Genomic DNA, 113,112 nt, shown 5'->3' with positions numbered 1-113,112 from the left:
CAGCAATGCGATCAGCCAGTGCAGGGTCTGGCTGACACTCCCCCAGGCGGCGGGGGTGTTCTTGGCGGTCATGAAGGGTCCTTGGTGGCCGTCTGGCTGTCGGAGTGGGGTTGGGGCGCGGGAGTTCCCGGAGAATCGCTGCGGTCGAGCGTGGCTTCAGCCTCGATCCGCACCTGCACCGCATCGCCGATCACGCCCGGCCAGGCGGTGATGCCGAAGGCTCGGCGGCTCAGTGTCGTGGTGGCGGAGAACCCTGCAGTACGCCGGAACGGCGGCAGCGGATAGCGTTTGACCTGGTTCAAGGTCACCTCGAGCGTGACTTCCTGGCTGACGCCGCGCAGGGTCAGTGTCCCGGTCACGTGGGCACGTTTCGCGTCGATCGGTTCAACATGGTGGGAAACGAAGCGGGCGGTGGGAAAGCGTTCGCCGTCGAGCAGGCTGCGCGCCAGCGTGGCCTGGTTCCACTTGGCATCGCCAAGGTCCAGTCGTGCTACCGGAATCTCGACGTCCAGTGTCGCATCGCGCCAGTTGTCGCTATCGAACTGCAGCTGGCCCTGGCTTCCGGAGATCGTACCCAGCGCCTGCGAGTAGCCGGCATGGTCGATGGCGAACAGCACCCGGGTGTGTACCGGATCGATGCGGTAGGCATCGTTGCCTGCCCAGGCGGGGGCGACGGCAAGCAGCATCGGCAGCAGGGCCAGGCAGTGGCGCATCGGCGGTGGACTCCGGGAAAAAGACTGTTCGATCATACCCATAGCCCCTGCGCAACGCTGTGTCCACGGCTGCAACAGTTCGTGGTGCCGATGTGGCCGGAAACAGGCTGTTGCAGCGATGGCTGCAGCCCTGTGTGACAATCGGCACAGGACAGGGGGTTCAGGATGACGAGCGGCTGGCGCCGGTGGTGCCAAGGCATTGCAGGAGCAGGTCTGGTGCTGTTGGCGCTTTCCGCTGCAGCTGCGACCTTGGACATGGCCGGCGAAACGCCGCGCCTGCGCCGTTTCGGCGCGGCCGAGGGATTGCCCTCGCGCATGGTGGTCGCGCTGGCAGAAGACCGACAGGGCCGTGTGTGGGCTGCCACCGACGGCGGCCTGGCCCGCTATGACGGTGGTGAACTGCGGGTGTGGCAGCACGACCCGGCACAACCGGATTCGCTGCCCGGCAACGAGATCGAAACCCTGCTGGTCGACCCGCTCGACCGGGTATGGGTCGGCATCAACGGCAAGGGGCTGGCCCGCCTGGATGCCGATCGCGAGCGCTTCAAGACCTTCGATTCCGTCACCGAGGGCTGCCAGGGACAGTTCTGGACGCTGGCCTATGCCGAGGATGCGCTATGGATCGGCAGCAGCAGCCATGGGGTCTGCCGCTTCGGCGAAGACGGCTCGCTGCGCCATTTCCAGCATGATCCGGCGCAGCCCGGCGGACTGCCGAGCGACACCGTTTTCAGCAGCCTGGTCGATGCGCAGGGACGGCTGTGGGTGGGAACCGAAACCGGCGTGGCGCGCTGGAACGGCCATGCCTTCGAAGCCGTGGCGCCGCGCGAACTGGCGGCAGTCAGCGTGCTGCGGCTGAGCCGCGACGCCGATGGCGCAATCTGGGTCGGCACACAGAACGACGGCCTGTACCGTATCGATGCGCAGGATCGGGTAACGCGACCTGCCTGGGCCGACAGCGCCGGTCTGCGTTCGGCACTGGTGCTGCCCGACAGCCGCGGAGGCTACTGGGCGGGAACCTCCGATGGCCTGCTGCGCGGTGACGGCCAGGTGCTGCGCAAGCTGGAAGGCGACCGTGGCAGTGGCTTCCTGACGGGCCATAGTGGCGTGCTCGACCTGCTGCAGGATCATGAAGGAGGGCTGTGGGTCGCGTTGTTGACCCAGGGCCTGGCCTACCTTCCGCCAGACTGGCGGCGTTTTTCGACCTGGTACCAGCTTGATGGCAAACCGCTCGACAGCCAGTACCTGTTGAGCGCCGCCAGTGACGGTCGCAGCTACTACGTTGGCTCTGCTCATGGTGTCTACCAGATCGATGCGCAGGGGACGTTGAGGCTGCTGGCCAGCGACCGCGAGCTCGGCGGTGGCGCGGTGTGGTCGGTGCTGCCACGTCCCGATGGGCGGCTGTGGCTGGGCCGCGCGGGACGCATCAGCGTCTATGACCCGGCCACCCGTGCGCTGCGCGACTGGCGCATCGGCGGCGGCTCCGACCTGCGGCAGCGGATCGATCTGATGCGGCAGGCGCCTGATGGCACGGTCTGGGTGTCGGTGATGAATCTGGGCCTGCAGCAGCGCAGTGCCGAGGGCCGCCTGTTGCGCACTTTCGATGGCGCGACGCTGCGTGGCAACACCGATGCGCCGGTCGAACAGATCCGCTTCGATGCCACGGGGCGGGCCTGGGTGATGGGGGAAATGGGCATCCTGCGCGAGCAGGGTGACCGCTTCGAAGCGGTACCCGGCGTTTCCAGGGGCCCGATCTACGATCTGGTGTGGATCGATCCCCGGCAGATGTGGATCGCACGCCAGGGCGCATTTGAACGCTACCAGTGGGATGGCCTCAGCCTGCGCCTGATCCAGCGCGTCGATGCTGGCGCCGGCGTGCCGCCGGTCAGCATGGGTGGGCTGGCCCTGGCCGCGAACGGGCAGTTGTGGGCGACGACACCGCGTGGCCTGCTGCGCTGGGATCCGAAACAGCGTCGCCTGCAGATATTCAATGAGCGCGATGGCCTGCTCGATGCCGAGTTCACCGGACGCCCGCCGGCGATCGATGCGGATGGCCGGGTGCTGGCCGTTACCCAGACCGGCATGGTGGGCTTCGATCCGAATGCCGCCGACGTCGAACTTCCGCCGTCGCAGCTGGTGATCGCGCAGGTGCGCGTGCGTCGTGATGATGCGCGCGGCTGGCAGCCCTTGCCGACCTCCGGCCTGCTGTTGCTGGGGCCCGATGACCGTGACCTGCAGATCGATGCGCGGCTGTTGTCCTATGCCAACCCGCAGGGCAACCGCTACCGGTTCCGCGTGCAGGGCTACGACCAGAACTGGGTGGAACAGGGCGGGGATGGCCAGCGTACGTTGTCGCGGCTGCCGCCCGGGGCCTATTCGATCGAGGTGCAGGCCGCATCGGCCAGTGGCCCGTGGACACCCTCGCAGCAGCTGCACATCAAGGTGTTGCCGCCCTGGTGGCGCAGCGGCATGGCGATCTTCGGCTACGTGATGCTGGGCTCGCTGTTGCTGTTGGCGCTGCTGTGGTCGATCCGCAGGCGGCTGCGGCGGCGCCAGCAGTGGCAGTTGACGGTGCACAAGCAGCAGATCGCCGAGCAGGCATCGCAGGCCAAGAGCCGCTTCCTGGCGACCCTGGGCCACGAAGTGCGCACGCCGATGACCGGCGTACTAGGCATGAGCGAACTGCTGCTGGCCACCGAACTGGACCCGGTGCAGCGCAGCTATGCAGGCTCGATCCAGCAGGCCGGCAGCCATCTGCTGCGGCTGGTCAATGATGCGCTGGACCTGGCACGGATCGAGGCCGGCCGGCTTGAACTGGACATCCGGCCGTTCGACCTGGGCGGACTGCTGGACCAGGTGCAGGCGTTGATGCAGCCGATGGCACAACAGCGCAGGCTGGATTTCCAGCGCGGGGATGCACTGCCTGGCCCGTTCTGCGTCAGTGGTGATGAGATGCGCGTCCGCCAGATCCTGCTGAACCTGCTGGGCAACGCGATCAAGTTCACCGAGCGCGGCCATGTCGGTCTGGCGGCGCGTCTGGACGAGGACGGTGGCGCGGTGACCTTTGAAGTCAGCGACAGCGGGCCGGGCATCAATGCCGAACAGCAGCAGCGCCTGTTCCACCGCTTCGAACAGGCCGATGGCCCGCGCACCGCCTCGCGCTATGGCGGCAGCGGGCTGGGCCTGGCGATCTGCCAGGAGCTGGCGGTGGCGATGGGCGGCCGCATCGATGTCGACAGCCAGCCGGGGCGCGGCGCACGTTTCGCAGTGCGGTTGCCGCTGCCATGGAGCCGGCAGCAGGCCTCCAGCCCTGGCGAGGCAGCGTCGCCGACCCTGCCTGCACTGCGCATCCTGCTGGTCGAGGATGATGCAACCGTTGCCGAGGTCATCGCTGGCCTGCTGCGCGGCCGCGGCCATGAGGTGGTGCACGTGCTGCATGGCCTGGGCGCACTGTCGGAGATATCCACCGAGGGATTCGATGTCGGCCTGCTCGACCTCGACCTGCCGGCACTCGATGGCACCGCCATCGCCCGCCAGCTGCGCGCGATGGGCTACGAGCTGCCGTTGGTGGCCGTTACCGCGCGCTCGGATGCCTATGCCGAGACCCAGGTGCTTGCGGCCGGATTCGATGGTTTCCTGCGCAAGCCGGTGACCGGCGATCTGCTGGTGGCGGCGATTGCCCAGGCGCGCAGCAAACGCCAGATCATCAGCTGAGTACGGCATCTTGCGGCGTGAATCCCGCAACTTTCGGTTTACCATGCCGACGCCCACGGCGTGGGCATCATCAACAGCAGCGTGAGGAGGCCATCGGTGGTGTATCTGCGGGCAGTGACGCTGCTGATGCTGCTGCTGTGCTGCCTGGCGCCCGCTGCCGCGCAGCCGGTGCCACCTTCGCCGCGGCAGGTCACGGTGTTCGATGGGTTGCCGTCCAACACCGTCAACCGCATGGCCGAAGACCGCTACGGCTACCTGTGGATTGCCACCAACGATGGCCTGGCCCGCTACGACGGGCGCAACTACCGCATCTGGCGTTCCGAAGACGGCCTGCGCGACAACCGCATCTGGAGCGTGCTGGTCGATGCCCGCAACGAGTTGTGGATCGGCACTGAAAATGCCGGCCTGGTGCGGATGTCGGCCGATCGCCGGCAGCTGCGCTTCTACGACCGCAGCAGCCAGCCGCTGATGGGCAGCAACACGGTCTGGAGCCTGGCTGCAACGCCGGATGGCGCGATCTGGTTCGGCACCCACGAAGGCGGCCTGTACCGGCTGGACAGCAATGATCGCCTGCAGCGGTTCCTGCCCGAAGCGAACAACCCGCGCAGTGTCCCGGCCGCGTCGGTGCCGTACCTGGCCACGCTTGCCGATGGCAGCCTGTGGGTCGGCACCAAGCATGGCGTGGCGCGCTGGACCGGCACCGATTTCGAACGCATCGGCGGCGACCTGGTGCCCAGCCTGCTGATCAATGGACTGACCGCAGAACCGGACGGCAGCCTCTGGATCAGCACGCTGGCCGGGGCCACGGTGCGCCGCCCGGATGGCCGTTTCGAATCCGTTCCCTGGACATTGCCGGCCGGCGACCAGGTGCTGGGCATGATGCTGCGCGACGAGCAGGGTGGGCACTGGCTGGATACGCGCAGCGGCCTGGGCCGGGGCATCGATGGACGGTACCAGACAGTGCCGCTTTACAGCGCCATCGCTCGTGGCCTGGTGCGGCCGAACTGGACCGGCGCCTATGAGGATCGCGAAGGCGGCATCTGGCTGGCCAGCACCAATGCCGGCCTGTGGCATCTGCTGCCGCGCTGGTGGCAGTTCTCGGTGTTCTCGCGGCTGGAGGATGATCCGTCCTCGCTGCGCAATTCCTATGTGCTGGGTACCAGCCCCTCCAGCAATGGCGGCGTGTGGACCGTCGGCAGCCATGGCGCGCTGGACCGTTTCAATCCGCGCACGGGCGTGATCGAGCAGCACCGCACTTTCGTCAATGGCATGCACTGGCTGACGTCGGTGCGCGAAGACCGGCAGGGACGGGTGTGGGTGGGTTCGACCGACGCCTTGATGCGCTACGACCCGCGCCGGGGCGAGCTGCGGCGCTGGGGCCGGGATGCCGGTGCCGACGCGACCATGGAAGGCAACATCGAGGCGATGATGACCTGTGATGGTGACAGCCTGTGGTTGATGCTGGCAGCGGGCCTGCAGCAGCGTGACCTGGATGGGCATGTGCGCCGGCAGCTGGACAACGGTCAGGATGGTCTGCAGGCCGGCCAGCTCAATCTTGACGTGGAATGCGGCCCGCAGGACCGGATCTGGCTGGCCAGCAGCCGTGGCCTGCTGCAGTGGCAACCGGATGCGCAGCGCTTCCAGCCGGTGCCGGGTGCGCCGGCCACGGCAGTGTATGCCCTGCACGTCGGCAAGGATGGGCAGATCTGGTTGTCCGAGGATGGCCGCCTGTCGCGGTATCTCTGGAGCCAGGGCAGGTTGGAACGGCAGGCGGTGGTGGGCACGGAGCAGGGCTATCCGGCGATTTCCGCCACTGGGCTGGTCGTTGACGCACAGGGCGTGGCGTGGGCCACCAGTGCCCGCGGCCTGGTGCGGGTCAGTGCCGATGGCGAGAGCGTACGCCTGTATGGGGTGCACGATGGGCTTCCCAGCCAGGAGTTCCGCGAACACACCCTGATTGCCTCCGCCGCTGGGCGCATGGTGGCGGGTACCCCCGCCGGTGTGGTGGTGTTCGATCCCGAGCAGGTGCGGCCTTCCACCCGGCGTGCGCCGCTGGTGATCGAGCGGGTGGAGGTGCGCCGCAACGAACAGTTGCTGGACCTGACCCATGACACGCCGCTGCAGATCGCCGATGGCGACCGCGACCTGCGTATCGTCGCGCGCCTGCTGTCCTTCGCCGATTCGGCCTCCAACACCTACCGCTACCGGTTGGCCGGCTATGACCCTGATTGGGTCGAGGTGGGCCCGGCAGGCGAGCGCCTGTTCTCGCGCCTGCCACCCGGGGCCTACCGGCTGGAAGTGCAGGCGCGCTCGGCCGACCACGTGTGGTCGCGGGTGCAGACCCTGGAATTCCACGTGCAGCCGCCATGGTGGCGCAGCTTGTCCGGGCTGCTGGTGCTGGCCTCGATTGCGTTGCTGCTGACCAGCTGGTTCGCCTGGTTGTACCGGCGCCGGCTGCAGCGCCAGCACGCCTACCAGCTCGCTCTGCACAAGCAGGACCTGGCCGAACACGCCTCGGCGGCCAAGACCCGGTTCCTCGCCAATCTCGGCCATGAAATCCGCACGCCGATGACCGGCGTGCTGGGCATGAGTGAGCTGTTGCTGGCCTCGCCGCTGGATCCGCAGCAGCGCGGCTATACCCAGTCGATCCGGCACGCCGGTGAGCACCTGCTGCATCTGGTCAACGATGCGCTGGATCTGGCGCGGATCGAATCGGGGCGCCTGGAACTGCAATCCAATGCGTTCGGTCTCAATCGTCTGCTGCAGGATCTGGCCGCGCTGATGGGACCGCTGGCTGCGCAGAAGGGCCTGCGGTTCATCCTCGACAACCAGTTGCCGGCAGGGCTGCAAGCGACCGGCGATGCGATGCGGGTGCGACAGATCCTGCTCAACCTGCTCTCCAACGCGGTCAAGTTCACCAGCCGCGGCAGCATCACCCTGCACGCGCGCTGCGAGGAAGGGCCGCGTGGGCTGTATTTCGAGGTGCGCGACACCGGCCCGGGCATCAGCCAGGAGCAGCAGCAACGGTTGTTCCGGCGTTTCGAACAGGCTGATGGCGCGCGCACGGCCGCGCAGTACGGTGGCAGCGGTCTGGGCCTGGCGATCTGCCGCGAGCTGGCACTGGCCATGCAGGGCCGGATCCGCGTGGAAAGCCAGCTGGGCAGCGGTACCTGCTTCGGTGTCAGCCTGCCACTGCCGCTGCAACAGGGTGCGGCCAGCGACGGAGGTGCCGACAGTGATGCCGCTGCTGCCGCGGTCAACATGCCACCGCTGCGGGTGTTGCTGGTGGAGGACGATGCGACCGTGGCCGATGTGATGTGTGGCCTGCTCGCGACCCGTGGCCATGAGGTGGTCCACGCCGCCCACGCGCTGGCCGCACTGCGTGAGATCAGCGCAGGTGATTTCGATGTCGGCCTGCTTGATCTGGATCTTCCGGGCCTGAGCGGTTTCGAACTCGCCCAGCACCTGCGCAACCAGGGCTACACGCTGCCGCTGCTGGCAGTGACCGCACGTACCGACCCCGATCTGCAGCAGCAGGTGGAAGCGGCCGGCATCGGTGGTTTCCTGCGCAAGCCGGTGACCGGTGAGCTGCTGGTGGAAGCGATCGCCCGCGTGCTGGGGCGGTAGGGGTTCGGCAGGGCTGCGCCCTGCACCTGCAGAGGCAACAGCAACGGCCGAAGCAACAGCAACAGCTGGCTATCCGTGGGATGGCGGGGTGGGTCCGGTTGCGGGGGACGCTGCAAGTACGTCCATGTAAGCTCGGTCGCGCCATCCATGGCGCTCACGCCCCCGCAACCGGACCCACCCCGCCTTCGACAGATTTCCGCGATCTGTCGGAACGGCGTTCTGTGTTGCTGTTGGTGGGTGTCGACCTTGGTCGACACTGTAGATCCACGCCATGCGTGGATGCTGTTCGTTCAATTGTCGAAATATTCGATCTCGATGGACATGGATTCACGCATGGCGTGGATCCATCAGCCACCGGAAATCTGTCGAAGGTGGGGCGGTGTCGGATTGCGGGGTGTCCGCGGCATGGATGCCGCGGCCAAGCCTACAGGGACGTACTTGCGGCGTCCCCGCAATCCGACACCGCCCCGCCATCCCACGGATAGCCCGCTGTTGCCGTTGCTGTTGCTTGCGCAGTGGCCTCTGCAGGTGCAGGGCGCAGCCCTGCCGAACCCACTACTCCGCTACGTGCTCGACCTCGCGCGGTTCGGGCTTGGTGTCGGGCAGCTGCCAGAAGATCAGCGTCGAGGTCAGGGTGATCGCACCCACGCACAGGAACGTGGCATGCAGCGCAGCCGTCGCGCCGTGGCCTTCCAGCTGCGTGCCGAACGCGGCCAGCAGGCTGCCTGCAGCTGCCGCACCGAAGCCGGCGGCGAGCATCATCACCATCGACAGCAGGCTGTTGCCGGAACTGGCGAACTCGCGATCCAGGTCGCGCAGGGTGACAGTGTTCATCACGGTGAACTGCAGCGAATTGACCGCACCGAAGAACGCGAGCTGCAGCAGGCGCACGCTCAGGTGCTGGCCCGGTGTCATCAGGATGAAGCTGGCCATCGCCAGGCCGACCAGCACGGTGTTGGTCATCAGTACCCGGCGATAGCCGTAGCGTTCGACCAGCTTCACCGCCAGCTTCTTCGACACCATGCCCGCGGCCGCCACCGGCACCATCATCAGGCCGGCGTTCATCGGCCCCAGGCCAAGGCCGACCTGCAGAAGCAGCGGAATCAGCATCGGCATGGCACTGCTGCCGATGCGCGAGAACAGGTTGCCGAGAATGCCGATGCGATAGCTGGGCACGCGGAACAGCGCCAGCGAAAACAGCGGTGCGGTTGAATTTGCTGCGTGCAGCCAGTAGCCGACCAGCGCAGCCAGGCCGGCCACGGTCATCAGCATCACCAGCGCGTGCGGTGTGCCGAGTCCGGAAATGCCATCCAGCGCCAGCGACAGCACCACCATCGCAAAGGCCAGCATTGCGTAGCCGCGCAGGTCGAAACGGGTTCGATGGCTGGCGTAGTGGTCGGGCATGATCTTCATCGCCGCGATGAAGCCGATGACGCCGATCGGCAGGTTGATCAGGAACACCCAGTGCCACGATGCGATCTCGACCAGCCAGCCGCCCAGGGTCGGGCCGATCAGCGGACCGACCAGCGCGGGGATGGCGATGAAGCTCATCGCACGCAGGAAGTCCTCGCGCGGCACCGAGCGCATCACCGCCAGGCGCCCGACCGGCAGCAGCATCGCGCCACCGATGCCCTGCAGTACGCGTGCAGCCACCAGCTGGTGCAGCTGCTGCGCCATCGCGCAGGCCAGCGAGCCGAGGGTGAACAGGATGATCGCCACCAGGAAGGTGCGACGGGTGCCGTAGCGGTCGGCGATCCAGCCGGAGGCGGGAATGAAGGTGGCCACGGCCAGCGCGTAGCTGAACACCACCGACTGCATCTGCAGGGGGCTTTCGCCGAGGCTGGCCGCCATCGCCGGCAGCGCCGTGTTGACGATGGTCGAGTCCAGCATCTGCATGAAGATCGCCAGCGAGACCAGCCACAGCAGGGGACGCTGGCGGGTGTAGGTCGATGGCGCTGTGGACATGGGGTGTGGCCGGTGCAACGTGGGGGCGCCATGATCGCGCACTGCGGGTCACGGCGCGATCAACATCGCGCCGCGACTGCATGCGGGATGCTCAGCGTTGGCTGTGCGCGTGCACCGCGTCGACCAGCACCTGTACATGGGCCGGGTCCATGTCCGGCGACATGCCGTGGCCGAGGTTGAACACATGGCCCTCGCGCGAACCGCCATTGCCGGCGGCATAGGTGTCGAGTACGCGTGCGGCCGCGGCGGCGATCGCATCGGGCGAGGCATACAACGTGGTCGGGTCCAGATTGCCCTGCAGGGCTACGCGCCCGCCAGTGCGGCGCAGTGCTTCATCCAGGTCCAGCGTCCAGTCCAGGCCGAGCGCATCGGCGCCGGTCTGCGACAGCGCTTCCAGGTGCAGGCCGGTGCCCTTGCCGAACAGGATCAGCGGCGTGCGCTCGCTGCCTTCGCCGCGCTCCAGGCCTTCGGCGATGCGCTGCAGATAGCGCAGCGAGAACTCGCGGTACATTGCTGGCGACAGAACGCCACCCCAGGTGTCGAACACCTGCAGGGCCTGCGCACCGGCGGCGCGCTGCGCGCCGAGATAGGCGATCACCGCGTCGGTGGTTACTTCCAGCAGACGGTGCAGGGCCTGCGGATGATTCAGCGCCATCGCCTTGATGCGCGCGAAATCCTTGCTGCCGCCGCCTTCGACCATGTAACAGGCCAGTGTCCACGGGCTGCCGGAAAAACCGATCAGCGGCACCTGGCCGTCCAGCTCGCGGCGGATCAGGCGCACCGCGTCCATCACGTAGCCCAGGTCCTGTTCCATGTCCGGTACCGCCAGCCTGGCGATGGCCGCTTCATCGCGCACGGGGTGACGGAACTTCGGGCCTTCGCCTTCGACGAAGTACAGCTCCAGGCCCATTGCATCGGGAATGGTGAGGATGTCCGAGAACAGGATGGCCGCGTCCAGCGGGAAGCGGCGCAGCGGCTGCAGGGTGACTTCGCAGGCGATCTCCGGGTTCTTGGCCATGGCCAGGAAGCTGCCTGCCTTGGCCCGGGTGGCGCGATATTCCGGCAGATAGCGGCCGGCCTGGCGCATCAGCCAGACGGGGGTGCAGTCCACCGGTTCGCGGCGCAGGGCGCGCAGCAGGCGATCGTTGCGGAGAGGGCTGGTCACAGTGGGCATTCCTTGGGCGAAAAGGGCAGCGGCGCAGTCAGTCGCCGTGCGAAAGAATCTGGAAGCCCCGATGCAGTTCTGCATCGCGGGCCTTCTCGTAGGCGTGGCGGGCTTCGTCGGCCTTGAGGTACAGCTCGCGCCGCAGCTGCGAGCGGGCGCCGACGCGGCCGGATTCGCGCAGCAGCTCCCAGCCGCCGAACAGGTCCGGGACCAGGGTCAGGCGCAGGAAGCGCGGTGCCTGGGCACCGTCGGCGGGTTGTTGCAGGTGGACGTGCATGGCGTCGATTGTAGCGGGGGTGGTGTGACCCCTGCCGCAACGCGGTAGTGCTGGCCGCTGGCCGGCAACCTCATGAAACCTCCCCGGTAGCGCCGGGCCATGCCCGGCGAACGCGGAAGCGGTCAGCCTTCGCCCAGTACCTTCAGTACCGCCGCTTCATCCACATCCGGCACCACTTCGGCACGGCCCATGCCGCGCCACAGCACCAGGCGCAGGCGGCCGGCCACGTTCTTCTTGTCCAGGCGCATGCGGCCGAGCAGGGCCTGAGGGTCCAGTCCGGCGGGGATTGCCACCGGCAGGCCCAACTGCTCCAGCAGGGCTTGCAGGCGCGCACGGTCGGCGTCGTCGGCCAGGCCCAGGTGGGTGGAGAGGCGGGCCGCCAGCACCATGCCCACCGCCACGGCTTCACCGTGGTTCAGCGCATCGCGCCCCGGTGCGGAGTAGCCCTGTTCGGTTTCGATGGCGTGGCCGAAGGTGTGGCCGAGGTTGAGCAGGGCGCGTTCGCCCTTCTCGAAGGGATCGCGCTCGACGATCGCCGCCTTGTGCCGGCAACTGCGGGCGATGGCCTCGGCGATCGCGGCATCTTCGCCGGCCGCCAGTGCGTCGGCATGCTGCTGCAGCCATTCGAAGAACACCGCATCACCCAGTGCACCGTACTTCACTACTTCGGCCAGGCCGGCGCGCAGTTCACGCGGCGGCAGGGTGGCCAGCACGCGGGTATCGGCGATCACCGCACGCGGCGGATGGAACGCGCCGACCAGATTCTTGCCGGCCGGGATATCCACGGCGGTCTTGCCGCCCACCGAGGAGTCGACCATCGCCAGCAGCGTGGTCGGCAGCTGCACGCAGTCGACGCCGCGCATCCAGCAGGCCGCGGCAAAGCCGGCAAGGTCGCCGACCACACCGCCGCCGAGGGCGAACACGCAGGCATCGCGGGTTGCGCCGAGCGCAGCCAGCGCCTCGATGACCGAGCCGAACTCGGCCAGGGTCTTGGAGGCTTCGCCGGCAGCGAGCACGTGCTCACCCACGATCAGGTCCGGGCGTGCGGCCAGCAGGGTCTGCCTGACGGCATCCAGATAGCGCGGCGCAACCTCGCTGTCGCTGACCAGCAGCACATGGCGGCCGCGTACATGGTTGGCCAGCGCGGAACCTTCGGCCTGGGCGCCGGCGCCAATGGTGATGGAGTAGGGGCGGTCGCCGCCAACGGCGACCTGCAGCAGGGTAGGGGAAGTCATGCAGTGGGGTCCTGTCGCTGCCAGTGCGTGGCCAGCTTGAGCACAAGCTGGGCGGTCGCATCGGCTGCGGTAAACGGGTCGGTATCGAGGGTGACATCGGCCAGGTCGCGATACAGCGGGTCGCGATGCGCGGCCAGATCCTGCAGTACCTGTTCGCGGTCCGGCCGCTGCAGCAGGGGGCGCGCCTTGTCGCGTGACAGGCGCTCCAGCTGGGCGGCGACGCTGACCCGCAGGTAGACGACAAAGCCACGCCGGGCGATCAGGGCGCGATTGTCCGGATCGAGCACGGCACCGCCGCCGGTGGACACCAGCTGGCCACGGCCGGCCAGCACCTGCGCCAGCGCCTCACGCTCATGGGCGCGGAAGCCGGCTTCGCCGGAATGTTCAAAGATCGTGGGGATGCTGGCCCCGGTCGCATCGACGATGGCCTGGTCGACGTCGACGAAGTCCAGCGTGAAGCGCTCGGCGAGGCGGCGGCCGATGCAGGTTTTACCGGCGCCCATCGGGCCGATCAGGATCAGGTTCGGAGCGGGATTCATGCCCTCTGATGCTAACACCTCCGTGCCTTGGCCTTTACGTTCTTCACGTCAGGGTGGAGGTTCCTGCGGGGTTTCCCGCGCCTGACGGAGTACCTGCCATGTCGGTTGCCAAGGTCATCGAAATCAATGCGTCCTCGCCCAAGAGCGTGGAGGACGCAGTGCGCAGCGGATTGAAGAAGGTGTCCGGGACGGTCAAGGGCATCCAGGGCGCCTGGATCAACGAGACCAAGGTGGTCACCGACGGCAACGGTGAGATCACCGAATGGCGGGTGAACCTGCGGATCACCTTCCTCGTCGAGTGAGCCTGCTCAGCGCAGCGCCTGCACTTGGCGCTGCGCATCCAGCACCAGCATCCGGTCGGCAATGGCCGGCAGCGCACGCAATGCCTGCCGGCTGACCCGCTCGTAGTACTGCACGAAGCGCTCCAGCTGCGGCCGGCTCATGCCGTGCCGGCCGGGCTGGGCCGCCTGCAGGTTCTGCTCCTGCTGCCAGCGCCAACGCGGCACCACCGAGAAATCCGGGGGCTGCAGGAACCACAGACGGTCGCAGCGCTGCCACAGCGCCGGATAGTCGCGGGCCAGCGCCTGGTTGCACCAGCGCCGCCAGCGGCCATCGGCATCGGCCTCGCGCTCGAGTGCGTTGAGGGGAGGGTCCAGTTCGGAAGCGTCCTGCGCCGGAGTGCCGAGGAACCAGCCCTCGAACACCAGCAGGTCCAGCGGCTTTTCGAGCTGCGGCCACTGCGCTTCGGGCAGGCGCTCGTCGGCCAGTTTGTCGAATCGGGGCAGGGCCAGCGGCTGTCGTGCGGCCACTGCATCCAGTACCGCATGCGCCAGCGGCAGGTCGTGGGTGCCCGGCGGGCCACGGGTGATCAACAAGGGATGTACCTGACGCGCCAGGCGCTGGCGCTGCGCGCGGGTCAGGTAGACATCGTCGATGGAGAGCGTTGCGGCGTTCAGGCCACGGGCATGGGCACGGGCGACCACCTGCGCGGCCAGCGTCGATTTGCCGCTCCCCTGCAGGCCGCTGATCGCCAATACTGGAACGGCTGTGCTGCTGCCCAGCGCGTCATCCAGCGCCTGCTCGACCACTGTTTCGGGGAATCCTTTCACCTGGGGCATGTACGCAGCAGCGACCATGCCGCCACAATAGCCCAAACCGTGTGAGAAGAACGCTGTCATGAGCGACCTGTACGCCGAAGCCCTGTCGACCTTTGCCGCCCTGTTTGAAGAAGCGAAACAGAGCCGTGAGGTGGAGCCCAATGCGATGACCGTGGCCACTGCCGATACGCAGGGCCGGCCGTCGGCGCGAACTGTGTTGCTGAAGGCGTTCGACGAGCGCGGCTTCGTGTTCTACACCCATCTGGACAGCCACAAGGGCGCCGAACTGCAGGCCAATCCGCAGGCGGCGCTGCTGTTCCTGTGGCGCAGCCTGCGCGAGGCTGGCATCCAGGTGCGCATCGAGGGGAGCGTGGAGCAGGTGGCCGATGCCGAAGCCGATGCCTATTTTGCCAGCCGTCCGCGCATGAGCCAGATCGGCGCGTGGGCGTCGCTGCAGTCGAAGACGTTGAACACGCGCGAGGAGTTCGACGCACGCGTGGCGGAGGTCGAGGCACGTTTCGACGGCAAGGACGTGCCGCGTCCGGACGGCTGGAGTGGTCTGCGGGTGGTGCCTGACCGTATCGAATTCTGGTACGGCGCGCAGTTCCGCCTGCACGAGCGCTGGTGCTACGAAGCGGGTGCCGAAGGGCGCTGGAGCAAGCGTCTGCTGTACCCGTAAGGCGTAGTGGTGCTCGTGCTGCTGTAGAGCCGAGCCCACGCTCGGCTGCTCCTTCGAGAGCATCAGCCGAGCATGGGCTCGGCTCTACAAAAATCTGCGTTTGTCGCTAATGGACTGGTCCGCTTCATGCGCGAGCGGGTCGGCGCCGGGCACACTCGCTGCAATACCCTCGACCTGCGAAGTTGCCATGCCGTCCTGGCGTTGCCTGTTTGCCGTGCCTGCACCGCGCCGTGGCGTGGAAGCACTCCTGTTGCTGCTCGCGCGCATCGTGGCAGGTGTGATGTTCTGCGTATCCGGCTGGAACAAGGTGTTCACCGACGCCGGGCGCGAGCGCATGGTGCATACGCTGGTCGACGCGGGTATCCCGTTTCCTGTGTTCAGTGCACCGGTGCTCGGCGGCATTGAATGGATCGCAGGTGGACTGCTTGTACTGGGCCTGCTGAGTCGGCCTTCGGCCCTGCTGCTGGCGGCTATCTGCGCGGTGGCGGCGTTGACCGATGGCATCGCGCGCATTCCGGCCGGGTTGGGCGTGCTGGATTGGTTGAGCTGGTTCTTCTATCTCAGCGAAGTGCCGTTGGGCGTATTGCTGCTATGGATTGCCGCAGTAGGCAGTGGTCGGTTTGCCATCGAAGCGCGCTGGGCACGGTGAGTGCTCCTCGTTCGCGCCCAGCCGGCGCGTCGCCTGTAGCATTTGGTGTGTTCCGGTAGATCCACGCCATGCGTGGATGAGGTGCTTGACGGAAGAGCGGTGCGAACCAGGGTTCGCACCCGCCAAGCATCGGTTGGTACCCACCAGGCAATAGGTGGTTACAATCCCTCCGCGCGCAGCCACCGCCACAGCGTGGTGCGCGATACGCCCAGCGCCTGTGCCATGCCTTCGCGGTCATTGCGGTGTTCCTGCAGCAGCGCCTCCAGCTGCGCACGCGGCGGTCGCTTGCCGTTGCTTTCCACTGGCAGTGCCGCGACGCCTTCGTTAACCAGCTCAGGCGCCAGCTGCAGCAGTCGCGCGGCATCGATCAACCCTTCACCCGGCTGCCAGTGGATGCGCAGCCGATCCACCAGGTTGCGCAGTTCACGCACATTGCCCGGCCAATCGGCTGCGCCGAGCAGGGCCTGCGCTTCTGCATCCAGCGGTGCATCGATGCCGCGCAGTTCGCGGAAGAAGTGCGTAGTGAGCAGCGGGATATCGCCGCGACGCACGCGCAGAGTCGGCAGCGCGATGCGCAGCGCCGCCAGCCGGTAATACAGATCGCGACGGAAGCTGCCAGCCGCCGCGCGCTGTTCCAGTGATTGCAGGGTGGCGGCAACGACGCGCAGGTCGACCGGCGTCGGTTCGGTTGCGCCGACGCGCAGCACCTCGCGTTCTTCCAGCACGCGCAGCAGGCGGGTCTGCAGCGGCAGCGGCAGTTCACCGATCTCATCCAGGAACAACGTACCGCCATCGGCGGCCTCGACCAGGCCGACGCGACCACCGCGCCGCGCACCAGTGAAGGCGCCATCGCTGTAGCCGAACAGCTCGGCCTCCAGCAGCGATTCGCTGATCGCGCCGCAGTTCAGTGCGACGAATCGACCCCGCCGGCCGCTGGCCGCATGCAGCTGCCGCGCTACCAGTTCCTTGCCGGTGCCGGTCTCGCCGGTAACCAGTACGGTGCTGTCGTGCGGGGCGTACAGCGCGATCTGCGCACGCACGTCGGCCATCGCGTTGCTGTCGCCGAGCAGCGCATGCGCATCGGCGCGCGGTGCGGCCCGTCGGCGTGCGGCCGGTCGCGCGTCCGCCGAGCGTGCCAGGGTCTGGGTCAGTTCCAGCGCGTGCTCGAAGGCCTGCCGCACCGAATCGGCCGAGTACAGCAGCACGCCCGGCAGGCCGGCCTGTTCCGCATGGTCGATGGCCATGCCGGTGCCGACGATCACTTCGATGCCGTTGGCGCGCAGGTCGGCGATGCAGTCGCGGGCGTCTTCGCGGGTGACGAAACGGCGATGCTCGATGTCCAGGCCGAAGCTCTGCTGGAAGCTGCTGAATACCGGCACATCGCTGGCGTGGGTGACAAGTCCGATCCGCGGGGCGATGCGGCGCGCCCGCGCCAGCGCTTCCATCAGATCGAAACCGTTGGCCTGGATCGGCACCAGCGGCAGGTCCAGGCGGCCGCGCAACCAGGCCGCGTTGGAGCCGCCGGCGATCACCACGTCGCAGTGCTCGCGGCGCAGGCGCTGGCCGATCACTTCCACTGCTTCCTCGAAGCCGAGGTTGATCTGCTCGATGCGTGCGCGGCGGTCGAATTCGGGAATGACATCGCCAAGCAGACCAGTCAGGCGCGAGACGCTGACGGTCCAGATCACTGGACGGCCGGGGTCGGCATCGGCGTGGCGCAGGGGCGAGCGGGGCAGGTACATGATGCGGGGATCGGGAGCGGCGATGTTGCATGATACATCTGTTTCAATGTTTCATATGTTTCACTGCGCTTGGCCGGTCATCCCCGTGAAATCAATCGCTTGCAGGTTGGCATGGTGCTTGCGCTTACCTCCCTGTCCTTCAACCTGGATCGCCGCATGACCGCTTCCACCTCCTTCTCCGCTGGTGCCCGCTTCCGCGAGGCGCTGGCTGCCGAATCGCCGCTGCAGGTGATCGGCGCGATCAACGCCAACCATGCGCTGCTGGCCAAGCGCGCCGGTTTCCGTGCCATCTACCTGTCCGGCGGCGGCGTTGCTGCCGGCTCGCTGGGCCTGCCGGACCTGGGCATCAACACCCTCGAAGACGTGCTGGTGGACGTGCGCCGCATCACCGATGTCTGCGACCTGCCGCTGATGGTCGACATCGACACCGGCTTCGGCCCCAGCGCGTTCAACATCGCGCGCACCGTGAAGTCGCTGATCAAGGCCGGCGCGGCCGCCTGCCATATCGAAGACCAGGTCGGCGCCAAGCGCTGCGGTCATCGCCCGGGCAAGGAGATCGTCTCGCAGGGTGAAATGGTCGACCGCGTGAAGGCGGCTGCCGATGCCAAGACCGATCCGGACTTCTTCCTGATCGCACGCACCGACGCCATCCAGGTGGACGGCGTGGACAAGGCTATCGAGCGCGCCATCGCCTGCGTCGAAGCCGGTGCCGACGGCATCTTCGCTGAAGCCGCCTACGACCTGGAGACCTACCGCCGCTTCGTTGATGCGGTGAAGGTGCCGGTGCTGGCCAACATCACTGAATTCGGCGCGACCCCGCTGTTCAGCCGCGACGAGCTGGCCTCGGCCGGCGTGGCCATCCAGCTGTTCCCGCTGTCGGCGTTCCGCGCCGCCAACAAGGCTGCCGAGAACGTCTACCAGACGGTCCGCCGCGAAGGCCACCAGCGCAACCTGATCGACAGCATGCAGACCCGCGAGGAGCTGTATGACCGTATCGGCTACCACGCCTTCGAGCAGCAGCTCGATGCGCTGTTCGCCGCCAAGAAATAAGCAGTACCCTGCACCATCAAGTTTCGGAGGGAAACATGAACGATACGACCGCAACCCCGACCTTCAAGCCGAAGAAGTCCGTCGCCCTGTCCGGCACCGCCGCCGGCAACACCGCGCTGTGCAGCGTCGGCCGCAGTGGCAACGACCTGCATTACCGCGGCTACGACATCCTGGACCTGGCCAACACCAGCGAGTTCGAGGAAATCGCCTACCTGCTGGTGCACGGCAAGCTGCCGACCCGCGCCGAGCTGGTTTCGTACAAGGCCAAGCTGAAGTCGCTGCGTGGCATTCCGGCTGCGGTGAAGGCTGCGCTGGAAGAACTGCCGCCGTCGGCGCACCCGATGGACGTGATGCGCACCGGCGTGTCCGTGCTCGGCTGCGTGTCGCCGGAGAAGGACGACCACAACCATCCGGGCGCACGTGACATCGCTGACAAGCTGATGGCCTGCCTGGGCTCGATGCTGCTGTACTGGTACCACTGGAGCCACAACGGTCGCGCGATCGACGTGGAGACCGACGATGACTCCATCGGTGGTCATTTCCTGCACCTGCTGCACGGCGAGAAGCCGCAGGATTCGTGGGTGAAGGCGATGCACACCTCGCTGATCCTGTACGCCGAGCACGAGTTCAACGCCTCGACCTTCGCCTGCCGCGTCATTGCCGGCACCGGCAGCGACATGTACAGCGCGATCTGCGGTGGCATCGGCGCACTGCGCGGTCCCAAGCACGGCGGCGCCAACGAAGTGGCCTTTGAAGTGCAGAAGCGCTATGACAATCCGGACGAAGCCGAGGAAGACATCAAGGCCCGCGTCGAGCGCAAGGAAGTGGTGATCGGTTTCGGCCACCCGGTCTACACCGTGTCCGATCCGCGCAACAAGGTGATCAAGGACGTCGCCCGCGAACTGTCCGAAGAGCAGTCGAGCCTGAAGATGTATGACATCGCCGAACGCCTGGAAACGGTGATGTGGGACATCAAGAAGATGTTCCCGAACCTCGACTGGTTCAGTGCCGTCAGCTACCACATGATGGGCGTGCCGACCGCGATGTTCACCCCGTTGTTCGTGATCGCCCGCACCGCCGGCTGGAGCGCGCACATCGTCGAGCAGCGCATCGACGGCAAGATCATCCGCCCGAGCGCCAACTACATCGGCCCGGAAGATCGCGACTTCGTGGCCATCGACAAGCGCTCCTGATCGTCGCCACTGTTCCACTGCTGCATGCATCCGGCCGGCCCCGTGCCGGCCGGATGTTTTCGCCGCCGCATCGCCGGCACCCGGCCCGCCTCAAGTATTCCGCCAGCCCATGAATATCGACTATCGCAAGAACCTCCCCGGCGCCTCGCTGGACTACTTCGACGCGCGCGCCGCGGTCGATGCCATCCAGCCCGGTGCCTATGCCACGCTGCCGTATACCTCGCGCGTGCTGGCCGAAAACCTGGTGCGTCGCTGCGACCCGGCCACGCTGACCGACTCGCTGAAGCAGTTGATCGAGCGCCGTCGCGACCTGGACTTCCCGTGGTTCCCGGCGCGCGTGGTGTGCCATGACATCCTCGGCCAGACCGCGCTGGTCGACCTCGCTGGCCTGCGTGATGCGATCGCCGACAAGGGCGGTGACCCGGCCAAGGTCAATCCGGTGGTGCCGGTGCAGTTGATCGTCGACCACTCCCTGGCGGTCGAGTGCGGTGGTTTCGATCCGCAGGCGTTCGAGAAGAACCGCGCCATCGAGGATCGCCGCAATGAAGACCGCTTCCACTTCATCGACTGGACCAAGCTGGCCTTCGAGAACGTGGACGTGATTCCGCCGGGCAACGGCATCATGCATCAGATCAATCTGGAGAAGATGTCGCCGGTGATCTACGTGCAGGATGGCGTGGCCTTCCCCGATACCTGCGTGGGCACCGACAGCCATACCCCGCATGTGGATGCGCTGGGCGTGATCGCCATCGGCGTGGGCGGCCTGGAAGCGGAGAACGTGATGCTGGGCCGCGCGTCGTGGATGCGCCTGCCGGACATCATCGGCGTCGAGCTGACCGGCAAGCCGCAGCCGGACATCACCGCCACCGACGTGGTGCTGGCCCTGACCGAGTTCCTGCGCAAGGAACGCGTGGTCGGCGCCTGGCTTGAATTCTTCGGTGAGGGTGCCGCCGCACTGACCATCGGTGACCGCGCCACCATCTCCAACATGTGCCCCGAGTACGGCGCCACCGCCGCGATGTTCTACATCGATGGGCAGACGCTTGATTACCTGCGCCTGACCGGTCGCGAGGAAAAGCAGGTCGCACTGGTCGAAAACTACGCGCGCAGCACCGGCCTGTGGGCCGATGACCTGGCCACCGCGGAGTACGAGCGCGTGCTGCGCTTCGATCTGTCGACGGTGGTGCGCAACATGGCTGGCCCGAGCAATCCACATCGCCGCCTGCCGGTATCGGAACTGGTCGAGCGTGGCATCGCCGATGCCGCCAAGCTTGAGGTCGGCAAGGCCGAACAGGCACAGGGTCTGATGCCCGACGGCGCGGTGATCATCGCCGCCATCACCAGCTGCACCAATACCTCCAACCCGCGCAACGTGATCGCTGCGGCGCTGCTGGCACGCAAGGCCAACGAGCGTGGCCTGCTGCGCAAGCCGTGGGTGAAGTCGTCGCTGGCGCCGGGTTCGAAGGCGGTGCAGCTGTATCTGGAAGAGGCCGGCCTGCTGCCGGACCTGGAGAAGCTGGGCTTCGGCATCGTCGCCTTCGCCTGCACCACCTGCAATGGCATGAGTGGCGCGCTGGATCCAAAGATCCAGCAGGAAATCATCGATCGCGACCTGTACGCCACCGCGGTGCTGTCGGGCAACCGCAACTTTGATGGCCGCATCCATCCGTACGCGAAGCAGGCCTTCCTCGCCTCGCCGCCGCTGGTGATCGCCTACGCCATCGCCGGCACCATCCGTTTCGACATCGAAAAGGATGTGCTGGGCGTGGACACCGACGGCAACGAGGTGCGCCTGAAGGACATCTGGCCGAGCGACGCCGAAATCGACGCGGTGGTGAAGGCTGCGGTGAAGCCGGAGCAGTTCCGCAGCGTCTACAACCCGATGTTCAACGTGCGCGTGGAGCACGCTGCAAAGGTCAGTCCGCTGTACGACTGGCGCGCGCAGAGCACCTACATCCGCCGCCCGCCGTACTGGGAGGGCGCATTGGCCGGTGAGCGCACGCTGGCTGGCATGCGTGCGCTGGCGGTGCTGCCGGACAACATCACCACCGACCACCTGTCGCCGTCCAACGCGATCCTGGCCTCGAGTGCTGCCGGTGAGTACCTGGCGAAGATGGGCCTGCCGGAAGAGGACTTCAATTCCTACGCCACCCACCGCGGCGACCACCTGACCGCGCAGCGTGCCACCTTCGCCAACCCGAAGCTGTTCAACGAGATGGTGCGCAACGACGATGGCAGCGTGAAGCAGGGCTCGCTGGCGCGCGTCGAGCCGGAAGGCAAGGTCATGCGCATGTGGGAGGCGATCGAGACCTACATGGAGCGCAAGCAGCCGCTGATCATCATCGCTGGTGCGGACTACGGCCAGGGCAGCTCGCGTGACTGGGCCGCCAAGGGCGTGCGTCTGGCTGGTGTGGAGGCCATCGTTGCTGAAGGCTTCGAACGCATCCACCGCACCAACCTGATCGGCATGGGCGTGCTGCCGCTGGAGTTCAAGCCGGGCACCACCCGCCTGACTCTGGGCATCGACGGCACCGAGACCTTCGATGTGATCGGCGAGCGGACGCCGCGCGCAGAGTTGCGCGTGGTCATCCACCGCCGCGATGGCCAGGACGTGATCGTGCCGGTGACCTGCCGCCTGGACAGCGACGAGGAAGTGGCGATCTACGAGGCCGGCGGCGTGCTGCAGCGCTTCGCCCAGGACTTCCTGGAAGGCGCCAAGGTGGCGTGAGACATCCGACGGCCCGGAAAAGGGCCGTCTTTCATTGCAAGGAACCGATCCATGGCATTTCTCCCGCAACTCCGCATCCCCGCCACCTACATGCGTGGCGGCACCAGCAAGGGCGTGTTTTTCCGCCTGCAGGACCTGCCCGAAGCCGCGCAGGTGCCGGGCGCCGCGCGCGATGCGCTGCTGATGCGCGTGATCGGTTCGCCCGACCCGTATGGCAAGCAGACCGACGGCATGGGCGGCGCGACGTCCAGCACCAGCAAGTGCGTGATCATTTCCACCGCTTCGGTGCCCGACCACGACGTGGATTACCTGTACGGCCAGGTGTCGATCGACACGGCATTCGTGGACTGGAGCGGCAACTGCGGCAATCTCAGCACCGCTGTCGGGCCGTTCGCCATCGCCAACGGCCTGATCGATCCGGCCCGGGTGCCGCGCGATGGCTTGTGCACCGTGCGCATCTGGCAGGCCAACATCGGCAAGACCATCATCGCCCATGTGCCGATGCGCGATGGTGAAGTGCAGGAGATCGGCGATTTCGAGCTGGATGGCGTGACCTTCCCGGCCGCAGAGATCCAGCTGGAATTCATCGACCCGTCCGACGATGGTGATGCTGGCGCGATGTTCCCCACGGGCAACCTGGTCGATACGCTGGACGTGCCGGGCGTGGGCAGTTTCGAGGTCACGATGATCACTGCCGGCATCCCGACCATTTTCCTCAACGCTGCCGACCTCGGTTACACCGGCACCGAACTGCAGCCGGCGATCAATGAAGACAAGGCGGCGCTGGAGCGCTTCGAGAAGATCCGTGCCTATGGCGCCTTGCGCATGGGCCTGATCCAGACGCTGGAAGATGCGGCCACCCGCCAGCACACGCCGAAGGTGGCTTTCGTCGCTCCGGCACAGGACTACGTGTCGTCCAGCGGCAAGGCGATTTCGTCTGCGGACATCGATCTGCATGCACGTGCGCTGTCGATGGGCAAGCTGCACCACGCGATGATGGGCACCGCTGCAGTGGCGATCGGTACCGCCGCGGCAATCCCCGGCACGCTGGTCAATCGTGCGGCCGGTGGCGGCGAGCGCGAGGCTGTTACCTTCGGGCATCCGTCGGGCACCTTGCGCGTGGGTGCGCAGGCGGCACGCGTTGACGGCCAGTGGACGGTGTCCAAGGCCATCATGAGCCGCAGTGCCCGCGTGCTGATGGAAGGCAAGGTGCGGGTGCCCGCCGAGTGATGGGCTGGTCGGCGGTGGCATCACATGCTTCGGTAGATGCCAACCTTGGTTGGCATGAAGAAGGCAGCGCCGGGTGAACGTCCGCGCCAACCAAGGTTGGCGACTACCGGGTCTGGCGTGGCCTGGCAAACCTACGAGGAGATCGACGATGTCCGAGAATCACACCCCATCCAACACGCGTGCAGCCTGGGATGCGCTGCTGATGGATATCGTCGACTACGTGCGTGACACCCGCATCGATTCGCCGCTGGCGTTCCAGACCGCGCATCACTGCCTGCTCGACACGCTTGGCTGCGGGCTGGAGGCGCTGTCCTTCCCTGCCTGCAGCAAGCTGCTGGGACCGCTGGTGCCGGGCATCAGTGTGACAAACGGCGCACGCGTGCCTGGCACCAACTTCGTGCTCGATCCGGTGCAGGCGGCCTTCAACATCGGCGCGATGGTGCGCTGGCTGGATTTCAATGACACCTGGCTGGCCGCCGAATGGGGCCACCCCTCGGACAACCTCGGTGGCATCCTTGCCGTAGCCGACTGGCTCGGCCGCAATGCGGCCGCGTTGCGACGCCCGCCGCCGACCGTGCACGACGTGCTGCTGGCGATGATCAAGGCGCACGAGATCCAGGGCGTGTTGGCGCTGGAGAACTCCTTCAACCGCGTTGGCCTGGACCACGTGCTGCTGGTCAAGGTGGCCACCACCGCCGTCGTCGCGCAGATGCTCGGGTTGGACCGCGAGCGCATGCTCAATGCGGTGTCGTTGGCCTGGGTGGATGGGCAGGCGCTGCGCACCTACCGGCATGCGCCCAACACCGGCTCGCGCAAGAGCTGGGCAGCCGGTGATGCGACCAGCCGTGGCGTGCGCCTGGCGCTGATGGCCGCCACCGGAGAGATGGGCTACCCCAGCGTGCTCAGTGCACCGACCTGGGGCTTCGAGGCGGTATCGATGCATGGCCAGGCGCTGACCCTCGGCCGCGCCTTCGGCAGCTACGTGATGGAAAACGTGCTGTTCAAGATCAGCTTCCCGGCCGAGTTCCACGGGCAGACAGCGGTGGAGGCTGCGGTCCTGCTGCACCATCAGCTGCGCGCGCTGGGGCGGAAGGTCGAGGACATCGAGCACATCGCGATCCGTACCCAGCAAGCCTGCATCCGCATCATCGACAAGCAGGGCCCGTTGCATAACCCCGCCGACCGCGACCACTGCGTGCAGTACATGGTAGCCATCGCGCTGCTGCATGGGCGGCTGGTGGCCGAGGACTACGAGGACGACATGGCGGCCGATCCGCGCATCGACACGCTGCGGGCGAAGATGGCCTGCCATGAAGACCCGCAGCTCAGCGCCGATTACCTGGATCCCGACAAGCGCAGCATCGCCAACGGCCTGAGTGTGCGTTTCAGTGATGGCAGCGCGCTGCCGGAGGTGCTGGTGGAGTACCCGCTGGGCCACGCGCGCCGGCGCGAGGAGGGTATCCCGCTGCTGATGGACAAGTTCCGCCGGCATCTGGCGCACCGCTTCCCGACTGCCCAGCAGCAGCGCATCCTGGCCGCCTCGCTGGATCCGGTCGCGCTGGCGGCGATGCCGGTGACCGATTATGTGGACCTGTACCTGCCGGGGTAGGGCGGGGCCCGTTCCGATGCTCCACCGGGCACCCGCGCTGGACCTGCTCTGGTAGATGCCAACCTTGGTTGGCACAAGGCGGGCAGCGGGCGCGTGTCGGACAGCGCCAACCAAGGTTGGCGTCTACCTGGTTTCCGATACCGGGTGCCCGGCGTCAACGCCTTGACGCGGCGGCCCTATAATGGGCACCTCGATCAAGGAGTGACGACATGAGCGGTCCGGCACGGCGGATGCGGTGGGGATGGACGGCAGCTTTGCTGGCAGGAGGCCTGTTGCTGGGCCTGGCCGGTTGCCGCAACGACAGCGGGCAGCTGCCCAAGGCCAGCGGCGAGGCCATCGCCACCAAGGCCGAGCAGGTGAAGGAGTTCACCCTGCTGCGTGCCTACCCGGACCAGAAGAGTGAAGGCCTGTCGCTGGCGCTGGAGTTCTCGCGCCCGCTGGTCGGCACCCAGGACTTCGACAAGCTGGTGCGCTTTGAAGAGAAGGTCGGCAACGATGACAGCAGCTGGACCCTGTCCGATGACGGCCTGACCCTGCGCTACCCGTTCGTCGAAGCCGGCAAGGAATTCAGTCTGGTCGTCTCGCCGGACCTGCTGGCCGCCGATGGCAGCCGCCTGGGCAAGGAACTGAAGCAGAAGGTGTTCAGCGGCGAGCTGAAGCCGGTGGCCGGTTTTGCGTCGCAGGGCAGCGTGCTGCCGGCCAAGGACAGCCGTGGCCTGCCGGTGGTGTCGGTGAACGTGCCGGAAGTCGATGTCGAGTTCCTGCGCGTGCGCGAAAAGGACCTGCCGACCTTCTTCAGCCAGTACCAGCGCGGCGGTCGCCGTGGCAGCTGGGAACTGAGCAGCGACTACGAGCGCAGCCCGATCAACAAGCTGGCCGAGCCGGTCTACGTCAACCGTTTCATTCTGGGTGGCAAGCAGAACGAGCGGGTGCTGACCTACCTGCCGACCCAGGACATCAAGGAGCTGCAGGAGCCGGGCCTGTATTTCGCCCTGCTCAAGCGCACCGGTGATTACGAGGGCGAGTTCGATACCGCCTTCTTCTCGGTCAGCGACATCGGCCTGCACACCCGCGCGTACAAGGACAAGCTGTTCGTACACACCGCCGCGCTCAAGGACGGTGCATCGCTGAAGGGTATCGACCTTCGCGTGCTCGATGCCAAGGGCGAGGTGGTGCTGAAGGGCAGCACCGACAGCAACGGCAATGCGCTGCTGAACTACACCCTGGACGCCACCCACGTGCTGGTGGCCAGCAGCGGCAAGGACACCAGCTTCCTGCCCTTCAACCAGCCCGCGTTGGACCTGAGCGAGTTCGCCGTGGCCGGCCGTGACAACGCCTGGTTCGATGTCTACGCCTGGTCGGGCCGCGACCTGTACCGCCCGGGTGAGACGGTGCGCCTGTCGGCGCTGCTGCGTGACAACGATGGCAAGCCGGTGAAGAGTCAGCCGGTGTTCCTGCGCCTGAAGCAGCCCGACGGCAAGACCTTCCGCGAAACCCGCGTGCAACCGGGCGAACAGGGCTACATCAATTTCGAGCAGACCATTCCCGCCGAGGCGCCGACCGGGCGCTGGCAGGTCGAGTTCCGCACCGACCCGGCCAGCAAGGAAGCGATCCAGGGCATGACCCTGCGCATCGAGGAGTTCCTGCCCGAGCGCATGAAGCTGGACCTGGACAGCACCCAGAAAACGCTGAAGCCGGGCGAAGATCTGCGTCTGCAGGCCAACGGTGCCTATCTGTATGGTGCCCCAGCCGATGGCAACCGCTTCACCGCGCGCATGGCGGTGGCCGCCGAACAGAAGCCGGTGGAGGGGCTGCCGGGTTACTTCTTCGGCGACCCGACCCTGCAGCTGCCGCGCGAAGCCAAGGATGTGATCGATACCACGCTGCCGGCCAATGGCCAGCTGCGCGAAGATGTGTCGTTGCCGGAAGAAGCGACCAAGGCGAAGGCGCCGATCGCGGTGGTGCTGTCCGGCAGCCTGTATGAAACCGGTGGCCGCACGGTCACCCGCACCCTGAAGCGGGTGGTGTGGCCGGCCGCCGCACTGGTCGGCGTGCGCCCGTTGTTCAACCCGGACGACGGCGCTGATTCCAACGGCAACGCGCGCTTTGAACTGATGCGTGTGGATGCGGACGGCAAGCCGCAGCCGGCCAAGGGCCTGAAGATCACCCTGGTGCGCGAGCTGCGCGACTACCACTGGACCTTCAACGACAACCGCTGGGATTACGATTTCACCCGCCGTTTCGAGAACAAGGAAACCCGTACCGTCGATGCGGGCGGCAGCGCGGTCGCCTTCGACTTCCCGGTGGAGTGGGGTGAGTACCGGGTGGACGTGTTCGATCCGTCCACCGGCCTGACCAGCCGCTATCCGTTCCGCGCCGGCTGGAGCTGGGGCGATGACAACCGTGGCCTCGATGCCCGCCCGGACAAGGTCAAGCTGGGCCTGGACAAGACCGGCTACAAGGCCGGCGATACCCTGGAAGTGACGGTGACCCCGCCGCACGCCGGCAAGGGCGTGCTGATGGTCGAGACCGACCGCATGCTGTACGTGCAGGACATCGACGCCAAGCCCGGTGCCACCTACAAGATCCCGGTCACTGCCGATTGGGAGCGCCACGACGTCTACATCACCGCCCTGGTGTTCCGCGGTGGCAGTGCGCCGAGCAAGATCACCCCGGCTCGAGCGGTGGGTGTGGTGCACGTGCCGATGGACCGCAAGGGCCGCACGGTGGCCGTCGGCCTGGCCGCACCCAAGCAGATGCGACCGGAGCAGGACCTGCCGGTGACGGTCAGCGCACCGCAGCTGGCCGGCAAGACCGCGCACGTCACTGTTTCGGCCGTGGACGTGGGCATTCTCAACATCACCCGCTTCCCGGTGCCCGATGCCGGCGCGCACTTCTTCGCCCAGCGTCGCCTCGGCATCGATGCCTATGACATCTACAGCCGGGTGATCGAGAGCTTCGACGGCAGCAGTGGCAAGCTGAAGTTCGGTGGCGACATGGCACTGCAGGCGTTGCCGCAGGCCAAGCGGCCGACCGCGCGCGTGCAGACCGTGGACCTGTTCTCCGGCCCGGTGCAGCTCGATGCCAAGGGCATTGCCCGCATCCGCCTGAAGGTGCCGGATTTCAATGGCACCCTGCGCGTGTCAGCGCTGGTCTACAGCGATGACCAGTACGGCAAGCGCGATGTGGAAACCATCGTGCGCGCGCCGATCCTGGCCGAGGCCAGCATGCCGCGCGTGCTCGCCCCGGGTGACCGCAGTACGGTGACCCTGGACGTGCAGAACTTCACCGGCAAGCCGGGTCAGTTCAACGTGCGCGTGGACAGCGAAGGCCCGCTCAGCCTGAGCGAAGGCACGCGCAGCGTGCAGCTCAATGCCGATGCCAAGACCACGTTGAGCTTCCCATTGTCGGCGCGCGAGGGCCACAGCGTGGCCAAGGTGCGCGTGCGCGTGGATGGCAACGGCTTCAAGGCCGACCGCCGCTACGATCTGCCGGTACGCGCGGCGTGGCCGCAGGTGCTGCGCTCGCAGGTGCGCACGCTCGATCCGCTGGCGGCGGTAAGCCTGGATGGCAGCCTGATGGACGGGCTGATGTCCGAATCGGTCAATGCCCGCCTGCTGGTCAGCCCGCTGCCACCGATCCCGTTCGCCAGCGCGCTGCAGGGCGCGCTGAACTACCCGTACGGCTGCGCCGAACAGACCACCAGCAAGGGCTACGCCGCGCTGATCCTGGACCAGGCGACGTCGTCCATGCTCGGCGCCGATGGCCTGGACGCGAAGACCCGTCGCGAGCGAATGGAAGGTGCGTTCGGTCGCCTGGCGTCGATGCAGGTGGCCAACGGCAACTTCTCGATGTGGGGTGACGACGGCTACGTGAACCCGTGGCTGACGCCGTACATCGCCGAGTTCCTGCTCGATGCCAAGGACGGTGGTTTTGCGGTGCCGGACAACGTGCTGCAGAAGGCGCTGAACCGCCTGAGCGAAGACCTGCTGTCCGGTGGCAACCAGTTCTACGGCCAGGAAAAGCGCGAAAGCCTGAAGTTCGCCAACCAGGCGTACTCGGGTTACGTGCTGGCCCGCGTCAACCGCGCACCGCTGGGTACTCTGCGTACGCTGTACGACAACGAACGCAGCAAGGCCGTGGGTGGCCTGTCGCTGGTGCACCTGGGCGTGGCGCTGTCGCTGCAGGGCGATGCCAAGCGTGGCCAGGCTGCTCTTGCGGCCGGCTTCGCCAAGTCCAGCAGCGAACGCCCGTCGTACTTCGGCGACTACGGCAGTGCCGTGCGCGACGACGCGCTGATGATCGCGCTGACCCACGAAAACAAGCTGGCCAAGCCGGCATGGGATGCACGCGCGGTCGATCTTGGCCGCGGCCTGGATGCGCGCCGCAACAGTGGCTGGATGTGGCTGAGCACGCAGGAACAGGTGGCCGTCGCCCGCCTCGGCAAGGCGTTGGCTGCCAACCAGAAGGCACTGGTGGCCGGCGAACTGGTGATCGGTGGCAGCACCGAGGCCATCGGCGAGCGCAAGCTGTTTGGCCGCAACTTCGATGCAGGGCAGCTGGCCGCAGGCGTGCGCTTCACGCCGCAGGGGCAGCCGCCGATGTTCGCCAGCATCGATGTGGCCGGCATTCCGCGCAGCGCACCGGCGCCGGACAACAGTGTGATCGGCGTGGAGCGCAGCTACTTCGGCACCGATGGCAAGCCGTGGTCGCCGCGTCCGCTGAAGGAGGGTGAAGCGCTGATCGTACGCGTCACCATCACCGCCGACAGCGAGATGCCCGATGCGCTGCTGACCGACCTGCTGCCGGCAGGCCTGGAGATCGAGAACCTCAACCTGGGCGATGCCAAGCAGTGGGCCGACGTGGTGGTGGATGGCATCACCATCAGCGACCGCAGCGAAGCGGCCGATACCAAGCACGAAGAGTTCCGCGATGACCGCTACGTGGCGGCGCTGAAGCTCTCGCGCGGCAGCAAGGCCAATGTGTTCTACCTGGTGCGTGCGGTCACTCCGGGTACCTACACCGTACCGCCGTCGCTGGTGGAGGACATGTACCGGCCGCAGCTGCGAGGCGTCGGCCGCAGCAACCCGACCACGTTGACGGTGGTACAGCCGTGATCGTGCGGACGGGCCGCGACGGCGCGGCCCGTCCCACAGGATGCCTTGGATGAAGGTGGGATCTCTGAAGACGCGGCTGCCGCGCCTGCGGCAGCGGCTGCAACCGCTGTGGCCGTGGCTGCGCTGGGGCACCGCGGCATTGCTGGCGCTGTTGCTGGTGCTGGATTTCGTCTTTCCGCCACCGTTGCCGAAGCAGCGCGACACCAGCACGCTGGTGGTTGCCGCTGACGGCAGCCCGTTGCGTGCGTTCGCCGACGCCGAGGGCGTGTGGCGCTATCCGGCGTCGGTCGACAGCGTTTCGCCGCTGTACCTGCAGGCGCTGCTGACCTACGAGGATCGCTGGTTCTGGCGGCACCCGGGCATCAATCCGCTGGCGATTCTGCGTGCCAGCGGGCAGTTGCTGCGCGGTGGCCGCATCGTCTCCGGTGGCTCGACCCTGACCATGCAGGTCGCGCGCATTCTGGATCCGCATACACGCACCCCCTGGGGCAAGCTGAAGCAGATGCTGCGTGCGGTGCAGCTGGAAGTACACCTGTCCAAGCGCGAGATCCTTGCGTTGTATCTGGAGCGCGCGCCCTACGGTGGCACTATCGAGGGTGTGGAAGCGGCCAGCTGGGCCTATCTGGGCAAACCGGCCGCGCAGCTTTCGCATGCCGAGGCCGCGCTGCTGGCGGTGCTGCCACAGGCGCCCAGTCGCTTGCGCCCGGACCGCCATCCTGAAGCGGCCCAGAAGGCACGCGACAAGGTGCTGGCGCGCATGGCCGAGCTCGACGCGTGGACGCCGGACGAAGTGGAAGATGCGCGCATCGAGAACGTGGTTGCACGCTCGCTGCGCCCGCCGCTGCATGCCGCACTGCTGGCCCAGCGGCTGCACTCCGCGCATCCGGGGCAAGCGCGGATCCAGAGCAGCATCGACATCGGCCTGCAGCGCACCCTGGAAGAGCGCGTGGCCAGCTATTTCTCCACGCTGCCCGAGCGCACCTCGGCGGCGCTGCTGGTGGTCGACAACCAGACCCTGCAGGCGCGTGCCTACGTCGGCACGCTGTCGTTCGGTGATCGGCAGCGGCTGGGTCACGTGGACATGGTGCAGGCTTGGCGTTCCCCAGGCTCCACGCTGAAGCCGTTCCTGTACGCGATGGCACTCGATGATGGCCTGATCCATTCCGAGAGCCTGCTGGTGGATGCGCCGCAGAGTTTCGGCAACTACCGGCCAGGCAACTTCGACATGGCCTTCAACGGACCGATCAGCGCTGCCAGTGCCTTGCGTCTGTCGCTGAACGTGCCGTCGGTGGATCTGCTGCAGCGGGTGGGTGCTGCACGCTTTGCCGCGCGCCTGTCGCACGCCGGCATCCAGCTGCGTTTCCCGCCGGGCAGCTCGCCGAATCTGTCGCTGATTCTTGGCGGCACCGGCGCGCGCCTGGAAGACCTGGTCGGTGCGTTTGCCGCACTCAATCGCAACGGCATTGCCGGCCGCGTGCGCTACACCGATGACGAACCGATGATCGAGCGCCGGCTGGCGTCGCCCGGTGCCAGCTGGATCGTGCGCGAGATGCTGGAATCGAACCCGCGCCCGGGCTATGGCGTTGGTACGTTCGATGTTGGCGGGCGGCCGCGCGTGGCCTGGAAGACCGGCACCAGCTATGGCTACCGCGATGCGTGGGCGATCGGCAGTACCCGCCACTACACCGTGGGTGTGTGGGTGGGGCGGCCCGATGGCACGCCCTTGCCGGGCCAGTACGGTGCGGTCACGGCGTTGCCGCTGATGTTCGAAGTGGTCGACAGCCTGCCGCGCCAGCGCGGCGATGCGGCGGCCGCGCCGATGCCAGCCAGCGTGACCGAGGCGGACATCTGCTGGCCGACCGGTGAACTGGCCGAGGCGTTGCCCACCGAGCTCTGCCAGCGACGCCTGTCGGCCTACCTGCTGGACGGCGCGGCGCCGCCCACGTTCCCGGAGCGCGATGCGCGGCGTTGGCAGCCCGGTCGTCAACGTTACCTGGCCGACGCGCGCACCGGCCTGCGGGTATCGGCTGACTGCAGCGCACCGCATGAAGAAATCGCGCGCGAGATCGCGCGATGGCCGGCGCTGTTGTCACCCTGGCTGCCCAAGGCCACGCGCGATGCTTCACGGCTTCCCGCGTTGTCGCCGGACTGCCGCGACGATGGTCGCGAGGCCAGCGTGGCCCTGCATATCGATGGCCTCAACGAGGGTGCGACGCTGGCGCGTGCGCCGAATGCTGAGCATGGTGTACGCCTGCAGCTGCGCGCATTGGGCAGCGAGCAGGCCGTGGATTGGCTGCTGGATGGCCGCTGGATCGCGCAGACGCGCGGTGCGCAGCTGATGCAGCGCGAGTTCGCCGATCCGGGTGCTCATACGTTGACCGCACTGGCCGCAGACGGCGCCTGGACGCAGGTACGGTTCAACGTCCTCAGGTAGGTACCGACCTTGGCCATGACCCGGCGCTACCGATGCACCATGACGCGGTAGGTGCCAACCTTGGTTGGCACGCGCAGAAGCTGCCCACCAAGGTGGGCGACTACCACGGCGTTCGCCGGGCATGGCCCGGCGCTACCGATGCATCAGGACCCGTTCGATGTGCATGGCCCGGCACCCCTGATGCACCATGACCCGGTAGATGCCAACCTTGGTTGGCATGAGCAGAAACTGCCAACCAAGGTTGGCAACTACCGGGGTATTCGCCGGCTATGGCCCGGAGCTGCTATTCCCCGATCCAGCCCTCCAGCAGGTCTGCGAACTCATCGGCGTGCTCCTCCTCCTGCGCCAGGATCTCCTCCAGGATGCGCTTGGTGGTGGTGTCACTGTCGCCGATGAAGTTGATCATCTCGCGGTAGCTGTCGATGGCGATGCGCTCGGCCACAAGGTTCTCGCGGACCATGTCGCGCAGGTCGCTGCCTTCCTTGTATTCGGCGTGCGAGCGTGCGGTCAGCGTGTCCGGATTGAGGTCCGGCTCGCCGCCGAGCTGGACGATGCGCTCAGCCAACTTCCCGGCATGTGCCTGCTCCTGCTGCGCGTGTTCCAGGAACTCGGCCTTCACCGCATCGGCCAGCATGCCCTTGGCCATGAAATAGTGCCGGTAGTAGCGCAGCACGCACACATATTCGGTGGCCAGCGCGTCGTTCAGCAGCTTGATCACCACCTTGCGGTCGGCGCTGTAGCTGTCGGTGATCGCGCCATCCTTGATGTTCTTCCGCGCCCGCTCGCGCAGGGTCTGGCGGTCGCTGATGCCGGCGACCTTGGCCGAAGGGGAGGCGTTGCTGGATTTGGCTGGCTTGTTGGACATGGCTGGCCGATTTCCTTTGTAGTCAGGGGTTCAAGTGGGAAGGTGCTCCAGCACATACTCGGCCGAAGACACCTCGAACTGTCCGGGTTCCTCGATCCAAGCTGCGCGTACCGCGCCGTCCACCACGTACAGGGCAAAGCGGCGCGAACGGATGCCCATGCCCGAGGCGCTGGCATCGAGCTCCAGGCCAAGCGCGCGGGTCAGTTCGGCATTGCCGTCGGACAACATCAGCAGACCGTCGGGCACGTGCTGGTCAGTGGCCCAGGCCTTCATCACGAACGGATCGTTGACCGCCATGCAGTACACGTCGATGCCGCGTTTGCGGAAGGCATCGAACGTTTCCACGTAGCCAGGCAGGTGGCGGGCGGAGCAGGTGGGGGTGAAGGCACCGGGCACGGCGAACAGCACCACCTTGCGCCCGTCGAACAGGGCGTGGGTATCGAGGGTCTCGATGCCTTCGCGGATGCGCTTGAGGGTGACTTCCGGAATGCGGTCGCCGACATGGATGGTCATGGGAACTCCTTGCTGGGTGAAGGTAGGGGCCAGGAGGGGACGGACGCGTCAAGACATTGGAAAACCCATGTATACACCCCATCTCCGTCGTCCGCGGCGGGCTGTCAGCCACAGCATGGGGCAGGGCGATGGCAGGCGCATTGCGCTGGATCAGTCGGCCTCACCATTGCCGCACGACCGGCGGCGTAGCATCGCCGGCGCGTAGAATGAACCCGGGGCGGCGCCACCGGCGCCGCCGAAGCGAATCGAGGTAGCTGGATGGAATTCAAGGATTATTACGCCACCCTGGGGGTGGAACCGAGCGCGGGCGAAGCGGAAATCAAGACCGCTTATCGCCGGCTGGCACGCAAGTACCACCCGGACGTCAGCAAGGAGGCCGGGGCCGAAGACAAGTTCAAGGCCATCAACGAGGCCTACGAGGCGCTGCGCGATCCCGAGAAGCGCGCCGCTTATGACCAGCTGCGCGCACAGGGCTATCGCCCGGGCGAGGAATTCAACGTGCCGCCGAACTACGGTGGCGGCGGTTTCAATTTCGAGGAAGTGTTCGGTGGTGGCGGCGGTGGCCCCAACGGTGGCTTCAGCGACTTCTTCGAGAGCCTGTTCGCGCGCCAGCGCGGCGGCCAGGGCGCGGGCCCCGGTCCGGGCTTCAGCAGCCACGGCCATGCACCCAACCGTGATACCCGGGCCAAGCTGTCGGTACCGCTGGAGGCGGCCTACAACGGCGACAGCCTTCGCATCACCGTCAACGGCAAGCAGCTGGACGTGCGCGTGCCCAAGGGCATCCGTCCCGGGCAGGTGATCCGCCTGGCCGGGCAGGGCAACCACGGCGGCAACCTGCTGCTGGAAGTGGAGTACGCCGCGCATCCGCAGTTCGAGGTCGACGGCCGCAACATCCTGTACACGCTGCCGGTCACCCCGTGGCAGGCGGCGCTGGGCACCAGCATCAGCGTGCCGACCCTGGGCGGAGCGGTGGAATTGAAGATTCCGGCCGACTCCGATGCCGGTCGCAAGCTGCGCCTGCGTGGGCGTGGCCTGCCGGGCAGCCCGGAAGGCGACCAGATCGTCGAGCTGGAGATTGTGGCCCCGGCGGCGACCGACGAGGCGCAGAAGAAGGCCTATCGGAATCTGGCCAAGGCGTTTGGCGAAACGATCTGAAATCTGCTTTGGTGGGTGCGGACCTTGGTCCGCACGAATTGCGGCGGCAAATCGGTTCGAGGGTAGTGCCGGCCGCTGGCCGGCAAAGGCGTGCCAACCAAGGTTGGCATCTACCAGAGCTGTGTGTCAGCCCTGGCCGGCGAACACCCGCTCCAGCACTTCGGACAGTTCGTCTTCCGAGAACGGTTTGGTGATGTAGGCCTTGGCACCCTGGCGCATGCCCCACATGCGGTCGGTGTCCTGGTCCTTGGTGGTCACCAGGATCACCGGAATGTGCCGGGTCGCTTCATCGCGGGCGAGGGTGCGGGTGGCCTGGAAGCCATTGAGGTTGGGCATCACCACGTCCATCAGCACCAGGTCGGGCAGCTCGGCCTTGGCGGTCTCCACCCCGGCCGCGCCATCGGTGGCGGTCAGGATCTGGTGCCCGAGCTTCTCGACGATGCGCTGTATCCCCAACAGCTGCGACGGTGAGTCGTCGACGATCAGAATGCGTGCCATGTTGTTCCCCATGTGATGCCGGAAGTGTAGTGCCGGCATCCAGTTGACGGGAGGGCGACAGCTGCCGTCCGTCGCCTGCCTGCGACGTTCAGTCGATCCGCACCACCGTGCGGCCAAGCGAGCCGCCCGCCAGCATGCGATCAAACACCGCAGGCAGGCCGTCCAGGCCGACTTCGGCGGTGCAGATGCGGTCCAGGTGCTGCGGTTTCCACGCGTCGCCCAGGCGTGCCCACACTTCTTCGCGCAGCGCGCGCGGGGCATTGGCCGACGACACACCAAGCAGCGATACACCGCGCAGGATGAAGGGCATCACGGTCATGTCCAGCGTCGGGCTGGCGGCCAGGCCTGCACTGACCACGCTGCCATAGGGCACGGTCTGTGCCAGCAGACTGGCCAGCATCGGCCCGCCGGCGTTGTCCAGGCCACCGCCAAAGCGTGCCGATTGCAGCGGCCCGGTGTCGGCAAGGGCATCACGTGGCAGCACCTCGGCAGCACCGATGCCGCGAAGGAAGTCGGTCTGCTCCGGTTTGCCGCTGATCGCGTGCACGGCATAGCCGGCGCGGCTGAAGATGTCCACGGCCAGGGCACCGACCCCACCGCTGGCGCCAGTGACCGCCAGTGGCCCAAGCTCGGGTGTCTGCCGGTTGTCCTGCAGGCGCAGCAGGGCCAGCGCGGCGGTGAAGCCGGCCGTGCCCAGCACCATTGCCTCGCGTGGGCTCAGGCCTGCCGGCTGGGCGATGACCGCGCTCGATTCCAGCCGCACGTACTGGCTGTAGCCGCCATCGCGGGTTTCGCTGAGGCCGCAGCCGGTGGCCAGTACCGCATCGCCCTCGCGCCAGGCCGGATCGGTGGAGGCGACCACCGTACCGGCCACGTCGATGCCGCCCACCAGCGGGAAGCGCCGCAGGATCCGGCCTTTGCCGGTACCTGCCAGGGCATCCTTGTAGTTGACCGAGGACCAGTGGGCACGGATCAGCACCTGGCCGGGGTTGAGGTCGTCCAGGCTCAGCGGGACCAGGCCGCTGCGGTAGCCAGCGTCGTCTTTTTCGATGCGGAAGGCGGTGAACGGGGCGGTGGGGGCCATCGGCGTTGCCTGACTTCGAGGAAAACGCCACCTTACCCGTTCGGGGGCCTTTCAATCCTGCCGGTCAGCCCCATCTTGTATGATCGGTAGTGGTTCATGGCTGGCGTTGCGGGAAGGGCCCGCGTCGCAGCCCACATCTTGATGGAGCGTGCATGGCCTGGAATACACCCGGCGGCAACAAGGGCGGACAAGGCCCCGAGGACAATCGACGCGGGCCGTTCGGGTCGCGCGGCGGTGGCAATGGTGGCGGCTGGGGCGGATTGCCCGGACCGCTGAAGGATCTGTTCGACGGCGGCATCCTGCGTTGGGTGGCGGCAGCAGTGGTCCTGCTGGTGCTGTTCTCCAGCTTCCAGCTGATCGGCGAACAGCAGCGTGGCGTCGTGCTGCGCTTCGGCCAGTTCTCTCGCATCCTGACCCCAGGCCCGAACTTCAAGTTGCCCTGGCCGATCGAATCGGTCACCAAGGTCAACGCCACTGAGATCAAGACCTTCTCGATCCAGGTGCCGGTGCTGACCCGCGACGAGAACATCGTCAACGTCTCGTTGAACGTCCAGTACCGCATCGATGACCCGCAGCAGTATCTGTTCGGCACTGTCGATGCCAACCAGGTACTGGAACAGTCGGCGCAGAGCGCAGTGCGCGAGGAAGTCGGCCGCGCCGACCTCAACGCCGTACTGAACAACCGTGGCCCGCTGGCCGTGGCCGCTGAAGAGCGCCTGCAGACATTGCTGGCGGCCTTCAAGACCGGTCTGACCGTGACCGGCCTGACCCTGCAGGACGCCCGTCCGCCGGAAGAGGTCAAGCCGGCCTTCGACGAGGTCAACGGTGCCCAGCAGGTCAAGGAGCGCCTGATCAACGAAGCCCAGGCCTATGCGGCCAAGGTCGTGCCTGAAGCGCGTGGCCAGTCCTCGCGTGCCCGTACCACCGCCGAAGGCTACAAGCAGGCCGTGGTATCCAAGGCCGAGGGTGATGCCCAGCGCTTCAGCCTGCTGCAGGCCCAGTACAAGGAAGCACCGGAAGTCACCCGCAAGCGTCTGTGGCTGGAAACGGTGCAGCAGGTGTTGAGCGAGAACCGCAAGGTCATTGGCGGCGATGGCCGTCAGCTGATCTACGTGCCGATGACCGGCGATACCCGTGCCAGCACCTCGGCACAGGCGCCGGTACCCAACCCGGATGTGGTGATGCCGTCGCTGCCGGGTACCACGGCAGTGGAAGCTTCCCGTGATCCGGGCCGGCCGGTGGGCCGCCCGACCGGGCGTTCGAGCGGCCGTGAGGAGGGCAGCCGATGAGAAATTCAATGTGGATCGCCGTTGTCGTAGCGGTGCTGCTGGGCCTGCTGGGCTCGGTGTACGTGGTCCGTGAGGACCAGACCGCCATGGTCCTGAACCTGGGCAAGGTGGTGCGCTCGGACATCAAGCCGGGCCTGCACTTCAAGCTGCCCGTGGTGGAAACGGTGCGGGTGTTCGACCGCCGCTTCCAGGTGCTGGACACCGCGCCGGCACGCTACTTCACCGCCGAGCAGAAGGACGTCAGCGTCGACTTCTTCGCCATCGGTTACATCTCCAACGTGGGTGACTACTTCCGTGCCACCGGTGGCGATCCGCGTATCGCCAACGCCCGCCTGGCACCGATCATCACCGACTCGCTGCGCAACCAGATCAACTCGCGCACCCTGCAGCAGCTGGTCTCCGGCGACCGCAGCGAGCTGATCGCCGAGCAGCTGAAGGGGATCAACGAAGCCGTTGCCGGCTTGGGCATGCAGATGATCGACCTGCGCATCAAGCAGGTGGATCTGCCGACCGACAGCCAGGTGATCAATGACGTGTATGAGCGCATGCGCGCCCAGCGCAAGCAGGAAGCCGCCAAGCTGCGCGCCGAAGGCGAGGAGCAGTCGCTGACCATCCGCGCCCAGGCCGACCGTGACAGCACCGTGCTGATCGCAGAAGCCGAACGCGATGCCCAGCGCCTGCGTGGTGAAGGCGATGCCGAGGCCGCGCGCATCTACGGCAAGGCTGGTTCGGCTGACCCGTCGTTCTACGCGTTCTACCGCAGCCTCGAGGCCTATCGCGGCTCGATGACCGACGGCAACGGCGTGATCGTGCTGGACAAGAACGACCCGTTCCTGCAGTACCTCAAGAACGATCGCTGAGTCCGCACGGCAGTACCTCACGGGGCCCGGCCATACGTCGGGCCCCGTGCTTTTTCGGAGTTCCCCCATGAAAGATCTGTTCGCCGCCGTCTGCCTGGTCGCGGTGCTGGAAGGCCTGTTGCTGTTCGCCGCCCCCGTGGCCTGGAAGCGCATGGCCGAACGCCTGCTGGTCCTGCCCAGCCCGGCCCTGCGCAGCTTCGGTGGCTTGGTCCTGCTGGCCGGGCTGAGCCTGCTGTGGTGGGTGCGGCACTGAGGGCCCGGCACGGCCGCCTGCGTCTGGCTCTGGTAGATGCCAACCTTGGTTGGCATTGACGGCCAGCGGCCGGCACCACCGGGGCAGGGCGCCTGACCGGCCGGTGAAGCCGTCCGTCGGAAAGGTGGCAGCCGACCCCGGAAACCCGGATAATGCACAAAAGCCGGACGGGCCTCCCCGTTCGGCTTTTTCCGTGTCTGGGCCTTCCATCGCCGGCCGCTCCCCGTTTGGAGCCGCCACCCAAGCGCTGGCCAGCCCCGCTGCGGTTTACCCGTCCGCGGCCCCGATGGCCGCAACAAATAGAGGAACCCGTCATGGGTCAGTCTGTCGTAGTGCTTGGTGCCCAGTGGGGCGATGAAGGCAAGGGCAAGATCGTCGATCTGCTCACTGAGGAAATCGGCGCGGTCGTGCGCTTCCAGGGCGGCCACAATGCCGGCCACACCCTGGTCATCAACGGCAAGAAGACCGTCCTGCACCTGATCCCGTCGGGCATCCTGCGTGACGATGCGCTGTGTCTGATCGGCAACGGCGTGGTGATCTCGCCGGCTGCGCTGCAGAAGGAAATCGCCGAGCTGGAAACCTCCGGCGTGGAAGTGCGTTCGCGCCTGAAGATCTCCCCGGCCGCGCCGCTGATCATGCCGTACCACATCGCCCTGGACCAGGCGCGCGAACGCGCTGCCGGCGGCAAGGCGATCGGCACCACCGGCCGTGGCATCGGCCCGGCCTACGAAGACAAGGTGGCGCGTCGCGGCATCCGCATCGCCGACCTGCATTACCCCAAGCAGCTGGAAGAACTCCTGCGCACCGCGCTGGATTATCACAACTTCGTGCTGACCAACTACCTGAAGACCGACGCGGTCGATTTCCAGAAGACCTTCGACGAGGCGCTGGCCTTCGGCGAGTACGTGCAGCCGATGAAGTCCGACGTTGCCGGCATCCTGCATGACCTGCGCAAGCAGGGTAAGCGCGTGCTGTTCGAAGGTGCGCAGGGCGCGCTGCTGGACATCGACCACGGTACCTACCCGTACGTCACCAGCTCCAACACCACCGTTGGTGGCGCGCTGGCCGGTGCCGGCGTCGGCGCTGATGCGATCGACTACGTGCTGGGCATCGCCAAGGCCTACGCGACCCGCGTTGGCGGTGGCCCGTTCCCGACCGAGCTGGACGATGAAATCGGCCAGGGCATCCGCGACCGCGGTGCCGAGTACGGTGCCTCGACCGGCCGCCCGCGTCGTTGCGGCTGGATGGACATCGTCGCCCTCAAGCGCGCCGTGGCCATCAACGGCATCAGCGGCCTGTGCATCACCAAGCTGGACGTGCTGGACGGCATGGAAAAGCTGAAGGTCTGCATCGCCTACGAATACAACGGCAAGCGTACCGAGTACGCGCCGCTGGACGCGCAGGGCTGGGAAGAGTGCACCCCGGTGTACCTGGAGTTCCCGGGCTGGACCGAGAACACCCACGGCATCACCAACTGGGAAGACCTGCCGCCGGCTGCACGTGCCTACCTGCGCTCGCTGGAAGAGCTGGCCGGCTGCCCGATCAGCATCGTCTCCACCGGCCCGGACCGCGACCACACCATGGTCCTGCAGGATCCGTTCGCCTGAGCGACCGCACGCTGACGTGAAGGAAAAGCCCCGCGAAAGCGGGGCTTTTTCGTTAGTGTGTACGCAGTGCCAGCAGGGAAGCGGACCGATGACCGACGATGTCAGCGTGAAAGGGACCAGGGTGCTGCGGATCACCCTGTGGGTGTTCTGGGGCCTGTGGGCAGCCGCTTGTGTGGTGCTGGCGGTGGGCGCTGTGGCCAACCACCTGGCCTCACGCACGCAGACCCTGCCGCTGGTGCTGAGCCCCGGTGCGAGCGCGGAGATCACGGTCTACCGCTTCATTGACGATCGCCTGCGGTTGCGGCTGCGCTACCCGCCCAACGCTGCCGACCCGGCCCTCGACCCCGACGTGCTGATGCGCATCGAAACGCCCAACGAGCGCGCGGACTTCCGCGCAAGCGTGCGATCAGGCCCGCCCGCGACGGATGTCGTGCGCAGAGTGGAAACCGTTGAAACGGCGGGTTTCACCGCCGCGTACTTCGGCTATGGCCGCGGTGACGCATTGCCCCGTGGCCGTTCCTGGCTGCGGGTAACCGTGCTGGAGGTGGAGCCGGCGTTGGTCGGCAGGCCGGCAACCGTCGAGCTGCAACCGCCGCTGGATCTTCTGAAGCTGACCGACTTGGACTACATCTGGCTTTGGCCATTCTTCTTCTGGAAACTGGTGGCGCTGCTGCTGCTGATTCCAGGCATCGCACTGGTGATCTTCACCATCGCGCTGCGCAGGAAGGGTCCACGCGCTGTATAGACGCCCCGGACAAACCGTGCGGGTTGCGACTTAATCCCCTCCGTCCCCTTTTTTCAGCAGCGGATAGGGGTTGAGCGATTCGCCCTTCCACCACTGTTTTTCCGGTCCCAGCGCGTGCACTTCGAAATGCAGGTGTGGGGCCTCGGGGTTGGCGTTGCCGGTGCTGCCGACGTAGCCGATCACATCGCCGCGCTTGATGGTCTGTTTCTCGGCCAGGCCGTCGGCGTAGCGCTGCAGGTGCGCGTAGTAGTAGCACCAGCGGCCGCTGGGTTCGAACTGGTAGAGGGTGAGGCCGCCGCGTTTGCTGTCGAACAGTTTCTCGACATGGCCATCGGCCACGGCCAGCACCGGCGTGCCGGCAGCGGCCATGATGTCGATGGCATCGTGCACACGGCCTTCGCTGCGTGCGTCGGTGAAGGTGTCCTGCAGTTGCGACGGCGCAATGCCCTGTACCGGCAGCAGCAGACCGGAGGGTGTGTCGCCGGTTGCTGCTGGGGCGGGCGCAGCGATTGCCGTCGCTGCCTGCTCCGCGGGTACGGCAGGTGCGTGGTCCGCCGCAACCACTGCAGGAGAGTGGACGGTCGCGCCATCGGACGGCTTGCCATCGCGCTGCAGCCACCACCCGGCAGCCACGCCCATCACCAGTCCCAGCACGATCAGTTGCGCGAGTCGCATCGGCTTACTCCTGCATCACCACGACCACCGACGTATCCACCGCCGCGGCCACGCGCAGCGCATCCCAGTTGGTCATGCGCACGCAGCCGTGCGATTCGGTCTTGCCGACGTGGCCGGGTACCGGCGTGCCGTGCAGGCCGTAATGCGGCTTGGACAGGTCGATCCAGACCCGGCCGACCGGATTGTTCGGGCCGGGCGGAATCGTGGCTTTGCGATCGCCCTTCTTCGCGTCCCAGAACAGCTTCGGGTTGTAGTGGAATGGCGGATCCGGGTACACGCCGAGGATCTTCCACTCCCCGATCGGCAGCGGGTCGTGCTCGCTGCCTGACGACACCGGTACCTGCGCGATCACCTTGCCCTGCACGTCCAGCAGTTGGAGGGTGGAGTCGGATTTGTCGACCACCAGCTTGGCCGCCTTGGGCAAAGCGGCAGGCGCAATGTTGGGCACCTGGATGCGATTGCCGGCCTTGCTCAGATCCACGCCGGGATTGAGGGCCTTCAGCAGCTCCGGGGCGGCATGGAAACGTTCGCCCAGTGATTCTTCGATACTGCTGAAGCCCAGGGATTTCAGCTTGGCCTGTTCGGCCGGCTTCTTCGGGATGGCGACAAACGGACCGGCCACGTCTTCGGCGGTCAGCGTGTAGCTTGCCAGCGGACCAGCCGAATCGGCCTGCAGGGCCTTCCAGGTGGCGTCGTCCAGTTCACCGCTGACGGTCAGCCCGTGCGCAGCCTGGAAACCGGACACCGCACGGCGTTGATTGCTGCCCACTTCGCCATCGATCTCGCCCGGAGAGAAATTCGCACGGTCCAGCAGGACCTGCGCATGCAGGGGCGAGCGTGCCGCCGTGTCAGGACCGGCTTTTTCGGCAATCGGCGCTGGCAGGCCCGCAGGTGGCGTGGACTGTGCGAAGGCGGGCGAGATCAGCAGCGACAGGGCAAGCAGGGCGGGGCGGCATACGGGCATGGGCGTCTCCAAACAGATAACGCCTCCACCCTGCCTGCAAACGCTGCGTAGCCGCCGTGAAAAGGAACTGATGCCGGCATGAGCAGCGGGAGCGCATCGCCACGCCAAAGACCCACCGCGGAAGCGGAGGACCGCACCTCACCAAGGTGAACGGCTTCCGACGCAGGCGCATGGGGGACGATCAAGATTCCCGACAGGCAGGCCGATATGGGCGCATCCCCCCCGTTTTGGATTCACCCCATGAACTACTTGAGGAACGTCAGGGTTGCCTGGCGTCTTGGGCTTGGCTTTGGCCTGTTGTTGCTGCTGGTTGCCGCCGTAGTGGCCACCGGCGCTACCGCCACCACCGTGCAGAAGCGCGCGATGGAGCAGGTGGTCGAGGTTGGCGTAGCCAAGGTACGGCTGCTGTCGGAGATGCTCGATGCCAACAACCAGATGATGGTCGTGCGACGCGAGATGCTGATCCGCCAGGGCGAAGACCGCGCCAAAGACGAGCAGCGCATCGCCGATCTGGTCAAGCGCTACGAGGCCAGCTGGACTGCCTACCAGGCCCTGCCCGGCGATGCCGAGGGCAAGGTGATCGGCGAGACCATCGCCGCCAAGCGTGCGCTCGCGCGTCCGCTCAACAAGCAGACCAGCGAACTGATGGAGCAGGGCGATTTCCCCGCTGCCGTGGCGCTGACCCTGGGGCCGGTGCAGGAAGCGGCCAATGGCTGGAACAAGGCCCTGGCCGATGGCGTGGCGTATGAGGAAAAGGAAAGCCGTGAGGCCGCTGCCGAGGCGATCCGCCTAGGCGAACGCAGCCTGCTGCAGCTGCTGGCGCTGGGCGGCGTGGCCCTGCTGGTCGGCATCGCCGCGTCGGTGTTGATCGGTCGCAGCATGACCGGCCCGCTGGCACGTGCGGTGCAGTTGGCCGAGCGCCTGTCGAAGGGCGAACTGGACCAGGAATTCCGCCTTGGCGGTCGTGACGAGCTGACCCAGCTCGGCGAGGCCATGGCCAGCGTGCGCCAGAGTGTGCAGGCGGCGATCGGCGCCCAGCTGCAGATGGCCGAGCAGCATGAAGCCGGTGCGATCCGTTACCGGATGGATGCCAGCGCCTTCCCCGGCGACTTCGGCCGCATGGTGCAGGCCACCAATCACCTGGTCGAATCGCACGTGCAGGTGCAGCTGCTGATGGCCGAGGTGATGCAGCGCTATGCGATCGGCGATCTCAGCCGCGATCTGCCCGAGTACCCGGGCGAGAAGGGCACGCTGACCCGCACCCTGGCGGCGGTCAAGCAGAGCCTGATGGCGATCAACGCGCAGATCGATGAACTGGCCCGTGCCGCGCGCGCCGGCGATTTCAGCATGCGTGGCGACGCCGCGGCATTCCAGTACCAGTTCCAGGCGATGGTGAACCACCTCAACGGCATGATGGCCAGTTCGCAGGCCAGCATCGCCGATGTCTCCGACGTGCTGCGCGCGATCTCGCATGGCAACCTCACCGCGCGCATGGAAGGCGACTACGAAGGTGTTTTCGCGCGCATGCGCGACGATGCCAATACCACCACCACGCAGCTGACCGGTATCGTGCGCGGCATCCAGGTAGCGGCCGACAGCATCAACAACGCGGCACAGGAACTGGCCGCCGGCAACAACGATCTGTCGCGCCGTACCGAACAACAGGCCGCGAATCTGGAAGAGGCCGCCGCCTCGATGGAAGAGCTGACCTCGACCGTGCGCCAGAACGCCGAGCTGGCACGTCAGGCCGACAGCGAAGCGCACGCGGCCGGCGTTGCCGTGCGCGAGACCGAGCAGGCCATGGCACAGATGGCCACGGTGATGGGCGAGATCGATCAGTCTTCCGCGCGCATCTCGGAAATCTCCACGGTGATCGATGGCATTGCCTTCCAGACCAACATCCTGGCGTTGAATGCCGCGGTGGAAGCGGCGCGCGCCGGTGAACAGGGCCGCGGCTTCGCGGTGGTCGCCAGCGAAGTGCGTACGTTGGCACAGCGTGCGGGCGTGGCTGCCAAGGAGATCAAGGAATTGATCGAGGACGCCGCCGCCAAGGTGCAGAGCGGCCTGGCGGTGACCGTGCAGTCCGAAGCTGCCATTGCGCGCGTGGCGCAGGCCAGTTCGCGTACCACCTTGCTGATGAGCGACATCGCCGCCGCCAGCAAGGAACAGGCGGCTGGCATCGAGCAGGTCAACCAGGTGGTGGTGCAGATGGACCAGGTGACCCAGCAGAACGCGGCCCTGGTGGAAGAAGCCACTGCTGCCAGCCGCGCGCTGGAAGAGCAGGCGCATGCACTGACCACGTCGGTGTCGGTGTTCCAGCTGGAACAGGGTGTGCGCAAGCCTGCCGTGTCTGCGCGCGCGGCGTAAGCAGTCCGTAGTTGGATGTTGGATGACGCCCTGCATGCGATGGCCGCATGCAGGGCGTCGATGCACGCAACGGTTGAGTGCCGTCAGCGCCCGCGCGCCGAGCGTTCGATCCACCAACCGGCCGCGTACAGGAACAGTAGTGTTGGTGGCACCAGCACCGCATACGCGGTCGACCAGGGCTTGCCGTACAGCAGGCCGCCTGCGCCGATGGCATCAAGCGCGGCAGACTGCAAGGTGATGGGCAGCGCCATCAGGATGTAGGTACCCTTCGGGTCCGCATCCGACTGTGCGCCGTGAACCAGCCACGCGGTAAACAGCAGGTAGGCCACGCACAGCGCAAGGCCGGTCCAGCTGAACAATCGTCGCATCTTCATCCGCAGGCCTCCTTTCAACGGACCTCGAAGTGGGCCTGCAGCGGCAGGCTCACACCCCGCAGCAGATCCTTGACCACCACCTGCGCAGTCCACGTACCTTTCGGATCGCCGGGTTCGGCGACGAATTTCAGCTGCACGTTGGTCATGTACAACAAGGTGGGTGGACCCGGCAGACGGGCGGTGAAGCAGGGAACATCGCGCTCATCCGCGCTGGTGCTGCCGTCCGGGCGCAGCATGCGCACGTCGCAGTGGACCTTGGCTGCGCCATCCTCGCCCAGTTGCGGGTTGGACAGGAACGTCAGCACGAACAACTCTCCGCCCAGCTGCACGTCGCTGGCCTCGGTGAAGTTCGGCGTGGTGTCCGCTGGGGTGTCCCACTTGGCCCGCCAATCGGCGTCGGAGGTGACCAGCAGTGATGCCGCAAATCCATCCTTGGACTTCATGGCATCGGTCTGCGGCACCGCCTTGCCGTCGCCATCTATCCAGCCATCGCCGGCAAAGGTGGTCAGTGGCAGCATCAGGGCCATCATGGCCAGTGCGTAGGTCCATCGCATCAACGGTTCTCCCTGGTAGCCGCATCCTGCGGCGAAGCCGGCAGTATCGCGCAACCTTGGCCGACGCAGCGGAAGAAGCGCAGAACAGGAGCTTCCGCGGCGTGCCGATCCGGGCGATGCTTGCCAGCAAAGGAGGTGCCATGGAAACCGGAAACGAGGAGAAGGAGTGCGGCGATGCGTCGGCTGCGCCGCTGCACGTACTGATGCTGCCAGGCCTGGATGGCACCGGCAGGATGTCGACCTCGTTCCTGTCCGCGCTGCAGGCTCATGGGCTGACAACGCAGGCCATCGCACTGCCTGCACAGGGAGCCCAAGATTACGCCGCGCTTGCCGAGGGGCTGTGGCCACGGTTGCCACATGGACCATTCGTACTGCTTGCCGAGTCCTTCTCGGGCCCGTTGGCGGTTGAACTCGCAATGCGGCATCCGCGCGGGCTGCGCGGAGTGGTACTGGCCGCGACCTTCGCACATCGGCCCGTGCCATTGCCGGCAGCCGGCGCGGCACTGCTGTCGCCGGCCTGGCCGATGCCTCCCGCAGCGTTGCTGGCACGCCTGCTGCTGGGGCGATGGCGCACCCGCGAGCACCTGTCGATGCTGCGCGATGCGTTGGCGCAGATCCCGGCCGCCACGCTGCGGCAGCGCGCCGCAGCAACCCTGCGGGTGGACGTACGCGCACTGCTGCCTCAGATCACGGTGCCGACCCTGTGCCTGCAGGCGCGCCAAGACCACCTGTTGTGGCCGCCGAGTGTGGCCGAACTGCAGGCGCTGTTGCCGCATGCGCGGCACGTTGCACTGGAAGGGCCGCATCTGCTGCTGCAGACCTGTGCCGAACCGGCCGCCGCCGTGGTGGCCGGTTGGGTGAGGGCGCTGCCGACTGCGGGTTAACTGCTGGCGCGGGCCGGCGCTGCCTCCTTCGTACTCGTGCGCGCGCTGCCGCTGCGCTTGCCGCCACCATCCTGCTTGTTCACTGTGGCCCAAGCGATGCGCTCGGCGGTGCCTTCGCTGGCACCACGTTCGCGCTCACTCGCTTCGATATGCTCGGCCTGGCGTTTCTGCTTGTCGGTATAGGCGGATTTGTCACCACGGGGCATGAGCATTCTCCTGTCGGATGATCAGGCCAGCAGGCGCAGCTTCGGCTCGCGCGCCCACTGGCGGGTGGCGGCAGCGGTGAGGAAGGCCTTGCTGTCTTCGGCCTCGACGGTGCCTGCATCGTTGCCGACGCGCGCTGCCTTCAGCAGGGCCTGTGCACCTTCGTCACTGGCGATCGCTTTGAGATGCGCCCAGGCGTCGCTGACGAAGCCTACGGCCGCCGCTTCCTTGGCCAACGCCTTGCCAGCATCGGCACTCAGCACCACGGCCACCGCATCGAACACCACCGACGGGGTACCGGCCAGCTGTCCATCGGCGGCCTGCACCTTGCCGTCGCTGAGCGTGGCGCCGCCGACTTTCGGTGCGACCAGCTTGACGCTGGCGCCAGCCTTTTCAGCGGCTTTGCGCAGGTTGGCGATCACTCGCGCATCGGAACCTTCGTCGAACAGGATGCCGATGCAGCGCCCCTGCAGCACTGGCTTGTTGCGGCCGATCACGCGTACTTCGGGTGCGGCGGGCAGGTCCTGCGCGGGGGTTGCGGTCGGTGCCGGGTCGGGCAGGGTACGCAGGGCCAGCCCATCGGCCACGCGTTTGGCCAGTCCTTCGTCGATATTGCGCAGATGGCTGACGGTGCGCACGCGCACCTTCTCCGTTTCCACCTTCGACAGCTCGAACACCAGCGCCGAGGCCAGGTGCGCCTGCTCCGGTTTCTCCAGGCTGCGGAAGAACATCCGTGCCTGGCTGTAGTGGTCGGCAAAGCCCTCCGCACGGGTGCGGCCCTTGCGCCCGTCATCGGCGCTGGCATGGCTGCGGAAACCTGCGGGTGTTTCGCGCGGGCTGTCCTCCTGCAGCGAGCTCGGGTCGTAAGCCACGCGTCCCTTCGGCACCTGCATCTGCATGTGGCCATCGCGCTGGTGGTTGGCGAACGGGCACTTCGGAGCGTTGATCGGGATCTGGTTGAAGTTCGGCCCGCCGAGGCGGATCAGCTGGGTATCCAGATAGGAGAACAGCCGCCCCTGCAGCAGCGGATCGTTGCTGAAGTCGATGCCGGGCGGCACGTTGGCCGGGCAGAACGCAACCTGCTCGGTCTCGGCGAAGAAGTTGTCCGGCCAGCGGTCCAGCACCATGCGTCCGATCACCTGCAGCGGTACCAGCGACTCGGGGATGATCTTGGTCGGGTCCAGGTGGTCGAACGGGAAGCCGTCGGCCTGTTCCTCGCTGAACAACTGCACCGCCAACTCCCACTCGGGGAAGTCGCCGCGCTGGATCGCCTCGAACAGGTCGCGCCTGTGGAAATCGTTGTCGGCTGCCTGCAGTTTCAGCGCCTCGTCCCAGATCGTGGACTGCAGCCCCAGCTTCGGGCGCCAGTGGAACTTGACGAAGGTGGAGTTCCCTTCTTCATCCAGCAGGCGGAAGCTGTGGATGCCGAAACCTTCGATGGTGCGCAGCGAGCGTGGGATCGTGCGGTCGCTCATCGCCCACATGATCATGTGCATCGACTCGGGCATCAGCGAGACGAAATCCCAGAATGTGTCGTGCGCGCTGGCCGCCTGCGGGAACGCGCGGTCCGGTTCCATCTTCACCGCATGGATCAGGTCGGGGAACTTGATCGCGTCCTGGATGAAGAACACCGGGATGTTGTTGCCGACCAGATCCCAGTTGCCTTCCTTCGTGTAGAACTTCACCGCGAAGCCGCGCACGTCGCGCGGGGTGTCGACCGAGCCGGCGCCGCCGGCGACGGTGGAGAAACGGGTGAACACCGGCGTCTTCACCCCGACCTCGGTGAGGATCTTCGCCCGCGTCACTTTGCCCAGCGACTTGGTCAGTTCGAAGAAGCCATGGGCAGCCGAGCCGCGCGCGTGGACGATGCGCTCGGGAATGCGCTCGTGGTCGAAGTGGGTGATCTTCTCGCGCAGCAGGAAGTCTTCCAGCAGGGTCGGTCCACGCGGCCCCTGGCGCAGGGAATTCTGGTTGTCGGCGACCGGGATGCCCTGGTTGCTGGTCAGTACCGGATGGGAGCCTCCTGCGAGTTGATGCAGTTCATCGCCCTGGCCGCGGCTGTCACGGTCGGCGGAGGGAGTGGCGGGAGCGCGCTTGCCGGTCGGCTTGCTGGCGGCCATGGAGGATCTCCTGGAGCGGGTAGGGGCAGACCCCAGACACTGGCGCCGTCGGTGTTAATGCACGGTCCCGTGGGAGTGAACGCGCAGACAAATCGGCGCCTCGGGTATGCTTGCCGCATGCGAGTCGAACCCGCCGACATCGAAGCCCTGTTCGACGCCATTCCGGACGTGCTGTTCTTCATGAAGGACCGCCAGGGCCGCTACACCTACGTCAACCAGACCATGCTGCGACGGCTGGGCCTGCGTGCGCGCAAGGACGTGATCGGACGCACCGCGGCTGAGATCTACCCCACCGGCCTGAGTGCGGACTATGTCGACCAGGACGCACGCGTGCTGTCCGGCGAGGTGATCGAGAACCTGATGGAACTGCATCTGTTCGCCAACCGCGAACCGGGCTGGTGCCTGACCTGCAAGCGACCGCTGGTGGTCGACGGGCAGGTCGAAGGGCTGATCGGCATCTCCCGCGACCTCGGCCAGAAGGACAGCCTGGGCACCCAGTACGAGCAGCTGCGGCTGGCCCTGGCCCATCTCAATACGCACTACGCCGAGAACGTGCGGATGCAGACCCTGCTGGACATCACCGGATTCTCGTTGTCCAAGCTGGAGCGCAGCTTCCGCAAGGTGTTCCAGATGACCCCGCAGCAGGTGCTGACCCGGCTGCGGATCCAGATGGCCATGCACCTGCTGCATGGCAACGAGAGCATCGCCTGCATCGGCCAGGCCTGCGGTTTCAGCGACCAGAGCGCGTTCACCCGCAAGTTCAAGGCTGAAACCGGTTTCTCGCCGCGCGCCTACCGCGCCCGTATTGGTGGGAATGTCGGCGAGCCGGTACCGGCCTGAGTTCCCTGCTGCGCTGTGCCTATCCCCGCGGCGGCTGGACACGGTAAGGTGTCGCCCTTGTCGCCGCCGCCAGCCCTGCCGATGCCCGCCACTCCCGATCAGACCGCTTCGCCCTCCCGCCTCGGCCATTCGCTCAAGCCACGCCAGCTGATCATGATGGGGCTGGGTAGCGCCATCGGCGCCGGCCTGTTCCTCGGCTCCGGCGTGGGCGTGCAGGCGGCCGGCCCGGCAGTGCTGGTGTCCTACCTGGTGGCCGGCGCGCTGGTGATCATCGTCATGAACGCGCTGGGCGAAATGGCCGCCGCCAAACCGACCAGCGGTGCGTTCTCGGTGTATGCAGCCGATGCCATGGGCGCCACCGCGGGCGCCACCGTGGGTTGGCTGTGGTGGGTGCAGCTGGTCATCGTCATCGCCGCCGAGGCGGTGGGCGCGGCCGGGTTGCTGGCCACGGTCTGGCCGGTGGTGCCGGTCCCGATGGCGGCACTGGCATTCATGCTGTTCTTCACCGCGATCAACCTGCTCGGGGTGAAGAACTTCGGTGAGTTCGAATTCTGGTTCGCCATCCTCAAGGTGGCGGCTATCCTGGCCTTCATCGCCGTTGGCGTGGCGCTGCTGATGGGCTGGCTGCCGCAGGTGGCCTCGCCGGGCCTGAGCAACTTCACCGAGCACGGTGGCTTCGCACCGAAGGGCCTGGCCGGTATCGGTGCGGCGCTGCTGGTGGTGGTGTTCGCCTTCGGCGGCACCGAGATCGTGGCCGTTGCGGCGGCGGAAACCGAAGACCCCGAGCGCAGCATCGCCCGTGCCATCCGCACCGTGGCCTGGCGCATCCTGGTGTTCTACATCGGTTCGCTGAGCGTGATCATCGCCGTGGTGCCGTGGACCAGCGAAGCGTTGAAATCGCCGTTCGCCGCGGTTCTCGATGTCGCCAACATCCCGGGTGCGGCCACGGCCATCACCCTGATCGCAGTGATCGCCCTGCTGTCGGCGCTCAATGCCAATCTCTACGGCGCCTCGCGCATGATGTATTCGCTGGCGCAACGCCGCGAAGCACCGGCCGTGCTGGGCTGGACCGACCCGCGCCAGGTGCCGGTGATCGCGGTGCTGGCCAGCGTCCTGTTCGGTTTCGCTGCCACCATCATGGAACTGCTGTTCCCGGACAAGGTGTTGCCGGTACTGCTGAACATCGTCGGTTCCACCTGTCTGCTGGTGTGGACGCTGTCGCTGGTTTCGCAGCTGGTGCTGCGCCGTCGCGCCGACCGCCTGGGCACGCGCCTGCCGTTCCGCATGGCCGGCTTCCCGTGGCTGACCGTGTGCGCGCTGGGCATCCTTGCGTTGATCTTCGGCCTGTTGCTGAGTGAGGCGCATACGCGCCTGCAGTTCCTGTCGATGGTGGCGCTGACGGCGGCCATCGCGGCCAGCAGCGCCATTGCCCGGCGCATGCGCGAGGCTTGATTCTGTAGAGCCGACCCTACGGTCGGCTGCTGTTCGGGCAGGCGTCAGCCGAGCATGGGCTCGGCTCTACAGAAGGCATACATCCCGCGTGCGATGCTGATCGCGTGGGCCACACCGGCCCGACGAACGGGAGCACCGCATGCTGCGCAGCCGTCCCTTCCTGATGTTCACCGGCCAAGCCGAAGCCGCGCTGGCCCTGTACGCCGAAGCCTTCGCCGAATTCCGCCTGCTGGCCCTGCAGCGCCACCCTGACGCGGCGGGCGCGGGCGTGCCCGGCCAGGTCCGCCAGGCCATTTTCCTGCTCGGCGGCACCCACTACCTGTGCTTCGACAGCCTGGATGTGCACGACTTCACGTTCACGCCCTCGATGTCGCTGTTCGTGGAATGTGCGGGTGCCGAATCGTTCGAGCGTGCAGCTCGCGTGCTGGGCGACGGCGGGCACTGGCTGATGCCGGTGGGCGACTACGAGTTCAGCAGCCGCTATGGCTGGGTGCAGGACCGCTTCGGCGTGTCGTGGCAGTTGAGCCTGGGGCAGGTGCCGGATCCGTGATGGCAGAGCATCCACGCATGGCGTGGATCTACTGGAAAGGAAAACGGCCCGCTTGCGCGGGCCGTTCTTCTACCGATACCGCGAAGGCTTACGCCTCGACTTCATCGTCCTTGTAGGCATCTACCGGGATGCAGGCGCACATCACGTTCTTGTCGCCGTACACGTTGTCGACGCGTGCCACCGGCGGCCAGTACTTCTGCAGCTTCAGGCTCGGCAGCGGGAAGGCGGCCAGCTCGCGCGGGTAGGCGTGGGTCCATTCGCTGGCGGTCACCGCCGTGGCGGTGTGCGGCGCGTTCTTCAGCGGGTTGTCCTCGCGGTCCAGGCGGCCGTCTTCGATCGCGGTGATCTCTTCGCGGATCTGGATCATCGCGTCGATGAAGCGGTCCAGCTCGTGCAGCGATTCGCTTTCGGTCGGCTCGACCATCAGCGTGCCGGCCACCGGGAAGCTCAGGGTCGGGGCATGGAAGCCGAAGTCGATCAGGCGCTTGGCCACATCTTCAGCACCGATGCCGCTGGTCTTCTCCAGCGGACGCACGTCCAGGATGCACTCGTGCGCGACCAGGCCGTTGCGACCGGTGTACAGGGTCTTGAAGTGCGGGGCCAGGCGCTTGGCGATGTAGTTGGCGTTGAGCTGGGCGACCTGGGTGGCCTTGCGCAGGCCTTCGGTGCCCATCATCGCGATGTACATCCAGCTGATCGGCAGGATCGAGGCGCTGCCGAAGCTGGCGGCGCTGACCATGCCGACCGGGCCGTTGTCACCCAGCTTGCCCGGCAGGAACGGGGCAAGGTGCGACTTGACCGCACACGGGCCAACGCCCGGGCCGCCGCCGCCGTGCGGGATGCAGAAGGTCTTGTGCAGGTTCAGGTGCGAAACGTCCGAACCCCACTTGCCCGGCTTGGCCACGCCGACCAGGGCGTTCATGTTGGCACCGTCGGTGTACACCTGGCCGCCGTGCTTGTGGATGATCTCGCAGATCTCCACCACCTCTTCCTCGAACACGCCGTGCGTGGACGGGTAGGTCATCATGATCGCAGCCAGGCGGTCGCTGTACTTCTCGGCGTTGAGGCGGATGTCCTCGACGTCGACGTTGCCGTTGGCATCGGTCTTGGTGACCACGACCTTCATGCCGCACATCTGTGCCGAGGCCGGGTTGGTGCCGTGCGCCGAATCCGGAATCAGGCAGATGTCACGGTGATCTTCGCCACGCGAGCGGTGGTAGGCGCGGATCGCCAGCAGGCCGGCGTACTCGCCCTGCGCACCGGAGTTCGGCTGCAGGCTGACCGCGTCGTAGCCGGTGCACTCGACCAGCATCGCTTCCAGCGAATCGATCAGTTCCTTGTAGCCCAGCGCCTGCTCGGCCGGCACCAGCGGGTGGATCTGCGAGAACTCCGGCCAGGTCACCGGGATCATTTCGGCGGTGGCGTTGAGCTTCATGGTGCACGAGCCCAGCGGGATCATCGTGCGGTCCATCGCCAGGTCCTTGTCGGCCAGCGAACGCAGGTAGCGCAGCAGTTCGTGCTCGCTGTGGTGGGTGTTGAACACCGGGTGGGTCAGGAACGCGGACTGGCGCAGCAGGCCGGCCGGCAGCGCGTCGGCGGTGCTGGCATCCAGCGCGTCCACATCAACGTTGGCACCGAACAGCGCGCCCACGGCGACGATGTCGGCGCGGGTGGTGGTCTCGTCCAGGCTGATGCCTACCGAGCTGCTGTCGATCGCACGCAGGTTGTAGCCGGCAGCACGGGCCTTGGCATGGATCGCGTCGGCGTCGACACCGGTGACGTGCAGCGTGTCGAAGAAGTCGGCACCGACCTGCACACCGGCGGTGCGCAGCGCGCTGGCCAGGATCGCGGCCAGGCGATGGGTGCGGCGGGCGATGCGGGTCAGGCCTTCCGGACCGTGGTAGACGGCGTACATCGAGGCCATCACTGCCAGCAGCACCTGTGCGGTACAGATGTTGGAGGTGGCCTTCTCGCGGCGGATGTGCTGCTCGCGGGTCTGCAGGGTCAGGCGGTAGGCCGGGTTGCCCTGCGCGTCGATCGAGACGCCGATCAGGCGGCCCGGCATCGAACGCTTGTACGCGTCACGGCAGGCCATGAACGCAGCATGCGGGCCACCGAAACCGAACGGCACGCCGAAACGCTGGCTGTTGCCGACCACGATGTCCGCACCCCATTCGCCCGGGGCGGTCAGCAGGGTCAGTGCCAGCAGGTCGGTAGCCACGGCCACCAGGCCGCCGCGCGCGTGCACGGCATCGACCAGCGCCTTGTAGTCGCCGACCTGGCCGAAGGTATCCGGGTACTGCAGCAGCAGGCCGAAGGCTTCTGCTTCCAGCGCTTCGGCCGGAGTGCCCACGCGCAGCACGATGCCCATCGGCTCGGCGCGGGTGCGCAGCAGTTCCAGCGTCTGCGGGTGCACGGCGTCGTGCACGAAGAAGGTGTCCGACTTCGACTTGGCCGAGCGCTTGGCCAGGGTCATCGCTTCGGCGGCGGCCGTGGCTTCGTCCAGCAGCGAGGCGTTGGCGATTTCCATGCCGGTCAGGTCGGCGCACAGGGTCTGGAAGTTGATCAGCGCTTCCATGCGGCCCTGCGAGATTTCCGCCTGGTACGGGGTGTAGGCGGTGTACCAGGCCGGGTTTTCCAGGATGTTGCGCAGGATCACGTTCGGCGTGTGGGTACCGTAATAGCCCTGGCCGATGAAGCTGCGCAGCACGGTGTTCTTGTCGGCGATCGCGCGGATCTTCGCCAGCGCCTGCACTTCGGTGATCGACTCCGGCAGCGCCAGCGGTGCCGGCGACTTGATCTTGGCCGGGACGATGGCATCGGTCATCGCATCCAGCGATGCGTGGCCGATGACGCCGAGCATCTGCGCGATCTCGGCATCGTTGGGGCCGATGTGGCGCTCGACGAACGCCGAATGGTGCTCGAGCTCACGCAGGGAAGGGGTGTTCTGGGACATGGCGAAGGATCCGTCAGGAAAGGGCACACGCACGGGCACAAGCCGCCGGTCGGCGGTCTGCGGGCGCCCCTCTGTCCTTTTGCCTGAGAGTTTAAAAGCGCGGAAAACCGCAGCTTCGTGCCCCTTCGGCGCCGGATCGAACCGGTCTCTCCAGAGTTCTGTTACGGGTGGTATCGGGCCTGAGCGATTACGGGCGTTGCGCCTTCGGCAGCGGTGACCTGCTTCTCCCACCGTGTTGCCCGCCGATTATAGCCTCTTGCCGGTGCCCGACGGTGGCCCGGAGCGGCCTCACAGGCCTGAATGGCCGATGGCCCGGGCGTGCGTTCTGTGCACCCGTGCATGGCGTCGCACGCATTCCCCACCTATGATGGTCGGATTCTCGTATTCATCTGGCGCCGTCCCTGCTGCAGGGGATCGGCGCCCGCCGTGCGTGTCACGCATGGCCCTGCCGGACGCTTGCCCGATGACCGCCGCTGTTGCTCCTTCCACCCGCCGCATGGCCCTGTTGCTCGCTGGCCTGGCCATGTTCGGTCCGTTCTCGATCGACACCATCTTTCCTGCGTTTCCGCAGCTGGCCCAGCGCCTGGCGGTGGACGAGGTGGCGGTGCAGCAGACCATCAGCGTCTACCTGCTGTTCTACGGCCTGATGAGCCTGGCCCACGGCCCGCTGTCCGATGCGTGGGGACGCAAGCGGGTGATCCTCGGCGGCCTGGTGATCTTCGTCGGTGCCTCGGTTGGCTGTGCGTTGTCCACCGACCTGACCACGCTGCTGGCGTTCCGCGCACTGCAGGGCCTGTCTGCCGGTGTCGGCATGATCGTCGGCCGCGCGGTGATCCGCGATCTGTACCACGGCCACGACGCGCAGCGGCTGATGAGCCAGGTGTCGATGCTGTTCGGTATCGCCCCGGCCATCGCGCCGATCATCGGCGGCTGGATCCTGCTCAGCGGTGCCGGCTGGCCGCTGATCTTCTGGTTCCTGGTGGTATTCGCGCTGGTGCTGCTGGCGGCCACCGCGCGCTTCCTGCCGGAAACCCATCCGGCGGAGGCACGGGTCGCACTGTCGCCACGCACGTTGATGCGCGATTACGTACGCATCGGCTTCAACCCGCGTTTCCTGCGCCTGGCACTGGCTGGCAGCATCGGGTTTGGCGGCATCTTCCTGTACATCTCCTCGGCGCCGGCCATCGTGATGCAGCACCTGCATCTGGGTGAAGGCGGCTTTGCCTGGCTGTTCATTCCCACCATCGGCGGCATGACCACCGGTTCGTTCCTGTCCGGGCGCATGGCCGGGCACAGCACACCGACGCGGCAGGTGGCCCTGGGCTTTACCTTGTGCGCGGTCTCTGCCGTGTTGAACATCGGCTACGTCAGCCTGGCGCCGCAGTTCGCGCTGCCGTGGGCGGTGATGCCGATCTTCCTCGGCGGCATGGGCATGGCGCTGATCTTCCCGATCCTGGCGCTGGCAGTGCTGGACATGTATCCGCAGCAGCGCGGCCTGGCCTCGTCGCTGCAGGCCTTCGTGCAGCTGATGATCAGCACCGTGGTGGCCGGCGTGGTATCGCCACTGCTGCACGACAGCCCGCTGCATCTGGCAATGGGACAGGCGGCCTTCTTCGCGGCCGGCTTCGTGTTCTGGTACTGGGAGCACCAGCGCGAGCGCGCAGCAGAGGCAGCCGGCACGGCGCTTTGAGCGTCGCGCAGGGGTAGGGTGCGCCATCACGCGCGGGCCCGTTGCGGCGCCGGGAGCAGGGATTAGGCTGGGGTTTCCAGCGAGCCGGTTCGTGGATGCACGACAGCCAGCCATTCCGATGTCGTCGTATGAGGTACCCGCATGGCTGCGCAGCAGACCTACCGCCTGTTCGAGGTGGCGCTGAAGGAGCGCCGCGTTCTTTCTCCTTCCCTGGACCGCATGGTGTTCACCGGCGCCGACGTAGCGCGCATGAAGACCGAAGGCCCGGACCAACGCATCAAGGTGTTCTTCCCCTTGCCCGGCCAGGATGCGCCGGACGTGCCCAGCGGCGAAGACTGGTACGCCCGTTACCGGGCACTGCCCGATGACGCGCGGCCGCCGATGCGCACCTTTACCATCCGCCAACTGCGCGCCGAGGAGTGCGAGGTCGACGTCGACTTCGTGCTGCATGGCGAGACCGGACCGGCCTCGCGCTGGGCCACGCACGCACGGCCGGGCGACCGGGTGGTGCTGCTGGCCCCTGACGCCGACTGCGCGGACAGCAGCGAAGGCTGGGAATGGAAGCCGCCAGCCGGGGTTGGCCAGGTGTTGCTGGTGGCCGATGAGACGGCATTGCCGGCAGTGGCCGGCATCCTCGAGGAACTGGCCGGGCTGGCCGATCCGCCGCGCACGCTGGCCCTGCTGGAGATCGCCCAGGCGGGCGATGCGGTGCCATTGAAGGCACCGGCCACGGCCGAACTGGTGTGGTTGCCGCGCGGGCAGGAGGTTCATGGGCAGCGGTTGCTGCAGGCCGTGCAGGCGCGGCTGGCGGCGGCCTCGGCCGTGGCCGAGGGCGCAGAACTGGACGAGATCGACGTCGACGCGCAGATCCTGTGGGAGCAGGCTGATGCCAGTGCGGACGGCGCGATGTATGCCTGGGTGGCGGGCGAGGCCGGCGCGGTGATGGCGATCCGCCGGTATCTGGTGAAGGACTGCGGCCTGGATCGCCGCGCGATCACTTTCATGGGCTACTGGCGGCAGGGGCGGGTGCTGGACTGAGTGGATGCCGTAGCGGTGTGAACCAGCATGCAGGGGGCGTGGGTTATCCTTGCGCCCCCGCAATGCAAGCCCCACTGATGTCGACCTCTTCCAAATCCCGCCGCGACCAGCGCCGTCGCCAGGAACAGCAGGCTGCCAACAAGGCCGCCGCCACTGCCTCGCCCGTCGAGCCGCACGCCGAACTGCGCGACAGCCAGCGCACGCTGCTGGCCGGCGTCGTCCGTCGCGATGGCGAATGGGTGCTGGGCATGGATGGCCGCATTGCCGGCCAGAGCGAAAGTGCGGCGCAGGTGCTGGCGCTGATCATGCAGGCCGGTGAACTGCACGAACGGCAGGGCACGCCGGTGCGCTTGATCTATTCGGATGCGCTGCGCGATGCAGCGCAGGCCGAAGCCAACGAGAAGGGTCAGACCTTCGAGGAATTCAAGGCCGCCCTGGCCGCGCAGCTGGCGGCGAAGAAGAGCAACTGATCGTCATCGCGGGTAGCGCCGGGCCATGCCCGGCGAGCGCAGCGGTGTGATGAAAAGTCGCCGGGCATGGCCCGGCGCTACCGGATCAAAAGGGGCGGATCCTCGCGTACCCGCCCCTTCTTTCATTTCGCCGCCGCTGCCGGTGCCGCGTTGGCCTGCCAACCGCACATCTGGCCTTCGTTCTGCTGCTTCAACCAGGCGTTGACCGGGCTGAAGTACTCGATCATCGGGCCGGCATCGAGCTTGTCCGAGCCGGTCAGTTCCTTCAGCGTGGCCTGCCACGGCTGGCTGGCGCCCTTGCTCAGCATCGCCCAGTACTTCTGGCCGGCTTCCTTGTTGCCGTAGAAGGTGCACTCGTGCAGCGGGCCCTTGAAGCCGGAGGCATCGCACAGGCCCTTGTAGAACTGGAACTGCAGGATGCGCGCCAGGAAGTAGCGGGTGTACGGGGTGTTGCCCGGCACGTGGTACTTGGCGCCCGGATCGAAGAACTCTTCACCACGGGTGCTGGCCGGTGCCACGCCCTGGTACTTGGCCTTCAGGTCCCACCAGGCCTTGTTGTAGTTGTCTGCGGTGATCGAACCATCGAACACGCCCCAGCGCCAGCGGTCGATCATCAGCCCGAACGGCAGGAACGACACGCCCGACAGCGCCATGCGCATCTGGTTGTTGATGACCGCTTCGCGGCTCTCGGTCGGCGCGTCGACCAGCCCGATCGAACTGAGGTACTTCGGCGTCATCGCCAGCACGATGGTGTCGCCGATCGCTTCATGGAAGCCATCGTTGGCACCGCCCTGGAACAGCGGCGGCAGCGGGTTGTAGGCCAGGTCGTAATAGATGTGGCCCAGCTCGTGGTAGATGGTGGTGAAGTTCTCTTCGTTGGGCTTGATGCACATCTTGGTGCGCACGTCGCCTTCCATGTTCATGTCCCAGGCACTGGCGTGGCAGACCACGTCGCGGTCGTCGGGCTTGATGAACTGGGTCTTGTCCCAGTACGACTGCGGCAACGACGGCATGCCCAGCGACACGTAGAAGTCCTGCGCACGCTCGGTCATCTGCTTGGCCGTGCGCAGTTCGGCTTCGCGCTGTGCCTTGTACTGCGCGGCCACGTTCGCATCCTTGCCGGCCTTGGCCAGCGCCGCGCTCAGGTTGGTCTGGTACTGCTTTTCCAGCGCCGCGGTGATGTCCAGGCTGCCGGCGCCCGGGTACGGTTCCAGCTGGTCCCACAGGTTGGACCAGTCCTGCTGCCACATGTTGCCCATCAGGTGCGCGGCGATCAGGCCGTTGCCCACCTCGGCCTTGTCCTTGCCATAGGTCTTGTCCAGCTTGCCGCGCGCATAGCAGTGCAGCTGCTCGTACATCGGCTTGACCTGTTCCCACAGGCGATCGGTTTCCGGGCCGATCTGCTCCGGCGGCATGTCATAGCCACTGCGCCACATCTGCCCGGCATCGGTGAAGCCCATGCCCTTGGCACCTTCATTCACCAGGCCGACGAACTTCTGGTAGTCACCGCGCATGCTCTTGGTGGTGCTGTGCCAGCCCTGCCAGGCATCGAGCTGCTGGTCATAGTCGCGGCTGCGCGCCAGCACCTGCTCCAGCTCGCCCAGCTGGCGGCAGGAGTTCGGATCGTTGGCGTCGGTGCAGTACTTGCCTGCGCCGTAGCTGCCTTCCATGCGGGTGGCGATCTGGGTCAGTTCGGCCAGCTTGGCCGGGTCGCGCGGTGCCGGCATCGACGACATCAGTTTCAGCAGGTGGATCGCGCGCTTGCTGTCCTCGCTCATCGGCTTGCCGTCGAACTTGCCGGCCTGCTCGATCCAGCTGTTGAGCTGGGTCAGGGAACGCTCGTTGGCCTTGGCCGCGATGCGCTCTGAATCACCGTTGATGTAGGTGGAGGACAGCCACTGGGCCGAGGTCATCTCCGGGTAGGCCGCCTTGAATTCGGCATTGATGCGGGCCACGAACTGGTCAGCGGTTTCGCCGGCCGGTGCGCTGCTGCTGGCGGTATCGGTGCCTGGGGCAGCTTCCTTCTTGCAGGCGGCCAGGGCCAGCGTAGCGGCGGCGATTGCCGCGGCCAGCAGGAGATGACGGTGTTTCACGGGCGATCCTTGGGTGGTGAACGACCGCCGAAGGCTAGTGGGCAGGGCTTGCCACCGCAAGTGGCAAAGGTCGGCAGGGCTGCGCCCTGCACCCGCAGAGGCCAGATCAAAAGCCAAAGCCAAAGCCAAAGCCAAAGCCGCATTCCGTGGGATGGCGGGGCGGTGTCGGACTGCGGGGACGCCGTAAACCCATCCATGGGGGCTTGGCAGCCGCATCCATGCGGCTGACACCCCGCAATCCGACACCGCCCCACCTTCGACAGCTTCCCGTCATCTGGCACATCCACGCCATGCGTGGATGAATCTCCATCGAAATCGAATATTTCGATATCTGGTCGAAGAGCATCCACGCATGGCGTGGATCTACGTGTCGACCAAGGTCGACACCCACCAAGAGTAGGCCATGCCATTCCCACAGATCGCGGGAATCTATCGAAGGCGGGGTGGGTCCGGTGGCAGGGGCGTGAGCCGCATGGATGCGGCGACCGAGCTTACATGGACGTACTTGCAGCGGCCCCTGCCACCGGACCCACCCCGCCATCCCTCAGGAAGCCTGCTGTTGCTGTTGATGTTGCTTCGGCTGTTGAGGTTGCCGGCCAGCGGCCGGCACTACCAATGGGTGCAGGGCGTAGCCCTGCCGACTATTCCGGCTCGCGTTGCACCTGCCGCCAGAGTTCAGCGGCCAGTGCACGCACCGCGTCATCGGCATCGGCGCGATGCAGCAGGCCGATCTCGTAGTTGTCGACCACCGGCAGGTCGCGCTCGCCATCGATGATGCGGTGTTCGCGGTTGACCGCGCGACGTGGCAGCAGGCTGATGCCGATGCCGTCCGCCACCGCACCCTGGATGCCGCTCAACGAGGAACTGGTGAACGCGATGCGCCAGCGCAGGCCCAGCGCTTCGACGGCCTGGATCATCTCGTCGCGGTACAGCCCGCGTGGCGGGAAGGTGACCAGTGGCAGCGGGTCCTGCTGCAGGCTGCTGCTGCGCAGGCTGTCGATCCAGTGCATGGGTTCACGCCGACAATGCACGGCCTGGCGGGTGTTGCGACGCTGCTTGACCAGCACCAGGTCCAGCTCGCCATGGTCGAAGCCGTGGGCCAGATCACGGCTGAGGCCGCTGCTGATTTCCAGCTTGACCTGCGGGTGGCGGCGGCTGAAGGCGGCGAGCATGCGCGTGGTCTGAGCGTTGACGAAGTCCTCCGGCACACCGATGCGCACCGCGGTCTCCACGGTGGCGCCGGCCAATGCCTGTGCCAGCTCCTCGTTCAGATCCAGCATCCGTCGGGCGTAACCCAGCAGGGTGTGCCCGGCATCGGTGGGGTGCACGTCGCGGTGGCCGCGCTCGAGCAGGCGATGCCCGGCCAGTTCCTCCAGCCGCCTCACCTTCTGGCTGACCGTGGACTGGGTCGAATGCAGGCGGGTGGCCGCGGTGGTGAAGCTGCCACAGTCGGCGACCATCACCAGGGCCCGCAGCAGGTCCAGTTCGAACACTGTTCTATTCGATTTGGCACTGTCTTGCATTTGAACATTTCACTTCTGGATACCCGTGCCGACTTCTACCATGCAGGGCAGGGGCCGGCAATGGCCGGCGCCATCGCGCATGAGGAGAGTCACGATGCACCACCCTCGCTCCCGCCAGCGCCGTTCGGCATTGGGTCGCATGCTGTTGCTGTTCCTGCTGGCCATGGTGATCCCGGCGTGCACGGCGACTTCCCGAAGCGACGCCGATGCGCAGCTGCGCGATGCCGCCGGGCGCGGCGATGTCGAGGCCGTGCGCGAGGCACTGGACGCGGGTGCCGATCTGGAAGCCCGTGACCGCCAAGGCCGCACGGCCCTGCTGCTGGCCACCCACGGCAACAACGTGGACGCGGCGCGTGAGCTGATCGAGGCCGGCGCCGACGTCAATGCCAAGGACGCGATGCAGGACAGCGCCTACCTGTACGCTGGCGCGCGCGGGCTGGATGAGATCCTGGCGCTGACGCTCGCGCACGGCGCAGACCTGCACAGCACCAACCGTTATGGCGGTACCGCGCTGATTCCTGCTGCCGAACGTGGTCATGTCACCACTGTGCGTACGCTGCTGCGCGCCGGCGTGGCCGTTGACCATGTCAATCGCCTGCACTGGACGGCGCTGCTGGAGGCGATCCTGCTTGGCGATGGCGGCCCGCGCCACGTGCAGATCGTGCAACTGCTGCTGGACGCCGGTGCCAACCCCGAGCTTGCCGATGGCGACGGCGTAACGCCGCTGGCGCATGCCAGGCAACGCGGCTACACCAACATCGAAACCCTGCTGCGCCAGCACGGCGCGACGCGCTGACAACCGCCCCTTCCACCCGCACGCTGCCGTGCCCACCAGGATGCTCTCCATGTTCCGTTCCCGTCCGTTGTCCCTTGCAATCCTTCTTGCCGTTGCGCCGCTGTCGGCGTCTGCCGCCGAACGCGCCGATCTGCTGATCCGCAACGCCACGGTGGTCGATGTCGAGCACGCACGCAGCATGCCCGGGCAGAGCGTGGTCATCCGTGGCGAGGACATCGTCGCGGTCGGTCCCGATGCGCAGGTGCGCAGCCAGTGGAGTACCAGCCGCCAGATCGACGCCAAGGGCAAGTACCTGATTCCGGGCTTGTGGGACATGCACGTGCACTTCGGTGGCGGCCCGGCGCTGGTGGAAGAGAACAAGGCGCTGCTGCCGCTGTACATCGCCCACGGCATCACCACGATCCGTGACTGCTCCGGGGATCTTCCGCAGCAGGTACTGCAGTGGCGCGGTGAAATCGCCAACGGCACGCTGTTCGGCCCGCGCCTGCTGACGTCCGGTGCGAAGATCGAAGGCATCAAGCCGGTCTGGAAAGGCACGATCGAGGTGGGCAGCAAGGCCGACGCGGACGAGGCGATCGAGCGCCTGCAGCACGACAAGGTCGACTTCGTGAAGATCACCGACAGCACGCTGACCCCGGAGCTGTTCCTGTACTCGGCCAGCGCCGCGCGCAAGGCGGGTTTCAAGGCCTCAGGCCATATTCCGATGGCGTTGACGGTGGAACAGGCAGTGGATGCAGGCCTGGCCTCGATCGAACACCTGGACTATGCCTTCAAGGCTGGCAGCAAGGATGAAGCGCAGATCGCCGCCGATTTCGGCGCCGGGCGCATCGACCGCGCCGAGGCCAACCGCCGGCTCGACGCCAGCTTCGATCGCGAAACCGCGCTGCATGCCTATCGTGATTTCGCCAAGCGCGGCGTATTCGTGACGCCCACGCTCAACGGCGGCCGTATCCTCGACTTCCTCGACCAGGACGACCACGCCAACGACCCATATCTGGCTTACATCGGCCCGGGCCTGCGTGCGACCTATACCTGGCGCGTGGGGCGCGCTGCAAAGGCGACGCCCGCGCAGATCGAAGCGCGCCATGCGCAGTACCACCAGGTGGCCGCAGTGCTGCCGCTGCTGCAGGAAGCGGGGGTGACGATCATCGCCGGTACCGATGCGGGCTTCCTCAACTCGTTCAACTATCCGGGTATCGGCCTGCACCAGGAGCTGCAGCTGTTCGTGAAGGAAGGTCTGAGTGCACCGCAGGCGCTGTCGGCCGCGACCCGCTCCGGCCCGGCCTGGTTCGGCCAGATGCAGCGCTATGGCGGTGTTGCCACGGGCAAAGCCGCCGATCTGGTACTGCTGACCGCCAATCCGTTGCAGGACATCGCCGCCACCGAAAAGATCGACAGCGTGATCCTGCGCGGCGATGTGTACGATCGCGCGGCGCTGGACAGGATGCTGGCCGACACCAAGGCCAAGGTCGCTGGCTGGAATGCCGCGGCGAAGTAGAACCACGCCCGCGGTGATGTGGCCGGCAGCGCCTAGCGCGGTGCCGGCCGCATGCCATGCAGTTGCGGCAGCGCGGCTTTCATCGCGTCGATGAAGGCGCGCAGGCGCAGGGGTTGCTGTCGCGCCGCAGGGAACACCAGGTGCACCGGCAGCGGCGGTGCCTGCCAGTCCGGCAGCAGCTGCACCAGCCGTCCTTCGGCCAGATCGTCGGCCACCAGCCAAGCCGAAACCACCGCCGCGCCCAAGCCAGCACGTGCAGCCTGCTGCACCACGAACAGGTTGTCGCTGAGCAGGCGTGGCGTGATCGACAGCGTGTGTGCGCGGCCTTGCGCGTCGTGCAGCAACAGACGTTCGCGGTAGTAGGTGACCAGCGAGGTCCACGGCAATGCCTGCGCCTGTTCGGGCGTGGTGATCGAACCCGCGTCGGCCAGCGAGGGTGCGGCCACCACGATGCGCGGTACTTCGGCCAGCGGCAGGGCGACCATGCGCGGTTCATCGACCGTGCCGACCCGCACCGCGCAGTCGATGCCTTCGGCGATGAAGTCCGGACGGCGGTCCTCAAGGATCCACTCCAGGCTCAACTGTGGATGCTGGGCGAGGAAATCGAGCATGGTCGGCAGCAGCTGCGCCTGGCCGAATGCGTGCGGCACCATCACCCGCAGGCGCCCGCTGAGCATCTGGGCCTGGCCGTGCAGCTCGGCCTGCAGCGCTTCCCATTCGTCCACCACCCGCTGCGCATGGCGTTGGCAGCGCTGGCCGTCCTCGGTCAGCAGCAGGCCGTGGGTGGACCGTTGCAGCAGGCGCAGGCCCAGTTGCCGCTCCAGGGCTTGAAGCCGACGGCTGACGGTGGGCTGGGTGGTACCCAGTTGCAGGGCAGCAGCAGAAAGGCTGCCGCTGTCCACGATGCGCAGGAAAGTGCGCAGCAGGTCCAGGCGGTCGCCACCCAAAGCAAGATCGTTCATGCGTATTACGTATGACAAGTATGTAAGTGAGCCTACTACAGACGTGTCGCGAATATGGTCAAGCTACGCTCCACTTCTTTCCCGGATGCCCCCATGTCCACTCCCTCGCTCTCAACCATCACCACTGCGCCCAGCGCTGCGCCCGCCCCATCATTGGTGCTGGCCATGGCCGCCGGCGCGGGCTTCTCGGTGGCCTCGCTCTACTACAGCCAGCCGATGCTGGGCCTGATCGCCCAGGATCTGGGCGCGGGCGAGCGCGCCGTGGGCCTGGTGCCGACCCTGACCCAGCTGGGTTATGCGCTGGGCATCCTGCTGCTGGCTCCGCTGGGCGACCGCTTCGACCGGCGCAACCTGATCCTGCTGAAGTCGGTGCTGTTGGCGTTGGCCCTGGGTGCGGCGGCCTTGGCCGGCCAGTTGCCTGGGCTGCTTGTTGCCAGCCTGCTGGTCGGGCTGATGGCCACGCTGGCGCAGGACATCGTGCCGGCCGCTGCGGTGCTGGCGCCGGATGCGCAGCGTGGGCAGGTGGTGGGCAGGGTAATGACCGGCCTGCTGCTGGGCATCCTGCTGTCGCGCGTGGTCAGCGGCGTGGTGGCCGAAGCCTGGGGCTGGCGCGTGCAGTTCGGCCTGGCGGCGCTCTCGGTGCTGGCGATGGGCGCGGTGATGGCACGGGCACTGCCGCACTTCGCCGCGACCAGCACGCTGCGCTACCCCGCGCTGTTGGGCTCGTTGCTGGCGCTGTGGCGCGAGCAGCCGCAGTTGCGTCGCGCCGTGGCCAGCCAGTCGCTGCTGGCGGTGGGCTTCAGTGCGTTCTGGTCGACGCTGGCGCTGATGCTGCACGCACGCCTGGGTCTGGGCAGTGCCGCCGCGGGTGCGTTCGGTATTGCCGGTGCTGCGGGTGCATTGGCTGCGCCCGTTGCTGGCCGCTTCGCCGATCGCTTGGGCAGCCCTGCGGTAGCGCGGTTGGCGATCGCCGTCGCGCTGGCAGGCTTTGCCTTGTTGCTGGCCGAGTCATGGCTGCCGGCCACTGCGCTGCTGCCGTTGCTGGTGGTCAGCGCGTTGCTGTTCGATTTCGGTTTCCAGTCGGCGCTGGTCGCGCACCAGACCCTGGTCTACGGCCTGGTGCCGCCGGCACGCAGTCGCCTCAACGCGTTGCTGTTCACCGGTATGTTCGTCGGCATGGCAGGCGGCGGTGCATTGGGCAGCCTGGCGTTGGCGCAGTGGGGATGGCAGGGCGTGGCGTGGCTGGCGACGATCTGTGCTGGTGGCAGCCTGCTGATCCGCCTGCGTTGAGGGGGTGTTCGGCAGGGCTGCGCCCTGCACCTGCAGAGGCCACTGCGCAAGCAACAGCAACAGCGTGCGTGCATTCCGTGGGAGGGCGTGGCGGTGTCGGATTGCGGGGACGCCGCAAGTACGTCCCTGTAGGCTTGGCCGCGCCATCCATGGCGCGGACACCCCGCAATCCGACACCGCCCCGCCTTCGACAGCGTCCCGGTGACGGTCAGTAGATCCACGCCATGCGTGGATATCGCGGAAATGATCGGAGGGACAACGTAGATCCACGCCATGTGTGGATGACGCCATGTTCACCGCCGCCAGCGTGCCCACTGCTGGTAGAACACATAGCCCAGGCCGGTCAGTCCGGTCAGCAGGGCAGGGGCGAGCAGGGCGTCGTACTGCCAGCGCACGAACAGCCAGGCGCCGATGACGCCGCCCGCGAGGAAGCCGCTGATGATCAGGCCGCTCAGGGTCAGGCGTCGTATCTGCAGCGGCAGTCCGCGCAGCACGTGGCCGAGGCCGATGCCGAGGTCGGTGAACATGCCGCTGAGATGGGTGGTGCGTACGACGGCACCACTGAAGGTGGTGGCCATCGCGTTCTGCAGTCCGCACGCCATTGCGGCTGCCAGTGCGCCCCAGATCTGATGCTGCTTGAACAGCGGAATGGCGGCCAGCAGCAACAGTGATTCCAACGCCAGCGCTACGCCGTAGCGGCGGCCCAGCTGCAGTGCGCTGTCCTGGATCAGCAGCCCGCTGACCATCGCGCCCAGGGAGAACGCGATCAGCAGACCCCACAGGTGGCCGACCGCGCGCCAATCCCCCTGCGCCAGCGCCATGCCGAGCTGGCTGGTGCTGCCGGTCATGTGGCTGACCGCCTGGTGCTCAAAACCCAGGAAGCCGACCACATTGACCATGCCGGCCACGCACGACAACGCGACCGCGCCGATCCAGACCCAGGTGGGCAGGCGGATTCCCATGGCAGGCCCTCAGGGCCCGCCGAAGCCGCCGTTGAACTGCAGCTCGTTGAAGGTGCCGCTGGCCGGATCGAAGACCGCGCCCCAGAACTGCGCGCCACCATCGCAGACCCGCACCGCTTCGCGGGCGGGCCGCAGACTGTTGTCTTCAGGCAGGTGGAACGCGTTGATGTAGATCACCCGCTTTCCGTCCAGTTCGATGCCCACATACTGGCGGTCGAAATCCATGACATGCGGCACCTGCGTTTCCAGCGATGCCAGCTTCGCTTCCAGCTGGTCCACCTGCTGCCGGCTCGGTGCCCAGTAGCCGCTGACCCGCCCGGCCTCGCGGCCGGGGCTGGGGCGCGAGCAGGTGTCGAGCACCTGCGCGGCGATGATCGGGCGGGTGACCACCCAGGACTGGCCGCTGCGTTCGGTGGTCGGCACGCTGGCCGGTCCCTGCGTGGTCGCGCAGGCACCGAGCAGCGTGGTAATGGCGACCGCCATCGATGGCAGCAGCAGGCGGGTGCAACGGTTCACAACACCTCCGACGCGTAATCGGCCAGCCGCGAGCGTTCACCACGACGCAGCGTGATGTGCGCGCTGTGCGGCCAGTTCTTGAAGCGGTCCACCGCATAGGTCAGGCCCGACGTGGTTTCGGTCAGGTAGGGGGTGTCGATCTGTTCGACGTTGCCCAGGCAGACGATCTTGGTGCCGGGGCCGGCACGGGTGATCAACGTCTTCATCTGCTTGGGCGTCAGGTTCTGCGCCTCGTCCAGAATCAGGTAACGCGACAGGAACGTACGGCCGCGCATGAAGTTCATCGAGCGGATCTTGATGCGGCTGGCGAGCAGATCGTTGGTCGCCTGGCGGCCCCACGTGCCGCCTTCCTGGTTGTGCGTCAGCACTTCCAGGTTGTCGGTCAACGCGCCCATCCACGGCGTCATCTTCTCTTCCTCGGTACCGGGCAGGAAGCCGATGTCCTCGCCGACGCTGACCGTGGCGCGGGTCATGATGATCTCGCGGTAGCGCTGCTGGTCCATTGTCTGCGCCAGGCCGGCGGCCAGCGCCAGCAGGGTCTTGCCGGTGCCGGCGGTGCCGAGCAGGGTGACGAAGTCGATTTCCGGGTCCATCAGTGCGTTGAGCGCGAAGTTCTGCTCGCGGTTGCGCGCGCTGATGCCCCACACGGCGTGGCTGCCGTGGCGGAAGTCATCGACCAGGGACAACACCACCTTGCCATCGCCGACGATCTTGCTGACACGCAGCTCGACTTCGTCTTCGCCCGGCAGGTAGACGTACTGGTTCGGGTACCACTCTTCGCCGTCCTGGGCGAGGACTTCGTAGTGGGTGCGGCCCTTGTCGCTCCAGCTGCGCAGATCGTCGCCGTGGCGCTTCCAGAAGTCTTCCGGCAGCTCGGTGGCGCCGGTGTAGAGCAGGCTGAAATCGTCCAGAGCACGGTCGTTTTCGTAGTCTTCCGAAACGATGCCGGCGATGGCCGCCTTGATCCGCAGGTTGATGTCCTTGGAGACGAACACCACCGGAATTTCCGGCGTTTCTTCCTTCAGTGCCAGGATCGCGCCGAGGATGGCGTTGTCCGGGATGACCTTGCCAAAGCTCTTGCCCGCGTCGAAATGGCTGGTCTGGAAGCGCAGCTTGCCCACGCTCTGCTTGCCACGCAGCTGCAGGCCCTGCGGCCGCTGCAGCGGAATGCCCTCGGCCAGGTTGTCCAGGCCCGAAGCCTGTACCAGCTCGTTGAGGAAGCGGCTGACCTGGCGCGCATTGCGGCTCGCTTCGGTCGTGCCCTTCTTGCCGTTGTCCAGCTCCTCGATCACCTGCATGGGCAGGTAGACATCGTGCTCCTCGAATTTGAACAGCGCGGTGGGATCGTGCATCAGCACGTTGGTATCCAGCACGTAGATGCGCTTGCCTCGGGTCATCATCGGTTCCTGGTTACGGACAGGGAAAAACCACCACGACCTGCTGCAGGGCAGGGTGGTGGCGGACAAAGTGGGCGATGGGACTCACTTGGAGGGATGGGCCTTCAGTTCGGCAAGCACGGCGTCGGCATGGCCGGCGACCTTGACCTTGCGCCATGACTGCACGATGCGGCTGTCGGGGGAAATCAGGAAGGTGCTGCGCTCGATGCCACGTACCTGTTTGCCGTACATGTTCTTCATCTTGATGACGTCGAAGGCGGTGCACAGCGCTTCATCGGCATCACTGACCAGCGGGAACGCGAAGCCCTGCTTGGCACAGAAGTTGTCGTGGGACTTCACCGAGTCGCGGGAGACGCCAAGCACGACCGCGCCCGCCTTCGTGAAGTCGGGCAGCAGTGCGTTGAAGTCGATGCCCTCGGTGGTGCAGCCCGGGGTGCTGTCCTTGGGGTAGAAGTACAGCACCAGCCACTGGCCGGCGTAATCGCCGAGGGTGGCCTGGGCGCCGCCGGACAGGGCCAGCGGCAGGGAGAGGGTGGTGCTGTCCAGGGTATCGCCGTTGTTCATGAGGTCCTTCTGTCGAGCCTGGGTTCTTTCTACGACAATTGCATGAAACGCCACGCGCCCGTGAGGAGCGCGCGAAAAATCCGGGTTTCAATCAGAACTTCATCGGGTCCATGATCGCGTCCAGGTTCAAGTGGTCGCAGAACTCGAGGAAATCGTCGCGCAGGGCAGCGATGTGCATGTTGGCCGGCACGCCGATGGTGACCTGTGCGCTGAACATTTCCGCACCGGTCTGCATGGCGCGGTAACGCGTGCTCTGCAGGGTCTCGATGGTGATGCCCTGGCGATCGAAGAAATCGGCCAGCTGGAACAGGATGCCCGGCTTGTCGGCGGCGATCACCTCGACGATGTACGGCAGCAGGTTGGACTGCGCCTGCTTGGCTTCGGTGCGGTACCAGACCAGCTTCAGGCCTTCCTCGCGCTCAAGCCGGGTCAGCATCGCTTCCAGCTTGGCGACCGAATCCCAGGAGCCGGTGGCCAGCGCGGTCACCGAGACATCGCGGCCCACGGTGGCCAGACGTGCATCCACCAGATTGCACCCGCTGTCGGCGATGCGACGGGTGACGGACAACAGGGGGGACTCCGGATGCGTCGTATAGGCGTTGATCAGGAGGTGGTTTTCGCTCGGCGCTGGGCGCGGGGTGGTGTCGGTCAAGGCGATTCCGGGTAATGCATGCGTTAGTCTGAATGCCCGCCAGAGGCGGGGATCCACCGGTGTCCAGCATACTTGCCCGTGCTTTCGCGCCGCAAGTAACATTCAGATCGCCCCCGGCCTTTCGTGGCGGGCGTTTTCCCTCCCCAGCCAAGAGCAGCACGTCCTTGTCCCTTTCCGGCCTCATCACCGCGCTGGCGACCCCCTTCCGGGCCGACGGTGCACTCGACCCCGACGGTTGGCAGCGCCTGCTGCACCTGCAGCTGGAGGGCGGCGTCCAAGGCGTTGTCGTTGCCGGCTCCACCGGCGAGGCAGCCACCCTGTCCGATGCGGAGTACGACCAGCTGCTGGCCAGCGCGGTCGAACGCATCGCCGGCCGCGTTCCGGTCCTGGCCGGCACCGGCCTGTCCGGCACCGCCAAGACCATCGAGCAGACCCGCCGCGCCGCCGCGCTCGGTGCCACCCACGCGCTGGTGGTCACCCCGCCGTACGTGCGGCCGACCCAGGCTGGCCTGATCGCGCATTACCGCGCGGTCGCTGACCAGGCCGGATTGCCGGTGGTGCTGTACAACGTGCCCGGCCGTACCGGCTGCGACATGCTGCCGGAGACCGTGGCCGAGCTCGCCAGCCATCCGAACATCGTCGGCATCAAGGAAGCGGTGGGTGATACCGGCCGCGTACGCGCGCTGCTGGACCTGCGCAGCCCGACCTTCGCCGTGCTCACCGGCGATGACGGCACTGCCGCACGTTCGATCCAGGCCGGCATGGACGGCCTGATCTCGGTCGGCTCCAACGTGCTGCCCGGCGCCTACCGCCGGATGTGCGACCTGGCCGCTGCCCGTGACCATGAAGCCGTCGAATCCTGGGATGCGCGCCTGCAGCCGTTCCACGACTTCTGCGGTGTCGAATCCAACCCGATTCCGGTCAAGGCGCTGTTGCGTCGGATCGGCATCGGTCATGATCTGCGCCTGCCACTGCTGCCGCTTTCGGCTGCACACACGCCTGCCGCCGACCATCTCGCCGGCGATATCGCCGCCCTCGAAGCCCTTTCCAGCCACTGACCTTCCGTCTTGGTCTGATCCAGGAGATTCACATGCGCCAATCCGTTTCCGCCGTTCGCGTGCTGTCCTTCGCGCTCCTTGCCGTCGCCACTGCTGCCGGCACCACCGGTTGCTTCAAGCGTGGCGTCAAGGGCGACTACGCCCTGGCCCCGGAAGTGCGTCCGCTGGAAGTGCCGCCGGACCTGAACCTGCCGGCAGGCGCCGGCAACAACCAGGTGCCGACCCTGAGCTCGGCAACCAAGCCGGCCGCTCCGGCCGCCGCCGCTCCGGCGGTCAGCGCCACCGGCTTCACCATTGCCGGCACCAAGGAAGACGCCTTCGCCAAGGTCGGTACCGCGCTGGAAGGCGTGGAAGGTCTGACCATCGCCACCCGCGCGCAGCTGCTGGGCTCGTACGACGTGGCCTATGAAGGCAGCAACTTCCTGGTCCGCGTGGTCGCCGTCGACGCCGGTGCGTATATCTCCGCAGTCGACCCGCGTGGCCTGCCGGCCACCGCCGCAGCGCCGGTGAAGCTGATTGCCGCACTGAAGGCGAAGCTGGCCCCGTAACGGCCGGTCCGGTGGGTGCGGACCTGCGGGTTCGTGCCTGCGCGGTAGAGGCTGACCTTGGTCGGCGCTTTGTGCCAACCAAGGTTGGCAGCTACCAAGGCAAGAACGGAAAAGGGCGCCCTGGGCGCCCTTTTCATTGCCAGCCGGTTGGTACCTGCCGTGGTAGAGGCCGACATTGGTCGGCGCTTGTGTGCCAACCAAGGTTGGCAGCTACCAAGGCCATGCTGCCGGCGCCTCAGCGCTCCAGCAGCTTCAGCTTGTCCGGCTTGCCGTCCCACTCACCGGCATCGGCCGGCGGGTCCTTGCGCACGGTCAGTACCGGCCACTCCTTCGCCAGTTCTGCATTGAGGGCGACGAAACCTTCCTGGCCAGCGGGAACATCGTCTTCCGGGAAGATCGCGTTGACCGGGCACTCGGGCTCGCAGAGGGTGCAGTCAATGCACTCGTCCGGGTCGATCACCAGGAAGTTCGGGCCTTCGTGGAAGCAATCCACGGGGCACACTTCCACGCAATCGGTGTGTTTGCACTTGATGCAGTTTTCGGTGACGACAAAGGGCATGGGTAGGGGGCGAATCGCTTTCTGAACCTGCCAATTCTAGAACAGGTTGGCCCCCGGTGTCGGTTGCCGTGTGAAAGTGGGGCAGATTGGCGCCCCTAATGCCCATTTGGCGGCATGCCCGCCCTGTGCGACGCTGCCAAGGCCGCCGGCCCGCTTCGGTCGGCCCCCTTCCTTTGCAGGATCCTTCATGTCGCCAGTCCAGCCCGGTGCCGCCTCCAATGGCGGTGAGAACACGGCCTTCATCGTCCTGATCAGTTGCGCCGCCACTCTTGGTGGTTTCCTGTTCGGCTTCGATAGTGGCGTCATCAATGGCACCGTCGACGGTCTGCGCCAGGCCTTCAACTCCAGCGAGGCCGCGCTTGGCTTCGAGGTGGCCTCGATGCTGCTGGGGTGCGCGATCGGCGCGTTCGCAGCCGGCTGGCTGGGTGATCGGCTGGGACGTCGTGGCGTGCTGATCGGGGCGGCCGTGATGTTTCTGGTGTCGGCGCTGGGCGCCGGCGCCGCACATGCGTCCTGGTTGTTCGTCTGCGCGCGCGTGCTCGGCGGATTCGCCGTCGGTGCGGCCAGCGTGATGTCGCCGGCCTACATCGCCGAAGTCGCGTCGGCACGCTATCGCGGCCGGCTGGCGACCGTGCAGCAGATGGCGATCATCTGCGGCCTGTTCGCGGCGTTCCTCAGCAACTATCTGCTGGCCCGGGCGGCGGGCGCCTCGACCGAGCCGCTCTGGCTGGGGCAGGAGGCATGGCGCTGGATGTTCTGGATGCAGGCGCTGCCGTCGCTGCTGTTCCTGCTGTTGTTGCTGGTGATCCCGGAAAGTCCGCGCTTCCTGGTGATGAAGGGCCGGCAGGCGCAGGCGAGGGCGGTGCTTGGGCGGTTGTACGGTGAGCGTGCCGCGGTGAACAAGCAGGCCGAGATCGAAGCGAGCCTGGCTCAGGACCAGCACAAGCCGCGTTTCGGCGACCTGCTCAACAAGGCCACCGGTAAGCTGCGTCCCATCGTCTGGGTCGGCATCGGACTGGCGATGTTCCAGCAGCTGGTCGGCATCAATGTGGTGTTCTATTACGGCGCCGTGCTGTGGCAGGCGGTGGGTTTCTCGGAAAGTGACGCGCTGCTGATCAACGTATTGTCCGGTGCGCTGAGCATCGGCGCCTGCCTGCTGACGGTAGTGCTGATCGATCGCATTGGCCGCAAGCCGCTGCTGTGGGTCGGTTCGGTCGGCATGTCGGTGGCGCTGGCGCTGATGGTGGTCGCCTTCGCCAGTGGCAGCCTGGCCGATGGTCGCCTGCAGCTGTCCGACGGCATGGGCCGGTTGGCGCTGGTAGCGGCCAACGTCTACGTGGTGTTCTTCAACATGTCCTGGGGCCCGGTGATGTGGGTGATGCTGGGCGAGATGTTCCCGAACCAGATCCGCGGCCCAGCGTTGGCGGTGGCCGGTGCTGCGCAGTGGACGTCGAATTTTGCGATCACCGTGACCTTCCCGATGCTGCTGGCCGGCATCGGCCTGGCCGGTGCGTACGGCATCTACACCGTCGCCGCGATCCTCTCGATCATCTTCGTCGTCCGCTACGTGCGCGAGACCAAGGGCAAAGAGCTGGAGCAGATGGAAGGCTGACGCGCTTCGGCTTCGGAGCGATCCGTTCGCGCCTCCCTGCTACGTGGGGGAGGGGGCAGGCCGCCCTCTCNNGGGCGGCCTGCCCCCTCCTGACAGTTTCATGGTGCGTGCGGACGCGGCGAAGCGCTGGTCGGTTGCTGCCGCGGCTCGCGGGAAACCGTCCAGAGTCGGTGGGGTCACCCAGGGCAGGACCGTTGGCGCCAAGGGTTAGGCGCATGCGCCGGACGGGCTGGGCAGGACGCCCAGCCCAGGTCTTGCCGAGTGCGCAGGACAGCGCACGCGAGCAAGGCGCCATCGAGACCCCATGGATGGGTTCACGGCGTGTCCTGCCCTGGGTGACCCCACCGGCTCAAGCCGGTAGCAGGGAGGCGCTCAAGCGACCAGCCCAGTCGGCGACACGATTCCGGAAAACAGAAAAGCCCGCACAAGGCGGGCTTTTTCGGTTCCTGCTGCGGCGACTGGTGCTCCCTAGGGGACTCGAACCCCTGTTTTAGCCTTGAGAGGGCCACGTCCTAACCACTAGACGAAGGGAGCAGTGTGTCGCTGCCGGTGCAGGAGCGCTAGTATATGCACCTCGATGCCATTGGGCAATCCCGAAACTTCAACCGGAAGCGCCAACATCATTTCCTCTGCTACATCACCGTTCAGCCTGCGCGTCATCCCGCGCGACCAGCACACGATCTCCCGCAAGGACATCAGCCCGAACGCTTTGCGCGTGCTTTATCGACTGCGCGATGCCGGCTTCGGCGCCTACCTTGTCGGCGGCGCGGTGCGCGATCTGCTGGTCAATGGCCAACCCAAGGATTTCGACGTGGCCACCGATGCCACGCCCGAACAGGTCAAGCAGTTGTTCCGCAACTGCCGCCTGATCGGCCGCCGTTTCCGCCTGGCCCATGTTGTGTTCGGCCGCGAGATCATCGAAGTCGCCACCTTCCGTGCCAACATCGATGACGGCAGCGGCGACCGCGAGATGGAAAACGGCATGCTCGTGCGCGACAACGTGTACGGCAGCATCGAAGACGACGCCATCCGCCGCGACTTCACCTGCAATGCCCTGTACTACGCCATCGAGGACTTCTCGGTGCGTGACTACACCGGCGGCTTCGAAGACGTGCAGGCACGCCTGATGAAGCTCATCGGCGACCCGGTGCAGCGCTACCAGGAAGACCCGGTGCGCATGCTGCGTGCGGTCCGCCTGGCGGCCAAGCTCGGCTTCCAGATCGAAGAGGGCACCGCTGCACCGATCCCGCAGCTGGCCGGCCTGCTCAATGAAGCCGCACCGGCGCGCCTGTTCGAAGAAGTCCTGAAGCTGTTCCTGTCCGGGCACGGCGTGGCCAGCTTCGAAGGACTGGAACGCTATGGCCTGTTCGACGTGTTGTTCCCGGAAAGCGCCAAGGCGCTGAAGTCGAACCGTACCGGCGCGCTGCGCCGCATGCTGATCGAGGGCCTGGCCAACACCGATGCACGCGTGGCCAACGACGAGCCCGTGTCGCCGGCGTTCCTGTTCGCGCTGTTGCTGTGGCCGGCCTATTGCCGCGCGCAGGCAACCCTGCTCAAGCAGGGCGTGGCACCGGAAGAGGCGCAGCGTCGCGCCGCCGACCGCGTCACCGTGCAGCAGTTGAGCACCATCGCATTGCCGCGCCGTTTCTCGCTGCCGATGCAGGAGATCTGGCTGCTGCAGGCGCGCTTCAGTTCGCGCCAGCGCAAGCGCGTGATGCGCACGCTCAGCCACCCCCGTTTCCGTGCCGCCTTCGATTTCCTGGCCCTGCGCCAGGTGGCATCGGCAGAGCACGAAGCCGACGTCGCGTTCTGGCGCGAAGCGCAGGCGCAGTCCGGGCATGAGCTGGATTCGTCGCTGGATTCGCTGCACAGCGAGGCCGGTGATGAGGAGGGTGGGGCGCCGCGCAAGCGTCGTCGCCGCCGTCGTCGTCCAGACGGCGCAGCTGCCGGTGCTGCCGAGTAATCCATGACCGGTGCCTGGATCGGGCTGGGCGCCAATCTGGGCGACGCAGCCAACACCGTCCGCGCGGCCATTGCCGCGCTGGGCGATCTGCCCGGAACCCGGCTGACGCAGGCGTCGCGGTTGTACGCGACGCCGGCATGGGGCAACGAGGACCAGCCGCCCTTCGTCAATGCGGTGGCCTCGGTCGACACTGACCTGTCCGCTGTCGCATTGCTGCAGGCCATGCTCGCGCTGGAGCAGCGCTTCGGCCGCGTACGCGACCCTGCCGTGCACTGGGGCCCGCGTGCGCTGGATCTGGACCTGCTGCTGTTCGGCGAGCAGGTGCTGGACCTGCCCGAGCTGAAAGTGCCGCATCCCTACCTGCACGAGCGGGCGTTCGTGTTGGTGCCGTTGGCCGAAATCGCCGCCGATCTGGCCATTCCCGGCCATGGCCGCGTGCGGGATGCAGTGATGCGGGTGGATGCCTGCGGGATCGCGCCGTTAGGGTGATAATGCCCGGGTTATCTCCCCCGGTTATCAGCACATGAGCACCCACGCAGACAGCAAGCCCTGGACCGTTCCCGCCCTGGCCGAGGCCAAGCGCAATGGCCAGAAGCTGGTCATGTTGACCGCCTACGACGCAGGCTTCGCCCGCACGTTCGATGCCAACGGTGTCGACCTGATCCTGATCGGCGATTCGCTGGGCATGGTCGTGCAGGGCCACGATTCGACCCTGCCGGTGACCGTCGCCGACATGGTCTACCACACCCGCGCGGTCGCCCGCGTGCTGCAGCGTGCGCTGCTGATCGCCGACCTGCCGTTTGGCGCCGATGCCACCCCGGAACGCGCGCTGGATGCTTCGCTGCAGCTGCTGCAGGCAGGCGCGGAGATGGTCAAGATCGAAGGTGCCGGCTTCAAGGTCGACATCATCCGTTACCTGGTCGAGCGTGAGATTCCGGTCTGCTCGCACCTGGGCCTGACCCCGCAGTCGGTGCTGCGCCTGGGCGGCTTCAAGATCCAGGGCCGTGGCGATGCCGCGCGCCAGCTGGTGGAAGACGCCAAGGCCGTTGCCGAGGCGGGCGCCAGCATCATGGTGCTCGAATGCGTGCCGACGCCGGTTGCCGCTGCCGTCACCGCTGCCGTTCCCGTGCCGACCATCGGTATCGGTGCTGGCCCGCAGTGCGATGGCCAGGTGCTGGTGCTGCACGACTTCCTTGGCCTGGACAGTGGCCACCGTCGTCCGAAGTTCGTCAAGGACTTCCTGGTCGAAGGTGGCTCGGTGGCCGGTGCCACCCGCGCCTACGCCGATGCCGTGCGCGATGGCAGCTTCCCCGACGAAGAGCACGCGTACGCCCAATGATCCAGACCTTCAACGAACTCGGTGCACTGCGCGCGCAGATCGCGCAATGGAAGGGCGAGGGCCTGCGCGTGGCGCTGGTGCCGACCATGGGCAACCTGCATGGCGGGCACCATGCGCTGATCACCCTGGCAAAGCAGTACGCCGACAAGGTCGTGGCGAGCATCTTCGTCAACCCGACGCAGTTCGGGCCGAACGAGGATTTCAGCCGCTATCCGCGCACCCCCGAAGCCGATGTGGCCGGGCTGGAGCAGGTGGGCTGCGATGCGGTGTGGCTGCCCAGCGTCGAAGCGATGTACCCGCTGGGCGTGGACAAGACCACGCAGATGCATGCGCCGGGCGTCAGTGAAGTGCTGGAAGGCGCCAGCCGCCCGGGCCATTTCGATGGCGTGTGCACGGTAGTGGCGCGGCTGTTCCTGCAGGTGCAGCCGGACGTGGCCGTGTTCGGTCGCAAGGACTACCAGCAGCTGGCGGTCATCAAGCAGATGGTGGTCGAGCTGTCGTTCCCGATCCAGATCGTCGGTGCCGAGATCGTGCGGGATGAGGATGGCCTGGCCAAGAGCTCGCGCAACCAGTACCTCAGCGCCGAGCAGCGCCCCTTGGCGACCACCCTTCATCGCACCCTGCTGGGCATGCGCGAAGGTTATGTCGCCGGGCACGACCGTGAACGCATCGAGGCCGACGCCGTCGCTGCGCTGCAGGCGGCCGGCTTCCAGGTGGATTACGCGGTGCTGCGCACCCCGGAGCTGGCCGAACCGACCTTTGATGGCGGTGGCCGCGTGGCCCTGATCGCCGCCCGCCTGGGCACCACCCGGTTGATCGACAACCTGGAGTTCTGAGCCGCATGCGGCTCAGGGGCGCCCGCAGCGGGCGCCTCTCACCTTCCCATGGACGGGAGACCGGAAATGAATACCCCCACCACTACCGGCCGTCTTGCCCGGGCCTCGGTCCTGGCGGTACTGGCCGCCGGCATGGTGCCTGCCCAGCTGATGGGCGGCCTGTTGTTCGCGCTCGACTTCGCGCGTACGCCCGTACCGGCACTCACCGGCGGTGCGCTGATGTTCGTGCTGGGCGTGTGCAACGCCATCGCGGTGTTGCTGCCGATGGCGCTGATCCTGCAGTCCCAGCGGCGTCTGCGCCGGACCGCCTTCCTGCTCGTGGGGTTCGGTCTGGGCGCGCTGGCCATGGCGACCTGTGCCTGGCCGGGCGCGGACAATGGTCCGCTGCTGCAGCGCCTGCGCTATGTCGATACCTTCGACGTGATCAGCTACGGCCTGTCGGTGCTGGCCGCGGGCGGCTTCGGCCTGGTCGCCGGGCTGGCCTTCCATACGGTGTTCGGCCTGTCGCTGCAGGGCGCCTTCGGGCATGCCCCGTCAGCGCTACCGGTCGAGGGCGCCTGAACGGTCTTCAGCGTCCCGTCGCAGCCCCCTGATGACGGCCAAGCGGGTGCTAGAATCCGCTCTTTCCTTTGCCGTTGCAGCGCCCCCATGCACCTGTCCCTGCTCAAGACCAAGATCCACCGCGCCATCGTCACCCATTCCGAGCTGAACTACGAAGGCTCGATCGCCATCGATGACAACCTGCTGGCCGCCACTGGCATCCGTGAATTCGAGCAGGTGCACATCTGGGACGTGACCAACGGTGCGCGCTTCTCGACCTATGCGATCCGCGCCGAAGCCGGCAGCGGCATCGTCTCGCTCAACGGTGGCGCCGCGCGCCACGTGCAGGTCGGTGACATCATCATCATTGCCGCCTTCGCCAGCATGACCGAGCAGGAAGCCGACAGCTTCAAGCCGAAGCTGGTGTACGTTGATGGCAACAACCAGATCTCCCACACCAACGACACGATCCCGACCCAGGCCGCATGACAACGAACAACGGATTCGACTCGCTGCATTCCCACGCCCAGCGCCTGAAGGGCGCAAGCATTCCCAACCTGCTCGCCGCCGAACCCGGCCGTGTGCAGGACCTGGCGCTGCGGGTCGGTCCGTTGTATGTCAACTTCGCCCGGCAGAAATACGATGCCGCGGCGTTGCAGGCGCTGTTGGCCCTGGCTGCCGAACGTGATGTCGGCGGCGCGATCACGCGCCTGTTCCGTGGCGAGCAGGTCAACCTGACCGAAGGCCGCGCCGCGCTGCATACCGCGCTGCGCGGTGATGTGGTCGATGCGCCGGTGGCGGCCGAGGCCTATGCCACCGCGCGCGGCATCCGCCAGCGCATGGGTGTGCTGGTGCGCGCGCTGGAAGACAGTGGCGTGACCGATGTGGTCAGCGTCGGTATCGGCGGTTCCGATCTCGGTCCGCGCCTGGTCGCCGACGCGCTGCGTCCGGTCACGGGTGCACGCCTGCGCGTGCATTTCGTGTCGAACGTGGACGGCGCCGCCATGCAGCGCACGCTGGCCACGCTGGATCCGGCGAAGACCGCCGGCATCCTCATTTCCAAGACCTTTGGTACCCAGGAAACCCTGCTCAACGGCCAGATCCTGCACGATTGGCTGGGTGGCAGCGAACGCCTGTACGCGGTCAGCGCCAATCCGGAACGCGCCGCCAAGGCCTTCGCCATTGCCGCCGATCGCGTGCTGCCGATGTGGGACTGGGTGGGCGGTCGCTATTCGCTGTGGTCGGCCGTCGGTTTCCCGATCGCACTGGCCATCGGCTTCGAGCGCTTCGAGCAGTTGCTGGAAGGTGCCGCGCAAATGGATGCGCATGCACTGGACGCGCCGCTGGAGCGCAACCTGCCGGTGCTGCACGGCCTGACCGACATCTGGAACCGCAATCTGCTGGGCCATGCCACGCACGCGGTGATGACCTACGACCAGCGCCTGGCGCTGCTGCCGGCGTACCTGCAGCAGCTGGTGATGGAAAGCCTGGGCAAGCGCGTGCAGCGCGATGGCCAGCCGGTCACCACCGACACCGTGCCGGTGTGGTGGGGCGGTGCCGGCACCGACGTGCAGCACAGCTTCTTCCAGGCCCTGCACCAGGGCACCAGCATCATTCCGGCCGATTTCATCGGCTGCGTGCACAACGACGATCCGTATACGGTCAACCACCAGGCGTTGATGGCCAACCTGCTGGCGCAGACCGAAGCGCTGGCCAACGGCCAGGGCAGCGACGATCCGCACCGCGATTACCCGGGTGGCCGCCCGAGCACGATGATCCTGCTCGACGCGCTGACCCCGCAGGCGCTGGGCGCCTTGATCGCGATGTACGAACACGCGGTGTACGTGCAGTCGGTGATCTGGAACATCAACGCTTTCGACCAGTTCGGTGTCGAACTGGGCAAGCAGCTGGCCAGCGGCCTGCTGCCCGCTCTGCAGGGTGAGGATGTCGAGGTCAATGATCCGCTGACCCGTGAGCTGCTGGCCCAGCTGAAGGGCTGACGCGGGCGGGGAATGCCGCCGGGCATGGCCCGGCGCTACCCTTCGTTACGCCGGTAGCGCCGGGCCATGCCCGGCGGATACGACGCCGCCTCACCGGCTCGGATCGCGCTCCGGGCTCGGCCGCTTGGCCAGCTTGCGCTGCAGCGAACGCCGGTGCATGCCGAGCAGGCGCGCCGCCGCCGACACATTGCCGCCGGTTTCATGCATCGCCTGCTGGATGTGCTCCCACTGCAGGCGACTGATCGGGGTCATCGCATCGGGCACTTCCATCTCGCCGTCATCGGCCGGGCCATCGTCTTCTTCGCCCAGCGCGCGCAGGATCATCGGCACCGTCGACGGCTTGGGCAGGTAGTCGTCGGCGCCGAGCTTGATCGCCTCCACCGCGGTGGCGATGCTGGCATAGCCGGTCACCAGCAGGATCCGCATGTCCGCACGCAGCGCGCGCAGCGGCTGGATCAGCGCCAGGCCGGAATCGCTGCCCAGCTTCAGATCGATCAGTGCGAACGCTGGCGGATGCTGGCGCGCCAATGCCAGTGCGCTGGCAGCATCCTGTGCGGTCTGCGTCTCCAGCCCTTTGCGGGCCAGGCTGCGCTGCAGCGTGCGCAGGTAGAGTTCGTCGTCGTCGACCAGCAGGCCGAGGGTAGAAGCAGTCATGGTCATTCCTCGCGGGGGGCCAACGGCAGGCGGAAGCCGACGCGGCTACCGGCCCCTTGGGCCGGGCGCATCCACATCTCGCCGTCCAGGCGTTCGATGGTGGCATGGGACAGGGCAAGCCCGACGCCCATGCCTTCACTCTTGCTGCTGCCGAACAGCTTGCCCGGCAGGACGGCGGCGCGGGCATCGAAGCCATGGCCGTAATCGCGTACTTCGCCGATCAGGTCGTCGCCTTCGATGCGCAGGCTGAGGTCAACGCGCGGTCGTCCAGCCTGCTCGCCGGCATCGGCAGCATTGTTCAGCAGCACCATCAGCAGGTGGCCGACGCCCGGGTCCAGCGGCAGGCGCAGCGGTGCGTCGTCGTTGCGATGCAGGTCGATGGTCGGGCGCACCAGCCGCCACTGCTCCAGCACCTGCTGGGCCGTGGAGTGGGCGCGGCCGGGGCGGTCGTTGGAGGCCGGCGCGGCCAGTGCCAGCACGCGCTCGCGGCACTGCACCAGCAGCTCGCGCAGGGTCTCCATGTCCTCGCGTACTTCCGGCTCTTCGCTGCGCTCGGCCACGTCGTCGGCAAGCAGGGTCATCGTCGCCAGCGGCGTGTTCAGTTCGTGCGCCACCGAGGCCGCATGCGTGGCCAGGGCGACGATGCCTTCGTTGCGCGCGAAGCGTTCGCGCAGCGCCGACAGTTCCAGCTCGCGCTCGCGCAGGGCGATCGCCAGCCGGGTGGAGAAGATCAGCACCACCGCAGCGGACAGCAGGAAGGTGGCGATCACGCCCCAGCGATTGAGGTCCAGCGCGTTGAAGTAGCCGGCCGGCAGCGGCTGGCCGAACAGTCCGCTGGCGGCATAGCCGAGCAGGCAGGCGCTGGCTACGGCCAGGGCCCAGCGCAGGGGCAGGGCGAACGCGGCCAGGGCGATCAGGATCAGGAACAGCGAGCCGAACGGATTGGCGATGCCGCCGCTCCAGCTGACCATCCAGGTGAGGATGATCACGTCAACCAGGATGTGGCCGAAGGCGGTCAGCGGCGCGGTATCGGCCGGCTCCGGCCGCAGCTGCGTATACAGGTTGAACACGGCAAGCACGGCCACGCCTGACCACAACGGCAGTTGCGGCAAGGGCAGTCCCAGCACCCAGGTGGCGACCAGGATGGTGGCCGCCTGGCCAGCCACGGCCAACCAGCGCAGGCTGCACAGGGTTCGGAGAAACGGGGCGTCGGGACCGGTCATTCGCGCCCATCGTATGCGTTCGCAGGGACGCCTGCCTGCGACAATCGGCCGCAGCCGCACTGCCGCCTGAATGCGACACACCCGCAAGGTCGGAGCGAGCGTTAGAATGCCCGCATGCATGACGCCGTCACCCGCCCTACAGCGCCCTCCGATGCCACTGCCTGGCCCCGTCGCCTGACCCAATCGGTCCAGATTGGTGGAGTCACCGTGGGCGGTGGCAAGCCGGTGGTGGTGCAGTCGATGACCAATACCGACACCTCCGACGTGGCGTCCAGCGTGAAGCAGGTCGCCGAGCTCTGGCGCGCCGGTTCGGAAATGGTGCGCCTGACCGTCAATACGGTCGAAGCGGCCGCAGCGATCCCGCGCATCGTCGACAAGCTGGCGATGATGGGCATCGATGTACCGCTGATCGGCGACTTCCATTACAACGGCCATCAGCTGCTGACGGCCGAACCGGCCTGTGCCGAAGCGCTGGCCAAGTACCGCATCAACCCGGGCAACGTGGGCTTCGGCAAGAAGAAGGACCTGCAGTTCGCCCAGCTGATCGAGTTCGCCATCCGCTACAACAAGCCGGTGCGCATCGGCGCCAACTGGGGCTCGCTGGACCAGGCCCTGGCGGCGAAGCTGATGGACGAGAACAACCATCGCGAACAGCCCTGGGACGCCGGCCGCGTGCTGCGCGAGGCGCTGATCCGTTCCGCGCTGGATTCGGCCGAGCAGGCCGTGGACATCGGCCTGCCGCGCGACCGCATCATCCTTTCGGCCAAGGTCAGCGGCGTGCAGGAACTGATCGCGGTCTACCGCGACCTGGCCCAGCGTTCGGACTTCGCCCTGCACCTGGGCCTGACCGAAGCCGGTATCGGCAGCAAGGGCATCGTCGCCTCGGCGGCGGCGCTGAGCGTGCTGCTGCAGGAAGGCATCGGCGACACCATCCGCATTTCGCTGACGCCCGAACCGGGCCAGTCGCGTACGCAGGAAGTGATTGTTGCCCAGGAACTGCTGCAGACCACCGGCCAGCGCGCCTTCACCCCACTGGTCACGGCCTGCCCAGGCTGCGGCCGAACCACCTCGGAGTTCTTCCAGGAGCTGGCCAAGGTGGTGCAGACACACGTGCGCGAAAAGATGCCGCTGTGGAAGATCCAGCATCCGGGTGCGGAGAACATGACCCTGGCGGTGATGGGCTGCGTGGTCAACGGGCCGGGTGAGTCGCGGCATGCCAACATCGGCATCTCGCTGCCGGGTACCGGCGAAGCACCGTCGGCACCGGTGTTCGTGGATGGCGAGAAGAAGGTGACCCTGCGTGGCGAGAACATCGCCCAGGAATTCGTCGCCCTGATCGATGATTACGTTGAACGCACCTATGTCCGAAGCGCCGGGTAAGCCGACGATCCTCGCTGCGCCGGAGCCAGCCTCCGGTTTCCGCCACTGGATGGCGCGCAATGCCTGGCGGCTGCTGTTGCTGTTTGCCGGTGTGCTGCTGCCGCTGGCCGGATTCGTCGCCCTGGCCGACGAAGTGCACGAGTTCGAGTCCTTCCACTTCGATGCGCCGCTGCTGTGGCAGATGCACGGCCTGCATTCGCCGTGGCTGGACCGCATCTTCGTGCTGCTGTCGAAACTGGGTTACGAGTGGTTCCTGATCCCGGCCGACGTGCTGATTGTCGGCGCATTGGCCTGGCACCGGCGTTGGCGTGAAGCGACCTTCGTGGCCGTGAGCTTCGTCGGGTCGGCGCTGCTGAACATGGGCAGCAAGCACTTCTTCCAGCGCGACCGGCCCAGCCTGTGGGAATCGATCGCGCCGGAATCCACGTTCAGTTTCCCCAGCGGCCACGCGATGGGCTCGATGACCCTGGCGGTCACCCTGGTGCTGCTGGCCTGGAATACCCGCTGGCGCTGGCCGGTGCTGCTGTTGGCGCCGTCGTTCAGCCTGCTGGTAAGCGTTTCCCGGGTCTATCTGGGGGTGCATTACCCCTCGGACATTCTGGCCGGATGGTGTGCCGCGCTGGTTTGGGTGGTAGGGTGCTATCTGGTCATGTTCAGCCGCCGTCATCCATGGCGACGGCACGGTTCGCCGCCAGCGACGGCCAGCGAAGCGATCACGCAAGGGGAGTGACGTGGATGCCCTCCCAAGGGCGTCTACCTGAGGGACGGGTTGTTTCGTTGTAACGGGTTCTGCAGGGCAAGGGGCACGATCAGTGCGTGAAGAATGTGATGCGCAAGGCAGAACGCCGGAATTGCGCAACATCCGCGCTTGCAGTGGTCAGGTGCTCCTGCCTAGGTTGACCCGTATTGGCCGCATTCGAAGAGGTACGTGAATGACGATTCGAGTCTACCTGGTGGATGACCACGCGTTGGTCCGCACCGGGATGAAGATGATACTGTCGAGTGAAACCGACATTGAAGTGGTGGGCGAGGCCGAGACCGGCGAAGACGCGCTGCCCGCGATCCGCCAGCTGCAACCGGACGTGGTGCTGTGTGATCTGCATCTGCCCGGGGTGAGCGGAATGGAAGTGACCGAGCGCATCGTCCGTGGCCACCGCAGCACGCGGGTGGTGATCGTGTCGGTGCTGGAGGACGGTCCGCTGCCCAAGCGCCTGCTCGAAGCGGGCGCTGCCGGTTACATCGGCAAGGGCTGCGATGCACAGGAACTGCTGCGCGCGGTGCGTGACGTGGCCGCCGGACGGCGTTACCTGGGCACGAGCATCGCGCAGAACCTGGCGTTGTCCACCGTGGAAGGCAACGGCTCGCCGTTCGACAACCTGTCGCCGCGTGAGCTGGAAGTGGCATTGCTGCTGACCCAGGGCCTGCGCCAGGAAGACATCGCCCGCCGTCTGAGCCTGAGCGCGAAGACGGTCAACACGCACAAGGCGCGGTTGTTCGAGAAGATGGGAATCCACGACAACATCGCGTTGGCGCGGATGGCCAGCCAGTATGGGTTGGTGGATCCGGCACGGCCGCTGTAAGGGTTTCGGCCAACGGCTGAGCCCCTCGCGCTTGTGCGGTTGGTTTCATGGGGTTGGCCGGGCGGATGGGCTGCGCAGGGGACGCTGCAAGTACGTCCCTGTAAGCTCGGTCGCCGCATCCATGCGGCTCACGCCCCTGCGCAACCCATCCGCCCGGCCACGGACAGGTTCCGTGCACCGCAACCGCGGAATGAAGAAGGAAGAGCAGGAGCGGGTCGCGCGCTGTGCGCGCTCGTAGCCCGGGGTCGGATCCCTTTTCCGGCGGGAAAGGGCTCTGACCCCGTAGTGCATCAGTGGCCGCGTACGCGCTTGACGATCTTCGCGGCCTGCGCCGCGCTTTCGCGCACCTTGTCCCACTGGCCGGCGTCGATCCAGTTGCCCGGCACCATCCACGAGCCACCGATGCAGACCACGTTCTTCTGCTCGAGGTATTCGGCCGCCGTGTTCTCGGTGATGCCACCGGTCGGGCACAGCTTGAGATCGGCAATCGGGCCGGCCACGCCCTTGATCATGGCCAGGCCACCCACGGCCGTGGCCGGGAACAGCTTGCAGACACGGAAGCCGCGCGCGTAGAGCGACAGCAGCTCGGTCGGCGTCGCCGCACCCGGTACCACCGGCAGCGCTGCCGCAGCCAGCGCATCGGCCAGCACCGGCGGCGTGCCCGGGGTCACCAGGAAATCCGCGCCCGCATCGATGGACTGCTGCATCTGCTCCACCGTCAGCACCGTACCGGCGCCGACCACCACATCCGGCAGTTCGCGCTTGAGCATCGCCAGCGCTTCCATCGCCACCGGCGTCCGCAGGGTCAGCTCGATGGCCGGCAATCCGCCTTCCAGCAACGCCGCACTGACCGCACGCGCCTGGTCCAGCGTATGAATCGTCACCACCGGCAGGATGCCGGCCGCATGCAGCAACTCCGCCGCCCGCACCTGATGTTGTTCGATACCCATAGCTCTGCTTCTGCCTTTGCTTTCGCTCTTGTTGTGCTTTCAATGATCGCTTCGCGGCGTTGAAGCGCCGGAGAGTGTCAGGAGGGCGCGGTCAGCCCCAGACGGGACCGTGAGCGGCATGGATGCCGCGACCGAGCCCCCATGGATGGGTTTACGGCGTGTCCCGGCTGGGGCTGACCGCGCCCTCAGCCAGGAAATCTACCGCTGCGACATACCCGCAACGCTCTTCAATCCCTCAGGCGTCCTTCGCCTCATGCGGCGCCGCCGCCGCCGCCGCATCGTGCCCCAGCTCATACTCCGCGTCGTAATCCCACGGCCCACCGTCAGCCGCCGCCGGACCGCACGAAATCGAGATCGCACCCTGATCCGCCGGACCCACCACACGCCGGTTGATCGCGAACAGGTTGCGGCCCAGGTCATTGGCGGCCGGCGCCGTATTCGGCGCATGCGTACGCGCCGCCCATTCGGCCGCGTCCACCAGCACTTCCAGCGTGCCGGCCTCACCATCCAGGCGGATGATGTCGCCCTCGCGCACCTTGCCCAGCGGACCACCGCGTGCGGCTTCCGGGGTCACGTGGATCGCCGCCGGAATCTTGCCCGACGCGCCGGACAGGCGACCATCGGTGACCAGTGCCACGCGCCGGCCCTGGTTCTGCAGCAGGCCCAGCAGCGGTGCCAGCGAATGCAGTTCCGGCATACCGTTCGCACGCGGGCCCTGATAACGCACCACGGCTACGAAATGCTCGGGCAGCAGGCCGCCGGCGTGCAGCTTGTTCAATACCTGCGGTGCATCAACCACCACGGCCGGGGCCTCGATGGTGCGGTACTGCGGCTTCACCGCCGACAGCTTGATCAGCGACTTGCCGAGGTTGCCGCGCAACAGGCGCAGGCCGCCCTGGCTCTCGAACGGGTTGTCGACACCGCGCACCACTTCTTCATCTGCGCTGCGTTCCAGGCCCGGCAGATACACCAGCTTGCCCTCGCGCAGCTGCGGTTCGCGGGCGTAGTCGGCCATGCCGCCACGGGCCACGCTGACCAGGTCGCCATGCATCAGGCCGGCCTTGATCAGTTCGCCGAACACGAACGCCGGGCCACCCGCAGCGGCGAAGCGGTTCACGTCGGCTTCGCCGTTCGGATAGACGCGCGCCAGCAGCGGAATCAGCTGCGACAGCTCGTCGAAGTCATCCCAGGTCAACACGATGCCGGCCGCACGGGCCACGGCAATCCAGTGGATGGTGTGGTTGGTCGAGCCACCGGTAGCCATCAGCGCGATGATCGCGTTGATGATCGCGCGCTCGTCGATGATCCGGCCCAGCGGACGGAAATCGTCGCCCAGCGCGGTGATGTCCAGCGCACGCTCGGTGGCTTCGCGGGTCAGTGCATCGCGCAGCGCGGTGTCCGGATTGACGAACGACGCGCCCGGCAGCTGCACGCCCATCGCCTCCAGCAGCACCTGGTTGGAGTTGGCGGTGCCGTAGAAGGTGCAGGTGCCCGCGCCGTGGTAGGAGGCCGATTCGGCTTCCAGCAGTTCTTCGCGGGTGGCTTCGCCGGCGGCGTAGCGCTCGCGCACTTCGGCCTTCTGCTTGTTGGGAATGCCCGGCGTCATCGGGCCGGCCGGCACGAACACCGCCGGCAGATGGCCAAAGGCGAGGGCGCCGATCAGCAGGCCCGGCACGATCTTGTCGCACACACCGAGGTACACGGTGGTATCGAACATGTCGTGGCTGAGCCCGATCGCGGTGGCCTGGGCAATGACATCACGCGAGAACAGCGACAGCTCCATGCCGCCACGGCCCTGGGTGACACCGTCGCACATCGCCGGCACGGCACCGGCCACCTGTGCAGTCGCGCCGAGTTCGCGGGCCACCGCACGGATCTGTTCGGGATAGGTCTCGAACGGCTGGTGTGCCGACAGCATGTCGTTGTAGGCGGTGATGATGCCCAGGTTGGCCGTCACGCCGCCGCGCAGGCGGCTCTTGTCGGTGCCACCGCAGGCGGCGAAACCGTGGGCGAGGTTGCCGCAGCTGAGGCGGCTGCGGAACGGGCCATCGCGCAGGGAGGCGTCGATCGCTGCCAGATAGGCGGCGCGCGAGGCGGCGCTGCGGCGGATGACGCGCTCAGTGATGGCTTGCAGTTGCGGATGGAGGCTCATTGGCTACCGGCGTTCGAGGTGGCGAGAGGCGGGCGACGGCAGGGCGCCGCCGCCGACATCAATCAGCCCAGTGGACGCGCAGGCGCGCGCCGTCCAGGTTGATCGCGTTGAGGATCGGATACTGCTGGGGGTCGTTGCTGTCCAATGCCTGGCGCAGCACCTGCAGCTTCTGCTTGCCGCGCAGCAGCAGCAGGCGCTGGCGGCACTGGCCGAGGCCGCGCGGGGTCAGGGTGATGCGCAGCGGCCACTGGTTGGCACCGGGGCAGCCGGTGGCATCAAGCGCGGCATACGGCAGGGTGCTTTCGAGGGCGCGCTGCAGGTCGCGCGAGCCCGGGAACAGCGAGGCGGTATGGCCGTCATTGCCCATGCCCAGTGCGACCAGGCTTGGCCGCTGGCTGTGCTGGGCCTGCAGGTTGGCGGTGTACACGCACTCCGGCAGCGGCTTGCCGATCCGCACCAGCGGATCGAAGTGCGCGCCTTCGGCACGTGTAAGCAGGTTCTCGCGTACCAGCCATGCATTGCTGTCGCGATCCTGCGGCGACAACCAGCGCTCGTCGGCCAGGCTCACTTCAACGCGGTCCCAATGCACGTCCAACTCGGCCAGCGCCTGGTACACCGGTGCCGGCGTGGTACCGCCGGACAACAGGATGCGTGCGCGGCCCAGCTCGTTGATGTCGTGGTTGATCGCCTGTGCCATTTCGGCAGCGACCGCTTCGATCCAGCCATCGGCATCGCCATGGTTGATGAACTCGATACGGTCGTCGTGGAAGGTGGGGCTCATGCGGCAACTCCAGGTGCGTCACGTTCGGCGTCGGCAGCATAGGCAGCGGCGCCCAGCAGTCCGGCGTGGGGATGCATCACGGCCAGCGACGGCACCCGCGCCATGATCGAAGAGAACCGGCCCTTGTGTTCGAAGCGCTGGCGGAAACCGGAGTGCTGCAATGAATCGAGCATCTTCGGAGTCAGCCCGCCGGTCAGGAACACGCCGTCCCAGGCGCCCTGGGTCAGCACGAGATCACCGGCAATGGCGCCGAACACCGCGCAGAACACATCCACGGTACGCATCGCCTGTGGATCGCCGTGCAGGGCGCGGGCGGTCACGTCCACCGGTTGCAGTTGGCCCGGGTCGATACCCGCCATCTCGCAGATTGCGCGATGGATGTTGACCAGGCCGGGGCCGCAGATCAGCCGCTCGTTGGAGACGCGCCCGAACTGCTCGGACAGGATCTCCAGGATGCGGATCTCTTCCGGCGTTCCCGGCGGGAAGCTGACATGGCCGCCTTCGGTTTCCAGCGGGTAACAGCGGCCGTGGCGAAGGATCAGGCCGCCGACGCCGAGGCCGGTACCCGGCCCGATCACTGCGTAGTTGCGCGGCTGGCCCGGCTTGCCCGGAACCCAGGCGGCACCGCCGACCTGGACCACGTCATCGGGCTGCAGCAGCGAGATCGCCATCGCCTGCGCGGCGAAGTCGTTGATCAGGTGCAGTTCGTTGAAACCCAGCATCGCGGCTGTGCGGCTGCGCGAGATCACCCACGGATGGTTGGTGATGCGGGCTTCGTCACCATCGACACGACCGGCGACTGCGAACACGCCACGGCTTGCGGTGGCGCCGATCTGTTCCAGATGGTGGCGCGCGGCATCACCCAGCGACGGGAACTCCGCCACTGCGTATTCGCGGATGCTCTCTTTCAGCAGCGGGGCGTCCTGCGAGGTGTCGGCAAGGGCGAAGCGGGCATTGGTGCCACCGATGTCGGCGACCAGCACGGGCTGGCTGCTGGCGCTCATTCCGACGCTCCGCTATCCGGCGCATCCACGCCCTGCGGCAGGAAGTCGACCGCGTTGGCCGGGCCCCATTGGCCGGCCGGGTAGGGTTCCAGCGGCAGGTCGGCCGCCTTCCATGCATCGGCGACGCTGTCGATCCAGGCCCAGGCGGCGCGCACTTCGTCATCGCGCACGAACAGGGTGTGGTTGCCGTTGAAGGCGTCCAGGAACAGGCGTTCGTAGGCGATACGGCGATGCAGGCCAGTCGGCACTGACAGTTCCAGTTCCAGTGGCTGCAGTTCCAGTGCGCCCCATTCCGGGCCGGCCAGGCTGCTCATCAGGCCCAGTTCGATGTTCTCCTGCGGCTGCAGCTGGAACACCAGGCGGTTCGGTGCGGCCTGCGCACGCTGCGGACGCTCGAACAACCAGTGCGTGACCGGCTTGAGGGTCACCACCACGCGGGTGGTGCGCTCGGGCAGTCGCTTGCCGGTGACCAGGTGGAACGGCACGCCGCTCCAGCGCCAGTTGTCGATGTGCGCGGTGACGCCGGCGAAGGTCTCCACGTCGCTGCCTTCCGGCGGCTGGTAGGCCTGTGCGGGCTGGCCGTTGATGCTGCCGGCGGTATAGCGGCCACGCACGCTGTCACGCGCTGCGTGCTTGGCATCCAGCGGGCGCAGCGCACGCAGTACCTTGACCTTCTCGTCGCGGATGCGGTCGGCTTCCAACGACGCCGGCGGCTCCATCGCCACCATGCACAGCAGCTGCAGAATGTGGCTCTGCACCATGTCGCGCAGGGCGCCGGAGCGCGCGTAGTAGGCATCGCGGCCATCCACGCCTTCGCTTTCGGCGACCAGGATGTGCACCGATTCGATGTAGTTGCGGTTCCATACCGCTTCCAGCAGCGTGTTGCCGAAGCGCAGCGCGATCAGGTTCTGTACCGCCGCCTTGCCCAGGTAGTGGTCGAGGCGGAACACGCGGTCTTCGTCGATCCACTGGCCGATGGTGGTGATGATCTCCTCGGCGCTTTCGCTGTCGCTGCCGATCGGCTTTTCCAGCATCAGGCGCGCCGGTGCGGCCAGTGCGCCGCCCTTGGCCAGGCCTTCGCAGGTGGAGATGTACAGGCCCGGCGGGATCGCCAGGTAGCTCACGCAGCGGCGGTCGACGAGGTCGGATACCGCGGCGGCGACCGAGTCGACGTCGCGCAGGTCGACCGAGCGGTAGTCGATGCGACGCAGCAGAGAGGCGATGTCCTCCTGGCTGGCCATCGGCATCGCCTGCTGCAGTCGTGGCCGCAGGATGTCATGGAAGGCTTCGGTGTCGTGGCCTGACAGGGCCAGCGCACGGATGCGGAAATCCTCCGGCAGCAGGCCGTCGCCGAGCAGGCGCAGCAGCGAAGGGAACAGGTAGCGCTGGGCCAGATCACCTGTGGCACCAAACAGGAAGAGTGTGTCGTGCATCGCTCGAGTTTCAGATCCGGGTGACATCGTTGTCAATCGCTTCATGGCTGGGTTCGGGGGACATCCGCGCAACTGCCTGTCCGAGGCTGATCTGGATCGGCTTTCCGGGTTGCCGGAGCACCGTTCCAATCGAAACCACTACAGCGGCAACCCTTCGTTCGGTCGACGATGCAGGTCGGCGCGCACCGACTGTCGGATAGTGCCACGTGAAAACGTTTACATGGCAGAATGGGCAACTGTATTCGATTGCAGTGGTCGCCGTCATGCGGCGACCGCGCAATCATCACTGCCATCGGGAGGGCCGAGGCAGTCCCAAAAGACAGCCCGGCGTCGGGCGGACTGGATGAGTGAAATGGCAAAAGTGCAGTTGCAGGGTGTGCGCAAGGTCTACGACAACGGCCAGGTCGCGGTGAAGGACGCCACCTTCGAGGTCGCCGACGGCGAACTGATGGTGCTGGTCGGCCCGTCCGGGTGTGGCAAATCGACCCTGCTGCGGATGGTGGCGGGTTTGGAAGAGATCAGCGGCGGCACGCTGACCATCGGTGATCGCGTGGTCAACGACGTGGCGCCCAAAGATCGCGACATCGCGATGGTGTTCCAGAGTTACGCGCTGTACCCGCACATGACCGTGGCCGAGAACCTGGCCTTTGGCCTGAAGCTGCGCGGGCATGACAAGGCGACCATCGACAAGCGCATCAGCGAAGCCGCGCAGACGCTGGGCCTGACCGAGATGATGGACAAGCTGCCCAAGGCGATGTCCGGCGGCCAGCGCCAGCGTGTTGCACTGGGCCGTGCGCTGGTGCGTGAGCCGGCGGTGTTCCTGCTCGACGAGCCGCTGTCCAACCTTGACGCCAAGCTGCGCCACAGCGTGCGCACCGAGATCGCGCAGCTGCACCGCAAGCTGGGCACCACGATGATCTACGTGACCCACGATCAGGTCGAGGCGATGACCCTTGGCCAGCGCATCGTGGTGCTGAAGGACGGCATCATCCAGCAGATCGACACGCCCATGGCGCTGTACGACCGCCCGGCCAACCTGTTCGTGGCCGGCTTCCTCGGCAGCCCGGCGATGAACGTGCTACGCGGCACGCTGCAGGGCGACGCCGGTGGCGTGACCGTGGTTGATGGCGCGTGGCAGGCTCCGCTGGGGCAGGCGACGATCGATCCGGCGTGGCTGCAGAAGCCGATCGCGGTGGGCGTGCGTCCCGAACACCTGCAACCGGCAGACAGCGAAGACACCCATGCGTTCACCGCGCGCGTCGAAGGCATCGAGCCGGTCGGCAACGAGATCTTCGTCAACATGAGCAGCGGCCAGCACGCGCTGACCATGCGCGTTGCGCCGCAGTCGCTGCCGGGCGTGGGCGAGGACATCCGGGTGGCGATCCACCCGCAGGGCCTGCATTTCTTCAACCCGGAAACCGGCGAGCGCCTATAGTCCTGTAGAGCCGAGCCCACGCTCGGCTGCTTCATCGCAGTGCGGACCAACGGTCCGCACCCACCGGAACAGGGTCTCGGGCTCGGTAGATCCACGCCATGCGTGGATGACGTACCGTATCGGCGCTTCAGCGCGCCAACCCGTCCAGCAGTGGCATCCGCCGCGCGGGCGCATCACCCACCTGCAGTTCGCTGTCGCCGGTCTCCAGCGGCAGCACCGCCAGCGCCAGGTCGCCGGCCACGCTGGCCAGGGTGCCGAGCGCGACGCCGTCCTGCTGTACGCCATCGCCGGCCTGCGCCGGTGCTGCGGTGTGCAGCAGCTGCACCGCGCGTTTGGCCTTGCCGAGGAAATGGGTGCGCGCGACGATTTCCTGTCCGGGGTAGCAGCCCTTCTTCACGCTGTAGCCGTTGAGGCGGTCCAGGCCCAGCTGCTGCGGGGTCCACACCTCGCGCTGGCTCGCTTCCAGTCGCGGCAGGCCAAAGCGCAGGTCGGCCTGGCGCCAGGCCAGAGCAAAGGCGGCGTCACCGGTTTCGTCGCTGGCCGGGAAGGCCTCGACCGGGCCGATGCGCAGCGTGCGGGGAAGTGCGTCGCTGCCCAGGTCCAGTTCCCAGCCGTGGCTGCCGGCCTGCGCGATGGCGGCGCCGGTGGCGGCTTCCGGCGCAGTAAAGGCCCCGGCCACTGCCAGGTCGGCATGCACCTGCAATTTCACTTTGCGGCGGAACACGAACCGCTGCAGTTGCGACGCAATCGCATCGGCATCGCCGTCGGCGAGCACCAGCAGCACATGGTCATCGGCCAGCCGCAGCAGCTGAAACACTGCCAGGGTGCGGCCTTTGGCGCTCAGCCACGCGCTCCATTGCCAGTGCAGCAGGGGCAGGGCGGTCACGTCGCTGCTGAACTGGGCATGGGCAAAAGCCACTGCATCCACGCCCTGCAGGCTCAGCAATTGATGGCCGGGCAGGCGCGGATATGCGACGAAAGCAGGGGGAAGGTTGTCAGGCACGTGAACGAGGTCTAAAATTTGTGCGTTGCGAGACCCATCATGATAGGCCAAACAACCCCCACTCCCGACGCCGAAGCTGAAGCCCCGCTGGTTCCCCCGGTCCCTGTGCCCGTGGAACAACCAGAGGTGGAAGAAGAATTCGGTGGCCGCGGCGGACTCGATCCGGTGCGGTATGGCGATTGGGAAAAAAACGGACGCTGCATCGATTTTTGATCAGCATTGAGCCAACGCGGCCTTATGCCGCCCAGCCGAGACAACGAGCCCAGCGAATGGCGACCAGACAACGTCCCCTTTCTCCGCACCTTCAGGTGTATCGCTGGCAGATTCAGATGGCCACCTCGATCCTGCATCGAGCCACTGGCGTCTTTCTGTCTGTTGGTGCCCTCATCATCGCCGGAGGCCTGTTGGCTCTGATGATGGGGCCCGAATCCTGGAACTGCTTCACCGGCCATGCCGGGGCCTGGTATGGCCGCGTGTTCCTGTTCGCGTGGACATGGTCGTTCGCCTATCACCTGTGCAATGGCATCCGCCATATCGTGCAGGACTTCGCGATCGGATTCCGCATTGCCACCTTCATCCGCAGCAGCTGGATGTCGGTGATCGGCAGCCTGCTGATCACCCTGGCGGTGTGGGCCTATGTGATGTTCGGAGGTGCCGCGTGAGCAAGTTCCGTACCCCGTTGAAGGGCGTGCGTGGTCTCGGTTCAGCCAAGACCGGCACCGAGCACTTCGTGCATCAGCGCCTGACCGCCGCCGCACTGGTTGTGCTGGGCATCTGGTTCCTGGTGTTCGTGCTGGGCCTGCTGGGCTCGGATTACGTGACCGCCACTGCCGCGATCGCCAAGCCGTGGAACGCCGTTCCGCTGATCGGCCTGCTGATCGCCATGTTCTGGCACGCCCAGCTCGGCCTGCAGGTCGTGCTGGAGGACTACATCCACGAATCGCTGCTGGCCCTGGTGCTGCAGACCGCGGTGAAGTTCGTCGCCGTGCTCGGCATGATCGTCAGTGTGTTTGCGGTGGGCCGCATCGCCCTCGGCGTTGCCTGAGCCCAGGCGCCAAGACAGGAATCCAGACTAGATGTCCGCTTACAAGATTACCGAACACAAGTACGACATGGTCGTGGTGGGCGCCGGCGGCGCCGGCCTGCGTGCCACGTTCGGCCTGGCCGCCAAGGGCCTGCAGACCGTGTGCCTGACCAAGGTCTTCCCGACCCGGTCGCACACCGTCGCCGCCCAGGGCGGTATCTCCGCTGCGCTCGGCAACATGGGCGAGGACGACTGGCGTTACCACTTCTTCGACACCATCAAGGGTTCGGATTGGCTGGGCGACCAGGACGCCATCGAGTACATGTGCCGTGAAGCGATTCCGGCGATCATCGAGCTCGAGCACTACGGCGTGCCGTTCAGCCGCACCGCCGAAGGCAAGATCTACCAGCGTCCGTTCGGTGGCATGACCACCCAGTACGGCGAAGGCCCGGCGGCGCAGCGTACCTGCGCGGCGGCCGACCGTACCGGCCACGCGATGCTGCACACGCTGTACCAGCAGTCGCTGAAGCACGACGCACGCTTCATGATCGAGTACTTCGCACTCGACCTGATCTTCGATGACGAAGGTGCCTGCCGCGGCGTGCTGGCGTTGGACATGTCCGACGGCACGCTGCACCTGTTCCGCGCCCAGGGCGTGGTGCTGGCCACCGGCGGCTACGGCCGTGCCTACTTCAGCGCCACCTCGGCGCACACCTGCACCGGCGACGGTGGCGGCCTGGCCATGCGCGCCGGCATCGCCATGCAGGACATGGAGTTCGTGCAGTTCCATCCGACCGGCATCTACGGCGCTGGCTGCCTGATCACCGAGGGTGTCCGCGGTGAAGGTGGCATCCTGCGCAACAGCAGCGGCGAGCGCTTCATGGAGCGCTACGCACCGCACTACAAGGATCTGGCGTCGCGTGACGTGGTCAGCCGTTCGATGACCATCGAAATCCGCGAAGGCCGCGGCGTCGGCGAGCACAAGGACCACATCCTGCTCGACCTGACCCACCTCGGCCCGGGCGTGATCGACGACAAGCTGCCGGGCATCGCCGAGAGCGCCCGCATCTTTGCTGGCGTCGACGTGCACAAGCAGCCGATCCCGGTGATCCCGACCGTGCACTACAACATGGGCGGCATTCCGACCAACTACCACGGCGAAGTGGTGCGCAAGGACGGCGAGAACCCCGATGCGGTCGTGCCGGGCCTGTACGCCATCGGCGAAGCGGCCTGCGTTTCGGTGCACGGTGCCAACCGCCTGGGCTCGAACTCGCTGCTGGATCTGGTGGTGTTCGGGCGTGCGGTGGCCAATCGTTGCGCTGCGACGATCACCCCGGGCGCGGCGCACAAGACCCTGCCGGCCGACGCCTGCGACAAGGCGCTGGGCCTGCTGGACAAGTTGCGCCACGCCAACGGCGATACGCCGACGTCGGTCATCCGCGATCGCATGCAGCGCACCATGCAGGCTGACGCGGCGGTCTTCCGTACCAGCCAGACGCTGAAGGAAGGCTGCGAGAAGATGGACAAGATCTTCGACTCGTTCCAGGACGTAAAGGTCTCCGACCGTTCGCTGGTCTGGAACTCGGACCTGATCGAGACCTACGAGCTGAACAACCTGCTGCTGAATGCGGTGGCGACGATCAACTCGGCCGAGCAGCGCAAGGAAAGCCGCGGCGCACACGCGCACGAGGACTTCCCGGACCGCGACGACGTCAATTGGCAGAAGCACACCCTGGTCAGCGTGGACGAGAAGGGCAAGTGCAGCTTCGACTACCGTCCGGTGCACATGTACACGTTGACCGATGACGTGTCCGTGGTGCCGCCGAAGCCGCGCGTGTACTGATCCGACCCCGCCTAACATGCAATCCGCGCCCTCGGGCGCGGGCCGCCTGAGCCAACGAGAGCAGCCATGGCCGAGTTTTCACTCCCCAAGAATTCCAAGATCACGAAGGGCAAGCACTTCCCCGCCAAGACCGGCGGCAAGAACGTGCGCACCTTCAAGATCTACCGCTGGAGTCCGGACGACGACAGCAATCCGCGCACCGATACCTATGATGTCGATCTGGACGCCTGCGGCCCGATGGTCCTGGACGCGCTGATCAAGATCAAGAACGAGATCGACCCGACCCTGACCTTCCGCCGCTCGTGCCGCGAAGGCATCTGTGGTTCGTGCGCGATGAACATCGACGGCACCAACACCCTGGCCTGCACTCGAGCCATCTCGGACTGCGGCAAGAAGGAAGTGCCGATCTACCCGCTGCCGCACATGAACGTGGTCAAGGATCTGGTTCCGGACCTGACCCACTTCTATGCGCAGTACGCCTCGATCAAGCCGTGGATCCGCACCCAGACCCCGGCACCGCCGGACCGTGAGCGCCTGCAGTCGCCAGAAGACCGCAAGAAGCTGGACGGTCTGTACGAGTGCATCCTGTGCGCGTGCTGCTCGACCAGCTGCCCGAGCTACTGGTGGAACGGCGAGCGTTACCTGGGCCCGGCGATCCTGCTGCAGGCCTACCGCTGGATCATCGATTCGCGCGACGAGGACACCGGTGCGCGCCTGGACGATCTGGAAGATCCGTTCAAGCTGTACCGCTGCCACACCATCATGAACTGTGCCCGGACCTGCCCGAAGGGCCTGAACCCGGCACTGGCGATCGCCGAGATCAAGAAGCTGATGATGGAACGCCGCGCCTGATACGGCGCCGGGTAGCTGCATGACCCCAGTAGAGCCACGCCATGCGTGGCTTTGCTGTATCTGGAGAGACACGATGGAAGAAGATGTTCTGCTGAAGAAGCTGCGCTGGCGTTGCCGGCGCGGCATGCGCGAACTGGACCAGTTGTTCGGCCGCTACCTGGACCGCGAATGGGGCAGTGCGCCGACCGAAGAGCGCGAGGTTTTCCTGTTCCTGCTCGACTGCGAGGACGATAAGTTGTGGCGCTGGTTCATGGGCTACGAGGCCTGCCCACATGCGCACGCCGTGCCCCTCATGCACAAGATCCTCGCCCTCAAGCCTTGAGTGGCGTGCGTCGCGGCTGCAGGCCGGTGCTCAGCTGGCTGTACTGCTGGCCGCGCCGTGGCTGCTGCGCGCTTCGGATCTGCCGTCCACGCATCTGATTCCCGCGCTGATCGGGGTCTGGGTGCTTGGCCTCGCCGAACTGGCCTGGCGCCTGCGGCGGCCCCGCGTGGTGGTGCAGCTGCCGCCCGTGCCCGAGCCACTGCGCGTGGACGGCCACGACGTTCCCGCGCCGCAGCTGGTGGTGCGCGGGCCGTGGCTGCTGCTGCACTGGCGCGAGGGCTGGCACCGTCGACGGCTGTTGTTCTGGCCGGACGTGCTCGATCGCGGGCAGCGACGTGAACTGCGACTGGCCGTATCCGCACGCGGCGTTTCCCGTCAGCCCCGGTCGGTGGCACCATAGGCTGAATCGACTGGCGTGCCTGCATGTTCAAACCCATTCCCGTGGCCATTGGCCTGCGCTACCTGCGCGCCAAGCGCCGCAACGGCTTCATCTCTTTCATATCGATGGCATCGATCCTGGGCATCGCGCTCGGGGTGACGGTGCTGATCACCACGCTGGCGGTGATGAGCGGTTTCCAGAAGGAGATCCGCAGCCGCCTGCTGCAGATGACCGCACACACCACCATCAGCCGCGACGGCGAACCGATGCCGGACTGGATGCGCGTGGTCGATGTGGCCAGCAAGGATCCGCGCGTGGCCGGTGCTGCGCCGTATATCGAGATCCAGTCGATGATCAGCGGCCCGCGTGTGCAGGGTGCAATCATCCAGGGCATCGACCCGGCGCTGGAGCCGAAGGTGTCGGTGATCGACAAGAAGGTCACCAAGGGCAGCTACGGCAGCCTGACCCCGGGCAGCTTCAACCTGCTGCTGGGCAAGGAACTGGCGGTCTGGCTGGGCGTGGACGTCGGTGACCAGGTGCTGGTGACCTTCGCGGAAGTGCAGGGCACGCCGGCCGGCGCGGTGCCGCGGATGAAGCGCTTCACCGTCAGCGGCATCTTCGAGGCCGGTTACAACGAAGTCGATCGCGGTGTGGGTTTTGCCAACATGAAGGACCTGGAGCGCGTACTGCGTTCCGATGGTGCCACCGGCGTCCGCCTGAAACTGCATGACATGGACCGCTCGCTGGAGGTGGGCGTGGACCTGGCGCAGAACCTCGGCGGCGCCTATCGGGTCAGCGACTGGACCCAGCAGAACGCCAACCTGTACCACTCGCTGCGCATGGAAAAAGTGGTGATGGGCATCCTGCTCTCGCTGATCATCGCCATGGGCGCGTTCAACCTGGTGTCCTCGCAGGTGATGCTGGTGACCGACAAGCAGGCCGACATCGCGATCCTGCGCACCCTCGGCCTGACCCCGGGCGGGGTGATGCAGGTGTTCATGGTGCAGGGCTCGCTGATCGGCATCTTCGGCACCCTCGCAGGCCTGATCGGCGGCATTACCCTGACCTTGAACCTGGAGCGCATCCTCGGCGCGATCGAAGCGGTGTTCAAGATCAAGCTGCTGCCGGAGGATGTGTACTACATCACCGGCCTGCCCACCGACATGCAGACCAGCGACATCGTGGTGATCACCCTGGTCGCGCTGCTGATGAGCTTCCTGGCCACTTTGTACCCCGCTTGGCGGGCAGCACGCACCCAGCCGGCGGAGGCCCTGCGCTATGAATAAGGTCTTCAACCGCGGCGATGAAGTGATCCGTGCCGAAGCGCTGGGCAAGACCTACGCTGAAGGGCGCATGCAGACCCCGGTGTTCGATGGCCTGGACCTGACGGTGACCGCAGGCGAGACGGTTGCGATCATCGGCGCCTCCGGTGCCGGCAAGAGCACGCTGCTGCACCTGCTGGGCGGGCTGGATACGCCGACCGCGGGCGAGGTCTATGTCACCGGCCAGCGCATGTCCGCGCTGTCGGACACCTCGCGCGGCCTGCTGCGCAACCAGGCGCTGGGTTTCGTCTACCAGTTCCACCACCTGCTGCCGGAATTCACCGCGCTGGAAAACGTGATGATGCCGGTGATGCTGGCCGGTACCGCAGTGGCGGAGGCCAGCACGCGTGCGACTGCGCTGCTGGAATCGGTCGGCCTCGGCCATCGCCTGGATCACAAGCCCGGCGAATTGTCCGGTGGCGAACGCCAGCGTGCTGCAGTGGCGCGCGCGCTGGTCAATCACCCGGCCTGCGTGCTGGGTGACGAGCCGACCGGCAACCTGGATGACCGCACGGCGGCGACAGTGTTCGAGTTGATGCTCGAGCTGAACCGTGCCCGCCACACCAGCCTGGTGCTGGTCACCCATGACCGCTCGCTGGCGCGGCGCCTGGACCGGGTGCTGGAACTGCGCGAAGGGCGCCTGCACGCGCTGGCCCACGCCGACGTCTGAGCGGGCTGGGCCCGCTTTGGTAGATGCCGACCTTGGTCGGCTGCTCCTGCAGGCCAAGCGCCAACCAAGGTTGGCGACTACCGGAGTCGATGCCGGCCGTGGTCGGCTGGTCCTGCAGGGCAGGCGCCAACCGAGGTTGCCATCGACCTCGGACCGCCGACCAACGGCTGAACTGGGCCGCCGGCCGTCGCGCCGGCGCTGCCTGACTGGGCGCATGATGTGCACAGTTCGTCCGTGGAGATCGCCATGAAGATCCCGTTGTTGATCGCCGGGCTGTGCCTGGCCCTGGCTGGCTGTGCAACCACTGGCCGCTTGGGCAGTGCCGAGAAGCTGGAGCTGTATCGTGCCCACGCCGGCGCACCGCAGAAGGACATGCAGTTCTTCGGCAGCCTCAATGGCTGGACCGAACTGGGCGACAGCGCGCTGGCGGTCTGGACCAAGCCCAGCGAGGCCTACCTGCTGGAGCTGAGCGGGCCGTGCCCGGATCTGTCCTACGCGCCAGCGATCGGCTTGACCAGCCACATGGGCCGTGTCTCGGCACCGTTCGACAAGGTGCTGGTGCGCGACCCGACCAACGGCCCGCGCATGCCGTGCTTCATCAAGACCATCCGCAAGCTGGACGTGAAGTCGCTGCGGGCGGAGGAGAAGGAAATGCGCCAGGCACAGGTGCAGGAGCGCGAAGAATCCACGAACTAGGCCGGTAGCGCCGGGCCATGCCCGGCGGATGCGGGAACGCCGGGCATGGCCCGGCGCTACCTCCAGATCAGGCTTCCGGGGTGAAACCAGCAGGTTTCTCCGCGTCCTTCTCGAACAGGAACTTCACCAGTTCCGTTTCCAGCAATGCGCGATGCTCCGGCTTGCGCGGGGAGAGGCGGTTCTCGTTGATCAGCATGGTCTGGTGTGCCAGCCATGCGGTCCACGCCGGCTTGCCGATGTGGTTGAACACGCGCTGGCCCAGCTCACCCGGGTAAGGCACGAAGTCCAGGCCCTCGGCATCGCGTTGTTCGTACTGGCAGAAGACGGTTCGGGGCATGGCACTCACTCGTGGTTGCGGGATTTTGCGGAGGTTCGCTTCGGGGCCTTGATGGGCGTGCCATCAAGCAGTTTTCGGATGGGGGCCGGCAGGCCCAGTGCAGACAGTTCGGCGGCGCCGACCCAGCGCAGCGTGGGTTCTTCCACGCGCAGGCCGTGCACCTGCCGTGACAATACCTGCAGATGCAGCTTGTAGTGGCTGAAGGTGTGCTGCAGCACCGGTAGTTCCTCGGCATCTTCCAGTGAACCATCGACGTGCACGTCGAACCAGTCCTGGAGCTCGCTGCCCGCATCTGCCTGCGGAAGCGTCCAAAGCTGCGCCCAGATGCCGGTATCCGGCCGCTTCTGCAGCAGCACGCGCTGCTGCTTGTCGCGCAGCAGCAGGGCCACCGCCTCGCGTTCGGGCAGCACCTTGCTCGGCTTTGCTGTTGGCAGCTCGGCCGTGCGGCCTTCGCGACGGGCCACGCAATCGGCCTGCAGCGGGCAGATCACGCAGGCTGGTCTGGCGCGGCTGCAGACCGTCGCACCGAGGTCCATCTGCGCCTGGGTGTAGTCCGCCATGCGCCCCGCCGGCACCTGCGCGACCTGCGCTTCGGCGATGGCCCACAGATGCTTTTCGACGGCGGGCAGGCCAGGAAAGCCTTCGACGCCGTGATAGCGGCTGAGCACGCGCTTGACGTTGCCGTCGAGGATCGCGACCGGGTCGTTCCAGGCCTGGCTGAGGATCGCGCCGGCGGTGCTGCGGCCGATGCCGGGCAGGTCGTGCAGGGCATCGAAATCACGCGGCAGGTCGCCCCCGTGTTCGCTCACGCATCGCTTGGCGGCCGCATGCAGATTGCGCGCACGCGCGTAATAACCCAGCCCGGCCCACTGCGCCATCACCGCGTCGTTGCTGGCGGCGGCAAGGTCGGGCAGGGTGGGGAAGTGCTGCAGGAAACGGTGGAAGTACGGAATGACCGTTGCCACCTGGGTCTGCTGCAGCATGATCTCGGACAACCAGACCCGATACGGGCTGCGCGGATGCTGCCAGGGCAGGTCGTGGCGGCCGTGGTCGTCGAACCAGTGCAGCAGGCGGGCGACGAAGCCGTGCTCGGGGGCTGGCATGGCGCTGGCGTTCTGCTGGCGGGGCATTGGTACTCCAAAAGGCAGCCACCCATGGGGTGGCTCTACTACGGCAGCGGCCGGTCACCCAGTAGAGCCACGCCATGCGTGGCTGCACGGTGTGTCAGGCACCCAGCGCTTCGGGCAACAGGGCGTCGACGAAAGCTTCCGGATCGAACACGCGCAGATCTTCCGGGCGCTCGCCGATGCCGGCGAAACGGATCGGAATGCCGAACTCACGGGCCAGCGCGAACACCACGCCGCCCTTTGCGGTGCCGTCCAGCTTGGTCACCACCAGGCCGGTCACCTTGACCGCGGCATTGAACTGGCGCAGCTGCGAAAGCGCGTTCTGGCCAGTGGTACCGTCGATCACCATCAGCACTTCGTGCGGCGCGTTTTCGTCGATCTTGCCGAGCACGCGGCGGATCTTGCCCAGCTCGTTCATCAGCCCGGACTGGGTGTGCAGGCGGCCGGCGGTATCGGCGATCAGTACCGACGTGCCACGGGCCTTGCCGGCCTGCAACGCGTCGTAGGCCACCGAGGCTGCATCGGCGTTCTGCCCCTGCGCGACCACGGCCACGCCGTTGCGCTCGCCCCAGATCTGCAGCTGGGCCACGGCGGCAGCGCGGAAGGTATCACCAGCGGCCAGCATCAGGCTGTGGCCCTCGTCCTTGAAGCGCTTGGCCAGCTTGCCGATGGTGGTGGTCTTGCCGACGCCGTTGACGCCGACGGTCAGCACCACGAAGGGCTTGGCGTTGCGGTCGATGACCAGCGGCTTGGACACCGGCTGCAGGATCGCGATCAGATCGGCGCGCAGTGCTGCCAGCAGGGCGTTGGCATCGATGAATTCGCGCGCCTTCATGCGCTTGCGCAGGTCGGCGATCAGGTCGGTGGTGGCGGCAACGCCGACATCGGCGGTCAGCAGCGCGGTCTCGATCTCGTCCAGCAGGTCGTCATCGAGCTTGGGATTGCGCGAGAACAGGCCGCCGAAGCTGCGGGCGAATGCGCTGTTGCGCAGGCGCTCGCGCCAGCCGGGCTTGCCGGCCGGGGCAGGCGGGGCATCGACCAGCACCGGCAGGTCGGCGGCGGGGGCGGCCGGTTCCTGCGCGGGGATGACCGGGGCCAGCGGAGCGAGGACCGCAGCGGCGGCGGCCGCTTCGGCGGCGAAGTTCTCCGGTGCCAGCACGCGTTCCGGCAGGGCTTCGGCAGTGGTTTCCTGCGGCGCTTCCAGCGTTGCCTGCGAGGGCGGCGCTGCTGACGTTGCGGGCGCGACGACTTCGGCCGTGGCGGTTGGCACCGGCGCTTCTGCCACGGGCGGGGCTACCGGTGCGGCCGGGGCCTGCTCGGGCGGCGCGGCCGACGGGAATGCCGCCGCCAGCTCTTCAGCCGAGTAGTGCTGGGTCTTGGGCGCGTCCGGTGTGGCGGCGTCCTGGGGCTTCTTGCGGCGGAAAAAACTGAGCATTGGCAAAAGGCGCTGAAATCAGAGGGATATGCTACCACCCGGGCCTGTCTGGCCGGCGTGGACTCAAGGTCGCAGCCGCGCGGCCGTTAACCGGTGCGGAAGGCTGCGTTGGGTGGCCTGAGAGACCACCCGATGAACGATGTGACCGGTATTGCCCTCAGCGGGATGCGTTCGGCCCAGCGGGGCGTGCAGGTGGCCGCGCACAACGTGGCCAACCTGGCGACCGCGGATGCACCGCGCCTGCAACTGCAGCGCGAAGCCGCAGCGCAGGGCGGGGTGGACTCCCGCGTGATCTCCACTGGTGACACCGACCCGACCACGCCACTGGGCGACCTGTTGGCCGCCAAGGCCGAGGTGGTGGCCTTTGCTGCCAACGCTGCGGTGATCCGCCGCGAGGACCAGATGCTGGGCTCGCTGCTGGATCGACAGGCCTGATCCGACCGGCTCTGGGCGTGCCGGTTGCCGGCCTTGTAACCGCGGCCTGTTTCTGCGGAATACCAACCTCGCCGTGCTTCGGGGGACAACCGCGATCCGCTCTGGTAGGTGCCAACCTTGGTTGGCACGCTTTTGCAGTCGAACCAAACGCCAACCAAGGTTGGCACCTACCAGTGCAGCGACAGCGCCAACCAAGGTTGGCCTCTACCGGGGCAATGGCGGTGCCAACCGGGCTGGGCGATACCGGCATCGATCAGGCCGACAGCTCCAGCAGCAGCTTGTTCAGACGGGCCACGTAAGCACCCGGATCCTTCAGGCTGTCGCCGGCGGCCAGTGCAGCCTGGTCGAACAGCACCCGGCCCAGGTCGTCGAAACGTGCGCCGTCGGCTTCGGCATCCAGCTTGGCGATCAGCGGGTGACCCGGGTTGATCTCCAGTACCGGCTTGCTGTCAGGCACCTTCTGGCCGCTGGCTTCCAGGATCTGGCGCATCTGCAGGCCCAGGTCCTGTTCGCCGATGGCCAGCACCGCCGGCGAATCGGTCAAGCGGTGCGACACGCGCACTTCGGCCACGTCATCGCCGAGCACGTTCTTCAGGCGCTCGACCAAGCCTTGCTTGTCCTTGGCAGCAGCTTCCTGTTCCTGCTTGTCCGCTTCGCTTTCCAGCGCGCCCAGATCCAGATCGCCACGGGCGATGTCGACGAAGCCCTTGCTGTCGAAATCGGTCAGGTAGCCCATCAACCACTCGTCGATGCGGTCGGTCAGCAGCAGGACTTCGATGCCCTTCTTGCGGAACACTTCCAGGTGCGGGCTGTTGCGCACCTGGCTGTAGCTCTCGCCGGTCAGGTAATAGATCTTGTCCTGGCCTTCGGCCATGCGTCCGATGTAGTCGGCCAGCGACACGGTCTGCGCATCGGCCTCGCCACGGGTGGAAGCGAAGCGCAGCAGGCCGGCGACCTTTTCGCGGTTGTTGTAGTCCTCGGCCGGGCCTTCCTTCAGCACCTGGCCGAATTCCTTCCAGAACGTGGCGTACTGCTCGGGCTTGTCGTTGGACAGCTTCTCCAGCATGTCCAGCGAACGCTTGGTCAGCGCGGCCTTCATCGAATCGATGACCGGGCCGGACTGCAGGATTTCGCGCGAGACATTCAGCGACAGGTCGTTGGAATCGACCACGCCCTTGATGAAGCGCAGGTACAGCGGCAGGAACTGCTCGGCCTGGTCCATCACGAACACGCGCTGCACGTACAGCTTCAGACCCTTGGGTGCATCGCGGTGGTACAGGTCGAACGGCGCACGGCCCGGCACGTACAGCAGCGAGGTGTACTCCAGCTTGCCTTCGACCTTGTTGTGGCTCCAGGCCAGCGGATCGCTGTGATCGTGGGCGACGTGCTTGTAGAACTCGGTGTACTCGGCATCGCTGATTTCGGTACGCGGGCGGGTCCACAGCGCGCTGGCGCGGTTGACGGTCTCCCACTCGATCGCGGCGCCTTCTTCAGCGTCTTCCTTGGGCATCTGGATCGGCAGGCCGATATGGTCGGAGTACTTCTTGAGGATGCTGCGCAGGCGCCAGCCGTCGGCGAAGTCGTGCTCGCCATCCTTCAGGTGCAGCACGATGCGGGTGCCGCGCTCGGCCTTGTCGATGGTGGCGACATCGAAATCGCCTTCGCCACGCGAGGTCCAGCGCACGCCTTCACTGGCAGCCAGGCCGGCGCGACGCGAGGTGACTTCGACTTCGTCGGCGACGATGAAGGCGCTGTAGAAGCCGACGCCGAACTGGCCGATCAGCTGCGAGTCCTTCTTCTGGTCGCCGGACAGCTGGCGCAGGAAGTCGCCGGTGCCGGACTTGGCGATGGTGCCAAGGTGGGTGATGGCATCGGCGCGGCTCATGCCGATGCCGTTGTCTTCGATGGTGATGGTGTGCGCGGCCGGATCGAAGCTGACGCGCACGCGCAGTTCGCTGTCGCCTTCCAGCAGCTCGGGCTGGGTCAGGGCTTCGAAGCGCAGCTTGTCGGCGGCGTCGGCGGCATTGGAGACCAGCTCGCGGAGGAAGATCTCCTTGTTGGAGTACAGCGAGTGGATCATCAGCTGCAGCAGCTGCTTGACTTCGGTCTGGAAGCCAAGGGTTTCGGTCTGGATCGTCTCGGACATCGGTTAGGGCTCCATGTGCAATGCCGCGCAAGCGCGTGCGGCCTCGCCAAGGGGTAAGGGTGATTGTCCCGAAATCAAGGGGTTGGTCGGGCAGGGCTGCGCCCTGCACCCGCAGAGGCCAGGGCAACAGCAACAGCGGCATTCCGTGGGATGGCGGGGCACTGTGGGTTCGCGGGGACGCCGTGAACCCGTCCATGGGGGCTTGGTCGCCGCATCCATGCGGCTCACACCCCGCGAACCCACAGTGCCCCGCCTTCGACAGTTGGCCGGTGGCCAGTAGATCCACGCCATGCGTGGATGGAAATCTGTCAGATTCGGATTGCGTCTGGGGCAGAGCCCCCTGAGTCAGGGGGCGGCCGCGAAGCGGCGGGGGTATGGGCGTTGGTAAGGGGGGCCCGCGTTTCGCGCAGCGAAGCGTGGGAGCGACAGCGCGCATGCGTTGGCGCGTACCCGGGCGCAGCCCGGCCGAACTACAATTCCGCTCATGCTGAAATTCTCGAATACCTCCCGCCGGGGGCGCCGATGAGCGGCCGTGGTGGCAATGACGGCCAGGTCCGCATCATCGGCGGGCGCTGGCGCAATACCCGGCTGCCGGTGCCGACCCTGCCGGGCCTGCGGCCCAGCAGCGACCGCGTACGCGAAACCCTGTTCAACTGGCTGATGCCCAAGCTGGGCGGGGCACGCGTGCTGGACCTGTTCGCCGGCAGCGGTGCGCTGGGCCTGGAAGCCGTCTCGCGCGGTGCCGCGCATGCCACCCTGGTCGAACGCGATCCGCAGCTCGCGCGCAATCTGTCCGCGGCCGTATCCAAACTGCAGGCGGGCGACAGCGTCACGGTCGCTCAGGCCGACGCGCTGCGCTGGCTGCAGGCCGCGCCGGCGCAGCAGGCCGATCTGGTGTTCATCGACCCGCCGTTCGCCGACGGCATGTGGCAGGACGTGCTGGCCCAGCTGCCGCGGCATCTGGCCGCCGATGCCTGGCTGTACCTGGAGTCGCCGTCCAGCCACGTGCCGGTGCTGCCCCCGGAATGGCTGCTGCACCGCGATGGCAGCACCCGCGAGGTGCGCTTTGCCCTGTACCGCCGTGCCGCTGCTACACTTTGACCTCATCTGAACATCTGCAACCGCCCATGACCGTGGCCAACCGCCGCATCGCCGTCTATCCCGGCACGTTCGACCCCATCACCAACGGTCATATCGACCTGGTGAGCCGGGCCGCGCCGCTGTTTGAAAAGGTCGTGGTGGGCGTGGCGCAGAGCCCCTCGAAGGGACCGGCACTGCCGCTGGAACAGCGCGTGCAGCTGGCGCGCGGCGCCCTGGGCCATCACAGCAACGTCGAGGTCATCGGCTTCGATACGCTGCTGGCCCATTTTGTACGTTCGGTGCAGGGCGGGGTGCTGCTGCGCGGCCTGCGCGCGGTGTCCGATTTCGAATACGAGTTCCAGATGGCAAGCATGAACCGCCACCTGATTCCGGAGGTCGAGACCCTGTTCCTGACCCCGGCCGAGCAGCACAGCTTCATCTCGTCCTCGCTGGTCCGCGAGATCGCACGCCTGGGGGGTGATGTGTCCGGCTTCGTGCCGGCCGCCGTGCTCGAGGCGCTGCGCAAGGTCCGCGAAGCGAAGTCGGCGCAGTCGTAAGCCCTGCCCAGCAGTAGATCCTGTAGTACCACGCACCCCATTACGCACACCAACACGCAACATTCCGGGAGGAAACCCATGAACAACACCATGCGCGCGATGCTGATCGCCTCGTTTGCCCTGGCTTTCACCGCCTGCAAGAAGGAAGAAGCCGCTCCGGTCGACGAAGCCAAGCAGGCGCTGGTCGCCCCGGCCAAGGAAGACGACGCAGGCTGGAAGAAGTACCTGCAGGAAGTGGCCATCCAGAACATGGGCAACATCACCAACAGCCCGTTCCTGTACTACCTCTCGCCGGAAACCGACCCGGACTTCCAGGCCAAGTACGAGCGCCAGACCGAAAGCGCGACCCAGGCCGTGGCCCGTGGCGTGCAGCCGGGCAACATGCTGGCCTTCGGTTCGTCGGCCTCGGGCAAGATGGCTGACATGATCCAGGTCGTGTTCAAGGACGTCTCGCCGGATTCCATGAAGGGCGTGCGCGTCGTCTTCATCGGCCAGTCCGCCGACAACGCCCGCGTCCAGGCCGTGGTCCAGCCGACCGGTGCCGAATACATTTTCGTCGAAGCCAAGTAAGACCGAGCCGAGGCGGTCGTGCTGCGGCACGACCCGGGCGGCGCCCTGCGATGGGCGCCGCTGATGACCTGACCGGCCCGCGCGCCCGCGCAGGCCGGTCCTTGTCCCAAGGCGCGGGCGTGGAGTATCGCCATGTCGCTGAAAATCAATGAGCTCTGCGTCAACTGTGACGTATGCGAGCCGGCCTGCCCGAACCAGGCCATCACGATGGGTGAAACCATCTACGTGATCGACCCCGCCCGCTGTACCGAGTGCGTGGGCCATTTCGACGAACCGCAGTGCGTGGTCGTGTGCCCGGTCGAATGCATCGACCCCGATCCGGACATCGTCGAAACCGAAATCGAGCTGCTGGCCAAGTTGCGCCAACTGCAGCACGATCATCCCGAACTCTATGCGGAGCCCCCATCCGAATGAAGCCGTTCGCCCGCCCCCTGTTGTTGCTCGGCCTGCTGCTGAGCCCCTTTGCCTGGGCTGATGCCCCGGCCCGCGCCGAGCGCCCTGATGGCGCCGCGATCGCCAGCGGCCACGCTTTGGCCACCCAGGCCGGTGTCGACATCCTGGCCCAGGGCGGCAACGCCTTCGATGCGGCGGTGGCGGTGTCCTCCACCCTGGCCGTGGTCGAGCCGATCAGTTCTGGACTGGGCGGCGGCGGCTTCTTCCTGCTGCACGATGCGGCGACCGGCAAAGACGTGATGCTGGACGCGCGCGAGACCGCACCGGCCGCGGCCACGCCGCAGGCCTTCCTCGACAAGAAGGGCGACCTGGACCGCGATCGTTCGGTCAATGGCCCGTGGTCGGCCGGCATTCCCGGCCTGCCGGCGGCGCTGGTCGAACTGTCGGCCAAGCACGGCAAGCTGCCGCTGGCGGCCTCGCTGCAGCCGGCGATCCGCATCGCGCGTGAAGGCTTCCCGGTCTATGAGCGCATGGCCAAGGGCTATGCCTCGCGCCGCGAAGTGATGGAACGTTATCCCGGTACGCGCGAGGTCTACCTGCGCAATGGCAAGCCGATCGCCACCGGTGACCTGTTCAAGCAGCCGGAACTGGCGCAGACCCTGGAGCGCCTGGCAGCCGGTGGCTTCGATGGCTTCTACAAGGGCCAGACAGGCAAGCTGCTGTTGGCCGGCGTGAAGCAGGCCGGTGGCAAGTGGACTGCCGAGGAACTGGCCGGCTACCGCGTCAAGCAGCGCGCGCCGATCGTCTTCAACTACAACGGCTGGAAGATCACCACCGCGCCGCCGCCGTCCTCCGGTGGCATCGCCCTGGCCAGCATGCTGCAGATCCTGGAAGGCTGGGACATCAAGCAGATGGATGCGGCGCACCGCACCCATCTGGTGGTCGAGTCGATGCGCCGTGCCTACCGTGACCGCACCTTCTTCCTCGGCGATCCGGATTTCGTGCAGATCCCGCAGAAGGTGCTGGCCAGCAAGGATTACGCGCAGGGCCTGCGTGCGACCATCCACCCGGAAAAGGCCACCCCCAGCGACCTGCTGTCGGGCAACCCGACGCCGCTGGAAGATGACGAGACCACCCATTTCTCGATCATCGACCGTGACGGCAACCGCGTCGGCGCCACCCAGACCGTCAACCTGCTGTACGGCTCGGGCCTGATTCCGAAGGGAACGGGTGTGCTGCTGAACAACGAGATGGACGACTTCGCGCTGAAGCCGGGCACGCCAAACGCCTTTGGCGTGATGGGTTACGCCGCCAATGCACCGAAAGCGGGCAAGCGCATGCTCAGCTCGATGACGCCGACGTTCATGGAGAACGACGACAAGGTGATCGTGCTGGGCACGCCCGGTGGCAGCCGCATCATCACCATGGTGCTGCTGGGCATCCTCGGCTACGACGCTGGCCTGGATGCGCAGCAGGTCGCCGCGCTGCCGCGCTACCACCACCAGTGGCTGCCGGACCTGATCGAGGCCGAGAGCAACGCTTTCGACGCTGGCACCATCAAGCAGTTGCAGGCGATGGGCCACAAGATAGACCTGCCGGGCGAGGTCGCCGCCGGTGGCCGTGGTTCCAGCCATGTGTGGGGCAACCTGCAGACGGTGGAGTGGGACCGCAAGGCCAACAAGCTGTTTGGCGGCAGCGATCCGCGCAACCCGGTTGGCAGCGCCCAGGTCGTGCCGGCTCCCTGATCCGGCGGTAGCGCCGGGCCATGCCCGGCGGACGCAGACCTGAGAACCCCGCCTTTACCGGCGGGGTTTTTGTTTTCCCGCTAGCGATTATTTAACGAGCGGCGACCGATAATTGCGCCATGAAACTATGGTCGATCCGCGGTAATACCCAGCGCCTGGATGGCGGTGCGATGTTCGGCAACGCACCGCGTGCATTGTGGGAAAAATGGGCAGCACCGGACGAGCTCAATCGCATTGAGCTGGCCTGTCGTGCGTTGTTGGCGAGCCCGCTTGAGGGGAAGACGGTGCTGTTCGAAACCGGCATCGGCGCGTTTTTCGATCCGCGCATGCGCGAGCGCTATGGCGTGCAGGAAAGCCAGCATGTGCTGATCGATTCACTGCGCGAAGCCGGTTTCGAGCACGAAGACATCGACGTGGTGGTGCTCAGCCATCTGCATTTCGACCATGCTGGCGGCCTGCTGGCCGCGTGGCGCGAAGGCCGTGAACCGGAACTGCTGTTCCCCAATGCGACGTACGTGGTCGGTGCGCAGCATTGGCAGCGCGCGTTGCAGCCGCACCCGCGCGATCGCGCCAGCTTCATTCCGGAACTGCCGGGTCTGCTGCAGGCCAGTGGGCGCCTGGAAGTGGTGGACGGTGAGTATTCGAAGGTGCTCGGCCACAGCGTGCTTTTCAGCTACAGCGACGGCCACACGCCGGGGCTGATGCTGGCCGAGATCGTGGGGCAGGGGCGCGCAGGCGCAGGGGCGCACGGCGGCGTGGTGTTCTGCGCCGATCTGATTCCCGGTCGTTCGTGGGTGCATGTGCCGATCACGATGGGCTACGACCGCAATGCCGAGCTGCTGATCGACGAGAAGCGGCAGTTCCTGGAAGACAAGCTGGCGCGCAACGTGCATCTGTTCTTCACCCATGACCCGCAGGTGGCGCTGGCGCAGGTCGGGCGGGATGAGAAGGGGCGTTTCGTTACGCTGCATGAGCAGGGCGAGCTGAAGGCGCGGGCGTTGGGGTGAGGTTTGCCGGCAGGGCTGCGCCCTGCACCTGCCGAAGCCGAAGCCGAAGCCGAAGCAACAGCAACAGCAACAGCGGGCTATCCGTGGGGTGGCGGGGCGGTG

At 66.7% G+C, this 113,112-nt stretch carries 100 protein-coding genes, 1 tRNA gene and 1 riboswitch (1 of these 102 only partly in view); of the genes, 59 read left to right on the top strand and 42 right to left on the bottom strand.

Annotation, left to right across the window (positions count from 1 at the left end):
* Both H3005_RS10725 and H3005_RS10720 read right to left on the bottom strand, forming a co-directional pair.
* Nucleotides 1-72, bottom strand: partial view of a cytochrome b gene (locus tag H3005_RS10725; protein ID WP_191078148.1) — the start only. Its footprint begins 501 nt before the window's first position; the window shows 72 of its 573 coding nt (coding positions 1-72); its start codon is at nucleotides 70-72; the stop codon falls past the left edge of the window.
* On the bottom strand, nucleotides 69-713 hold the full coding sequence (locus H3005_RS10720; RefSeq protein WP_100553248.1) for a YceI family protein: 645 nt from the start codon (nucleotides 711-713) through the stop codon (nucleotides 69-71). Before H3005_RS10720 ends, H3005_RS10725 begins: the two co-directional genes overlap by 4 nt.
* Nucleotides 714-878: 165 nt before the next feature.
* Here H3005_RS10720 and H3005_RS10715 point away from each other — a divergent pair, with 165 nt between their 5' ends.
* Nucleotides 879-4,424: an ATP-binding protein gene (locus H3005_RS10715; protein ID WP_191078147.1), complete on the top strand. Its 3,546-nt coding sequence runs from the start codon at nucleotides 879-881 to the stop codon at nucleotides 4,422-4,424.
* Nucleotides 4,425-4,520: 96 nt separating this feature from the next.
* A complete protein-coding gene (locus tag H3005_RS10710) occupies nucleotides 4,521-8,051 on the top strand; it encodes a hybrid sensor histidine kinase/response regulator (protein WP_191078146.1) in 3,531 nt (1,176 codons plus the stop codon).
* A 555-nt stretch (nucleotides 8,052-8,606) separates the two neighbouring features.
* On the opposite strand, the gene mdtD is transcribed toward H3005_RS10710, so the two are convergent.
* The 5 genes from mdtD to H3005_RS10685 form a co-directional block, all read right to left on the bottom strand.
* Nucleotides 8,607-10,016, bottom strand: coding sequence for a multidrug transporter subunit MdtD (mdtD, locus tag H3005_RS10705; RefSeq protein WP_100460053.1), 1,410 nt, complete (start codon nucleotides 10,014-10,016; stop codon nucleotides 8,607-8,609).
* A 91-nt stretch (nucleotides 10,017-10,107) separates the two neighbouring features.
* A complete protein-coding gene (gene hemE, locus H3005_RS10700) occupies nucleotides 10,108-11,190 on the bottom strand; it encodes a uroporphyrinogen decarboxylase (RefSeq protein ID WP_032951968.1) in 1,083 nt (360 codons plus the stop codon).
* A 28-nt stretch (nucleotides 11,191-11,218) separates the two neighbouring features.
* Nucleotides 11,219-11,458, bottom strand: coding sequence for a WGR domain-containing protein (locus H3005_RS10695; protein WP_099818886.1), 240 nt, complete (start codon nucleotides 11,456-11,458; stop codon nucleotides 11,219-11,221).
* 122 nt (nucleotides 11,459-11,580) lie between these two features.
* Nucleotides 11,581-12,693: a 3-dehydroquinate synthase gene (gene aroB, locus H3005_RS10690; protein ID WP_191078145.1), complete on the bottom strand. Its 1,113-nt coding sequence runs from the start codon at nucleotides 12,691-12,693 to the stop codon at nucleotides 11,581-11,583.
* A complete protein-coding gene (locus H3005_RS10685) occupies nucleotides 12,690-13,232 on the bottom strand; it encodes a shikimate kinase (protein WP_191078144.1) in 543 nt (180 codons plus the stop codon). Before H3005_RS10685 ends, aroB begins: the two co-directional genes overlap by 4 nt.
* A 98-nt stretch (nucleotides 13,233-13,330) precedes the next feature.
* Between H3005_RS10685 and H3005_RS10680 the strand changes: the two genes are divergently transcribed.
* Nucleotides 13,331-13,534: a dodecin family protein gene (locus H3005_RS10680; protein ID WP_049465447.1), complete on the top strand. Its 204-nt coding sequence runs from the start codon at nucleotides 13,331-13,333 to the stop codon at nucleotides 13,532-13,534.
* A 6-nt stretch (nucleotides 13,535-13,540) separates the two neighbouring features.
* Here H3005_RS10680 and H3005_RS10675 read toward each other — a convergent pair whose 3' ends face one another.
* Nucleotides 13,541-14,368 (bottom strand): kinase, encoded by an 828-nt coding sequence (locus H3005_RS10675; RefSeq protein WP_100553242.1) that lies wholly within the window; start codon nucleotides 14,366-14,368, stop codon nucleotides 13,541-13,543.
* A 40-nt stretch (nucleotides 14,369-14,408) separates the two neighbouring features.
* On the opposite strand from H3005_RS10675, the gene pdxH reads away from it, so the two are divergent.
* Both pdxH and H3005_RS10665 read left to right on the top strand, forming a co-directional pair.
* Complete coding sequence (pdxH, locus tag H3005_RS10670; RefSeq protein WP_089236475.1) at nucleotides 14,409-15,008, top strand: pyridoxamine 5'-phosphate oxidase; 600 nt, start codon at nucleotides 14,409-14,411, stop codon at nucleotides 15,006-15,008.
* A 187-nt stretch (nucleotides 15,009-15,195) separates the two neighbouring features.
* Nucleotides 15,196-15,657, top strand: coding sequence for a DoxX family protein (locus H3005_RS10665; protein WP_191078143.1), 462 nt, complete (start codon nucleotides 15,196-15,198; stop codon nucleotides 15,655-15,657).
* A 158-nt stretch (nucleotides 15,658-15,815) separates the two neighbouring features.
* Here H3005_RS10665 and prpR read toward each other — a convergent pair whose 3' ends face one another.
* On the bottom strand, nucleotides 15,816-17,399 hold the full coding sequence (gene prpR / locus H3005_RS10660; protein ID WP_191078142.1) for a propionate catabolism operon regulatory protein PrpR: 1,584 nt from the start codon (nucleotides 17,397-17,399) through the stop codon (nucleotides 15,816-15,818).
* A gap of 156 nt (nucleotides 17,400-17,555) precedes the next feature.
* Between prpR and prpB the strand changes: the two genes are divergently transcribed.
* From prpB to pbpC, 7 genes are all read left to right on the top strand, one after another.
* On the top strand, nucleotides 17,556-18,449 hold the full coding sequence (gene prpB / locus H3005_RS10655) for a methylisocitrate lyase (protein WP_191078141.1): 894 nt from the start codon (nucleotides 17,556-17,558) through the stop codon (nucleotides 18,447-18,449).
* A 35-nt stretch (nucleotides 18,450-18,484) separates the two neighbouring features.
* Complete coding sequence (prpC, locus tag H3005_RS10650) at nucleotides 18,485-19,642, top strand: 2-methylcitrate synthase (RefSeq protein ID WP_100553238.1); 1,158 nt, start codon at nucleotides 18,485-18,487, stop codon at nucleotides 19,640-19,642.
* A 109-nt stretch (nucleotides 19,643-19,751) separates the two neighbouring features.
* A complete protein-coding gene (acnD, locus tag H3005_RS10645) occupies nucleotides 19,752-22,370 on the top strand; it encodes a Fe/S-dependent 2-methylisocitrate dehydratase AcnD (protein WP_191078140.1) in 2,619 nt (872 codons plus the stop codon).
* Nucleotides 22,371-22,421: 51 nt separating this feature from the next.
* Entirely contained in the window at nucleotides 22,422-23,600 is a 1,179-nt protein-coding gene (gene prpF / locus H3005_RS10640) for a 2-methylaconitate cis-trans isomerase PrpF (RefSeq protein ID WP_191078139.1), read from the top strand.
* A gap of 148 nt (nucleotides 23,601-23,748) precedes the next feature.
* Nucleotides 23,749-25,209, top strand: coding sequence for a bifunctional 2-methylcitrate dehydratase/aconitate hydratase (locus H3005_RS10635; protein WP_191078138.1), 1,461 nt, complete (start codon nucleotides 23,749-23,751; stop codon nucleotides 25,207-25,209).
* 209 nt (nucleotides 25,210-25,418) lie between these two features.
* Nucleotides 25,419-30,326 carry an alpha-2-macroglobulin gene (locus tag H3005_RS10630; RefSeq protein WP_100553233.1) on the top strand — a complete coding sequence of 1,636 codons (4,908 nt, stop codon included), beginning with the start codon at nucleotides 25,419-25,421 and terminating at the stop codon, nucleotides 30,324-30,326.
* Nucleotides 30,327-30,375: 49 nt separating this feature from the next.
* The gene (gene pbpC, locus H3005_RS10625; RefSeq protein WP_100553232.1) at nucleotides 30,376-32,760 is read left to right on the top strand and encodes a penicillin-binding protein 1C; all 2,385 of its coding nucleotides are present in this window, start codon (nucleotides 30,376-30,378) and stop codon (nucleotides 32,758-32,760) included.
* Between the two features lie 283 nt (nucleotides 32,761-33,043).
* Here pbpC and H3005_RS10620 read toward each other — a convergent pair whose 3' ends face one another.
* Both H3005_RS10620 and H3005_RS10615 read right to left on the bottom strand, forming a co-directional pair.
* The gene (locus tag H3005_RS10620; RefSeq protein ID WP_100553231.1) at nucleotides 33,044-33,625 is read right to left on the bottom strand and encodes a ferritin-like domain-containing protein; all 582 of its coding nucleotides are present in this window, start codon (nucleotides 33,623-33,625) and stop codon (nucleotides 33,044-33,046) included.
* A gap of 30 nt (nucleotides 33,626-33,655) precedes the next feature.
* Nucleotides 33,656-34,138: a peroxiredoxin gene (locus H3005_RS10615; RefSeq protein ID WP_100553230.1), complete on the bottom strand. Its 483-nt coding sequence runs from the start codon at nucleotides 34,136-34,138 to the stop codon at nucleotides 33,656-33,658.
* Nucleotides 34,139-34,396: 258 nt separating this feature from the next.
* Between H3005_RS10615 and H3005_RS10610 the strand changes: the two genes are divergently transcribed.
* A complete protein-coding gene (locus H3005_RS10610) occupies nucleotides 34,397-35,293 on the top strand; it encodes a DnaJ C-terminal domain-containing protein (RefSeq protein WP_100460041.1) in 897 nt (298 codons plus the stop codon).
* A gap of 126 nt (nucleotides 35,294-35,419) precedes the next feature.
* Here the strand turns inward: H3005_RS10610 and pilH are convergent, their stop codons facing one another.
* Together pilH and H3005_RS10600 are read right to left on the bottom strand one after the other, a co-directional pair.
* On the bottom strand, nucleotides 35,420-35,791 hold the full coding sequence (pilH, locus tag H3005_RS10605) for a twitching motility response regulator PilH (RefSeq protein WP_005410644.1): 372 nt from the start codon (nucleotides 35,789-35,791) through the stop codon (nucleotides 35,420-35,422).
* Nucleotides 35,792-35,879: 88 nt separating this feature from the next.
* Entirely contained in the window at nucleotides 35,880-36,875 is a 996-nt protein-coding gene (locus H3005_RS10600) for a YhdH/YhfP family quinone oxidoreductase (protein WP_089236462.1), read from the bottom strand.
* A 152-nt stretch (nucleotides 36,876-37,027) separates the two neighbouring features.
* On the opposite strand from H3005_RS10600, the gene hflK reads away from it, so the two are divergent.
* The 5 genes from hflK (at nucleotide 37,028) to H3005_RS10575 (ending at nucleotide 41,629) form a co-directional block, all read left to right on the top strand.
* Nucleotides 37,028-38,164 (top strand): FtsH protease activity modulator HflK, encoded by a 1,137-nt coding sequence (hflK, locus tag H3005_RS10595; RefSeq protein ID WP_180166198.1) that lies wholly within the window; start codon nucleotides 37,028-37,030, stop codon nucleotides 38,162-38,164.
* The gene (locus H3005_RS10590; protein WP_089236460.1) at nucleotides 38,161-39,024 is read left to right on the top strand and encodes a protease modulator HflC; all 864 of its coding nucleotides are present in this window, start codon (nucleotides 38,161-38,163) and stop codon (nucleotides 39,022-39,024) included. Before hflK ends, H3005_RS10590 begins: the two co-directional genes overlap by 4 nt.
* A 67-nt stretch (nucleotides 39,025-39,091) precedes the next feature.
* On the top strand, nucleotides 39,092-39,277 hold the full coding sequence (locus tag H3005_RS10585; protein WP_191078137.1) for a DUF2065 family protein: 186 nt from the start codon (nucleotides 39,092-39,094) through the stop codon (nucleotides 39,275-39,277).
* Between the two features lie 314 nt (nucleotides 39,278-39,591).
* On the top strand, nucleotides 39,592-40,884 hold the full coding sequence (locus H3005_RS10580; RefSeq protein WP_089236458.1) for an adenylosuccinate synthase: 1,293 nt from the start codon (nucleotides 39,592-39,594) through the stop codon (nucleotides 40,882-40,884).
* Between the two features lie 106 nt (nucleotides 40,885-40,990).
* Nucleotides 40,991-41,629 (top strand): hypothetical protein, encoded by a 639-nt coding sequence (locus H3005_RS10575; protein ID WP_191078180.1) that lies wholly within the window; start codon nucleotides 40,991-40,993, stop codon nucleotides 41,627-41,629.
* Between the two features lie 30 nt (nucleotides 41,630-41,659).
* Here the strand turns inward: H3005_RS10575 and H3005_RS10570 are convergent, their stop codons facing one another.
* On the bottom strand, nucleotides 41,660-42,304 hold the full coding sequence (locus H3005_RS10570; RefSeq protein ID WP_191078136.1) for a peptidoglycan DD-metalloendopeptidase family protein: 645 nt from the start codon (nucleotides 42,302-42,304) through the stop codon (nucleotides 41,660-41,662).
* Between the two features lie 4 nt (nucleotides 42,305-42,308).
* Entirely contained in the window at nucleotides 42,309-43,268 is a 960-nt protein-coding gene (locus H3005_RS10565) for a L,D-transpeptidase family protein (RefSeq protein WP_191078135.1), read from the bottom strand.
* 240 nt (nucleotides 43,269-43,508) lie between these two features.
* On the opposite strand from H3005_RS10565, the gene H3005_RS10560 reads away from it, so the two are divergent.
* Nucleotides 43,509-45,635, top strand: a complete 2,127-nt coding sequence (locus H3005_RS10560) for a methyl-accepting chemotaxis protein (protein ID WP_100553226.1) — start codon at nucleotides 43,509-43,511, stop codon at nucleotides 45,633-45,635.
* 83 nt (nucleotides 45,636-45,718) lie between these two features.
* On the opposite strand, the gene H3005_RS10555 is transcribed toward H3005_RS10560, so the two are convergent.
* Both H3005_RS10555 and H3005_RS10550 read right to left on the bottom strand, forming a co-directional pair.
* Nucleotides 45,719-46,009 (bottom strand): hypothetical protein, encoded by a 291-nt coding sequence (locus H3005_RS10555; RefSeq protein ID WP_100553225.1) that lies wholly within the window; start codon nucleotides 46,007-46,009, stop codon nucleotides 45,719-45,721.
* 14 nt (nucleotides 46,010-46,023) lie between these two features.
* A complete protein-coding gene (locus H3005_RS10550) occupies nucleotides 46,024-46,563 on the bottom strand; it encodes a hypothetical protein (protein WP_191078134.1) in 540 nt (179 codons plus the stop codon).
* A gap of 140 nt (nucleotides 46,564-46,703) precedes the next feature.
* On the opposite strand from H3005_RS10550, the gene H3005_RS10545 reads away from it, so the two are divergent.
* Complete coding sequence (locus H3005_RS10545; protein ID WP_191078133.1) at nucleotides 46,704-47,447, top strand: alpha/beta hydrolase; 744 nt, start codon at nucleotides 46,704-46,706, stop codon at nucleotides 47,445-47,447.
* Here the strand turns inward: H3005_RS10545 and H3005_RS10540 are convergent.
* Together H3005_RS10540 and H3005_RS10535 are read right to left on the bottom strand one after the other, a co-directional pair.
* A complete protein-coding gene (locus tag H3005_RS10540) occupies nucleotides 47,444-47,653 on the bottom strand; it encodes a hypothetical protein (protein WP_191078182.1) in 210 nt (69 codons plus the stop codon). The two genes, H3005_RS10545 and H3005_RS10540, sit on opposite strands and share 4 nt — an antisense overlap.
* A gap of 21 nt (nucleotides 47,654-47,674) precedes the next feature.
* Nucleotides 47,675-49,771 (bottom strand): catalase, encoded by a 2,097-nt coding sequence (locus H3005_RS10535; RefSeq protein ID WP_191078132.1) that lies wholly within the window; start codon nucleotides 49,769-49,771, stop codon nucleotides 47,675-47,677.
* Between the two features lie 117 nt (nucleotides 49,772-49,888).
* Here H3005_RS10535 and H3005_RS10530 point away from each other — a divergent pair, with 117 nt between their 5' ends.
* The 3 genes from H3005_RS10530 (at nucleotide 49,889) to H3005_RS10520 (ending at nucleotide 52,613) form a co-directional block, all read left to right on the top strand.
* Entirely contained in the window at nucleotides 49,889-50,611 is a 723-nt protein-coding gene (locus H3005_RS10530; RefSeq protein ID WP_099818914.1) for an AraC family transcriptional regulator, read from the top strand.
* 81 nt (nucleotides 50,612-50,692) lie between these two features.
* Nucleotides 50,693-52,063, top strand: a complete 1,371-nt coding sequence (locus H3005_RS10525) for an amino acid permease (protein ID WP_100554175.1) — start codon at nucleotides 50,693-50,695, stop codon at nucleotides 52,061-52,063.
* 139 nt (nucleotides 52,064-52,202) lie between these two features.
* A complete protein-coding gene (locus H3005_RS10520) occupies nucleotides 52,203-52,613 on the top strand; it encodes a VOC family protein (protein WP_100553220.1) in 411 nt (136 codons plus the stop codon).
* 88 nt (nucleotides 52,614-52,701) lie between these two features.
* Here the strand turns inward: H3005_RS10520 and gcvP are convergent, their stop codons facing one another.
* Nucleotides 52,702-55,569 (bottom strand): aminomethyl-transferring glycine dehydrogenase, encoded by a 2,868-nt coding sequence (gene gcvP / locus H3005_RS10515; protein WP_100553219.1) that lies wholly within the window; start codon nucleotides 55,567-55,569, stop codon nucleotides 52,702-52,704.
* 61 nt (nucleotides 55,570-55,630) lie between these two features.
* Nucleotides 55,631-55,733: riboswitch (glycine riboswitch) on the bottom strand.
* 299 nt (nucleotides 55,734-56,032) lie between these two features.
* On the opposite strand from gcvP, the gene H3005_RS10510 reads away from it, so the two are divergent.
* The 3 genes from H3005_RS10510 (at nucleotide 56,033) to H3005_RS10500 (ending at nucleotide 58,767) form a co-directional block, all read left to right on the top strand.
* Nucleotides 56,033-57,259, top strand: coding sequence for a multidrug effflux MFS transporter (locus H3005_RS10510; RefSeq protein WP_191078131.1), 1,227 nt, complete (start codon nucleotides 56,033-56,035; stop codon nucleotides 57,257-57,259).
* 141 nt (nucleotides 57,260-57,400) lie between these two features.
* Nucleotides 57,401-58,297: a siderophore-interacting protein gene (locus tag H3005_RS10505; RefSeq protein ID WP_191078130.1), complete on the top strand. Its 897-nt coding sequence runs from the start codon at nucleotides 57,401-57,403 to the stop codon at nucleotides 58,295-58,297.
* A 77-nt stretch (nucleotides 58,298-58,374) separates the two neighbouring features.
* Nucleotides 58,375-58,767, top strand: a complete 393-nt coding sequence (locus H3005_RS10500; protein ID WP_100553216.1) for a hypothetical protein — start codon at nucleotides 58,375-58,377, stop codon at nucleotides 58,765-58,767.
* A gap of 122 nt (nucleotides 58,768-58,889) precedes the next feature.
* On the opposite strand, the gene H3005_RS10495 is transcribed toward H3005_RS10500, so the two are convergent.
* Nucleotides 58,890-60,860, bottom strand: coding sequence for a M2 family metallopeptidase (locus tag H3005_RS10495; protein WP_191078129.1), 1,971 nt, complete (start codon nucleotides 60,858-60,860; stop codon nucleotides 58,890-58,892).
* Nucleotides 60,861-61,501: 641 nt separating this feature from the next.
* Entirely contained in the window at nucleotides 61,502-62,383 is an 882-nt protein-coding gene (locus tag H3005_RS10490; protein ID WP_191078128.1) for a LysR substrate-binding domain-containing protein, read from the bottom strand.
* Nucleotides 62,384-62,477: 94 nt separating this feature from the next.
* Between H3005_RS10490 and H3005_RS10485 the strand changes: the two genes are divergently transcribed.
* Both H3005_RS10485 and H3005_RS10480 read left to right on the top strand, forming a co-directional pair.
* Entirely contained in the window at nucleotides 62,478-63,179 is a 702-nt protein-coding gene (locus H3005_RS10485; protein WP_191078127.1) for an ankyrin repeat domain-containing protein, read from the top strand.
* Between the two features lie 49 nt (nucleotides 63,180-63,228).
* Entirely contained in the window at nucleotides 63,229-64,677 is a 1,449-nt protein-coding gene (locus tag H3005_RS10480; RefSeq protein ID WP_191078126.1) for an amidohydrolase family protein, read from the top strand.
* Nucleotides 64,678-64,709: 32 nt separating this feature from the next.
* Here the strand turns inward: H3005_RS10480 and H3005_RS10475 are convergent, their stop codons facing one another.
* The gene (locus H3005_RS10475; RefSeq protein ID WP_191078125.1) at nucleotides 64,710-65,639 is read right to left on the bottom strand and encodes a LysR family transcriptional regulator; all 930 of its coding nucleotides are present in this window, start codon (nucleotides 65,637-65,639) and stop codon (nucleotides 64,710-64,712) included.
* Between the two features lie 93 nt (nucleotides 65,640-65,732).
* Here H3005_RS10475 and H3005_RS10470 point away from each other — a divergent pair, with 93 nt between their 5' ends.
* Nucleotides 65,733-66,929 (top strand): MFS transporter, encoded by a 1,197-nt coding sequence (locus H3005_RS10470; protein ID WP_191078124.1) that lies wholly within the window; start codon nucleotides 65,733-65,735, stop codon nucleotides 66,927-66,929.
* A gap of 293 nt (nucleotides 66,930-67,222) precedes the next feature.
* Here H3005_RS10470 and H3005_RS10465 read toward each other — a convergent pair whose 3' ends face one another.
* The 5 genes from H3005_RS10465 to H3005_RS10445 form a co-directional block, all read right to left on the bottom strand.
* Entirely contained in the window at nucleotides 67,223-67,891 is a 669-nt protein-coding gene (locus H3005_RS10465; protein WP_191078123.1) for a YoaK family protein, read from the bottom strand.
* A 9-nt stretch (nucleotides 67,892-67,900) separates the two neighbouring features.
* Nucleotides 67,901-68,407, bottom strand: a complete 507-nt coding sequence (locus H3005_RS10460) for a hypothetical protein (RefSeq protein WP_191078122.1) — start codon at nucleotides 68,405-68,407, stop codon at nucleotides 67,901-67,903.
* On the bottom strand, nucleotides 68,404-69,804 hold the full coding sequence (locus tag H3005_RS10455) for a PhoH family protein (RefSeq protein WP_100552169.1): 1,401 nt from the start codon (nucleotides 69,802-69,804) through the stop codon (nucleotides 68,404-68,406). Before H3005_RS10455 ends, H3005_RS10460 begins: the two co-directional genes overlap by 4 nt.
* Nucleotides 69,805-69,888: 84 nt before the next feature.
* Nucleotides 69,889-70,368 (bottom strand): peroxiredoxin, encoded by a 480-nt coding sequence (locus H3005_RS10450; protein WP_191078121.1) that lies wholly within the window; start codon nucleotides 70,366-70,368, stop codon nucleotides 69,889-69,891.
* A gap of 91 nt (nucleotides 70,369-70,459) precedes the next feature.
* A complete protein-coding gene (locus H3005_RS10445; protein WP_025879444.1) occupies nucleotides 70,460-71,020 on the bottom strand; it encodes a glycine cleavage system protein R in 561 nt (186 codons plus the stop codon).
* Between the two features lie 164 nt (nucleotides 71,021-71,184).
* Between H3005_RS10445 and dapA the strand changes: the two genes are divergently transcribed.
* Together dapA and H3005_RS10435 are read left to right on the top strand one after the other, a co-directional pair.
* On the top strand, nucleotides 71,185-72,078 hold the full coding sequence (dapA, locus tag H3005_RS10440; protein ID WP_191078120.1) for a 4-hydroxy-tetrahydrodipicolinate synthase: 894 nt from the start codon (nucleotides 71,185-71,187) through the stop codon (nucleotides 72,076-72,078).
* A 32-nt stretch (nucleotides 72,079-72,110) separates the two neighbouring features.
* A complete protein-coding gene (locus H3005_RS10435; RefSeq protein ID WP_100552172.1) occupies nucleotides 72,111-72,626 on the top strand; it encodes a hypothetical protein in 516 nt (171 codons plus the stop codon).
* Between the two features lie 235 nt (nucleotides 72,627-72,861).
* On the opposite strand, the gene fdxA is transcribed toward H3005_RS10435, so the two are convergent.
* Nucleotides 72,862-73,185, bottom strand: a complete 324-nt coding sequence (gene fdxA, locus H3005_RS10430) for a ferredoxin FdxA (protein WP_005409054.1) — start codon at nucleotides 73,183-73,185, stop codon at nucleotides 72,862-72,864.
* A 187-nt stretch (nucleotides 73,186-73,372) separates the two neighbouring features.
* On the opposite strand from fdxA, the gene H3005_RS10425 reads away from it, so the two are divergent.
* Nucleotides 73,373-74,797, top strand: a complete 1,425-nt coding sequence (locus H3005_RS10425; RefSeq protein ID WP_191078119.1) for a sugar porter family MFS transporter — start codon at nucleotides 73,373-73,375, stop codon at nucleotides 74,795-74,797.
* Between the two features lie 459 nt (nucleotides 74,798-75,256).
* Here H3005_RS10425 and H3005_RS10420 read toward each other — a convergent pair.
* Nucleotides 75,257-75,331: transfer RNA gene (locus H3005_RS10420), tRNA-Glu, on the bottom strand.
* A gap of 49 nt (nucleotides 75,332-75,380) precedes the next feature.
* Between H3005_RS10420 and pcnB the strand changes: the two genes are divergently transcribed.
* The 7 genes from pcnB to pgi all read left to right on the top strand — a co-directional run bounded on the left by pcnB (nucleotide 75,381) and on the right by pgi (nucleotide 81,475).
* A complete protein-coding gene (gene pcnB / locus H3005_RS10415) occupies nucleotides 75,381-76,760 on the top strand; it encodes a polynucleotide adenylyltransferase PcnB (protein ID WP_100552174.1) in 1,380 nt (459 codons plus the stop codon).
* Between the two features lie 3 nt (nucleotides 76,761-76,763).
* Nucleotides 76,764-77,249, top strand: a complete 486-nt coding sequence (folK, locus tag H3005_RS10410) for a 2-amino-4-hydroxy-6-hydroxymethyldihydropteridine diphosphokinase (RefSeq protein WP_089240329.1) — start codon at nucleotides 76,764-76,766, stop codon at nucleotides 77,247-77,249.
* A 34-nt stretch (nucleotides 77,250-77,283) separates the two neighbouring features.
* Nucleotides 77,284-78,099, top strand: a complete 816-nt coding sequence (panB, locus tag H3005_RS10405; RefSeq protein ID WP_191078118.1) for a 3-methyl-2-oxobutanoate hydroxymethyltransferase — start codon at nucleotides 77,284-77,286, stop codon at nucleotides 78,097-78,099.
* Nucleotides 78,096-78,935 carry a pantoate--beta-alanine ligase gene (panC, locus tag H3005_RS10400; protein WP_191078117.1) on the top strand — a complete coding sequence of 280 codons (840 nt, stop codon included), beginning with the start codon at nucleotides 78,096-78,098 and terminating at the stop codon, nucleotides 78,933-78,935. The genes panB and panC overlap by 4 nt, the downstream gene beginning before the upstream one ends.
* 66 nt (nucleotides 78,936-79,001) lie before the next feature.
* The gene (locus H3005_RS10395; protein ID WP_191078116.1) at nucleotides 79,002-79,496 is read left to right on the top strand and encodes a hypothetical protein; all 495 of its coding nucleotides are present in this window, start codon (nucleotides 79,002-79,004) and stop codon (nucleotides 79,494-79,496) included.
* An 87-nt stretch (nucleotides 79,497-79,583) separates the two neighbouring features.
* A complete protein-coding gene (gene panD / locus H3005_RS10390; RefSeq protein WP_191078115.1) occupies nucleotides 79,584-79,964 on the top strand; it encodes an aspartate 1-decarboxylase in 381 nt (126 codons plus the stop codon).
* On the top strand, nucleotides 79,961-81,475 hold the full coding sequence (pgi, locus tag H3005_RS10385) for a glucose-6-phosphate isomerase (RefSeq protein ID WP_191078114.1): 1,515 nt from the start codon (nucleotides 79,961-79,963) through the stop codon (nucleotides 81,473-81,475). Before panD ends, pgi begins: the two co-directional genes overlap by 4 nt.
* A gap of 90 nt (nucleotides 81,476-81,565) precedes the next feature.
* Here pgi and H3005_RS10380 read toward each other — a convergent pair whose 3' ends face one another.
* Nucleotides 81,566-82,135, bottom strand: a complete 570-nt coding sequence (locus tag H3005_RS10380) for a response regulator transcription factor (RefSeq protein ID WP_032952096.1) — start codon at nucleotides 82,133-82,135, stop codon at nucleotides 81,566-81,568.
* On the bottom strand, nucleotides 82,132-83,352 hold the full coding sequence (locus tag H3005_RS10375) for an ATP-binding protein (protein WP_089240341.1): 1,221 nt from the start codon (nucleotides 83,350-83,352) through the stop codon (nucleotides 82,132-82,134). The genes H3005_RS10380 and H3005_RS10375 overlap by 4 nt, the downstream gene beginning before the upstream one ends.
* Nucleotides 83,353-83,466: 114 nt before the next feature.
* Between H3005_RS10375 and ispG the strand changes: the two genes are divergently transcribed.
* The 3 genes from ispG to H3005_RS10360 all read left to right on the top strand — a co-directional run bounded on the left by ispG (nucleotide 83,467) and on the right by H3005_RS10360 (nucleotide 86,312).
* On the top strand, nucleotides 83,467-84,732 hold the full coding sequence (ispG, locus tag H3005_RS10370) for a flavodoxin-dependent (E)-4-hydroxy-3-methylbut-2-enyl-diphosphate synthase (RefSeq protein WP_089240343.1): 1,266 nt from the start codon (nucleotides 83,467-83,469) through the stop codon (nucleotides 84,730-84,732).
* Nucleotides 84,713-85,462: a phosphatase PAP2 family protein gene (locus tag H3005_RS10365; RefSeq protein WP_089240345.1), complete on the top strand. Its 750-nt coding sequence runs from the start codon at nucleotides 84,713-84,715 to the stop codon at nucleotides 85,460-85,462. The genes ispG and H3005_RS10365 overlap by 20 nt, the downstream gene beginning before the upstream one ends.
* A gap of 202 nt (nucleotides 85,463-85,664) precedes the next feature.
* Nucleotides 85,665-86,312: a response regulator gene (locus tag H3005_RS10360; protein WP_025878804.1), complete on the top strand. Its 648-nt coding sequence runs from the start codon at nucleotides 85,665-85,667 to the stop codon at nucleotides 86,310-86,312.
* Nucleotides 86,313-86,602: 290 nt separating this feature from the next.
* Here the strand turns inward: H3005_RS10360 and eda are convergent, their stop codons facing one another.
* The 5 genes from eda to zwf form a co-directional block, all read right to left on the bottom strand.
* Entirely contained in the window at nucleotides 86,603-87,262 is a 660-nt protein-coding gene (gene eda / locus H3005_RS10355) for a bifunctional 4-hydroxy-2-oxoglutarate aldolase/2-dehydro-3-deoxy-phosphogluconate aldolase (protein WP_191078113.1), read from the bottom strand.
* A 235-nt stretch (nucleotides 87,263-87,497) separates the two neighbouring features.
* On the bottom strand, nucleotides 87,498-89,414 hold the full coding sequence (gene edd, locus H3005_RS10350) for a phosphogluconate dehydratase (RefSeq protein WP_100464861.1): 1,917 nt from the start codon (nucleotides 89,412-89,414) through the stop codon (nucleotides 87,498-87,500).
* 58 nt (nucleotides 89,415-89,472) lie between these two features.
* Complete coding sequence (pgl, locus tag H3005_RS10345) at nucleotides 89,473-90,195, bottom strand: 6-phosphogluconolactonase (RefSeq protein ID WP_191078112.1); 723 nt, start codon at nucleotides 90,193-90,195, stop codon at nucleotides 89,473-89,475.
* Complete coding sequence (gene glk, locus H3005_RS10340; RefSeq protein WP_025878808.1) at nucleotides 90,192-91,199, bottom strand: glucokinase; 1,008 nt, start codon at nucleotides 91,197-91,199, stop codon at nucleotides 90,192-90,194. The genes pgl and glk overlap by 4 nt, the downstream gene beginning before the upstream one ends.
* Nucleotides 91,196-92,632, bottom strand: a complete 1,437-nt coding sequence (gene zwf / locus H3005_RS10335) for a glucose-6-phosphate dehydrogenase (protein ID WP_089240355.1) — start codon at nucleotides 92,630-92,632, stop codon at nucleotides 91,196-91,198. The genes glk and zwf overlap by 4 nt, the downstream gene beginning before the upstream one ends.
* 352 nt (nucleotides 92,633-92,984) lie before the next feature.
* Between zwf and ugpC the strand changes: the two genes are divergently transcribed.
* A complete protein-coding gene (gene ugpC / locus H3005_RS10330) occupies nucleotides 92,985-94,067 on the top strand; it encodes a sn-glycerol-3-phosphate ABC transporter ATP-binding protein UgpC (protein ID WP_191078111.1) in 1,083 nt (360 codons plus the stop codon).
* A 127-nt stretch (nucleotides 94,068-94,194) separates the two neighbouring features.
* Here the strand turns inward: ugpC and H3005_RS10325 are convergent, their stop codons facing one another.
* On the bottom strand, nucleotides 94,195-95,070 hold the full coding sequence (locus tag H3005_RS10325) for a folate-binding protein YgfZ (RefSeq protein ID WP_191078110.1): 876 nt from the start codon (nucleotides 95,068-95,070) through the stop codon (nucleotides 94,195-94,197).
* 269 nt (nucleotides 95,071-95,339) lie between these two features.
* Between H3005_RS10325 and sdhC the strand changes: the two genes are divergently transcribed.
* The 9 genes from sdhC (at nucleotide 95,340) to H3005_RS10275 (ending at nucleotide 102,178) form a co-directional block, all read left to right on the top strand.
* Complete coding sequence (gene sdhC / locus H3005_RS10315; RefSeq protein WP_089240360.1) at nucleotides 95,340-95,732, top strand: succinate dehydrogenase, cytochrome b556 subunit; 393 nt, start codon at nucleotides 95,340-95,342, stop codon at nucleotides 95,730-95,732.
* Complete coding sequence (gene sdhD / locus H3005_RS10310) at nucleotides 95,729-96,115, top strand: succinate dehydrogenase, hydrophobic membrane anchor protein (protein ID WP_025878813.1); 387 nt, start codon at nucleotides 95,729-95,731, stop codon at nucleotides 96,113-96,115. Before sdhC ends, sdhD begins: the two co-directional genes overlap by 4 nt.
* A 31-nt stretch (nucleotides 96,116-96,146) precedes the next feature.
* Nucleotides 96,147-97,937, top strand: a complete 1,791-nt coding sequence (sdhA, locus tag H3005_RS10305; protein WP_025878814.1) for a succinate dehydrogenase flavoprotein subunit — start codon at nucleotides 96,147-96,149, stop codon at nucleotides 97,935-97,937.
* Nucleotides 97,938-98,003: 66 nt separating this feature from the next.
* A complete protein-coding gene (locus H3005_RS10300) occupies nucleotides 98,004-98,789 on the top strand; it encodes a succinate dehydrogenase iron-sulfur subunit (protein WP_025878815.1) in 786 nt (261 codons plus the stop codon).
* A gap of 73 nt (nucleotides 98,790-98,862) precedes the next feature.
* The gene (locus tag H3005_RS10295; protein WP_108267043.1) at nucleotides 98,863-99,111 is read left to right on the top strand and encodes a succinate dehydrogenase assembly factor 2; all 249 of its coding nucleotides are present in this window, start codon (nucleotides 98,863-98,865) and stop codon (nucleotides 99,109-99,111) included.
* The gene (locus H3005_RS10290) at nucleotides 99,062-99,511 is read left to right on the top strand and encodes a hypothetical protein (RefSeq protein WP_191078109.1); all 450 of its coding nucleotides are present in this window, start codon (nucleotides 99,062-99,064) and stop codon (nucleotides 99,509-99,511) included. The genes H3005_RS10295 and H3005_RS10290 overlap by 50 nt, the downstream gene beginning before the upstream one ends.
* 23 nt (nucleotides 99,512-99,534) lie before the next feature.
* A complete protein-coding gene (locus tag H3005_RS10285) occupies nucleotides 99,535-100,776 on the top strand; it encodes a lipoprotein-releasing ABC transporter permease subunit (protein ID WP_191078108.1) in 1,242 nt (413 codons plus the stop codon).
* The gene (gene lolD / locus H3005_RS10280) at nucleotides 100,769-101,482 is read left to right on the top strand and encodes a lipoprotein-releasing ABC transporter ATP-binding protein LolD (RefSeq protein ID WP_089240372.1); all 714 of its coding nucleotides are present in this window, start codon (nucleotides 100,769-100,771) and stop codon (nucleotides 101,480-101,482) included. The genes H3005_RS10285 and lolD overlap by 8 nt, the downstream gene beginning before the upstream one ends.
* Nucleotides 101,483-101,728: 246 nt before the next feature.
* Nucleotides 101,729-102,178, top strand: coding sequence for a DUF6491 family protein (locus H3005_RS10275; RefSeq protein WP_191078107.1), 450 nt, complete (start codon nucleotides 101,729-101,731; stop codon nucleotides 102,176-102,178).
* A 67-nt stretch (nucleotides 102,179-102,245) separates the two neighbouring features.
* Here the strand turns inward: H3005_RS10275 and H3005_RS10270 are convergent, their stop codons facing one another.
* The 3 genes from H3005_RS10270 to ftsY all read right to left on the bottom strand — a co-directional run bounded on the left by H3005_RS10270 (nucleotide 102,246) and on the right by ftsY (nucleotide 105,077).
* Nucleotides 102,246-102,515, bottom strand: coding sequence for an oxidative damage protection protein (locus tag H3005_RS10270; protein ID WP_093820188.1), 270 nt, complete (start codon nucleotides 102,513-102,515; stop codon nucleotides 102,246-102,248).
* Between the two features lie 5 nt (nucleotides 102,516-102,520).
* Nucleotides 102,521-103,645 carry an A/G-specific adenine glycosylase gene (gene mutY, locus H3005_RS10265; RefSeq protein WP_223880186.1) on the bottom strand — a complete coding sequence of 375 codons (1,125 nt, stop codon included), beginning with the start codon at nucleotides 103,643-103,645 and terminating at the stop codon, nucleotides 102,521-102,523.
* A 94-nt stretch (nucleotides 103,646-103,739) separates the two neighbouring features.
* Nucleotides 103,740-105,077: a signal recognition particle-docking protein FtsY gene (gene ftsY, locus H3005_RS10260; protein WP_191078106.1), complete on the bottom strand. Its 1,338-nt coding sequence runs from the start codon at nucleotides 105,075-105,077 to the stop codon at nucleotides 103,740-103,742.
* 132 nt (nucleotides 105,078-105,209) lie between these two features.
* Between ftsY and H3005_RS10255 the strand changes: the two genes are divergently transcribed.
* On the top strand, nucleotides 105,210-105,512 hold the full coding sequence (locus tag H3005_RS10255; RefSeq protein WP_191078105.1) for a hypothetical protein: 303 nt from the start codon (nucleotides 105,210-105,212) through the stop codon (nucleotides 105,510-105,512).
* Between the two features lie 253 nt (nucleotides 105,513-105,765).
* On the opposite strand, the gene htpG is transcribed toward H3005_RS10255, so the two are convergent.
* Nucleotides 105,766-107,658, bottom strand: coding sequence for a molecular chaperone HtpG (htpG, locus tag H3005_RS10250; protein WP_191078104.1), 1,893 nt, complete (start codon nucleotides 107,656-107,658; stop codon nucleotides 105,766-105,768).
* 522 nt (nucleotides 107,659-108,180) lie between these two features.
* On the opposite strand from htpG, the gene rsmD reads away from it, so the two are divergent.
* The 6 genes from rsmD to H3005_RS10220 all read left to right on the top strand — a co-directional run bounded on the left by rsmD (nucleotide 108,181) and on the right by H3005_RS10220 (nucleotide 113,010).
* A complete protein-coding gene (gene rsmD / locus H3005_RS10245; RefSeq protein WP_191078103.1) occupies nucleotides 108,181-108,759 on the top strand; it encodes a 16S rRNA (guanine(966)-N(2))-methyltransferase RsmD in 579 nt (192 codons plus the stop codon).
* Nucleotides 108,760-108,785: 26 nt separating this feature from the next.
* Entirely contained in the window at nucleotides 108,786-109,295 is a 510-nt protein-coding gene (gene coaD / locus H3005_RS10240) for a pantetheine-phosphate adenylyltransferase (protein ID WP_008267036.1), read from the top strand.
* 78 nt (nucleotides 109,296-109,373) lie between these two features.
* On the top strand, nucleotides 109,374-109,865 hold the full coding sequence (locus H3005_RS10235) for a hypothetical protein (protein WP_089240385.1): 492 nt from the start codon (nucleotides 109,374-109,376) through the stop codon (nucleotides 109,863-109,865).
* 132 nt (nucleotides 109,866-109,997) lie between these two features.
* Complete coding sequence (locus H3005_RS10230) at nucleotides 109,998-110,279, top strand: YfhL family 4Fe-4S dicluster ferredoxin (RefSeq protein ID WP_025878828.1); 282 nt, start codon at nucleotides 109,998-110,000, stop codon at nucleotides 110,277-110,279.
* Nucleotides 110,276-112,003: a gamma-glutamyltransferase gene (gene ggt, locus H3005_RS10225; protein ID WP_191078102.1), complete on the top strand. Its 1,728-nt coding sequence runs from the start codon at nucleotides 110,276-110,278 to the stop codon at nucleotides 112,001-112,003. The genes H3005_RS10230 and ggt overlap by 4 nt, the downstream gene beginning before the upstream one ends.
* A gap of 119 nt (nucleotides 112,004-112,122) precedes the next feature.
* Nucleotides 112,123-113,010, top strand: a complete 888-nt coding sequence (locus H3005_RS10220) for an MBL fold metallo-hydrolase (protein ID WP_191078101.1) — start codon at nucleotides 112,123-112,125, stop codon at nucleotides 113,008-113,010.
* The last annotated feature ends 102 nt before the right edge of the window (nucleotides 113,011-113,112 follow it).

It is taken from the genome of Stenotrophomonas sp. Br8 (genome assembly GCF_014763005.1).
In the GTDB taxonomy this organism is placed as follows: Bacteria; Pseudomonadota; Gammaproteobacteria; order Xanthomonadales; family Xanthomonadaceae; genus Stenotrophomonas; species Stenotrophomonas lactitubi.
This window is presented reverse-complemented; position numbering and strand designations above follow the sequence as displayed.

Excerpts from the sequence above, each read along its gene's own strand:
- H3005_RS10720 (WP_100553248.1), bottom strand. The coding sequence starts at position 713 with ATGCGCCACTGCCTGGCCCTGCTGCCGATGCTGCTTGCCGTCGCCCCC.
- H3005_RS10715 (WP_191078147.1), top strand. The coding sequence starts at position 879 with ATGACGAGCGGCTGGCGCCGGTGGTGCCAAGGCATTGCAGGAGCAGGT.
- mdtD (WP_100460053.1), bottom strand. The coding sequence starts at position 10,016 with ATGTCCACAGCGCCATCGACCTACACCCGCCAGCGTCCCCTGCTGTGG.
- hemE (WP_032951968.1), bottom strand. The coding sequence starts at position 11,190 with ATGCCCACTGTGACCAGCCCTCTCCGCAACGATCGCCTGCTGCGCGCC.
- H3005_RS10695 (WP_099818886.1), bottom strand. The coding sequence starts at position 11,458 with ATGCACGTCCACCTGCAACAACCCGCCGACGGTGCCCAGGCACCGCGC.
- aroB (WP_191078145.1), bottom strand. The coding sequence starts at position 12,693 with ATGACTTCCCCTACCCTGCTGCAGGTCGCCGTTGGCGGCGACCGCCCC.
- H3005_RS10685 (WP_191078144.1), bottom strand. The coding sequence starts at position 13,232 with ATGAATCCCGCTCCGAACCTGATCCTGATCGGCCCGATGGGCGCCGGT.
- H3005_RS10680 (WP_049465447.1), top strand. The coding sequence starts at position 13,331 with ATGTCGGTTGCCAAGGTCATCGAAATCAATGCGTCCTCGCCCAAGAGC.
- H3005_RS10675 (WP_100553242.1), bottom strand. The coding sequence starts at position 14,368 with ATGGTCGCTGCTGCGTACATGCCCCAGGTGAAAGGATTCCCCGAAACA.
- pdxH (WP_089236475.1), top strand. The coding sequence starts at position 14,409 with ATGAGCGACCTGTACGCCGAAGCCCTGTCGACCTTTGCCGCCCTGTTT.
- H3005_RS10665 (WP_191078143.1), top strand. The coding sequence starts at position 15,196 with ATGCCGTCCTGGCGTTGCCTGTTTGCCGTGCCTGCACCGCGCCGTGGC.
- prpR (WP_191078142.1), bottom strand. The coding sequence starts at position 17,399 with ATGTACCTGCCCCGCTCGCCCCTGCGCCACGCCGATGCCGACCCCGGC.
- prpB (WP_191078141.1), top strand. The coding sequence starts at position 17,556 with ATGACCGCTTCCACCTCCTTCTCCGCTGGTGCCCGCTTCCGCGAGGCG.
- prpC (WP_100553238.1), top strand. The coding sequence starts at position 18,485 with ATGAACGATACGACCGCAACCCCGACCTTCAAGCCGAAGAAGTCCGTC.
- acnD (WP_191078140.1), top strand. The coding sequence starts at position 19,752 with ATGAATATCGACTATCGCAAGAACCTCCCCGGCGCCTCGCTGGACTAC.
- prpF (WP_191078139.1), top strand. The coding sequence starts at position 22,422 with ATGGCATTTCTCCCGCAACTCCGCATCCCCGCCACCTACATGCGTGGC.
- H3005_RS10635 (WP_191078138.1), top strand. The coding sequence starts at position 23,749 with ATGTCCGAGAATCACACCCCATCCAACACGCGTGCAGCCTGGGATGCG.
- H3005_RS10630 (WP_100553233.1), top strand. The coding sequence starts at position 25,419 with ATGAGCGGTCCGGCACGGCGGATGCGGTGGGGATGGACGGCAGCTTTG.
- pbpC (WP_100553232.1), top strand. The coding sequence starts at position 30,376 with ATGAAGGTGGGATCTCTGAAGACGCGGCTGCCGCGCCTGCGGCAGCGG.
- H3005_RS10620 (WP_100553231.1), bottom strand. The coding sequence starts at position 33,625 with ATGTCCAACAAGCCAGCCAAATCCAGCAACGCCTCCCCTTCGGCCAAG.
- H3005_RS10615 (WP_100553230.1), bottom strand. The coding sequence starts at position 34,138 with ATGACCATCCATGTCGGCGACCGCATTCCGGAAGTCACCCTCAAGCGC.
- H3005_RS10610 (WP_100460041.1), top strand. The coding sequence starts at position 34,397 with ATGGAATTCAAGGATTATTACGCCACCCTGGGGGTGGAACCGAGCGCG.
- pilH (WP_005410644.1), bottom strand. The coding sequence starts at position 35,791 with ATGGCACGCATTCTGATCGTCGACGACTCACCGTCGCAGCTGTTGGGG.
- H3005_RS10600 (WP_089236462.1), bottom strand. The coding sequence starts at position 36,875 with ATGGCCCCCACCGCCCCGTTCACCGCCTTCCGCATCGAAAAAGACGAC.
- hflK (WP_180166198.1), top strand. The coding sequence starts at position 37,028 with ATGGCCTGGAATACACCCGGCGGCAACAAGGGCGGACAAGGCCCCGAG.
- H3005_RS10590 (WP_089236460.1), top strand. The coding sequence starts at position 38,161 with ATGAGAAATTCAATGTGGATCGCCGTTGTCGTAGCGGTGCTGCTGGGC.
- H3005_RS10585 (WP_191078137.1), top strand. The coding sequence starts at position 39,092 with ATGAAAGATCTGTTCGCCGCCGTCTGCCTGGTCGCGGTGCTGGAAGGC.
- H3005_RS10580 (WP_089236458.1), top strand. The coding sequence starts at position 39,592 with ATGGGTCAGTCTGTCGTAGTGCTTGGTGCCCAGTGGGGCGATGAAGGC.
- H3005_RS10570 (WP_191078136.1), bottom strand. The coding sequence starts at position 42,304 with ATGCGACTCGCGCAACTGATCGTGCTGGGACTGGTGATGGGCGTGGCT.
- H3005_RS10565 (WP_191078135.1), bottom strand. The coding sequence starts at position 43,268 with ATGCCCGTATGCCGCCCCGCCCTGCTTGCCCTGTCGCTGCTGATCTCG.
- H3005_RS10560 (WP_100553226.1), top strand. The coding sequence starts at position 43,509 with ATGAACTACTTGAGGAACGTCAGGGTTGCCTGGCGTCTTGGGCTTGGC.
- H3005_RS10555 (WP_100553225.1), bottom strand. The coding sequence starts at position 46,009 with ATGAAGATGCGACGATTGTTCAGCTGGACCGGCCTTGCGCTGTGCGTG.
- H3005_RS10550 (WP_191078134.1), bottom strand. The coding sequence starts at position 46,563 with ATGCGATGGACCTACGCACTGGCCATGATGGCCCTGATGCTGCCACTG.
- H3005_RS10545 (WP_191078133.1), top strand. The coding sequence starts at position 46,704 with ATGGAAACCGGAAACGAGGAGAAGGAGTGCGGCGATGCGTCGGCTGCG.
- H3005_RS10540 (WP_191078182.1), bottom strand. The coding sequence starts at position 47,653 with ATGCCCCGTGGTGACAAATCCGCCTATACCGACAAGCAGAAACGCCAG.
- H3005_RS10535 (WP_191078132.1), bottom strand. The coding sequence starts at position 49,771 with ATGGCCGCCAGCAAGCCGACCGGCAAGCGCGCTCCCGCCACTCCCTCC.
- H3005_RS10530 (WP_099818914.1), top strand. The coding sequence starts at position 49,889 with ATGCGAGTCGAACCCGCCGACATCGAAGCCCTGTTCGACGCCATTCCG.
- H3005_RS10525 (WP_100554175.1), top strand. The coding sequence starts at position 50,693 with ATGCCCGCCACTCCCGATCAGACCGCTTCGCCCTCCCGCCTCGGCCAT.
- H3005_RS10520 (WP_100553220.1), top strand. The coding sequence starts at position 52,203 with ATGCTGCGCAGCCGTCCCTTCCTGATGTTCACCGGCCAAGCCGAAGCC.
- gcvP (WP_100553219.1), bottom strand. The coding sequence starts at position 55,569 with ATGTCCCAGAACACCCCTTCCCTGCGTGAGCTCGAGCACCATTCGGCG.
- H3005_RS10510 (WP_191078131.1), top strand. The coding sequence starts at position 56,033 with ATGACCGCCGCTGTTGCTCCTTCCACCCGCCGCATGGCCCTGTTGCTC.
- H3005_RS10505 (WP_191078130.1), top strand. The coding sequence starts at position 57,401 with ATGGCTGCGCAGCAGACCTACCGCCTGTTCGAGGTGGCGCTGAAGGAG.
- H3005_RS10500 (WP_100553216.1), top strand. The coding sequence starts at position 58,375 with ATGTCGACCTCTTCCAAATCCCGCCGCGACCAGCGCCGTCGCCAGGAA.
- H3005_RS10490 (WP_191078128.1), bottom strand. The coding sequence starts at position 62,383 with ATGCAAGACAGTGCCAAATCGAATAGAACAGTGTTCGAACTGGACCTG.
- H3005_RS10485 (WP_191078127.1), top strand. The coding sequence starts at position 62,478 with ATGCACCACCCTCGCTCCCGCCAGCGCCGTTCGGCATTGGGTCGCATG.
- H3005_RS10480 (WP_191078126.1), top strand. The coding sequence starts at position 63,229 with ATGTTCCGTTCCCGTCCGTTGTCCCTTGCAATCCTTCTTGCCGTTGCG.
- H3005_RS10475 (WP_191078125.1), bottom strand. The coding sequence starts at position 65,639 with ATGAACGATCTTGCTTTGGGTGGCGACCGCCTGGACCTGCTGCGCACT.
- H3005_RS10470 (WP_191078124.1), top strand. The coding sequence starts at position 65,733 with ATGTCCACTCCCTCGCTCTCAACCATCACCACTGCGCCCAGCGCTGCG.
- H3005_RS10465 (WP_191078123.1), bottom strand. The coding sequence starts at position 67,891 with ATGGGAATCCGCCTGCCCACCTGGGTCTGGATCGGCGCGGTCGCGTTG.
- H3005_RS10455 (WP_100552169.1), bottom strand. The coding sequence starts at position 69,804 with ATGACCCGAGGCAAGCGCATCTACGTGCTGGATACCAACGTGCTGATG.
- H3005_RS10450 (WP_191078121.1), bottom strand. The coding sequence starts at position 70,368 with ATGAACAACGGCGATACCCTGGACAGCACCACCCTCTCCCTGCCGCTG.
- H3005_RS10435 (WP_100552172.1), top strand. The coding sequence starts at position 72,111 with ATGCGCCAATCCGTTTCCGCCGTTCGCGTGCTGTCCTTCGCGCTCCTT.
- fdxA (WP_005409054.1), bottom strand. The coding sequence starts at position 73,185 with ATGCCCTTTGTCGTCACCGAAAACTGCATCAAGTGCAAACACACCGAT.
- H3005_RS10425 (WP_191078119.1), top strand. The coding sequence starts at position 73,373 with ATGTCGCCAGTCCAGCCCGGTGCCGCCTCCAATGGCGGTGAGAACACG.
- folK (WP_089240329.1), top strand. The coding sequence starts at position 76,764 with ATGACCGGTGCCTGGATCGGGCTGGGCGCCAATCTGGGCGACGCAGCC.
- panB (WP_191078118.1), top strand. The coding sequence starts at position 77,284 with ATGAGCACCCACGCAGACAGCAAGCCCTGGACCGTTCCCGCCCTGGCC.
- panC (WP_191078117.1), top strand. The coding sequence starts at position 78,096 with ATGATCCAGACCTTCAACGAACTCGGTGCACTGCGCGCGCAGATCGCG.
- H3005_RS10395 (WP_191078116.1), top strand. The coding sequence starts at position 79,002 with ATGAATACCCCCACCACTACCGGCCGTCTTGCCCGGGCCTCGGTCCTG.
- panD (WP_191078115.1), top strand. The coding sequence starts at position 79,584 with ATGCACCTGTCCCTGCTCAAGACCAAGATCCACCGCGCCATCGTCACC.
- pgi (WP_191078114.1), top strand. The coding sequence starts at position 79,961 with ATGACAACGAACAACGGATTCGACTCGCTGCATTCCCACGCCCAGCGC.
- H3005_RS10380 (WP_032952096.1), bottom strand. The coding sequence starts at position 82,135 with ATGACCATGACTGCTTCTACCCTCGGCCTGCTGGTCGACGACGACGAA.
- H3005_RS10375 (WP_089240341.1), bottom strand. The coding sequence starts at position 83,352 with ATGACCGGTCCCGACGCCCCGTTTCTCCGAACCCTGTGCAGCCTGCGC.
- ispG (WP_089240343.1), top strand. The coding sequence starts at position 83,467 with ATGCATGACGCCGTCACCCGCCCTACAGCGCCCTCCGATGCCACTGCC.
- H3005_RS10365 (WP_089240345.1), top strand. The coding sequence starts at position 84,713 with ATGTCCGAAGCGCCGGGTAAGCCGACGATCCTCGCTGCGCCGGAGCCA.
- H3005_RS10360 (WP_025878804.1), top strand. The coding sequence starts at position 85,665 with ATGACGATTCGAGTCTACCTGGTGGATGACCACGCGTTGGTCCGCACC.
- eda (WP_191078113.1), bottom strand. The coding sequence starts at position 87,262 with ATGGGTATCGAACAACATCAGGTGCGGGCGGCGGAGTTGCTGCATGCG.
- edd (WP_100464861.1), bottom strand. The coding sequence starts at position 89,414 with ATGAGCCTCCATCCGCAACTGCAAGCCATCACTGAGCGCGTCATCCGC.
- pgl (WP_191078112.1), bottom strand. The coding sequence starts at position 90,195 with ATGAGCCCCACCTTCCACGACGACCGTATCGAGTTCATCAACCATGGC.
- glk (WP_025878808.1), bottom strand. The coding sequence starts at position 91,199 with ATGAGCGCCAGCAGCCAGCCCGTGCTGGTCGCCGACATCGGTGGCACC.
- zwf (WP_089240355.1), bottom strand. The coding sequence starts at position 92,632 with ATGCACGACACACTCTTCCTGTTTGGTGCCACAGGTGATCTGGCCCAG.
- ugpC (WP_191078111.1), top strand. The coding sequence starts at position 92,985 with ATGGCAAAAGTGCAGTTGCAGGGTGTGCGCAAGGTCTACGACAACGGC.
- sdhC (WP_089240360.1), top strand. The coding sequence starts at position 95,340 with ATGGCGACCAGACAACGTCCCCTTTCTCCGCACCTTCAGGTGTATCGC.
- sdhA (WP_025878814.1), top strand. The coding sequence starts at position 96,147 with ATGTCCGCTTACAAGATTACCGAACACAAGTACGACATGGTCGTGGTG.
- H3005_RS10300 (WP_025878815.1), top strand. The coding sequence starts at position 98,004 with ATGGCCGAGTTTTCACTCCCCAAGAATTCCAAGATCACGAAGGGCAAG.
- H3005_RS10295 (WP_108267043.1), top strand. The coding sequence starts at position 98,863 with ATGGAAGAAGATGTTCTGCTGAAGAAGCTGCGCTGGCGTTGCCGGCGC.
- H3005_RS10290 (WP_191078109.1), top strand. The coding sequence starts at position 99,062 with ATGCGCACGCCGTGCCCCTCATGCACAAGATCCTCGCCCTCAAGCCTT.
- H3005_RS10285 (WP_191078108.1), top strand. The coding sequence starts at position 99,535 with ATGTTCAAACCCATTCCCGTGGCCATTGGCCTGCGCTACCTGCGCGCC.
- lolD (WP_089240372.1), top strand. The coding sequence starts at position 100,769 with ATGAATAAGGTCTTCAACCGCGGCGATGAAGTGATCCGTGCCGAAGCG.
- H3005_RS10275 (WP_191078107.1), top strand. The coding sequence starts at position 101,729 with ATGAAGATCCCGTTGTTGATCGCCGGGCTGTGCCTGGCCCTGGCTGGC.
- H3005_RS10270 (WP_093820188.1), bottom strand. The coding sequence starts at position 102,515 with ATGCCCCGAACCGTCTTCTGCCAGTACGAACAACGCGATGCCGAGGGC.
- mutY (WP_223880186.1), bottom strand. The coding sequence starts at position 103,645 with ATGCCCCGCCAGCAGAACGCCAGCGCCATGCCAGCCCCCGAGCACGGC.
- ftsY (WP_191078106.1), bottom strand. The coding sequence starts at position 105,077 with ATGCTCAGTTTTTTCCGCCGCAAGAAGCCCCAGGACGCCGCCACACCG.
- H3005_RS10255 (WP_191078105.1), top strand. The coding sequence starts at position 105,210 with ATGAACGATGTGACCGGTATTGCCCTCAGCGGGATGCGTTCGGCCCAG.
- htpG (WP_191078104.1), bottom strand. The coding sequence starts at position 107,658 with ATGTCCGAGACGATCCAGACCGAAACCCTTGGCTTCCAGACCGAAGTC.
- rsmD (WP_191078103.1), top strand. The coding sequence starts at position 108,181 with ATGAGCGGCCGTGGTGGCAATGACGGCCAGGTCCGCATCATCGGCGGG.
- coaD (WP_008267036.1), top strand. The coding sequence starts at position 108,786 with ATGACCGTGGCCAACCGCCGCATCGCCGTCTATCCCGGCACGTTCGAC.
- H3005_RS10235 (WP_089240385.1), top strand. The coding sequence starts at position 109,374 with ATGAACAACACCATGCGCGCGATGCTGATCGCCTCGTTTGCCCTGGCT.
- H3005_RS10230 (WP_025878828.1), top strand. The coding sequence starts at position 109,998 with ATGTCGCTGAAAATCAATGAGCTCTGCGTCAACTGTGACGTATGCGAG.
- ggt (WP_191078102.1), top strand. The coding sequence starts at position 110,276 with ATGAAGCCGTTCGCCCGCCCCCTGTTGTTGCTCGGCCTGCTGCTGAGC.
- H3005_RS10220 (WP_191078101.1), top strand. The coding sequence starts at position 112,123 with ATGAAACTATGGTCGATCCGCGGTAATACCCAGCGCCTGGATGGCGGT.